The 115,343-nt window shown below is 58.0% G+C and carries 102 protein-coding genes, 2 tRNA genes, 3 pseudogenes and 1 other annotated feature (2 of these 108 only partly in view); of the genes and pseudogenes, 76 read left to right on the top strand and 31 right to left on the bottom strand.

What is annotated here, in order from left to right; translation table 11 throughout:
- The 18 genes from serS to HG264_RS05605 all read left to right on the top strand — a co-directional run.
- Window positions 1-1,263, top strand: partial view of a serine--tRNA ligase gene (serS, locus tag HG264_RS05690; protein WP_169406747.1) — the 3' portion only. It extends 21 nt beyond the left edge of the window; 1,263 of the gene's 1,284 nt are visible here — the last part of the coding sequence; the start codon falls outside the window, past its left edge; its stop codon occupies window positions 1,261-1,263.
- Between the two features lie 115 nt (window positions 1,264-1,378).
- Window positions 1,379-2,791 (top strand): siroheme synthase CysG, encoded by a 1,413-nt coding sequence (cysG, locus tag HG264_RS05685; RefSeq protein ID WP_169406746.1) that lies wholly within the window; start codon window positions 1,379-1,381, stop codon window positions 2,789-2,791.
- A gap of 34 nt (window positions 2,792-2,825) precedes the next feature.
- Window positions 2,826-3,890 (top strand): magnesium/cobalt transporter CorA, encoded by a 1,065-nt coding sequence (gene corA, locus HG264_RS05680; RefSeq protein WP_169406745.1) that lies wholly within the window; start codon window positions 2,826-2,828, stop codon window positions 3,888-3,890.
- 71 nt (window positions 3,891-3,961) lie between these two features.
- Window positions 3,962-4,675, top strand: coding sequence for a type 1 glutamine amidotransferase (locus HG264_RS05675; protein WP_169406744.1), 714 nt, complete (start codon window positions 3,962-3,964; stop codon window positions 4,673-4,675).
- Window positions 4,662-5,180 (top strand): lipocalin family protein, encoded by a 519-nt coding sequence (locus HG264_RS05670; protein ID WP_218573047.1) that lies wholly within the window; start codon window positions 4,662-4,664, stop codon window positions 5,178-5,180. The genes HG264_RS05675 and HG264_RS05670 overlap by 14 nt, the downstream gene beginning before the upstream one ends.
- Window positions 5,181-5,373: 193 nt before the next feature.
- Window positions 5,374-7,047 (top strand): carbon starvation protein A, encoded by a 1,674-nt coding sequence (locus tag HG264_RS05665; RefSeq protein ID WP_169406743.1) that lies wholly within the window; start codon window positions 5,374-5,376, stop codon window positions 7,045-7,047.
- Entirely contained in the window at window positions 7,047-7,328 is a 282-nt protein-coding gene (locus HG264_RS05660; protein ID WP_169406742.1) for a cory-CC-star protein, read from the top strand. The genes HG264_RS05665 and HG264_RS05660 overlap by 1 nt, the downstream gene beginning before the upstream one ends.
- Window positions 7,329-7,349: 21 nt before the next feature.
- Window positions 7,350-8,357 carry an ArsA family ATPase gene (locus tag HG264_RS05655; protein WP_169406741.1) on the top strand — a complete coding sequence of 336 codons (1,008 nt, stop codon included), beginning with the start codon at window positions 7,350-7,352 and terminating at the stop codon, window positions 8,355-8,357.
- A gap of 85 nt (window positions 8,358-8,442) precedes the next feature.
- Entirely contained in the window at window positions 8,443-8,847 is a 405-nt protein-coding gene (locus tag HG264_RS05650) for a hypothetical protein (RefSeq protein ID WP_169406740.1), read from the top strand.
- Between the two features lie 11 nt (window positions 8,848-8,858).
- Window positions 8,859-9,440, top strand: a complete 582-nt coding sequence (locus HG264_RS05645; RefSeq protein WP_169406739.1) for an AAA family ATPase — start codon at window positions 8,859-8,861, stop codon at window positions 9,438-9,440.
- A 44-nt stretch (window positions 9,441-9,484) separates the two neighbouring features.
- Window positions 9,485-10,006 (top strand): gluconokinase, encoded by a 522-nt coding sequence (locus tag HG264_RS05640; RefSeq protein ID WP_169406738.1) that lies wholly within the window; start codon window positions 9,485-9,487, stop codon window positions 10,004-10,006.
- 221 nt (window positions 10,007-10,227) lie between these two features.
- Entirely contained in the window at window positions 10,228-10,776 is a 549-nt protein-coding gene (locus HG264_RS05635) for a hypothetical protein (protein WP_169406737.1), read from the top strand.
- A 1-nt stretch (window position 10,777) separates the two neighbouring features.
- A complete protein-coding gene (locus tag HG264_RS05630; protein ID WP_169406736.1) occupies window positions 10,778-11,068 on the top strand; it encodes a transcriptional regulator in 291 nt (96 codons plus the stop codon).
- Window positions 11,069-11,135: 67 nt separating this feature from the next.
- Window positions 11,136-12,002, top strand: coding sequence for a MotA/TolQ/ExbB proton channel family protein (locus HG264_RS05625; RefSeq protein WP_169406735.1), 867 nt, complete (start codon window positions 11,136-11,138; stop codon window positions 12,000-12,002).
- A 28-nt stretch (window positions 12,003-12,030) separates the two neighbouring features.
- Window positions 12,031-12,438, top strand: a complete 408-nt coding sequence (locus HG264_RS05620) for a biopolymer transporter ExbD (RefSeq protein ID WP_178102829.1) — start codon at window positions 12,031-12,033, stop codon at window positions 12,436-12,438.
- Window positions 12,438-13,169, top strand: a complete 732-nt coding sequence (locus HG264_RS05615; protein WP_169406733.1) for a TonB C-terminal domain-containing protein — start codon at window positions 12,438-12,440, stop codon at window positions 13,167-13,169. Before HG264_RS05620 ends, HG264_RS05615 begins: the two co-directional genes overlap by 1 nt.
- Before the next feature lie 10 nt (window positions 13,170-13,179).
- Window positions 13,180-15,795 (top strand): ankyrin repeat domain-containing protein, encoded by a 2,616-nt coding sequence (locus HG264_RS05610; RefSeq protein ID WP_169406732.1) that lies wholly within the window; start codon window positions 13,180-13,182, stop codon window positions 15,793-15,795.
- A gap of 223 nt (window positions 15,796-16,018) precedes the next feature.
- The gene (locus tag HG264_RS05605) at window positions 16,019-17,551 is read left to right on the top strand and encodes a phospholipase D family protein (protein ID WP_169406731.1); all 1,533 of its coding nucleotides are present in this window, start codon (window positions 16,019-16,021) and stop codon (window positions 17,549-17,551) included.
- 13 nt (window positions 17,552-17,564) lie between these two features.
- Here HG264_RS05605 and cls read toward each other — a convergent pair whose 3' ends face one another.
- From cls to HG264_RS05575, 6 genes are all read right to left on the bottom strand, one after another.
- Entirely contained in the window at window positions 17,565-19,004 is a 1,440-nt protein-coding gene (gene cls / locus HG264_RS05600) for a cardiolipin synthase (protein ID WP_169406730.1), read from the bottom strand.
- 15 nt (window positions 19,005-19,019) lie between these two features.
- Window positions 19,020-19,355, bottom strand: coding sequence for a TusE/DsrC/DsvC family sulfur relay protein (locus HG264_RS05595; RefSeq protein ID WP_169406729.1), 336 nt, complete (start codon window positions 19,353-19,355; stop codon window positions 19,020-19,022).
- Window positions 19,352-19,651: a sulfurtransferase complex subunit TusB gene (tusB, locus tag HG264_RS05590; RefSeq protein WP_169406728.1), complete on the bottom strand. Its 300-nt coding sequence runs from the start codon at window positions 19,649-19,651 to the stop codon at window positions 19,352-19,354. The genes HG264_RS05595 and tusB overlap by 4 nt, the downstream gene beginning before the upstream one ends.
- Window positions 19,651-20,004, bottom strand: a complete 354-nt coding sequence (tusC, locus tag HG264_RS05585) for a sulfurtransferase complex subunit TusC (protein ID WP_169406727.1) — start codon at window positions 20,002-20,004, stop codon at window positions 19,651-19,653. Before tusC ends, tusB begins: the two co-directional genes overlap by 1 nt.
- A 2-nt stretch (window positions 20,005-20,006) precedes the next feature.
- On the bottom strand, window positions 20,007-20,396 hold the full coding sequence (tusD, locus tag HG264_RS05580; RefSeq protein WP_169406726.1) for a sulfurtransferase complex subunit TusD: 390 nt from the start codon (window positions 20,394-20,396) through the stop codon (window positions 20,007-20,009).
- A gap of 70 nt (window positions 20,397-20,466) precedes the next feature.
- Window positions 20,467-21,141, bottom strand: a complete 675-nt coding sequence (locus HG264_RS05575) for a Bax inhibitor-1/YccA family protein (protein WP_178102804.1) — start codon at window positions 21,139-21,141, stop codon at window positions 20,467-20,469.
- Window positions 21,142-21,374: 233 nt separating this feature from the next.
- Here HG264_RS05575 and HG264_RS05570 point away from each other — a divergent pair.
- The 4 genes from HG264_RS05570 (at window position 21,375) to HG264_RS05555 (ending at window position 25,021) form a co-directional block, all read left to right on the top strand.
- Window positions 21,375-21,465 (top strand) — tRNA-Ser (locus HG264_RS05570).
- Between the two features lie 558 nt (window positions 21,466-22,023).
- Complete coding sequence (locus tag HG264_RS05565; RefSeq protein WP_169406724.1) at window positions 22,024-22,560, top strand: hypothetical protein; 537 nt, start codon at window positions 22,024-22,026, stop codon at window positions 22,558-22,560.
- Window positions 22,561-22,775: 215 nt separating this feature from the next.
- Window positions 22,776-23,924, top strand: coding sequence for a GTPase domain-containing protein (locus HG264_RS05560; protein ID WP_169406723.1), 1,149 nt, complete (start codon window positions 22,776-22,778; stop codon window positions 23,922-23,924).
- On the top strand, window positions 23,921-25,021 hold the full coding sequence (locus HG264_RS05555) for a GTPase (RefSeq protein ID WP_169406722.1): 1,101 nt from the start codon (window positions 23,921-23,923) through the stop codon (window positions 25,019-25,021). Before HG264_RS05560 ends, HG264_RS05555 begins: the two co-directional genes overlap by 4 nt.
- Window positions 25,022-25,333: 312 nt before the next feature.
- Here HG264_RS05555 and HG264_RS05550 read toward each other — a convergent pair.
- A protein-coding gene (locus tag HG264_RS05550; RefSeq protein WP_169406721.1) for an IS3 family transposase occupies window positions 25,334-26,556 on the bottom strand; the annotation gives its coding sequence in 2 pieces (ribosomal slippage) (window positions 25,334-26,271 and window positions 26,271-26,556; 1,224 coding nt in all).
- Window positions 26,162-26,278, bottom strand: a sequence feature (AL1L pseudoknot). Its footprint overlaps the gene before it by 117 nt.
- 41 nt (window positions 26,557-26,597) lie before the next feature.
- On the opposite strand from HG264_RS05550, the gene HG264_RS05545 reads away from it, so the two are divergent.
- A complete protein-coding gene (locus HG264_RS05545) occupies window positions 26,598-26,930 on the top strand; it encodes a hypothetical protein (RefSeq protein ID WP_218573046.1) in 333 nt (110 codons plus the stop codon).
- 273 nt (window positions 26,931-27,203) lie between these two features.
- Window positions 27,204-29,294, top strand: coding sequence for a 3'-5' exonuclease (locus HG264_RS05540; RefSeq protein ID WP_169406720.1), 2,091 nt, complete (start codon window positions 27,204-27,206; stop codon window positions 29,292-29,294).
- Window positions 29,295-29,526: 232 nt separating this feature from the next.
- Here the strand turns inward: HG264_RS05540 and HG264_RS05535 are convergent, their stop codons facing one another.
- Window positions 29,527-30,273 carry a hypothetical protein gene (locus HG264_RS05535; protein WP_169406719.1) on the bottom strand — a complete coding sequence of 249 codons (747 nt, stop codon included), beginning with the start codon at window positions 30,271-30,273 and terminating at the stop codon, window positions 29,527-29,529.
- A 270-nt stretch (window positions 30,274-30,543) separates the two neighbouring features.
- Between HG264_RS05535 and HG264_RS05530 the strand changes: the two are divergent.
- Window positions 30,544-32,109, top strand: a pseudogene (locus HG264_RS05530) (IS3 family transposase).
- Window positions 32,110-32,240: 131 nt separating this feature from the next.
- On the opposite strand, the gene HG264_RS05525 reads toward HG264_RS05530, so the two are convergent.
- On the bottom strand, window positions 32,241-32,957 hold the full coding sequence (locus tag HG264_RS05525) for a hypothetical protein (RefSeq protein ID WP_256663783.1): 717 nt from the start codon (window positions 32,955-32,957) through the stop codon (window positions 32,241-32,243).
- A 141-nt stretch (window positions 32,958-33,098) separates the two neighbouring features.
- On the opposite strand from HG264_RS05525, the gene HG264_RS05520 reads away from it, so the two are divergent.
- The 5 genes from HG264_RS05520 (at window position 33,099) to HG264_RS05500 (ending at window position 39,980) form a co-directional block, all read left to right on the top strand.
- On the top strand, window positions 33,099-33,491 hold the full coding sequence (locus tag HG264_RS05520; RefSeq protein WP_169406718.1) for a hypothetical protein: 393 nt from the start codon (window positions 33,099-33,101) through the stop codon (window positions 33,489-33,491).
- Between the two features lie 22 nt (window positions 33,492-33,513).
- A complete protein-coding gene (locus HG264_RS05515; protein ID WP_169406717.1) occupies window positions 33,514-34,707 on the top strand; it encodes a PcfJ domain-containing protein in 1,194 nt (397 codons plus the stop codon).
- Window positions 34,704-36,848, top strand: a complete 2,145-nt coding sequence (locus HG264_RS05510) for an ATP-binding protein (RefSeq protein ID WP_169406716.1) — start codon at window positions 34,704-34,706, stop codon at window positions 36,846-36,848. Before HG264_RS05515 ends, HG264_RS05510 begins: the two co-directional genes overlap by 4 nt.
- Before the next feature lie 202 nt (window positions 36,849-37,050).
- Complete coding sequence (locus HG264_RS05505) at window positions 37,051-37,806, top strand: hypothetical protein (RefSeq protein WP_169406715.1); 756 nt, start codon at window positions 37,051-37,053, stop codon at window positions 37,804-37,806.
- Between the two features lie 101 nt (window positions 37,807-37,907).
- Window positions 37,908-39,980 (top strand): AAA family ATPase, encoded by a 2,073-nt coding sequence (locus HG264_RS05500; RefSeq protein WP_169406714.1) that lies wholly within the window; start codon window positions 37,908-37,910, stop codon window positions 39,978-39,980.
- 165 nt (window positions 39,981-40,145) lie between these two features.
- Here the strand turns inward: HG264_RS05500 and HG264_RS05495 are convergent, their stop codons facing one another.
- From HG264_RS05495 to HG264_RS05485, 3 genes are all read right to left on the bottom strand, one after another.
- On the bottom strand, window positions 40,146-41,177 hold the full coding sequence (locus tag HG264_RS05495) for a YafY family protein (protein ID WP_169406713.1): 1,032 nt from the start codon (window positions 41,175-41,177) through the stop codon (window positions 40,146-40,148).
- 51 nt (window positions 41,178-41,228) lie between these two features.
- Complete coding sequence (locus tag HG264_RS05490; RefSeq protein ID WP_169406712.1) at window positions 41,229-41,987, bottom strand: glutathione S-transferase; 759 nt, start codon at window positions 41,985-41,987, stop codon at window positions 41,229-41,231.
- 102 nt (window positions 41,988-42,089) lie between these two features.
- On the bottom strand, window positions 42,090-42,689 hold the full coding sequence (locus HG264_RS05485) for a YigZ family protein (protein ID WP_169406711.1): 600 nt from the start codon (window positions 42,687-42,689) through the stop codon (window positions 42,090-42,092).
- 263 nt (window positions 42,690-42,952) lie between these two features.
- On the opposite strand from HG264_RS05485, the gene HG264_RS05480 reads away from it, so the two are divergent.
- From HG264_RS05480 to HG264_RS05425, 11 genes are all read left to right on the top strand, one after another.
- Complete coding sequence (locus HG264_RS05480; RefSeq protein WP_169406710.1) at window positions 42,953-44,389, top strand: thioredoxin family protein; 1,437 nt, start codon at window positions 42,953-42,955, stop codon at window positions 44,387-44,389.
- Window positions 44,386-44,925 carry a UGSC family (seleno)protein gene (locus tag HG264_RS18700; RefSeq protein WP_306085226.1) on the top strand — a complete coding sequence of 180 codons (540 nt, stop codon included), beginning with the start codon at window positions 44,386-44,388 and terminating at the stop codon, window positions 44,923-44,925. The genes HG264_RS05480 and HG264_RS18700 overlap by 4 nt, the downstream gene beginning before the upstream one ends.
- Window positions 44,926-44,994: 69 nt before the next feature.
- Window positions 44,995-46,869 carry a selenocysteine-specific translation elongation factor gene (gene selB / locus HG264_RS05465; protein ID WP_169406707.1) on the top strand — a complete coding sequence of 625 codons (1,875 nt, stop codon included), beginning with the start codon at window positions 44,995-44,997 and terminating at the stop codon, window positions 46,867-46,869.
- A gap of 284 nt (window positions 46,870-47,153) precedes the next feature.
- On the top strand, window positions 47,154-48,476 hold the full coding sequence (locus HG264_RS05460; RefSeq protein ID WP_169406706.1) for a substrate-binding domain-containing protein: 1,323 nt from the start codon (window positions 47,154-47,156) through the stop codon (window positions 48,474-48,476).
- A gap of 239 nt (window positions 48,477-48,715) precedes the next feature.
- Window positions 48,716-49,567, top strand: a complete 852-nt coding sequence (locus HG264_RS05455; RefSeq protein WP_169406705.1) for an STAS domain-containing protein — start codon at window positions 48,716-48,718, stop codon at window positions 49,565-49,567.
- A gap of 2 nt (window positions 49,568-49,569) precedes the next feature.
- Window positions 49,570-49,932: an STAS domain-containing protein gene (locus HG264_RS05450; RefSeq protein ID WP_169406704.1), complete on the top strand. Its 363-nt coding sequence runs from the start codon at window positions 49,570-49,572 to the stop codon at window positions 49,930-49,932.
- On the top strand, window positions 49,929-50,333 hold the full coding sequence (locus HG264_RS05445; protein WP_169406703.1) for an anti-sigma regulatory factor: 405 nt from the start codon (window positions 49,929-49,931) through the stop codon (window positions 50,331-50,333). Before HG264_RS05450 ends, HG264_RS05445 begins: the two co-directional genes overlap by 4 nt.
- Window positions 50,330-51,334 carry an ATP-binding protein gene (locus tag HG264_RS05440; RefSeq protein ID WP_169409018.1) on the top strand — a complete coding sequence of 335 codons (1,005 nt, stop codon included), beginning with the start codon at window positions 50,330-50,332 and terminating at the stop codon, window positions 51,332-51,334. Before HG264_RS05445 ends, HG264_RS05440 begins: the two co-directional genes overlap by 4 nt.
- Window positions 51,327-52,172 carry a sensor histidine kinase KdpD gene (locus HG264_RS05435; RefSeq protein WP_169406702.1) on the top strand — a complete coding sequence of 282 codons (846 nt, stop codon included), beginning with the start codon at window positions 51,327-51,329 and terminating at the stop codon, window positions 52,170-52,172. The genes HG264_RS05440 and HG264_RS05435 overlap by 8 nt, the downstream gene beginning before the upstream one ends.
- Entirely contained in the window at window positions 52,165-54,102 is a 1,938-nt protein-coding gene (locus tag HG264_RS05430; RefSeq protein WP_169406701.1) for a response regulator, read from the top strand. The genes HG264_RS05435 and HG264_RS05430 overlap by 8 nt, the downstream gene beginning before the upstream one ends.
- Window positions 54,103-54,262: 160 nt before the next feature.
- On the top strand, window positions 54,263-54,979 hold the full coding sequence (locus tag HG264_RS05425; RefSeq protein ID WP_169406700.1) for an SOS response-associated peptidase family protein: 717 nt from the start codon (window positions 54,263-54,265) through the stop codon (window positions 54,977-54,979).
- Between the two features lie 55 nt (window positions 54,980-55,034).
- Here the strand turns inward: HG264_RS05425 and phrB are convergent, their stop codons facing one another.
- Genes phrB through HG264_RS05410 form a run of 3 tightly spaced genes read right to left on the bottom strand, consistent with a single transcriptional unit; the run spans window position 55,035 to window position 58,346 of the window.
- The gene (gene phrB, locus HG264_RS05420; RefSeq protein WP_169406699.1) at window positions 55,035-56,471 is read right to left on the bottom strand and encodes a deoxyribodipyrimidine photo-lyase; all 1,437 of its coding nucleotides are present in this window, start codon (window positions 56,469-56,471) and stop codon (window positions 55,035-55,037) included.
- 7 nt (window positions 56,472-56,478) lie between these two features.
- The gene (locus HG264_RS05415) at window positions 56,479-57,390 is read right to left on the bottom strand and encodes a MerR family transcriptional regulator (protein ID WP_169406698.1); all 912 of its coding nucleotides are present in this window, start codon (window positions 57,388-57,390) and stop codon (window positions 56,479-56,481) included.
- Window positions 57,387-58,346 carry a DUF523 and DUF1722 domain-containing protein gene (locus HG264_RS05410; RefSeq protein ID WP_169406697.1) on the bottom strand — a complete coding sequence of 320 codons (960 nt, stop codon included), beginning with the start codon at window positions 58,344-58,346 and terminating at the stop codon, window positions 57,387-57,389. Before HG264_RS05410 ends, HG264_RS05415 begins: the two co-directional genes overlap by 4 nt.
- Before the next feature lie 135 nt (window positions 58,347-58,481).
- Here HG264_RS05410 and HG264_RS05405 point away from each other — a divergent pair, with 135 nt between their 5' ends.
- A complete protein-coding gene (locus tag HG264_RS05405; RefSeq protein ID WP_218573045.1) occupies window positions 58,482-59,240 on the top strand; it encodes an EAL domain-containing protein in 759 nt (252 codons plus the stop codon).
- Window positions 59,241-59,259: 19 nt separating this feature from the next.
- Here HG264_RS05405 and HG264_RS18800 read toward each other — a convergent pair.
- From HG264_RS18800 to HG264_RS05395, 3 genes and pseudogenes are all read right to left on the bottom strand, one after another.
- Window positions 59,260-59,706 (bottom strand): annotated as a pseudogene (locus HG264_RS18800) (methyl-accepting chemotaxis protein); the annotation flags it as partial.
- A gap of 102 nt (window positions 59,707-59,808) precedes the next feature.
- Window positions 59,809-60,492: pseudogene (locus tag HG264_RS18795) on the bottom strand (PAS domain-containing protein); the annotation flags it as partial.
- A gap of 407 nt (window positions 60,493-60,899) precedes the next feature.
- Window positions 60,900-61,352 (bottom strand): PAS domain-containing protein, encoded by a 453-nt coding sequence (locus HG264_RS05395; protein ID WP_169406695.1) that lies wholly within the window; start codon window positions 61,350-61,352, stop codon window positions 60,900-60,902.
- A gap of 220 nt (window positions 61,353-61,572) precedes the next feature.
- Here HG264_RS05395 and HG264_RS05390 point away from each other — a divergent pair, with 220 nt between their 5' ends.
- The 15 genes from HG264_RS05390 to fdhE all read left to right on the top strand — a co-directional run bounded on the left by HG264_RS05390 (window position 61,573) and on the right by fdhE (window position 76,569).
- Window positions 61,573-62,541, top strand: coding sequence for a MerR family transcriptional regulator (locus HG264_RS05390; RefSeq protein ID WP_169406694.1), 969 nt, complete (start codon window positions 61,573-61,575; stop codon window positions 62,539-62,541).
- 87 nt (window positions 62,542-62,628) lie between these two features.
- The gene (locus tag HG264_RS05385) at window positions 62,629-63,576 is read left to right on the top strand and encodes a cation diffusion facilitator family transporter (protein WP_169406693.1); all 948 of its coding nucleotides are present in this window, start codon (window positions 62,629-62,631) and stop codon (window positions 63,574-63,576) included.
- A gap of 76 nt (window positions 63,577-63,652) precedes the next feature.
- Window positions 63,653-64,054, top strand: a complete 402-nt coding sequence (locus HG264_RS05380; protein ID WP_169406692.1) for an antitoxin Xre-like helix-turn-helix domain-containing protein — start codon at window positions 63,653-63,655, stop codon at window positions 64,052-64,054.
- On the top strand, window positions 64,048-64,749 hold the full coding sequence (locus HG264_RS05375) for an RES family NAD+ phosphorylase (protein ID WP_169406691.1): 702 nt from the start codon (window positions 64,048-64,050) through the stop codon (window positions 64,747-64,749). Before HG264_RS05380 ends, HG264_RS05375 begins: the two co-directional genes overlap by 7 nt.
- Before the next feature lie 121 nt (window positions 64,750-64,870).
- Complete coding sequence (locus tag HG264_RS05370; RefSeq protein WP_169406690.1) at window positions 64,871-66,136, top strand: cation:proton antiporter; 1,266 nt, start codon at window positions 64,871-64,873, stop codon at window positions 66,134-66,136.
- Between the two features lie 42 nt (window positions 66,137-66,178).
- Entirely contained in the window at window positions 66,179-66,967 is a 789-nt protein-coding gene (gene xth, locus HG264_RS05365; RefSeq protein ID WP_169406689.1) for an exodeoxyribonuclease III, read from the top strand.
- 119 nt (window positions 66,968-67,086) lie between these two features.
- Window positions 67,087-67,548 (top strand): HPF/RaiA family ribosome-associated protein, encoded by a 462-nt coding sequence (locus tag HG264_RS05360; protein ID WP_169406688.1) that lies wholly within the window; start codon window positions 67,087-67,089, stop codon window positions 67,546-67,548.
- 110 nt (window positions 67,549-67,658) lie between these two features.
- Window positions 67,659-68,090: a DUF1810 domain-containing protein gene (locus tag HG264_RS05355; RefSeq protein ID WP_169406687.1), complete on the top strand. Its 432-nt coding sequence runs from the start codon at window positions 67,659-67,661 to the stop codon at window positions 68,088-68,090.
- A gap of 90 nt (window positions 68,091-68,180) precedes the next feature.
- Window positions 68,181-68,696 carry a hypothetical protein gene (locus HG264_RS05350; protein WP_169406686.1) on the top strand — a complete coding sequence of 172 codons (516 nt, stop codon included), beginning with the start codon at window positions 68,181-68,183 and terminating at the stop codon, window positions 68,694-68,696.
- Between the two features lie 39 nt (window positions 68,697-68,735).
- A complete protein-coding gene (selB, locus tag HG264_RS05345) occupies window positions 68,736-70,679 on the top strand; it encodes a selenocysteine-specific translation elongation factor (RefSeq protein ID WP_169406685.1) in 1,944 nt (647 codons plus the stop codon).
- Between the two features lie 12 nt (window positions 70,680-70,691).
- Window positions 70,692-70,787, top strand: a tRNA-Sec gene (locus HG264_RS05340).
- 147 nt (window positions 70,788-70,934) lie between these two features.
- Complete coding sequence (fdnG, locus tag HG264_RS05335; RefSeq protein ID WP_169409016.1) at window positions 70,935-73,997, top strand: formate dehydrogenase-N subunit alpha; 3,063 nt, start codon at window positions 70,935-70,937, stop codon at window positions 73,995-73,997.
- A gap of 12 nt (window positions 73,998-74,009) precedes the next feature.
- Window positions 74,010-74,945 (top strand): formate dehydrogenase subunit beta, encoded by a 936-nt coding sequence (fdxH, locus tag HG264_RS05330; protein ID WP_169406684.1) that lies wholly within the window; start codon window positions 74,010-74,012, stop codon window positions 74,943-74,945.
- Window positions 74,942-75,643: a formate dehydrogenase subunit gamma gene (locus HG264_RS05325; RefSeq protein ID WP_169406683.1), complete on the top strand. Its 702-nt coding sequence runs from the start codon at window positions 74,942-74,944 to the stop codon at window positions 75,641-75,643. The genes fdxH and HG264_RS05325 overlap by 4 nt, the downstream gene beginning before the upstream one ends.
- Before the next feature lie 35 nt (window positions 75,644-75,678).
- Complete coding sequence (gene fdhE, locus HG264_RS05320) at window positions 75,679-76,569, top strand: formate dehydrogenase accessory protein FdhE (RefSeq protein WP_169409015.1); 891 nt, start codon at window positions 75,679-75,681, stop codon at window positions 76,567-76,569.
- 46 nt (window positions 76,570-76,615) lie between these two features.
- On the opposite strand, the gene HG264_RS05315 is transcribed toward fdhE, so the two are convergent.
- From HG264_RS05315 to HG264_RS05305, 3 genes are read right to left on the bottom strand one after another with little or no spacing between them, the layout of a single operon-like run.
- Window positions 76,616-78,067 (bottom strand): efflux transporter outer membrane subunit, encoded by a 1,452-nt coding sequence (locus HG264_RS05315; protein ID WP_169406682.1) that lies wholly within the window; start codon window positions 78,065-78,067, stop codon window positions 76,616-76,618.
- Window positions 78,060-81,248 carry a multidrug efflux RND transporter permease subunit gene (locus tag HG264_RS05310; protein WP_169406681.1) on the bottom strand — a complete coding sequence of 1,063 codons (3,189 nt, stop codon included), beginning with the start codon at window positions 81,246-81,248 and terminating at the stop codon, window positions 78,060-78,062. Before HG264_RS05310 ends, HG264_RS05315 begins: the two co-directional genes overlap by 8 nt.
- Window positions 81,245-82,432, bottom strand: a complete 1,188-nt coding sequence (locus HG264_RS05305) for an efflux RND transporter periplasmic adaptor subunit (protein ID WP_169406680.1) — start codon at window positions 82,430-82,432, stop codon at window positions 81,245-81,247. Before HG264_RS05305 ends, HG264_RS05310 begins: the two co-directional genes overlap by 4 nt.
- A gap of 221 nt (window positions 82,433-82,653) precedes the next feature.
- Between HG264_RS05305 and HG264_RS05300 the strand changes: the two genes are divergently transcribed.
- Both HG264_RS05300 and HG264_RS05295 read left to right on the top strand, forming a co-directional pair.
- Entirely contained in the window at window positions 82,654-82,920 is a 267-nt protein-coding gene (locus tag HG264_RS05300; RefSeq protein WP_169406679.1) for a DUF2798 domain-containing protein, read from the top strand.
- Window positions 82,921-83,006: 86 nt separating this feature from the next.
- Window positions 83,007-84,005, top strand: coding sequence for a DUF4105 domain-containing protein (locus tag HG264_RS05295; RefSeq protein WP_169406678.1), 999 nt, complete (start codon window positions 83,007-83,009; stop codon window positions 84,003-84,005).
- A gap of 21 nt (window positions 84,006-84,026) precedes the next feature.
- Here HG264_RS05295 and HG264_RS05290 read toward each other — a convergent pair whose 3' ends face one another.
- Window positions 84,027-85,079 (bottom strand): AI-2E family transporter, encoded by a 1,053-nt coding sequence (locus HG264_RS05290; RefSeq protein WP_169406677.1) that lies wholly within the window; start codon window positions 85,077-85,079, stop codon window positions 84,027-84,029.
- Window positions 85,080-85,314: 235 nt separating this feature from the next.
- Here HG264_RS05290 and HG264_RS05285 point away from each other — a divergent pair, with 235 nt between their 5' ends.
- The 3 genes from HG264_RS05285 to HG264_RS05275 all read left to right on the top strand — a co-directional run bounded on the left by HG264_RS05285 (window position 85,315) and on the right by HG264_RS05275 (window position 88,902).
- Window positions 85,315-85,752: a nucleoside deaminase gene (locus HG264_RS05285; RefSeq protein WP_169406676.1), complete on the top strand. Its 438-nt coding sequence runs from the start codon at window positions 85,315-85,317 to the stop codon at window positions 85,750-85,752.
- Window positions 85,753-85,907: 155 nt separating this feature from the next.
- On the top strand, window positions 85,908-88,040 hold the full coding sequence (katE, locus tag HG264_RS05280; RefSeq protein WP_169406675.1) for a catalase HPII: 2,133 nt from the start codon (window positions 85,908-85,910) through the stop codon (window positions 88,038-88,040).
- A 136-nt stretch (window positions 88,041-88,176) separates the two neighbouring features.
- A complete protein-coding gene (locus HG264_RS05275) occupies window positions 88,177-88,902 on the top strand; it encodes a gamma-glutamyl-gamma-aminobutyrate hydrolase family protein (protein ID WP_169406674.1) in 726 nt (241 codons plus the stop codon).
- Window positions 88,903-88,913: 11 nt separating this feature from the next.
- Here HG264_RS05275 and HG264_RS05270 read toward each other — a convergent pair whose 3' ends face one another.
- Entirely contained in the window at window positions 88,914-90,095 is a 1,182-nt protein-coding gene (locus HG264_RS05270) for a hypothetical protein (protein ID WP_178102803.1), read from the bottom strand.
- Window positions 90,096-90,160: 65 nt separating this feature from the next.
- Here HG264_RS05270 and arfB point away from each other — a divergent pair, with 65 nt between their 5' ends.
- Window positions 90,161-90,574 (top strand): alternative ribosome rescue aminoacyl-tRNA hydrolase ArfB, encoded by a 414-nt coding sequence (gene arfB, locus HG264_RS05265; RefSeq protein ID WP_169406673.1) that lies wholly within the window; start codon window positions 90,161-90,163, stop codon window positions 90,572-90,574.
- 194 nt (window positions 90,575-90,768) lie between these two features.
- Here the strand turns inward: arfB and HG264_RS05260 are convergent, their stop codons facing one another.
- From HG264_RS05260 to HG264_RS05250, 3 genes are all read right to left on the bottom strand, one after another.
- On the bottom strand, window positions 90,769-91,626 hold the full coding sequence (locus HG264_RS05260; protein WP_169406672.1) for a PA4780 family RIO1-like protein kinase: 858 nt from the start codon (window positions 91,624-91,626) through the stop codon (window positions 90,769-90,771).
- A gap of 80 nt (window positions 91,627-91,706) precedes the next feature.
- Window positions 91,707-93,446: an alkaline phosphatase gene (locus HG264_RS05255; protein ID WP_169406671.1), complete on the bottom strand. Its 1,740-nt coding sequence runs from the start codon at window positions 93,444-93,446 to the stop codon at window positions 91,707-91,709.
- Between the two features lie 84 nt (window positions 93,447-93,530).
- Window positions 93,531-94,748 (bottom strand): serine hydrolase, encoded by a 1,218-nt coding sequence (locus HG264_RS05250; RefSeq protein WP_169406670.1) that lies wholly within the window; start codon window positions 94,746-94,748, stop codon window positions 93,531-93,533.
- A 408-nt stretch (window positions 94,749-95,156) separates the two neighbouring features.
- Between HG264_RS05250 and HG264_RS05245 the strand changes: the two genes are divergently transcribed.
- The gene (locus tag HG264_RS05245) at window positions 95,157-95,531 is read left to right on the top strand and encodes a YkgJ family cysteine cluster protein (RefSeq protein WP_169406669.1); all 375 of its coding nucleotides are present in this window, start codon (window positions 95,157-95,159) and stop codon (window positions 95,529-95,531) included.
- A gap of 247 nt (window positions 95,532-95,778) precedes the next feature.
- Here HG264_RS05245 and HG264_RS05240 read toward each other — a convergent pair whose 3' ends face one another.
- Window positions 95,779-97,443 (bottom strand): electron transfer flavoprotein-ubiquinone oxidoreductase, encoded by a 1,665-nt coding sequence (locus tag HG264_RS05240; protein WP_169406668.1) that lies wholly within the window; start codon window positions 97,441-97,443, stop codon window positions 95,779-95,781.
- Between the two features lie 276 nt (window positions 97,444-97,719).
- Here HG264_RS05240 and HG264_RS05235 point away from each other — a divergent pair, with 276 nt between their 5' ends.
- Both HG264_RS05235 and HG264_RS05230 read left to right on the top strand, forming a co-directional pair.
- Window positions 97,720-98,469, top strand: a complete 750-nt coding sequence (locus tag HG264_RS05235; protein ID WP_169406667.1) for an electron transfer flavoprotein subunit beta/FixA family protein — start codon at window positions 97,720-97,722, stop codon at window positions 98,467-98,469.
- The gene (locus HG264_RS05230) at window positions 98,470-99,399 is read left to right on the top strand and encodes an electron transfer flavoprotein subunit alpha/FixB family protein (protein WP_169406666.1); all 930 of its coding nucleotides are present in this window, start codon (window positions 98,470-98,472) and stop codon (window positions 99,397-99,399) included. It abuts the gene before it with no gap.
- 403 nt (window positions 99,400-99,802) lie between these two features.
- On the opposite strand, the gene HG264_RS05225 is transcribed toward HG264_RS05230, so the two are convergent.
- Window positions 99,803-100,525 (bottom strand): UDP-2,3-diacylglucosamine diphosphatase, encoded by a 723-nt coding sequence (locus tag HG264_RS05225; RefSeq protein WP_169406665.1) that lies wholly within the window; start codon window positions 100,523-100,525, stop codon window positions 99,803-99,805.
- 9 nt (window positions 100,526-100,534) lie between these two features.
- Window positions 100,535-101,029 carry a peptidylprolyl isomerase gene (locus HG264_RS05220; RefSeq protein ID WP_169406664.1) on the bottom strand — a complete coding sequence of 165 codons (495 nt, stop codon included), beginning with the start codon at window positions 101,027-101,029 and terminating at the stop codon, window positions 100,535-100,537.
- A 207-nt stretch (window positions 101,030-101,236) separates the two neighbouring features.
- On the opposite strand from HG264_RS05220, the gene HG264_RS05215 reads away from it, so the two are divergent.
- Together HG264_RS05215 and cysS are read left to right on the top strand one after the other, a co-directional pair.
- Complete coding sequence (locus HG264_RS05215) at window positions 101,237-102,904, top strand: glutamine--tRNA ligase/YqeY domain fusion protein (RefSeq protein WP_169406663.1); 1,668 nt, start codon at window positions 101,237-101,239, stop codon at window positions 102,902-102,904.
- 4 nt (window positions 102,905-102,908) lie between these two features.
- A complete protein-coding gene (gene cysS / locus HG264_RS05210; protein WP_169406662.1) occupies window positions 102,909-104,294 on the top strand; it encodes a cysteine--tRNA ligase in 1,386 nt (461 codons plus the stop codon).
- 59 nt (window positions 104,295-104,353) lie between these two features.
- Here the strand turns inward: cysS and HG264_RS05205 are convergent, their stop codons facing one another.
- The gene (locus HG264_RS05205; protein ID WP_169406661.1) at window positions 104,354-105,766 is read right to left on the bottom strand and encodes a sodium:alanine symporter family protein; all 1,413 of its coding nucleotides are present in this window, start codon (window positions 105,764-105,766) and stop codon (window positions 104,354-104,356) included.
- A 247-nt stretch (window positions 105,767-106,013) separates the two neighbouring features.
- Here HG264_RS05205 and HG264_RS05200 point away from each other — a divergent pair, with 247 nt between their 5' ends.
- The 5 genes from HG264_RS05200 (at window position 106,014) to HG264_RS05180 (ending at window position 110,842) form a co-directional block, all read left to right on the top strand.
- On the top strand, window positions 106,014-106,844 hold the full coding sequence (locus HG264_RS05200; RefSeq protein WP_169409014.1) for a metal-dependent hydrolase: 831 nt from the start codon (window positions 106,014-106,016) through the stop codon (window positions 106,842-106,844).
- Between the two features lie 14 nt (window positions 106,845-106,858).
- On the top strand, window positions 106,859-107,767 hold the full coding sequence (locus HG264_RS05195) for an AEC family transporter (protein WP_169406660.1): 909 nt from the start codon (window positions 106,859-106,861) through the stop codon (window positions 107,765-107,767).
- 194 nt (window positions 107,768-107,961) lie between these two features.
- A complete protein-coding gene (locus tag HG264_RS05190) occupies window positions 107,962-109,089 on the top strand; it encodes an NAD(P) transhydrogenase subunit alpha (protein WP_169406659.1) in 1,128 nt (375 codons plus the stop codon).
- Window positions 109,090-109,091: 2 nt separating this feature from the next.
- A complete protein-coding gene (locus HG264_RS05185; RefSeq protein ID WP_169406658.1) occupies window positions 109,092-109,427 on the top strand; it encodes an NAD(P) transhydrogenase subunit alpha in 336 nt (111 codons plus the stop codon).
- Window positions 109,424-110,842 carry an NAD(P)(+) transhydrogenase (Re/Si-specific) subunit beta gene (locus HG264_RS05180; RefSeq protein WP_218573043.1) on the top strand — a complete coding sequence of 473 codons (1,419 nt, stop codon included), beginning with the start codon at window positions 109,424-109,426 and terminating at the stop codon, window positions 110,840-110,842. The genes HG264_RS05185 and HG264_RS05180 overlap by 4 nt, the downstream gene beginning before the upstream one ends.
- 144 nt (window positions 110,843-110,986) lie before the next feature.
- On the opposite strand, the gene HG264_RS05175 is transcribed toward HG264_RS05180, so the two are convergent.
- Window positions 110,987-112,423, bottom strand: a complete 1,437-nt coding sequence (locus HG264_RS05175) for an aldehyde dehydrogenase family protein (RefSeq protein WP_169406657.1) — start codon at window positions 112,421-112,423, stop codon at window positions 110,987-110,989.
- Between the two features lie 257 nt (window positions 112,424-112,680).
- Between HG264_RS05175 and iscR the strand changes: the two genes are divergently transcribed.
- The 3 genes from iscR to sufC form a co-directional block, all read left to right on the top strand.
- Window positions 112,681-113,157 (top strand): Fe-S cluster assembly transcriptional regulator IscR, encoded by a 477-nt coding sequence (iscR, locus tag HG264_RS05170; protein ID WP_169406656.1) that lies wholly within the window; start codon window positions 112,681-112,683, stop codon window positions 113,155-113,157.
- Window positions 113,158-113,265: 108 nt separating this feature from the next.
- Window positions 113,266-114,702: a Fe-S cluster assembly protein SufB gene (gene sufB, locus HG264_RS05165; RefSeq protein WP_169406655.1), complete on the top strand. Its 1,437-nt coding sequence runs from the start codon at window positions 113,266-113,268 to the stop codon at window positions 114,700-114,702.
- Between the two features lie 58 nt (window positions 114,703-114,760).
- A protein-coding gene (sufC, locus tag HG264_RS05160) for a Fe-S cluster assembly ATPase SufC (RefSeq protein ID WP_169406654.1) crosses the window boundary here: on the top strand, window positions 114,761-115,343 show its 5' portion. It continues 167 nt past the right edge of the window; the window shows 583 of its 750 coding nt (coding positions 1-583); it begins with the start codon at window positions 114,761-114,763; its stop codon lies off the right edge, out of view.

Here is a 115,343-nt window from a genome sequence, read left to right as displayed (position 1 = left end):
CGTAGTCAAACCCAGCAGATCGCTGAACGCCTCGCCACCCGCGGTTTCAAACTCGATGTCGCTGCGCTGGAGTCGCTGGAGTCCCGTCGCAAAACAGTGCAGACGCGCACCGAAACGCTGCAGGCAGAGCGTAACAGCCGCTCCAAATCGATCGGCCAGGCCAAGGCACGTGGTGAAGACATCAAGCCGCTGCTGGCCGACGTTGACCGTATGGGCGAAGAGCTTGCCGCTGCAAAGCAGGAGCTGGACGCCGTTCAGGCGGAAATGGACGCGCTGTTCCTGATCATGCCCAACCTGCCCGACGAAAGTGTGCCGGTGGGCGAGGATGAAGATGACAACGTCGAGGTGCGCCGTTGGGGCACACCACGCGAATTCGATTTTGAAGTCCAGGACCACGTCGCACTGGGCGAGCGTTACGGCTATCTGGATTTCGAAACGGCGGCCAAGCTGTCCGGCGCGCGGTTTGCAGTTATGCGCGGTCCTATCGCCCGGCTGCACCGTGCCCTGGCTCAGTTCATGCTGGACGTGCACATCAATGAGCACGGCTATGAAGAGGTTTATACGCCGTATCTGGTGCAGGCCGACGCGCTGCTCGGCACAGGCCAGCTGCCCAAGTTCGAGGAAGATCTATTCAAGGTACCGCGTGGGGATGATCAGCGGGATCTGTATCTGATTCCGACCGCCGAAGTTTCGCTGACCAATATGGTCAGTGGTGAAATACTCGGTGCCGATCAGCTGCCAATGAAGCTCACCGCGCACACGCCCTGTTTCCGCAGTGAAGCCGGCTCCGCCGGACGCGACACCCGCGGCATGATCCGTCAGCATCAGTTCGACAAGGTCGAAATGGTCCAGATAGTCCGCCCGGACGCGTCCATGCAGGCGCTGGAAGAGCTGACCGGGCACGCCGAAGATATCCTGCAGCGACTCGAGCTGCCTTACCGCGCGCTGGCGCTGTGTACTGGCGACATGGGCTTCGGCGCTGTAAAAACCTATGACCTGGAAGTCTGGATCCCGAGTCAGGGCAAATACCGTGAAATTTCCTCCTGTTCCAGCTGCGCGGACTTCCAGGCCCGCCGTATGCAGACCCGCTGGCGCAATCCGGAAACCGGCAAGCCAGAACTGGTACATACCTTGAATGGTTCTGGTCTGGCTGTGGGGCGCACGCTCGTGGCAGTGCTGGAGAACTATCAGCAGGCTGACGGCAGCGTTGTCATTCCCGAAGCGCTGCAGCTCTACATGGGTGGCATCGACAAGATCGGCTAAGCCAAGGTGCCTAGCAGTCGGACGAAACATCCGCTGCGAGGCGAGGGCGCTGTTATGAAGTGCGGGCATTCCGCCAGCCAACCCGCGTGCCCTCATCACTAACCCAGAGGTTTCCATGGACTACCTACCCCTGTTTCACAACCTGCAAGGACGTCTGGTGCTTGTGGTCGGCGGCGGCGAAATAGCTCTGCGCAAATCGCGGCTTCTGTGCGAAGCCGGCGCTGTGTTGCGCGTGATCGCCTCACGCGTTGAGCCAACGTTAAAAGAGCTAGTCGATCGGTCTGGCGGCGAATGGTCCGAGCGCACCTATCAGCAGGCCGACCTTGAGGGTGCACAACTGGTGATCGCGGCGACAGACGACGGTTCGCTCAACGCGCAGGTGTCCGCAGAGGCCCAGGCAATGAATCTGCCGGTCAACGTGGTGGATGCACCGGAACTCTGCAGCGTTATTTTTCCGGCCATTGTCGACCGTTCGCCGCTGATGATCGCAATCTCCAGCGGCAGCCATGCGCCGGTATTGTCGCGGCTGACGCGGGCGCGCATCGAGACGCTTTTTCCACACAGTTACGGCAAGCTGGCGCAGCTCGCCAAACGCTTTCGCAGTCGCGTTAAAGAGACGTTCCCGCAGATCAATCAGCGCCGGGTGTTCTGGGAAAACGTGTTCCAGGGCGATGTAGCCGAACGGATTTTCGCCGGCCAGGATCAGGCGGCTGAAGCGCTTCTCGAGCGTCAGCTCGGCGATCAGGCCGGCCAACGCTATACCGGGGAGGTGTATCTGGTCGGTGCAGGGCCGGGAGATCCGGATCTGCTAACCTTTCGCGCGCTGCGGCTGATGCAACAGGCCGATGTGGTGCTGCATGATCGCCTGGTACCCGACGCGATTATCGATTTGTGCCGGCGTGATGCGGAACGCATTTACGTCGGCAAGGCGCGCGCCAACCACGCAGTGCCCCAGGAGCAGATCAACCAGCTGCTGGTGCGTCTGGCGAAGGAGGGCAAGCGGGTGCTGCGCCTAAAGGGCGGCGATCCCTTTATTTTCGGGCGAGGCGGTGAAGAGATTCAGGAGCTGACGGCCAACGCCGTTCCGTTTCAGGTGGTACCCGGCATTACCGCAGCCAGTGGCTGTTCGACCTACGCCGGTATTCCGCTGACGCACCGGGATTTTGCCCAGTCGGTACGCTTTATAACCGGCCATTTGAAGGATGGTTCGACCAACCTGCCGTGGGCCGATCTTGTCGCGCCTGGTCAGACCCTAGTGTTCTATATGGGCCTGGTAGGGCTGCCGGAGATTTGCGCGCGGCTGATTGAGCATGGTCGAGGCGGTGAGACGCCGATGGCGCTGATTCAGCAGGGCACCACGATCAACCAGAAAGTGTTGATCGGTACGCTGGCGACCATGCCGGAGCTGGTGCGCAACACCGAGATTCGCCCGCCGACCTTGCTGATCGTTGGCGAGGTGGTAAGCCTGCATGAGCGTCTGAAGTGGTTCGAGCCAGGCGAAAAGGGGCAAGCGCAGGGCGTGCTCTAGAGGGCGTCGCCGTTTCAATTCCAAAGGAGAGGACATGGCTCGCAAAATCGTGGTCAAGCGTGGCCGTAAGGTAGGGGCGGCGCCAGGCACGTTGGTGCACATCGGTAGAGCGTATAACGGTGCGACGCCGATCAGGGTGATCGATTATGATCAGGAGCATTTGACCGACGACACCCTCACCGACCTTGGGGAGCTGAGCCAGTACAAGGATGGCGACCGCGTCTCCTGGCTAAACGTCGATGGCGTGAACCAGCCGGAACTCATCGATGCGATCGGCCAGACTTTCGCGCTGCATCCTCTGGTGCTTGAGGACATCCTCAACACCGACCAGCGTCCGAAGGTCGAGGACTACGATGGTTATCTCTACATCGTGCTGCGAATGCTGCGATTCGATACCGAACGCCAACAGATCCATTCCGAACAGCTCAGCCTGGTGCTGGGCGATGGCTATGTGATTTCGCTGCAGGAGCACCCGGGCGACGTCTTCGATGCGGTGCGAGAGCGGCTCCGCACGGGTCGACGCATCCGTTTTATGCGCGCTGATTATCTGGCCTATGCGTTGCTGGATGCGGTGGTGGATCACTACTTTGTGTTGCTGGAGCATCTCGGCGACCAGATCGAAGCGCTGGAAGACGAGCTGATTGATAATCCGACCCCGGCGACTCTCGCCAGGATTCACCACTTCAAGCGTGAAATGCTGCTTCTACGCAAATCAATCTGGCCTCTGCGGGAAGTCCTGTCGCGCCTTTCACGGGATGAAAGCCCCCTGATCAACGCCGAAACCAAGCTCTTTCTGCGAGACGTGTACGATCATGCGGTGCATGTCATCGATACGGTCGACACGCTGCGGGAGCTACTGATCGGCATGCTTGATCTGTACTTGTCCAGCGTCAGCAACCGTATGAACGAAGTGATGAAGGTCCTGACCATCTTCGCCACTTTATTCATGCCTCTGACCTTTATCGCAGGGGTCTACGGGATGAATTTTGACGTCATGCCGGAACTTGAATGGGTCTACGGGTATCCAGCTGTATTAGGACTCATGCTCTCGCTGGTGCTGGTATTGGTGGTGTTCTTCCGCAAGCGGCACTGGCTTTGAAAATAGCTGCCATCAGCCTGAGCAACTATGCTGGTGCCTAGCGTTACACAACCGTGACACAGGGATGCTCCATGCGCGCACACTACCTGCAACATGCAGATTTTGAAGGGCCAGGCTCGATCGAGACCTGGCTACAGCGCAAGGGCTATGGCATTACATCCACTCATATGTATTCGCAGGACCTGCTGCCGAAGGTGAGTGAGCTGGATCTGCTGATCATCATGGGCGGCCCCATGAGTGTGAACGACGAAGCCGATTATCCCTGGTTGGTCTCTGAGAAGCAGTTTATCCGCGAGGTTATCGAGGCGGGGATTCCCGTTCTCGGCGTTTGTCTCGGGGCACAACTTATCGCAGACGTACTGGGCTCCCGGATCTTTCGCGCCAGCGAGCCTGAGATTGGCTGGTTCCCGGTACAGGGCATCCGGCCTGATGATCCTGCCTGTTTCCACTTGCCAGACGAACTCTGTGTACTGCATTGGCACGGCGAGACTTTCGATTTGCCTGCAGGGGCCGTCCGACTGGCCCGAAGCAGTGTGTGCGAGAACCAGGCGTTTCAGTTTGGGGATAGGGTAATAGGTTTGCAGTTTCACCTTGAAGCGACTGCTGAACTGGTCAATGCGTTTGTCGAAGCGGATGCCCAAGCGCTGGCAGAAGAAGGTGCCTTTATTCAGAGCGCTGCGCAGATCAGCTCGGTGTCGGCAGAACAACTGGAAGCGACACAGTCAGTGATGACTCGAATATTGGATTTCCTACACAGAGAGGATCACAACAATGATGTGTCGTAACGGATTGGCCGCACTGGGCGTTTCAATGCTGGTTGGCTGTGTCAGCCTGCCAGATAAAGTCGAGCCGGTGAGTGATTTCGAGCTCGATCGCTATCTGGGGACCTGGTACGAAATTGCCCGCCTGGATCATTCTTTTGAACGCGGGCTGAGCAAGGTTACGGCTGAGTACAGCCTGCGTGAAGACGGCGGTATTCGCGTCTTGAACCGCGGTTATTCGAAGGAGAAGAGGGAGTGGAGCGAAGCAGAAGGCAAAGGTTACTTCGTCTATTCAGAGGATATCGGTCACCTCAAGGTCTCTTTCTTCGGTCCGTTCTACAGCTCCTATGCAATTTTTGGGCTCGACGAGGATTATCAGCACGCATGGGTAGCCGGCAACAATACTGACTACTTGTGGTTACTGGCGCGCGAACCGCAGGTCAGTGACGAGCAGATTGAAGCCTTTGAGGCCCGCGCTGCCGAGTTGGGGTTCGCTACTGATGAACTGATTTACGTCGAGCACGATTAGCTGTCTTGCCCATGTTGCTTTTTTGGGCTGGGCTGATGGCTGAATAATGACTATATGACTATATTAAACAGGTTTCGGGTCCGCCCGAAATCTGCTTGAGCTGATGCTAAGGAAGCATCTGAAACATCACGCCGCCGTTTGCCCTGCGGTGTGATAGTTCAGACATCCTCTAACAATAATTAAGGAGCACTACATGAGTGCCGCGATTCTGCTGGCGATCGGCCTGGTTCTTATGGCCCTGGGGTATTTCATTTACTCCAAATTCATTGCTGAGAAAATCTACCGTCTGGATCCGGATTACCGAACCCCCGCCAATGAATTCGAGGACGGGATTGATTTCGTTCCGACCAATAAATTCGTTCTCTGGGGGCATCATTTCACTTCCGTTGCGGGCGCAGCACCCATTGTCGGGCCAGCCATTGCGGTGATCTGGGGCTGGGCACCGGCGTTTGCCTGGGTCGTATTCGGTACCATCTTCTTTGCCGGGGTGCACGATACCGGTGCCATCTGGGCGAGCGTGCGCAACAAGGCACGGTCGGTTGGCTCGCTGACCGGTGATGTAGTCGGCAAGCGCGCACGCAGCATCTTCATGATTGTCATCTTCCTTGTGCTGCTGATGGTCAACGCAGTGTTTGCCGTGGTGATTGCAAACCTGATGATGAGCTTCCCGACGGCGGTGGTGCCGGTATGGGGCGCGATCATTGTCGCGCTGATCATCGGCCAGCTGATTTACCGCCGGATTCTGTCACTGCCCGTGGTCTCGGTACTGGGCGTCGTTGCGCTCTATGCAATGATCTGGGTTGGGCCGTCGGTGCCGCTGCAGATGCCCGCCGAGGTGGCTGGCATGTCCGGCAACGCCATGTGGATACTGCTGTTGTTCCTGTACGCGGCCATCGCGTCTGTTCTGCCGGTGTGGGTGTTGTTGCAGCCGCGGGATTACATCAACGGACTGCAGTTGTTCGTTGGGCTGATTGTGCTGTACGGCGCGATTGTGCTGCTCAACCCAACCATGATCGCGCCGATGCTGAATATCGACGTGCCGGCCGGTACGCCCTCCATGGTGCCGCTGTTGTTTGTCACCATCGCTTGCGGCGCGATCTCCGGTTTCCATGGTCTGGTGTCGTCAGGTACCACCTCGAAGCAGCTTAACCGCGAGCCTGATGCACGATTTGTCGGGTATTTCGGCGCTATAGGCGAGGGCGGGTTGGCACTTGCGGCAATCCTGGTCGCTTCCGCTGGTTTTGCCAGCCTCGCTGACTGGCAGGCGATGTACAGCGCCTTCGGCCAGGGCGGCGTAAAGGCCTTTGTTGAAGGTGGCGCGTTCATCATCCATAACGGATTGGGCGTTCCAGAGGTGACGGCGGCTACGCTGCTGACGGTAATGGCAGCCCTGTTTGCCGGCACTACGATGGATACCGGCCTGCGCCTGCAGCGCTACATCTTCCAGGAGTGGGGCGAGATCTATAAGCAGGAGTGGATGACCAAGCCGCTGCCGGCCACCTTGCTGGCCGTGGGCACCTGTCTGTTGCTTGCATTCGGTGCAGGCGGGGCGGATGGTTCCGGCGGGATGATCATCTGGCCGCTGTTCGGCACCACCAACCAGCTGCTGGCCGGTCTGACTCTACTGGTGATCACTGTCATGCTGGTGCATCTGCGTCGCCCCATGTGGTTCACCCTGGCGCCGCTGTGCTTCCTGCTGGTGATGACCGTAGTCGCGCTGCTGTTCCAGCTGCGCACCTTCTATGAAACGGGCAACTGGTTCCTGCTCGGTCTGGATATCGTTGTGCTGGTCGCTGCGATTCTGGTGGCACTGGAATGCGCCGCTGCGTTGAAACGTCACCGTGCCCTGGCGGCATCGGAAAGCTGATGTCTGACAAGACACCCTCCGAATGGCGTGCCTGGTTAGGCCAGGCGCGCTTTTTTCTTGAAGAGATGTACAGCACCCGTTATCGCGGCGCGATCGCCCGCGCCCGGCGTGATGAAGATGATCTTTTCATGCTGCTGGTGTTTGCCGAGATGATGGGCGTGCCCAATCCCGCGGCTTATTACACGCTCGAGCTGCAGCCACTGTTGCTCGAGCGCTTCCACGACTGGCACAAGCGCCAGGGTATGGAACATTCCCCGCTGGATCATTTCCGCTGTTGCTGATCTTCCCGCAGAGGTACACACATGTTTGATTTGTTGAGCCGCCGCCTGGTCTGGGTGGGGGGAAAGGGCGGTGTGGGCAAGACCACGGTTTCGGCCGCCCTGGCGGTCCTCGCTGCTCGCCGAGGCAAGCGCTGCCTGATCGTTTCCACGGATCCCGCGCACAGCCTGGGCGATGTGTTCGCCAAACAGCTGGACGATACACCGCGTCGCCTGCTGCCCAATCTCGATGCCATGGAAATCGATCCGGATATCGAGGTCGAGGCGCATCTTGCGCGCGTCACCGCGCAGATGCGCGGCTTCGCGGCGCCGGAAATGATGGATGAGCTCAAGCGCCAGATGCAGCTGACCCGCCAATCGCCAGGGGCGCAGGAAGCGGCATTGCTTGAGCGAATCGCGCGATTGATTACCGATCCTGAGCTTGCCTATGACCTGATCATTTTCGATACGGCCCCAACGGGACACACCCTGCGCCTGTTGACCTTGCCGGAGGCAATGGCCGCCTGGACTGATGGCCTGCTCACGCATAACCGCAAGTCCGAGCAGCTGGGCAAGGTGCTGAAACACCTGACGCCCAGGGCCGGTCGCGATGTGAGTTCTCCCTTTGATGATCCGAAGGAAGACGCGCTGAGCGCGCTCGACCAGCGTACACGGGACATCGCGGAAACGCTGCTCAACCGGCGCAGGCTGTTCCATCAGGCGCGTCGCCAGCTGGAAGACGCAGCCCAGAGCGGGTTCATGTTTGTTCTCACACCGGAGCGACTGCCGATTCTGGAAACCGCAAGAGCGGTTACCACGCTGCAGGACGCCGGGATCCCGGTGGTCGCCACGCTGGTCAATCGCGTCATACCGGTTGAAGCCGATGGTGCCTTCCTTGAACGCCGGCGGCACCAGGAGGCGACCTATTTGCAGCGCATTGATGAAACCTTTGCCGCGCTGCCGCGGCCGCGTTTGCCTTGGCTGGATACCGATGTGCAGGGGCTCGAAATCCTTGAGGATCTGGCTGACCGCCTGGCTGGCGAAGGGTTCTGACCCGCTTTTATCACTGGTTCAGCATGCTTGTAGCGGCGCGCTACAATTGCTATGGTGCGAGTGTCTGTTGATCAGGAGAAAGGTTATGGCTACGTCTTCACCGCTTCGACTTGATGAGAAACTGGTTGTGGCCGCCGCGACGCAGGGTAGCCTGGAAAAGCGCACCACGCCGCGCCAGATCGAGTATTGGGCCGAGATCGGCCGTGCAGTAGAGCGCGACCTGGATGCACGGGCATTGCTTGCCATAAGAGAAGGATTGGCGCGGATTCGCGTCGAGCCCGTACGCGCCGAGCCGGTGGCGTCTGATGATGTGTTTGCAGAGGTTGATCTGGCGCGCGCCACGGGAACGCTTGGCGACCAAGTCAGCGCATCGACGATCCGTTATCAGGCCAGTCGGTCAATGCCTGGTCTGCTTGAGCAACACCATCCGGACGGGCGCGTCGAAACCGGGCGGTTCCGTGATGGTCAGTTCGTGCCTTTGCAAGGATGAGCCTCTGAACCATGCCGCCGCAAAAGCAGCTCTGGATCCTTACCGGTGGCAACGGGGCGGGTAAAAGCACCTTTTACCGCCTGTTCCTCGAACCGCGTGGCATGGTGTTTATCAACGCCGACAATATTGCCCGCGATCTGTCGCCAGACAATCCGGAGGAGGCCAGCTATCGAGCGGCGCGGCTGGCCGAAGTTATCCGTTATGAACTACTGCAGGAGGGCGCAACCTTCTGCTACGAGACCGTTTTCTCGCATCCTTCCAAGATCGATTTCGTCGCAGAGGCCAGAGCGCTTGGCTATCAGGTTATTCTGGTGTTTATTTATCTCGAATGCTCTGATTTGAACAAGGCCCGGGTTGCGCAGCGCGTGAGCGAGGGCGGCCACGCCGTACCTGAAGCCAAGATCGAATCGCGTATTCCTCGCACGCTCAGCAATGTCCACCGTGCGCTGGCGCTCGCCAATGAAGTACATGTGATTGACAACAGCAGTCTCGAGCAACCTTTCATTCGCATTGCAAGATTGGACGATGGCTGCCTACAGACGTACCAGCCGCTTGAAACCTGGGCCAGAGAGTTGTTAATCGATTATCTCTGAAACGAGCGCCCCTGGCACAAACGGGTACCGCAGAGGGGAAATGTATGCAGCAGGGTATAAATGCATTGGTGGTTATGGGCGTGACATCCTGTGGCAAGAGCACTATCGCCGAGGCGATCGCCGAGGGCGCAGGTGGTGTGCACATTGAAGGTGACCAGTTTCACAGCCCAGCCAGCATCGAGAAGATGCGCAGTGGCATCGCGCTGGATGATGAGGATCGTCTGGAGTGGCTCCGACAGCTCGGTAAGTTGCTGGTTAGCGCGGTAGCGGCGGGGCAGAAGCCGGTGTTGAGTTGCTCGGCGTTGAAGCGTTTCTACCGGGAGCAGCTGCGTGAGGCCATTCCAGGATTGGGCTTCGTATTTCTGGATATCGATCAGGCTGAAGTACAACGGCGTTCTGCTTTGCGCAGGGGGCATTTCATGTCCCTGAATCTGATCAGCAGCCAGTTTTCCACCTTGCAAAGACCGGATAACGAACCGCGGGTATTGACTGTGGATGCAACCTTGCCAGTGGCGGTGATCAGTCGCCAGGCAATCGACTGGTGGAATGCCAGCGGCTGGCGCTGAACCGCTGGTTTCAGACGACCTGCCAGAAAACCCAAAGCGCGCTGCCGTCGTTGTCGCGATCGCCTCTCCCATACCTTTGTATTGAGAAGACTCATGGTCTCGGGTTTCTGTCTCTCTACTGGATCACAAAATCATAAATTAAAAATTCGAGACGATACTTGTTTTCGTTCGCTCTATTAAATAGAGTACTTTGCATAACGAATAACAAGAGTTCCGAGTTTATGGGGTCATCTGCCGAAGAGGCCGCCCGCGCCTTGCGGGAAATTGCTGAGATCAAGGCCCGTGCTGCCGGCTTTCAGGACTACCGGGCCGAGTCAGGCCAGTTGCTGCTTTGGGGTTTTGCCTATTTCATCGGCTTCGCCTTGAGTGCGGTTTTTCCTCAATACATTCTGCTCGTTTGGGTACTGGTAGTTGTGTTTGGGTTGCTGGCAGGCAGCGCCATTGCCCGCCGCACCAACCCTGATATTCCCGGTATTGCCTGGCGCTATCTCGCGCTCATTGGCAGCATCCTGCTGCTCTGCATACTCATCCATATCGTCATGTGGCCATTAAGCGCCGAGCAGGGCTCGATGCTCGCGCCATTATTTGTTTCCACACTGTACATTCTGCGCGGCGTGCAGCTCAGGCCGCGCTATCTGGTGATCGGTGCGCTGCTCGCCATATTGAGCCTGTCCGGGTTTCTCTGGCTGAGTGCCTGGTTCTGGGGGTGGATGGCCTTCGCCTGCGGTGGAACGCTGATGGTCTCGGGTCTGTGGCTGCGGAACTACTGACATGCACAGTCCAGACGAAATCATCCATCAGCCGGTTCGCCTGAAGATCATGGCCGCCCTGAATACGCTCGAGGCGAAGCAGTGGCTGGAGTTCGTTGCGCTCAAATCCATCGTCAAAGCCACCGACGGCAATCTGGGCGCACATCTGGGCACGCTTGAAAACGCCGACTACGTACAGATCACCAAGGACTTCGCCGGCAAGAAGCCGCGTACGCGGGTGCGGCTCAGCCCCGCCGGACGCGAGGCCTTCGCACGTTACGTCGCCGATTTGCACGCTTTGCTCAATCTTTGAACTCAGACCCGTCACTGTTCTTCCAGTAAGTGGGCTGAGCCTGATAACAACGATAAAAGAGGTTTCCATGCAGACGAGTATCATCCTCAACCGTGCGGCCCGTTGGCAGGCCCGTATGCGACTGGCCGCGTTAGCTGTGCTGATTGTGCTTTGCGGTATGACCGGTGCGGTACTGGCGCAACAACCCGAGGCTCCAGCGGCTCAGATCCAGCCTGTGCAAAGCAATGCAGCGTCTGCCGAGGCGGGGAGCGCGGCCCAGGCAGAACGATTTGGCGCGCGGGAGATGTTCTTGCAGGCCGATGTAGTGGTCAAAGCAGTGATGATACTGCTGGTCTGCTGTTCGCTACTGACCTGGGCGGTACTGATGGAGAAGGTGATCGTTTTCAATCGTACCCGGCGTCGCAACAAACAGTTTCTCGCGGCGTTTCGCAAAGGTGAAACGGCAGCATTGGCCGAGCAGGCCGACAAAAGCCCTATGGGCCGGATGTGGCAGGTCGCTCAGGCTGAACTCAAGCACTTCGGCCGGCACCGTAATGGCGAGGCCAATGCCGACCAGATCAATCGCTTGCTGCAGCGCATGTCGCTCACCTCCAGCATCGTTCAGGAGCGCGACCTTGCACGGCTGGGCACCATGATGGGTGTGCTGGCAACAATCGGCGCGACAGCCCCATTCATCGGGCTGTTCGGCACCGTATGGGGCATCCTGAACAGTTTTGCCAGTATCGCCACCCTGAAGACCGCCAGTCTGGCGGTGGTTGCGCCGGGCATTGCCGAAGCGTTGCTGGCAACCGCCCTCGGGCTCTTCGCAGCGATTCCCGCAGTGATGATCTTCAACAAGTTCGCCCGCGACATCAACGGCTTCGTCGGTTCGCTGGATAATTTCTCGGCGGAGATGATCGCCTCTGTGTCACGGCAGCTGGACGAGGGACGTTGAGATGAGCATCCAGTTCAACTCCGGCCCCATGGTCAAGCGGCATAACTACCACCAGAACGCCGAAATGAACATCACGCCCTTCGTCGATGTGATGTTGGTGCTGCTGATTATCTTCATGGTGGCAGCGCCGCTCGCCACCGTTGACGTGCCGGTCGATCTGCCCAGTAATGCCTCGACGGCCAGTCCGCCACCGGCTGATCCGGTGTACGTCAGCGTCCAGCCTGGCGGTGAGCTGTTTGTACAGGAAACGCCGGTTGCGTTGGGCGAACTCGCTTCGCTGGTTTCAACCCTGACCGGCGGGCAGACCGGGACGCGTATGTTTCTGCGGGGTGATCAGGCTGTTGACTACGGCACCCTGATGCGGGTGATGAACACGCTACAGAAAGCCGGCTATACACGCATCAGCCTGGTAGCGACCGAAGAGCTGACACCCTGATGAATATGGCCAGCACACATGCCAGCTGGTTGGTTCGTTCAGGTGTGATAGTGGTATCGGTGATACTGCACGCGGCATTGATCGTATGGCTCGGCAGTGGGCGATTCAGCCACACAACGGCTCCGGAGTCGAACGTAGTGGCTGTGGAACTGGTTGAGCTGCCGGAAGAGCCCGAGCCAGAACCTGAGCCTGAGCCTGAACCTGAGCCTGAACCTGAGCCCTTGCCCGAACCCGAACCCGAACCAGAACCAGAATTGGAACCCGAGCCCGAACCGGCAAAGCCAACGCCACCGCGCCAGCAAGCTGCTGCGGCGCCAAAACCCAAGGGCCCGCCGGTGCATTCCTTCGGCGCGAATAACGATTGGGCTGCGCCGCCTGCGCCCGCGCCAAGCACGTCGCCCGGTCGCGGAAGGCCGGTGCCGTCAGGCTACGCGGATACGGTAAAGAACAGGGTCATCGCCAATCTCAAACGGCCGCCCGGTTCGTCGTACAAGCCACCGCCGGGCTACAAGGGCGACCCCGAGGATTTCAAGCGCCGCTGCTATATCCCTTACGAGATTCTGGTGGATGCACAGGGCGAGATGATTTCCTTCGAGATCGACCCGTGTGGCGATGCCGTACTGGATGACGCCGTCGAGCGGGCGATACGTCTGGCCGGTCCCTTTCCGCCACCGCCAAATCAGGGCGCGTCGCGCTACACGGTGTATGGCACAGCAATATTCATAGATTAGGAGCCTGACCATGGCTGTACTGATTGTTCCACGGAGCGCTGTATTGGCCGGGGCGTTTGCAATGTTGGGTGGCTGTGTATCCGAGCCGGTTTCCGGCCCGGTGCCTTTTCACGACAACACGCCGCGCAGCTACGCACCGAAACCGCAAACCCTGGCCAGCTTCGCCTGCAGCGGTGCCTTGCCGGCGGTGCATCAACAGATCTGCGCCAGCGAGCCGCTTTCCCGACTGGATCACCAACTGATCGACCAATACCGGCAAAAGCTGCGCGAGCTGGACGTGCCCGGCGGTCTGTTGCTCGAGGCCAATCAGCGTCGCTGGATGCTGTCCCGAGCCGGGCAGTGTGGCTTGACTGAGGAGACGGGTACAGGCGAGGCGGATGCGCAGGCGATTGCCTGCCTGGAGTCCATGTATCGCAAGCGCGCTCGACATCTGAGCAACTGGACCGTGCCGGAGCCGCAGGCCCAGATGGAGGCGCATGCCTGGTCATCGTATGCGGAGTACCGGCTGGTGGATAACCGTGGGCACAGCATGTGCGAAGCCACTGGCGCCGCGCTGAACCGCGAGCTGCAACGTGACGGCTTTCCCGATCCGGGTGCATTGCCCGGCTTCAAGGCATTGGCCGGCAGCCATGCAGGCACTCAGCAAACACAGGTCGGTGCCGCCGACATATCGGTCAACCTGTATGATGCCGGGCTGTATGCCGGTTATGAGCGCAGGGCCCGCGGCGTAAGCGTCGATGGCGTGCCCGTCCTGGATCACAGAACCTTGCCGCTCTGGGTTGCCGAGCAGCCGAACTATGGCGGCCGCGCGCACGCATCGTCATCTCAGACAGGTGATTACGCCTCGATTGATGTGCTTGAGCACGCTGGCCAAACCCTGGTGCTGGTAAATGAAAGCTGGGGATTCTATTCGCCCGCAGCGCGGGGCGAGTCCGCCTATGCCGGCCTTTATCGGCTGCAGGGCAATCAGCTCGAACCCCTGTGTCTGTATCAGAGCTATCTGACCCCGCCGCGCACCAATACGCTGGCCGGCTTGCCCGCCTATCAAGCGCTGCAAACCGAACTCGACAGGCTTGCCGGCGATCCGCTGGCCGAATATGCGCAGCATGAGCGCCGGGACAACTTCCAGACCTGGAAGGAGCAGCAGTGGACTTTGCTCAATCTGCCTCTGGTCGGGGCGGACGCGTTAGCCCGCTACGGGCGCATGGCGGCCCTCCAGCAGCGCAACGATGAAGTGCTGGAGGCCTTCTTCGACTGGTCTGAGCGCAACCTGGGCAACAAGCGGATCTATCGTCGCGTATTGCCGATGATGCAGCCGGCTTATCTGGAACTGCAGCAGATGTTCCGCGATCAAGGCCTGGAAGCCGCTCAGGCCACGGCCGCGGCTGATCTGCTGTTTCACGCCAGCCTCGCGCGCAGCATGGATAACCTTGAGCCACCGCAGCACGTACCTGATATGCCGCTGGCTGCTTTTGCCAGTTATCGGCCGCGCTATGCCATTGCGCCGCAGCCCGGTGAGCTGGAGCAGGGCCGCCAGTTCGCCACCTTGCACAGTGTTCTGCTGAACAACGCGCCGCTACATGTGATCAGCGATTTCATTGATTACGAAACCGCAGAAATGGGTGCCCAGCGGGGCAGGGGGCCAGACGGTAATGCCGCAGTCATGGCAGCGGTCGGCAACCCCGAGGCGCTGAAACTGCTGTTACGTCACGGCTTTGACCCGGACCAGCCCAATGACTGGGGTAAAACCGCGCTGATGACCGCCGTCCAGCTCGATCAGCCGGACAGCGTGAAGTTGCTGCTTGAGCAGGGCGCTGATGTGCACAGACAAACCCGCAAACAACCGGATGCTGGCTCAGGCGGGCCGGACCGGGCAGAGGCAGCGGCTGGTCAGCAGACCGCACTGACGCTGGCTGCGAAACAGGCTGGCGGCCGCGTCATTGACCTGCTGATTGCTGCGGGTGCAACGCGTATGGAATGGGTTGGCTACAGTGACCAGGTGTGTGGACTGCTGGCGCAGAACGGTCAGCTGGATGATGCGCAGCGCACCCGCTTGCAGGACCCTCTGTGCACCGCCAGCTATTCGCCTGCACCCGCTACCTTGCAGGCGCGGGCGGACCTGCGTCGCGGCGAGGAGATCAGCATCAGCGAAGCCGGTCAGGAATATCGGGTGAAACTCATCGATCGTCCCGCTATGACGCTGTTCGGCCAAAGGATGGAGATACACCCGCAGCGTCTGCGCAAGGACCTTGGGAAAATGGCCCGGTCAATCGGTACTGCTGCCGTGCGGCGCGGCAAGGGTGAGATCAAGGGCCCACTGACGCTGGTATTCGATGATCTGAGCGAAAGCAACGCTGAGAAGCTCAAGACAGGGGTGGCCTTTCCGGTCTCGGCCGGTACGACCTCAGCGTGGCGCTACCAGGTTGAACAAAAGCCTGCGAGCAAGGCGTTACGGATTATCGCGCACGATCAGGACGCCGACTCCGGGATGCTCTGGCGAGCGCTGTTCACCGCCGCAGAGCGGAACAATCTGACGCCGACCATGGAGGGCTACATGCTGATTCATACGCGCGGCACCCGTAGTACCGAGTATCAGCTCGGCGTGATCGATCAGCCCCGCAACTGATTGAGATACAAGACACGCGATGTACCCCATCGCGGGTTTCAATCACGTGATCAACCCGCTCGGAACGCTGCGAAACTTGCAGCGACGGGCACTTCCTTGCATGCTTCGTGTCCTCTTTGATGGAAGCCGACAGTCACGCGTGTCGCCGTTTGAAGTGATTATCAAACTGCTCTCGCCACGTCTCTGCTAGCGGCAAAACCTAATGGATCCTAAGCGAGACCATGTGAATAGACTGGTAGTTGTAGTCCTCATGTTCTGTACGGCGACCCTGAGCGGGTGCGCCACAACCTTGCCCACGCATGATTCGCCGCCAAGCTATACCTTGCCGGTTGATCAGGATTCGTCTTTGAGTCGCTATGTCCAGGCGCGCCAGCCGGACGACACCCAGCTGTCAGGATTCAGGCTGCTAGCCAACGGATCGGATGCGTTGGCCAGCCGGCTGCAGATGATCGATATGGCCGAGCACAGCATCGATCTGCAGTACTACATCTACAGTTCGGACCTCACCGGAGCCCTGCTGGCGGATCATCTGCTGGCGGCCGCGGATCGTGGGGTGCGGGTGCGTATTCTGCTCGATGACATCGGTAATGGCCTGGCTGATTTCAGCGTCTCGGCACTTGATCATCATCCGAACATTCAGCTGCGTCTGTTCAACCCGCTGACCTTTCGCCACAAGTGGCTGCGCAACCTGAGCAAGGTCGCCGAGTTCGCGCGTATCAATTACCGCATGCATAACAAGCTGGTCGTCGCCGATAGCAGCGTTTTTGTAACCGGTGGCCGCAATGTCGGCGATGAATATTACGCGCTGAGCGAAATGACCTTTCACGACGTGGACATTCTTGGCATAGGGCCGATCACCCGCGACGTCAGCCGCAGCTTTGACGAATTCTGGAACAGCCCCAGCGCGATACCGATCAAGGCGGTGGCGGGGAAACCGGCTAACAGCTCGCTGGTGCAGTTGCGCAGGAACATCCGTTCAACGGTCGGACGTGTTGATACCCGTCGTTACCTGGACGGCGTGAATGAATCGCCATACCGGCATGTGCTCAACAACGACACGCTGCGCTGGTATTGGGGGCCAGCTCAGTGGGTATATGATCCGCCGGAGAAAGCTGACCCCAGGGAGCCGCGCAAGGATGTCTCACACGTGGCGTATGAACTGGCTCGTCGCGCCGAAGACGCCGAAGATGAATTGCTGCTGATGACTGCGTATCTGATTCCGGGAGCGCAGGGCCAGGCGTTTCTGGTGGATAAAGTAATGGCTGATGCGGCGCTTAAGGTGCTGACCAACTCGCTATCGAGTACCGATCTGTTGGCCGTACACTCCAACTACGCCCCGTATCGAAAGCCATTGCTTGAAGCGGGTGCCGAAATGTGGGAGCTGCGTCCGATCGCCGGACAGCAGGGGCGGGCCAGCCCCTTTCTGAGTGAGTCGCTGGCCAGCTTGCACGCAAAGACTTTTGTCTTCGACCGGAAAGAACTGTTTGTAGGCTCGATCAATCTGGATCCCCGCTCGCTCTGGCTGAATACCGAATCAGGCGTATTTGTCGAGCAGCCTGAGCTTGCCGCGCAGGCAGCCAAGCTTTTTGAGCGCTGGACCTCAGAGAGCTACGCATTTCGTTTGCAGCTGGACGAGGGTGGCGACATCAACTGGCACGCCGAAGGACACACCTGGACCAGCGAGCCGGGGGCCTCGATGCTGCGCCGCGTTAGTGCCTGGTTGCTGGGTTGGTTGCCTATTGAAAGCCAGTTATGAGTTCAGTTCGAACTTAGAGCAGGGGGCTCATGAAATACATCAGCCTTTCCAGCCCGCGAGCGGCCTTGCTGCGTTGTTGCCAACGACTTAATAACAGTTGCTCACTGCGCGCCTGATAGACATCCAGCACTGCCCGGATATGCGCGCAGCTTTCGGGGGTGGTCAGTGCGACGGTCAGCTCGAAGTTCAGTTGCAGGCTGCGAATGTCGAGGTTGACGCTGCCCACCAGGGCCAGTTGCTCATCCATCAACATGGCCTTGGTGTGCAGCAACCCGCCGTCAAACAGAAAGATCTCCACCCCGGCCTGCAGCAGAATCTCAAAATACGAGCGGCTGGCCCAGCCCACCATCAGCGAATCGTTGCGCCGCGGCAATAATAGCTGCACCTTGACGCCTCGATGCGCGGCCTGGCACAGGGCCTCGAGGATGGTTTCCGAGGGAACAAAATACGGCGTGCTGATGACGATGCTGTGATTGGCGCGATAGATGCTGGTCAGCGTGGCGTGTCCGATAAGGTCTTCGCCGACACCCGGACCGGAGGGCAACACCATGAGCCACTGGTTGGGATTGTCCGGCGTATTGCCAACCTCCGGCAGAAGGCGCTGGCCGGTCTCGACCTCCCAGTCCCAGGCAAACACTTTGGCCAGACCTGCGGCAGCCTGACCATCGATCCGCAGCATGATATCGATCCAGGGACCAACCCTGGCTTTGCGCTTGAAGAACGCCGGGTCAGCAATGTTCATGGAGCCGGTGTAAGCGACAGCATCGTCTATCACAATCAGCTTGCGGTGCATGCGCAGATCGATCCGGTGAACCAGCGCGCGCAGTAACCGCACCGGCAGCGCGGCGGTCACTTCGATACCCGCGGCCTTCATCTGCTTGTGCCAGGGCGACCGGAAGAAGGGGCGGCTACCGGCATGGTCAATCAGCAGATAGATCTTCACCCCGCGGCCAACCGCTTCGATCAATGCGTGCGCCAGTTCATCAACCCGTCCGCCGGGATACCAGATATAGGTTTCTATGCGGATGCAATGACGTGCGCGACGCACGTCGTCACATAGCCGATCAAAAATAGCCTCGGGTGCGTCCAGCACGTCCAGCGATTGGTAGCTCTGCGCACTGATATGAATCTGGGTAGATAGCAGCTGGTTGATCGCCAGGCTGAGCTGGCCACCGGGCAGCGAAACGTCGGTCGGAAAAGATGTGTGCAGGCTTCGCAGGTAGGGCTCGACCATGGCTTCGGCACGGCTTGCGCGTTTGCGACCGAGGTTCAGGTCGCCGACGAGCAGGTAGAGTACGGCGCCTAGAATGGGCACGATGAATATCACCAGCAGCCAGGCCAGGGTCACGCTTACCGGCTTTCGCCGCGCGATAACCCGAGCAGTCACCAGCGCAATCAGCAGCCAGTACATCACGGCCATCGCGATGCCGAGCACGCTCTGAATGTTATCCATCCAGGCGGCTCCGCATCAGAGGCAGTTATCCGGTTTTGGCAGGCCTGCGATCTTGCTGGCCAGCTTCGCCGGGCTCCCTGGGAACAGCCGTAACAAATGCAGGCTGGTGCCTTTTTCCGGGCCAAGTTGTTGGCCGATATATTTGACCAGCGGTCGCATGGCCGGTGACAGCTGATATTCGGCGTAGAAGCGACGCAGGGCGTAGATAACCTCTAGGTGCTCATCCCCGAGCGTAATACCCTCCGCGTGCGCCAGGGCTATGGCGATCGGTTCTGACCAGTCGCCAAGGTCAACCAGAAAACCTTCCTTGTCGACCGCAACAGAGCGGCCCTCTACCGTGATAGCGGTCACCAGCTCACCACTTTCGAGTGATAGACGCAGAGTTGCACCATGGCCGGGTAATCGATGAGTTTCAAGCGTTCCGGCAGATCATCCAGCGCAATGCCGCGCGCCAGCACATCCGCTTCAATGGCATACAAGCGCACGCTACCGGGCAGTATCTGGAGCGAAGCCAGCGTCCTTGAGCGTGGCAGCAAGCCGTATACGGCATCTTCCAGAAGCAACAGGCTTTGTTGAGGACCCAGGCCGCGCAGGCAACTGGCGAAGCGCGTCTCGCTACCTGGCGAGTGACGAAGTATATGCAGCATCAGAGCGTAACAACTTGATCATAGTGGTCGAGGAGGGCGGCGATTTCGGCGCTTTCAACAGGACGGGCATCCAGCAGACACTGAGCGCCGGCGAGGCCGCGCTCTCCCATCGAGTGTTGGCACACCATGATTTCTTCGACGCCAAACATGGGTAGCGCCTGCAGATTGGTGGCAAGAGATTTGCGGTTGATCTGGCTGGCGTCCTGGCCTTTGAGCAGCTGCAGCACGCCGTCATCCATGAACAACAATGCCGTGGGGACGCCAAAGGCCGCCGCAGCCAGCGCCAGATCCAGGGCTTCACGGGCCGCCAGACGGGCTGGCGGGTGGCGGCTGATAATCAACAGACTTTTCATGGTCAGGTACCGAAGGTGACGGCGCGATCAGCCGTTTGCAGGGCGTCCACCCATTGCCCGAGGCCGGACAGTTCCCATGGTGCGCAGGTATTGGCAACCGGACGCTCCCAGCGCTGGGCCTCGTCTTCATTGAGCACGCCGCGGCGCAAGGCGGCAGCAATGCATACCACCGCGTCGAGCTCGTGTTCAGCGATGAACTGGCGCCACTCGACGGCTATATCGGATTCATCCTGCGGCTGAACTCCCAGGTTGGAGGCAAGATGCACCGCGTCCCGGTAAAGAAACAGCCGGCTGATCTGGTGACCTTCGGTAATTACCGCCTTGGCGAAGCTGAGTGCGCTTCGGGCGGCCGGATCCTGCGGGCCGGCGAGCAGAGCAATAGCGAATTTCATAGACTCTCGACGCTGAAAACAAGGAGGCCCGCGTTAAGCGGGCCCCGGTAGTATAACTCCAAGTACCTGATCAGTCGTCGCCACCAAAGATGCCGAGCAGCTGCAGCAGGCTCAGGAACAGGTTATAGATGGATACGAACAAGGTGATCGTCGCCATGATGTAGTTGTCTTCGCCACCGTGGATGATCGCGCTGGTCTGATACAGGATCACAGCAGAGGAGAACAGTACGAAGCCTGCGGAAATCGCCATCTGCAGACCGCTGATCTGGATGAAGAAGCTCGCCACGACTGCGCACAGCAACACCACAAACCCAGCCATGATGAACCCGGACAGGAAGCTGAAATCCTTGCGGGTCAGAATCGCATAGGCCGACAGGCTGAAGAACACCAGAGCAGTCATGCCCAGCGCCAATGTTACCAGCGAGCCACCGTTAGGTAGCGACAGGTACATGTTCAGAATCGGACCAAGCGTGTAACCAAGAAAGCCGGTAAAGGCAAAGGTACTGACCAAGCCCCATACCGAGTTGCGCAATTTAGTGGTCAGGAATAACAGACCATAGAAGCCGGCCAGCATGATGATGATGCCCGGATGCGGCAGGTTCAAGGTCATGGAGCCAAAGGCAACCAAGGCGCTGAATGTCAGCGTCATGGCCAAGAGACTATAGGTGTTGCGGAACAGCTTGCTGACTTCCGCCTCGTTCACTCCCGAATGCTGGAGAGTGTTAGTTCGTTGCTGGGTGTTCATGTTCAAGCTCCAATGGTTGCAAACAAGAGGTCCTTTAATCGGTTTGATCATACCGGTTAGTCGCGTCAAATCAAGAAATCCCGCGCCCTACAGGCATATTGCACGCCTCGTTTTTGTCACAGAGTGCAACAAGCCGACCCGACAGAGCTGTGACAACTATTTGCGAGGAATTTGCTATAAGCATCGCTTAGACCATTGACTGGAATGAAGTTTCCGGTAGTATTGCCGGCCGTGGAGGGATGGCAGAGCGGTTGAATGCACCGGTCTTGAAAACCGGCGTAGGTTAATAGCCTACCCAGGGTTCGAATCCCTGTCCCTCCGCCACTAATCCTTGTAAATCAATAGCTTGTAGCGCTATTTGATTTATACCCAACAAAATGCCCCGCAACCTGAGAACGGTTGATGCGGGGCATTTTTGTCTCCGCATTTCTGCTCTCTCCTCGAACTCAGGCTGAATGAAAAAGTAAGATGTCGATATATCAACCAATACCAGATAGCTCCTTAAAAGTTTTGTGACCAAAGTCTCACTGTGAACGGGCTTCCACCCGGCGCGAATCTAAAGCATCATTTGGCCATCAGAACGAAATTAGCTTCGATGCGACACAGGATGTCGGACCTTTCGAGCAATGTTGTAGCTGTTGCCCGTATTCGACAGGTTGCTACGGCAGAGAAATAGGCGCGCGAGCGCTATATGATATGCATGCGCCCGGCCCACGTTTGTTAGCCGGGGACCGCGAATGGATTGTCAGCAGGGCAGCTCTTTGCGACTTGATGACTACATCCTGCTGGTAATGGCCTCTCCGGGCTAGTAAATGAGGACAGGGAACCTGTTACCGGGTGGTCTGGGCAATATTTGCCGCGAAATGGAAAGGAAAATCTAAGATGAACAAACTGAATGCACTTCTTATTGCTGGACTCTTATTCCCCGCGATTTCCTTCGCAAGCGACCCTAAGCCTCCTAGCGAGGCTGAAATTCAGGCTGCAGCCATCGCTGTCACCAAAAACTATGCCAACGCTGTAGCTTGCACGGAGGACGAATACGGTATTTGGTCGTTCCTGACCTTACAGCCTTGGACGGATTATTACGCCAGAGAAGATGCAGAGTTTGCCGTGATCTGGAGCGGCGATGTAGGTTGTGCCGGCGGGTCCGGAACCGTTGGAGTAAATTTAGCCATTGTCAAAGTGGGCGCGGGCAATAGCTATTATGTTGACGCTCGGGACTCTTCGCCGCCTGCAGAATTTGAATTCTATAGCCGTTCATTCGAGAGCGTTGTGGCCAATACCAGTGATGTCATCGTCCTTGAGGCTTTCGAGCACGGAAGAGACGACGCTAACTGCTGCCCTAGCCTGCGTGTGCGATACACGCTCAAACGAGACGAAAATAGGGACTGGAAGCTCCATCAGCGGCAGGAAATTTGATGTGGCCTATTTCGTTGCAGGGTCGATGAGATGGATTTTACAGATAAACAAGGACGGACTAAGCGGTCTTGTTTGCTTCGATGACAGATGCCTCAGGCATAACTCGTTCTCTTTTGCGTTCGAAAAAATGCGCTCATTAAGGTGCGATTGGAATCTGTAAAGTAACCTCTAGCAAGCCTGAGTTGATGTTGTGAGCGTGATCTAATGGAGTGTATATGACAGAAGCAAATGTGAATATATTAGTGGTAGGAAAGTCTGGCGCAGGGAAGAGCAGCTTCTGTAATTATATTTTTAATGAAAGCGTCTTCGCCACAGGCAATGGCCGGCCAGTTACAGGTTGGAGTGACCATTTCATATCTAGTTCTGTGCAATACGAAGATTTTATCTTGAATTTATTTGATACTGTAGGTATAGAGGCGACGAACCTCGTTAAGTGGGAGTTACTTCTAGATCAGTTTCTGGAGGAAAGATCTCCTTCTTCTGAAACGATGCCGCAAGAGTGGCTGCATTCGGCCATCTATGTTCTTAATGCTGCGTCGGCTCGGATCGAAGACGCGGAGTTAAGGCTGATAAATAAGCTTAATTACAGAAATTTTCCGGTTCAAGTCGTTCTGACTATGTGTGATAAAGCGAAGCCGGAAGAAATTCTGGCGATGCAAGCCTGTCTGGAGGCAAGTTGCCCTGGTATTTCGGTGAGCCAGGTATGCTCTGTTGCTATAAGAAAGCGCTCAGGTTTAAGCACTAAATTCGGTCGTGAGGCTGTGCTGGATAGCCTTGTCAGTGGGCTGGATACGGAGTTGGCTGGCGCCTTGATTAACGCCGTTTGTGACCGCTTGCAGTTAGAAATCACAGTGGGAAAAAAAGCATGTATCACTGCGCTTAGTGAGTCAGAGCTAAGCCTTTTCAATATGATGAGGGGCTTCATTCAACAAGGGGATAGTTTCGACATGGATACTCTTCTTGGCTTTGACTTTGACAACCTGTTATCTGTTGAGTCAGCGCAGTTCAACGAAATGAATAAGTCCATCGATAGCTTTTTGCACGCTCTTGGTAAGAGGTCGAGATCTAAGATAACGACCTCCGAAATCGTTGCGAATATCCGTCAACGGGTCGATAGCGCGATGGAAGACGCAGGAACAGCTTTCGAAGAAAGGCTGAATAGTGAAGTCAACACGCTGGAAAATGGAGACTTTTGGCAAGCTCTAGCCGCAGCATCCAGAATATCGATGGTCGTGGCTCGCCTCAAACCTTTCATGAAGACCGAAATGGGAGCCGTATTGGATAAGGCCTACAACGAGGTTGATATCCAGCGGTCTGCAGCACACCAAGTGTTATCGCTAATGAATCCAAGGAGAAAGTTATGAAGCAGGAGGAAGCGTTGCAAGCAGAGTTCGACAAGCAGGTTAACGATGTCGCTAAGGTTAACTTGATGCTGGTGGGCGGAACCGGCGTTGGAAAAAGCAGCTTGATAAACCGGGTATTAGGTGAAGAGGTGGCTAAGGTCGGTTCGGGTAGGCCCGTTACCAAAGGTTGTGAGCGGTTTGAAAAAGAGAACTTGCCTGTGGTGGTTTACGACAGTGAGGGCTACGAAATTGTTGATGGTGAGGTAAATAACGACAATTTTAGATCTGTAGTCATTGCTGAGGTTGACCGCCTTGCCAAGCTCAGCCTAAAAGACCAAATTCATCTTTTCTGGTACTGCATTTCCGTCAACAGTCATCGGGTCACTGAATATGATGTGGTGAACCTCAAAGACTTAGCTGGGCGGAATGTGAATCTTGCGGTGGTGCTAACTCAGTGTGATGGCGATGAGCTTGATGAAAACAATCAGGGTGTAGTTGCTGCCGCGTTTAAAAGAGAGCTTAGGAACGCAGGTATTGATAGCCCAGTTTTTGAAACGTCGACGACTCTCGAAGAAGACCTGGAGCTGAGTTCGCTGATTGAGTGGAGCGCGGAGAGCTTACCAGCAGAAAAGCTGAAAGATGCTTTTGTTGGCGCGCAAGTAAGTAATATCCCAATGAAAGAAAAGCAGGCCACGCAGGCGGTTTTGATGGCGGCTGCAGCGGCTGGTGGCGCTGCAGGATTAAACCCCATCCCAATGTCGGATTCTGTAGCATTACTGCCCATTCAGCTGGCGCTGGCGGCGCGGCTTGCCAATATCTATGGGTTTAGCACCCTGGACGCAGGTGCGATAGTGCTGCTGAAGTCGCAGATACTGTCGCTTTTGGGGCGCCAGATGGCGGCAAGCCTGACTAAGCTCATACCTATTTTTGGCCAGGTTATTAATGCAGGTGTGGCGAGTGCTATTACTGCTGGTTTTGGATACTCATTAAGCGCGATATATAAATCGGCATATGTGACCTTGTTGGAAACGGGGAAAGTCCCTGACTGGGCTTCCCTATTCAAGTACATGGATCTAGTGGGGATGATCACAAAGGAACAGGGAAAACAGAATTTGTGACGTCCTAATTACCTGTTGCTGAGCAACGTGCCAACACCTAAGGAGTAGGCACGTACTGGTTGGGGGCAGCCATTGAAGCGGTGCTGGCAAGGATCGGTGCCCCGCAGACGCCCGGATAGCCAGGGCGTGAGCATCAGACCGACTGCGGGTCAATTTGCCGGTAAGACAACGATGAAGGAGAGCGAATCAAGGCACTGGGGGTGGTTGAGATTTTATCTGGCGCAACATCAGTGTCAAAAAGCGTTACCTTATGGTGCTGGAAGTCAGCTGATGTGAATCACACCGGGTTTTATGGAGGCCATTTCATTTAAGTCAGGCCGCCATAGCCTGACCGTTGTGTTGCTGGTAGAAGTTTGCCTCAGCTTCTGCCGGCGGTATATATCCGATCGAACCCAGTAGGCGCTGGTGGTTGAACCAGTGAACCCATCTCAAGGTGGCGATTTCCACTGCTTCCAGGCTTCGCCAGGATTGCCGGTAAATCAGCTCCGCCTTGTACAAACCGTTGATGGTTTCTGCCAAAGCGTTGTCGTAACTGTCTCCTTTGCTGCCAACAGAGGGCTCTATTCCAGCCTCAGCGAGACGTTCCGTATAACGGATAGAGACGTATTGGCTACCCCTATCGCTATGGTGAACCAGGCCGTCCATTTGGCCTGGCTGACGGGCGTAGAGGGCTTGCTCCAAGGCATCCAGAACGAAATCCGTTTTCATGCTGTTGCTCACACGCCAGCCAACAATTCGCCGAGCAAAGACATCAATAACGAACGCCACGTAGAGCCAGCCCTGCCACGTAGAAACGTAGGTAAAGTCTGAGACCCACAGTTGATTTGGTCGACCAGCATGGAAGTGACGCTGGACTTTGTCGAGCGGGCAGACCGCTTTCTCATCAGGCATCGTGGTACGGATCACATGACCGCGCCGAACGCCCTGTAGACCAAGCCGGCGCATCAACCGTTGCACAGTACATCGGGCGACGTGAATGCCTTCTCGCTTGAGTTGCTTCCACACCTTCACGACGCCGTAGCACTGCATGTTGTCATCCCAGACACGCTGGACTTCATCGCTCAACAGCTCGTCCTGCTTAGCACGTGCGCTTCGTAGCTCGGGTTGGCGCGCTCTGGCTGCATACTGGTAGTAACCAGACGGAGCGATCTGTATCACGCGACAGATCGACTCGACTCCATAACGGTCACGATGCTCATCCACAAAGGCGTTCAGGGTTTGTTGCGGCGGTCGAGCTCCGCCTGGGCAAAATAAGCGCTGGCCAGGCGCAGAATCTCGTTCGCCTTGCGCAACTCTCGATTCTCACACTCCAGAGCCTTAAGGCGCTCTCGCTCGTCAGTTGTCTGACCGGGTCGTTGGCCGGTATTAGTCTGATGTTTGCGCACCCAGCCATGCAGCGTCTGCGGGACACAGCCAATCTTAGGCGCAATCGATTCGATGGCTGCCCATTCGGAGGGGTAGTCCTTCAGGTTCTCCAGAACCATGCGTACAGCACGTTCACGGACTTCAGGGGAGTAGCTGTTGGATTTCTTCATGCCTCATTCTCTCAAGAGTTGAGGCCTCCACGAAACCCGGTGTGATTCAGGTACAAGTCAAGGTCAACGGCGTAGACGTGTTCAAACCCCAAACCGGTGAAGTCATCAGCGACTCCGCCGACGGCATCGCCTGCTGGTTTATCGACACCGACTATAACGAAGAATCCTTCTTCGTTCGTCAGGCCTACTTTCTCGGCGCCAACGACCCCTACAAGTCCCTGAAAACCACGCTCAAAGCCGAAATCAACCAAGACGCTTGGGCCTCGCTCAACAGTGACACTTCGAGACCGTTCGCCAAGCCCAAGTCCGGCCGTATTGCGGTAAAAGTCATTAATCACCTGGGAGATGAGGTTATGAAGGTGTTCAGGGTATGAGGGTGAGTCGCTAGGGCAAATCAATACGGGCTGTCCTGAACAACTCAGGACTCTGCTCTAGTGACACCTGGAAGGCGTATAACGGCAGACCTTACTAGCCGGATGTCATAGCGGATTTACTCTGCCCTGGGCTGGAGGATGACTGGTACGGCATTGAAAGGATTCAATCCTCCTTGCGTGCGCTGACCGTTTCGATAAGCGCATTTTCTATTAAGAGGATCTCTACATTACAGTTGCCAGTCAGATTGGCATTCCGATTGAGGTAGCAATGTGATGAACTTCAGGATAGCTGATACCTTCACCGCCAGTTTGTCAAAACTCACTGGTGACGAGCAGAAGCAGGTAAAGACGACGGCGTTTGATTTACAGATGAACCCGGCAAATTCCGGTATGAATTTCCACAAACTGGAAAAGTCGAAAGACCAAAACTTTTGGTCGGTGCGCGTAACCCGCGATATTCGTCTGATTGTGCATAAAGCCACGAATAGTTTGCTGTTGTGTTATGTCGACCACCACGACAAAGCCTATCAATGGGCAGAGCGACGCAAGCTGGAGACGCACCCAAAAACCGGCGCAGCCCAGCTAGTGGAAATTCGTGAGACTGTTCAGAAGATTTTGGTGCCTGACTACATCACAGGCGTTGTAGCTGCTGAGCCCAAGCCGAAATTATTTGCTGGGGTGAAAGATGAAACGTTGCTTTCGTACGGCGTGCCTAGTGAGTGGTTGAGTGATGTGCTAGCTGCTGATGAGGACAGCTTGTTGCAACTAGCGGACCATTTGCCCAGCGAGGCCGCCGAGGCTTTACTGGAGTTGGCAACTGGTGGTCAGCCGACGTTGCCAGTTGTGGCACCTGAAGGTGTGGATCCCTTCGAGCATCCGGATGCACAACGTCGTTTCCGCGTTATGTCCGATGCCGATGAGCTGGCCCGAGCGTTAGACTACCCGTGGGATAAATGGTCGGTATTTTTGCACCCAGCTCAGCGCCAATTGGTGGAAAAAGACTACAACGGACCGGCCCGAGTTTCTGGCTCAGCTGGTACGGGTAAAACTATCGTCGCTTTACACCGGGCCGTTTATTTGACTCGCCAGAACCAGAATGCGCGAGTGTTGTTGACGACTTTTTCCGATACTTTGGCCAATGCTTTGCGTGTGAAACTTCACTGCCTTATCAGCAATGAGCCTCGTTTAGCTGAGCGTCTGGATGTGGCGGCCATCGAGGAAGTAGGGAAGCGCTTGTACGGGGTGCATGTGGGAGTGCCAAATGTAGCCACTCGTCGGCAGGTTGAACAAGCTATCGCGGCACATAGTGCAGAAGTTGAGGGTTTGCGTTTTAGTCAGCGGTTTATGCTGGGAGAATGGGAGGACGTGGTAGATGCCTGGCAATTGCAAACACTTGAAGATTACCTGGACGTAAGGCGTCTCGGCCGGAAGACACGCCTGCCAGAGGCGCAACGTGAGATCTTGTGGCACGTTTTTTCGGCAGTCAAGTTGCACTTGGCGCGCGAAGGTTTGATTACTTCTTCGCAACTGTTCAGCGAATTGGCGAACAAACTGTCGGAGCGCAAGCATCCTCCCTATGACGTTGCTGTAGTAGATGAGGCTCAGGATATTAGCGTGGCGCAACTGAGATTTCTGGCCGCTCTGGATAAGGATCGCCCTAATAGCCTGTTTTTCGCAGGAGACCTGGGACAGCGCATTTTCCAGACTCCATTCTCTTGGAAGTCACTGGGTGTCGATATTCGGGGTCGGTCGCAGTCTCTACGCATTAATTACCGCACCTCCCATCAGATCCGTCAGCAGGCAGATCGTCTACTGGGGCCGGAAGTGACGGACGTTGATGGCAATCTCGATGACAGACGTGGAACCGTTTCGGTGTTTAACGGGCCCAGTCCAACAGTGCGTCTGTTTGAAAGCGAAGAGGGCGAGATTGCCGCAGTCGCAAGCTGGCTCGAGGCTCTGATGAGTGAGGGCTATTCGGCACATGAAATTGGCATATTTGTACGTTCCCCAGCACAGGTGGTGCGTGCCAAGGCTGCAGCAGATGCCTCTGGACTGCCTTATCAAGTGCTGGACGAAAAGATGGAAACTGTTACGGGCATGATGACCATCAGCACAATGCATCTGGCTAAAGGGCTCGAATTTCGCGCTGTAGTGGTGATGGCTTGTGACGATGAGGTGATACCGCTGCAAGAGAGGATCGAGTCGGTTGCGGATAACGCTGACTTGGAAGAGGTCTACGATACAGAGCGCCATTTGCTTTATGTGGCCTGTACACGCGCTCGGGACCGTTTGTTGGTCACCAGCGTGAAGCCAGCTTCAGAGTTTTTGGATGACCTTAGTGCAGAAGGGAACAACCTTGCTTAGTTGTACTGGTGCTCGTCCCAAGGGCTCAAGCTCGGATCCGTTATCAATGAGTCCTCGGCTCTTGTGTCTGAACAGGAAGGCCGATCTATCAGCATTGAAATGTTGAAAACCTTATCTTGCGGGGGGATAGCGTAAGTCTGAAATCTGTCCTAAGGCTTTATCCCCGACGTCATGGGGTTCTTGGGCTATCCCCGGCTGATGGTATCCCCCGATACGCGCCGGGGGACATTTCTCAATAGAACTCAGCCGCCAACTCATCATCTTCGCCGAGGACTTGGAAATCATTCCAGAAATCCCATACTTCCTCCGTCACGCAGCGAGACCTGTTGCCGCGACCTCGGGGCTGCGCAAAAAACGACACGCCTGTCTTTAGGCTCGTTAGTCCGCCTTCAGTCGAGCCAGGTCGGCCAATCGGCGCCTGCGGGCTGAAGCATTCGATACCCATCGCTAGTTGTGCGACGATCCCCTCGCGAGAGTTGAAATGCGACTCTTCGGCCATGATCATTTGACGAATCACTGAGAGATCAACCATCGTACTCTCGTGCCAGAAAGCGACGCAATTGTACGCAGCCACCCAAGCCAAGTTGGATTCCTGGATAAGGACATTGATGATGTTAGCTTGCGACCTTTTGGCCCCGCCGCTAGACAAACAGGATCCTAATACCACTCCGGTGATGTTTGAGGCGGCTGCTCCCAGATTGCAGGCGACCATTATGTCGAGGATTTTGGCGCCACCGACGCGCTGACCATCGCCGTGCCCGGCCACGTATACGATGGCATTTTTATATTTGTACCTGGTCAGCGCCTCGAATGCCCGCTTAAAACTATTGCCATCATAGAATCGGGAATGAAGAACCTCGATGTCGGACGATTGTTTGGCCAGCCCTTGGAAGAAAGGCTCGACGGAGCTGCGGTTGATATCACCTTCGTAGAGACCCCATGGGGCTTCCAGAATTAAAATAGCACTTTTGTCGTTCACGACTGTTCCTGTCTGGATTGGTGAAGGCTGCTGAAGCAAGCGTCTAGGGGTTTGTAGTACAGGCGAATGTTGTTCAGCTCGCCGACTCTCGCTGTCTAGGCAACCCCATGCCCTTTTTCGGCTGATATTTTCATATCTTTAGTGAAAATGGTGGCAATGTTATTGAAAATCTTTTGCCGGTGGAAAGCCCGACGTAGCCCCCGGTGTCAGGGTAGTTGTCGCTTGATCGTTTTACTTGAATCCAATCCCGGGGACGGTATGAGTCATGCAATGCCACGTTATGCACCAGAGCGAAAAGAAGCCCTGCTGAGAAAGCTGTTGCCCCCGCACAGCCTGTCTGTTGCTGAGTTGGCCCGGCAGGAAGGTATCTGCGAGCAGACGCTTTATAATTGGCGCAAACAAGCCAAAGCCGGAGGAGCTGTTGTGCCGGGAGATCAAAAGCTGACTGACAACTGGTCGGCAGAAGCCAAGCTGGCGGTCGTTATTGAAACCGCCGCATTGTCAGAGATTGAGCTGAGTGAGTACTGCCGCAGCAAGGGTCTCTATCCACAACAAGTAAAGGCTTGGAAAGCCGCCTGTCTGGCCGGCCAGCAAAGCGCCAAGACGCAAAGCCAAGCTGATCGTGAGCAGGCCAAGACAGACAAGAAACGCATCCGCCAATTGGAACGTGAACTCAACCGCAAAGAGAAGGCCTTGGCCGAAGCCGCCGCACTGCTGGTGTTGCGAAAAAAGCTGAATGCCTACCGGGGCGACGACAGCGAGGATATATGACCTTGCTGCCAGTCAGGCAGAACTATGTCGAATGGCTCACTGAGGCCATCACCAACGGTGCACGCAAGAAGCCGGCGTGTGGTGAGCTGGGCATCAGTTTGCGCACCTTCCAGCGCTGGACTCAAGAGAACACCATGAAGCCTGACGGCCGTACCACTGCCATACGCCCCGTACCAGCTAATGCGCTCACCAAGGCAGAACGTCAGGCCATTCTGGAGCTGTGCAACAGCGAAGAGTTCGCGCATTTGCCGCCAAGCCAAATTGTGCCGCGACTGGCTGACCAAGGTCGTTATGTCGGCTCTGAAAGCAGCTTTTACCGTGTGCTGCACGCCGCCGATCAGCAGTACCGTCGTGGCCGCAGCCAACCGCCTCGTCGGCATCCTGCGCCCACAACACATGTAGCCACAAAGCCCAACCAGGTCTGGTCCTGGGACATTACCTATCTGCCATCGCCGGTGCGTGGTCAGTATTACTACCTGTATCTGATTGAAGATATTTACAGCCGCAAAGCCGTTGGCTGGGAGGTGCACAGCGCCGAGTCTGGCGAAGAGGCTGCCGCCTTGTTGCAACGCAGCATTCTCAGCGAAAAATGCCTGCGTGAGCCGCTGGTGCTGCATTCTGATAACGGTGCACCCATGAAGTCTGCGACCTTGCTAACCAAAATGTATGACCTTGGCGTCACGCCTTCGCGCGGCAGGCCCCGCGTAAGTAATGACAACGCCTTCTCGGAATCACTGTTCCGAACATTGAAGTACTGCCCTCAATGGCCGCAGAACGGCTTCGCCAGCCTGGATGACGCCCGGGCCTGGGTCAGGGACTTTCATGTACTGGTACAACCACGAGCACCGGCATAGCCGGATCCGCTTCGTGACGCCAGCGGAGCGCCATCTGCGCCTGGATGTGGATATCTTGGCAAAGCGTCATTCGCTGTATCAACAGGCACGCTCAGCGCACCCGGAACGATGGTCAAGGAATACGCGAAACTGGGACGCTGTGAGGGAAGTAACACTCAATCCAGAGAAGCAGCAAAACCTGCAAGAAGAACCGCAGCTACAGGCTGCATAAAAGTATGGTCTACGCGACAACTACGTTGACAAATACCGGTAGTCCCACCTCTGAGTTGTCCGAGGCATCAAACTTGCCAGAAGCGGGATGCGTCGACTTCGAGTCCTGTGGCTAGTCCGGCACCGTAAGCGCTATTTCGCAATAAATGCGACTCGTGCGTTCCCCAACTGCAAGCCATACTCGAACAGCGCCATATCTATCACCCTGGCGGTGGGGTAAGGAAGACCCCGTGTGGCAGTACTAAAAGAAGGTATTTCGAAGCTTTGCTCCTCTAGTAGGGTGGCCAACGCAGTTAGCCCTTTGCCGCTTGCAGTGGTGATAAAAGCGCGGCGAGGGAAAAGGTCTCTGCAAGCTGCGACATAAAATCTGTCCAAGGCTGGGAATTGCCCCCAGACGCCCATCAATATTTTTGTTTTCAACGTTGTTGTCCAGGACACATTGGAGCTAAGCGCTTCCAAAGACTGGAGCAACGCGTCTAGGTTTTGTTGATTTTCCTTGAGCCCAGGAGCGCCGGAGGCGAAATCGTCAAGCCCTAACTCCAGCACGTCGAGGCCACGACCAGAAAAAAGCAATCTAGCAAGAGTTTTCATCAGGTCTAAGTTGCTGTTCTGGAGCAGCCCTGATGACCCGCGAAACATGCCCCAATTTGCCAGGTAGAATCCAATATGCAGAGCAGTCGTGTCGATCTGCTCTCTCCCGATCAGATCCTGCCAACTTCTCTCGTCATTCCAGATATATTCGTAGATGAATTCCCAAGCCTTTAAGCGAGGGTACTCATTCCCGTCACCCGGCTTGATCCTATCGTAATAGGCGTTCGCATAAACTTGTAGGTCGAATTCCGTGCTCATCGTTTCTCTTCCTTGCAGTTATTGTCAGATACTAAAAGGGGCGTCCCCCAAACAAACGAAGATCTTTGTTCTTACCATAGATGCGACGCGCTACGTCGCATCTGCCAGCGATGATGCTCCTTGTTTTTACAGGAGATCACCATGGACCGCCTCATCAAAGAACAGCTCGAATCGCTCCTCCACGACACCACTGCAAGCAAGCGTCTTGGGCGCCGAATTCTCAACCTGGCCGGGTTTCTAAGCCCGTCAGAGCAGCCGGAACACATACGCGAGCAGCTAAGCCGGCTATCACGCCTCGTAGTGCAGCAGGACGCCTTTGACGCTCTTCTCGAACCGGTTTCGCTGATGGCTCGCTCCACGGCCAACTTCACTGATTTGCAAGCAATCCAGTCGATGATCGCCAGCCTGGAAGCTGCGCGAAAAAGCATAGAAAGCACGGAGGATATCAACTTTGCCGAGCTGATTGGCTGGCTGGTCAACCAGGCTCAAGTACGCAAAATCATAAAAATAAAACCGATCGACGTTCCAGTCTGACTCATCTGACGCGAGGTATATCGTGACCATCAGTACAGACTCGAACGGCTCATTATGGATTGATCTGACGGGGGTGCTGGGCCATAGCTGCCGACTGGAGATCAGCAGCTGGGACGCTGGCGTTGGCTGCGTCAGCCACCTTGGGGATGGATCCTTCTCGCTAGGTGTATTCGAGGATGTCGGGTTTACGTTGAGTATGCTGGCCCAGCACCCGGAGGCGTCTGACTGGATTAGCGGGATACCGCAAGATGTCATGACGGAGATGAAAAGGCTTGGCCGGCTGTCCGTGGGTTCGCAGTTCAGCGCCTTATGGTTTCTCAGTCGGGACGCATACGCGACGGAACTGTTTCTGAGCGCGCCAGTGCTTTTCTTCTTCATGGTGCGAGCCGGTAGTGAAGGGCAGCTTTCCTGCGATGAAATCCTGACACTGGCCGCATCCAGGCGCACCCTTGTCCTGGCCGCCTGCGGCTTGCCCCCTAGTCGGGCATGCTTGCGTTTTCTCGCTGCGCTGCCGGCAGACAGACTTTATCCGGATGATCTGCATGTTGTGGAGCAGTTTCTGGGCTTGCCCGGGTGGGAGTGGGTAAATCACCTCGCGTATGTTGATGTTCCTTTGCTCAAGTGGCTGTTGGAGAGACCCCTCCTGCTAGGCAGCCGGCTGCTAGCTACCTACAACTCAGACTGGCCTTGGCGTCGGATGGTGCCAGTTTATGACGACATCCTTCGCACTTCGCGCCAGCTTGGGTTAGTTGACGGGGCCCAGCGGGTAAACCGGTGCCGAGACATGGGTGAGTTCTATGCCCTTCATGACAGGCTGGTAAGCCACCTGAACCGCGTTCAGTTCAGGGACGGGGATAACGTGTTCTTCGGCGCGCCGCCTGTGCCGGGTACCGAGTTGATTCAGCCGATTCGTGATGCGCGAGCTCTGCACGAGGAGGGCGTGTGCCAGCGGCACTGCATTGCCAGCTATATGCAGGAGATAACTGGCGGCCGCTATTACGCCTATCGGGTGCTGGCCCCTGAGCGGGCGACATTGGGGGTACGGCTCGACGAGGCAGGCTACCCCCATATCTCCCAACTCAAACTCAAATTCAATGATACGCCGTCAGAAGCTACGGTCAGCGCGGTACGGGAATGGTTCGAGGCTGCGCTGAGTTTTATCAAGTGCGGAGACCAGGCGAAAGTTGCTTGCAGGAAACTGGAGCTAAGGAAATGAGAGAGTCAAAACGCGCCGCTGGCCCACATAGCCGCGACACCTGCGTAAAAAGCGTGCATTGGATGTTTTGCATGATTCTACGGCTCGGCGCGCATCAAAGCTTGCTGGGCGGGCCCGCAGCGACCGGATCCGATCTTTGGCGAGAGCTAGGGTTGGCTGACTTCAAGTCGCCGGGCATCGATTCCGCTGAACGTATTCCCAGCTTTCTTTCTGGCAAGCCAGAGCCCTCCGGCCCAGAACACGAGCGGTATCCTGGTTCTGCCTTGGCGGCAATGCAGAGAGAATGGAAGTTACTCCGGGACGAATATCCGGAGCCCTCATTCCCCGATCGCCTTGAGCGAAATTTGACCGAGCTCTGCGAAATCATTGGTCTCGACATGCTGGAGCGGGAAATATTGGGTTTGGCTGTACTGCTCCGAACCGATGGGCTGTTGGAACAAGTCGCAGGCAAGCTCGAAACAACCGGCAGAAGCATCATTTTTCATAGGATCGGTGTTCTGCTGAACGCGGACAGCGAGGCGATCCGCGAAAGGCTTTCCCTCGGCGGTCTCTTGGTGCGCTGCGGCTTGCTCGAACCAAGCGAGTGTTCCTTCAGCTGGTGCAGTTTCTTACATATGCCGCAGTCGGAACTGGCCGCTGCGCTCCGTTACTCCAGCGGCCCAGCCGTTTCGCTCTTCAGTGACGCTTTCCGACGAGCACCCATGCCAGCCCTATGCCTGTCTAACTATGACCATCTGGCTGGAGACCTTCGGATCGCCATGGCTTACATGCGCTATGCAATCAAACAACGAAAGATAGGTGTGAATGTTTTGATCTACGGGCCTCCAGGTACTGGCAAAAGCGAGTTCCCGCGCATGCTCGCTACGGAGCTTAAAGCTACGTTGTACGAAATAGCCTGTAACGACAAACGCGGCGACCCGGTAGATCGAAAGGGCCGTCTCGGCGCACTGCGGTTGGCTATGACCATCCTTGACGCGCCAGATAACCTATTGATGTTCGACGAGGTTGAAGATGTCTTCAACTTCGGTTTTTTTGGTGGGATTGGGAAAGACTTTCATAAGGGCTGGATCAACCGAATGCTGGAGGAGAACCCACTGCCCTGTTTCTGGGTGACGAACGATATTTCTGAACTGGACCAAGCCTTTATCCGCCGTTTCGACCTGATTCTGGAATTCAATAACCCGCCTCCGGAAAAACGGGAGCGCATCATCAAGTCGTGTGGAAAGGGCGTACTAGAAGACGAATTCATCCAACGTATGGCAAACCACGACCGCCTCACGCCTGCGGTCATAGATCGGGCGAGCCGGATAGCGGACGACATCGCGGGGCAGGCCGGGGCGCTAGATCGGCAAACGATCATGAGTCGCCTTGTAGGCGCCACACTCAAGGCACAAAGGCATCCCCCGATCGAAGCGAACGCAGGCGCATTCGCCGGATCTGGGGCTTCCAACCCTACAAATGCCGATTACGATCTCGACGCTTTGATCCTCAAGCTCCGTGTTGGGCATGGGGCGCTGATCTGCTTCGCTGGCCCGCCAGGCACCGGAAAAAATGCCTCGGTCCGCCTGGTCGCTCGGCAGTTGAACAAACCCCTGGTGACCCGGAACGTGTCAGAGATCATGTACGTGAGCGTAGCTGAGACGCGAAACAGGGTGAACGGGCTATTCGATTGCGCAAACAAAACTGATGCGGTGCTGGTGCTTGAGGACAACGATAACCTGTTAGAGGATGCAGGCGGTGGCGAGCCTTTTTCTGTAATAGCCATCAATAGGCAAGAACTGCGCGACCGGCTGGCCAGCTATCGAGGAATACTCATAGTACTGACGAACAGGATAGGAGAGGGCGACGCCCACTCATCCGACTGGTTCGATTTAGTCATTCGCTTTTCTTTTCTGAATCCTGAGCAGGCGCTCGAATCCTTCGCTATTGCCGCGCGCGAGCTGGGCGTTGCGCCGAACCTCTCCAAACATCAAGAGATGCTGACTGGCATGGGTGCGCTCACGCTGAAAGACTTTGAGATGGTACGGCGGCAAGCGCTTTTCAAGCCGATAGCCAATTCGACGGAGCTGGCTGAGGCTTTGCTTAGCCGATCCAGGACCAAATCCACCAGTCGATCTGGCTCCATCGGCTTTGTCCGCTAGAACATCGAGCCCCAGAAAACTCGACGACTCAATCAAGAATTAGCTCAGCCTGTCGATATTCTACCCGCCAGCTGCGTAATGCTTTCTGCCGTCTCAGATGCACACCGCTCTGAAGGCATACACCTAGCTCCAGCAGGATGAGACGCCCCTCAGGAAGCAGTAGATCTCTCATCCCAATAGAGCCGTTTAATTGGAAAAATGCATGATTAAGAAGTCGGTATCGGAGCTTTCGTTTGTCAACAGTCGTTCGCCATTGCCCACCGTCGAGATCGACTCGAACTCCATCGAGAATGCGGGTTTCAGTATCTACCGCACGGTAATGGAGGTACTGACCCGGTTAGCGGAACAGGACGCATCCCTTCGCACCACCATTTACATGCACGGTTCTGTCAGCGTTAACTTCAGAGAGCCAGTTTGGTCCGAATTCCTGCTGGTGGCGGGTCCTCAGAAGGTGCTGCTCGCCTTGGGCGCGGGTTTTGAGCGGTTGCCCGCAGTGAGATCGCGACTCAGCGATTACGTTATGCCTTCCACAGCTTCGCGCACCTTTCATGTCGAGGGCGGGTTGGTATGGGAGAAGGAGGACGGCTGTACTTGGTATTCCGACGGTCACAGCCTAGCTGAACTGACTGGGATTGAGGATGGTCCGGAGTCGACAGAGGATGAGGAGGATGAGGAGGATGAGGAGGATGAGGAGGATGAGGAAGACGACATTTGGGAAATTGACGAACCGGATGCCGTGGACGAGCTTGGCGCGGGCCAGGCCGTAGCCAGTACTGAGCAGAGGGCTGCGCGCTATCGGGCAGCACGCTCGGATGCCAAGGTCAGTAGTATCCGCGCCGCCATTGAAGAGGTCTTTGGTCTGCCTGAGGGCTCGGTAGCGCTTTGCGGACCGGATCGGCGCCCGCTGCGGGGGGATGCCAGGATCCGGACGTTACGCTCACGCTGGGAAGAGAATTGAAACAGCGAAGCATAAGTGAGGCCAGCTGAAGATCGACCATGCGACAGGAGTCGTCGCTTAGGGCGCGCATACTCTATTTCGTCCCGTTGTCAGGAGTCGCCATGACCATCTTACGCCGTTTGCTCCGTCAGAAATCTACTGCACTGAATCCTGAAACCAGCGCTCTGGCTTCGTTATGGGCGCTTCGGCTGCTAGTGCGAGGTCAGTTATGGAAGCGCTTGGCGGAACAGCGCCATTCGCTTGATGATGACATTCTGCGGCTGGTCAATCTTGAAGAGTATATTGATGAGAAAGTCAGCGGTAGCGAACTGTATGCCGCTCTGAGTACAGAGCTGGATGAGCTATCCAGCCATCCGCCTGGCGTGGCGGGGCCGCTGGCAGCAAACCTGGATGAGCTTGCTGAGTGTTTGTACCTCGAATCACTCGATTGCGAGATTCTGTGTCTCGTCGTTCTGTACGAAGAGCAGAAAGGGCTGCGGGAAGTGTTCGACCTCGCTTCCCCGTGCCCGGGCCAGAACCAGATGATTCGTCTGATCTCGGTAGCGCTGGAGCAACCGACCGTAGCTATACGCCGGGCTCTGGCGAACGATAGCGCGTTGCGCCAGAGTGGGCTGCTACGGCCTGTCGAGGACGCCAGTGACTCGCTGGAGCTTAGCGAAGGGCTGAGCGATATCCTGCTGTATCGCAGCGATGCCTCCCACGAGTTGTTGCGAAGGTATTCTCTGGTAGATCAGCCATTCGAGTTGGACCTGGACGCCTTTGATCATCTGCAGGAGCAGGTCAGATTGATCTGCCGCTACGTCAAACGTTCAGGTGCTCGCGGGACGCCTGGCGTGAATATCCTGATTTACGGTGAGCCGGGCACTGGCAAGACCGAGCTCGTTCGCGCCGTGGCGCATTCCCTCGCCATTGATCTTCATGAGATACGTCATGCGGACCACAGGGAGATGCCGATCTCGGGTGATGAGCGATTTGCAGCCTACCGGTTCTGCCAACGTATGCTGGCTCCGACTTCCGATACCGCCATCATGTTCGATGAAATAGAAGATGTCTTTATCCATGGCGCGAGCCGCGGCCGTAAAGCATGGGTCAATCGCCTGCTTGAGGAAAATCCCCGTCCGGCGTTCTGGTTGAGCAATGATATCGACTGCATGGATCCGGCTTTTGTGCGTCGATTCGACCTGATGCTGCGCATGCCCGCATTGAGTGACGACATCCGCCTTCGCATTGCGCGAAGACAACTGCGCGGACTTAATGTCAGCGAAGAATGGTTGACCCGCACTGCGGCGCGTCAGCGAGTCCAGCCAGGACATTTCGCAAACGCCGGAAAAATCGCTCGACATCTTGGGCTGCGTCGTCAGGATCGCGTTGAAACAACCCTGGACGCTGTACTTGACGGGCTCGCCGCAGCACTGGAGCACCCCGGGGTAGAACCGGAGACCAAGGAGCAAGTCCGGAGCCTGCAAAGTCCATTCAATCCCGCACTGACTAACGCTGATTGTGATCTTCCCGCGCTGCTCGAAGGCATAGGGCGCAGCGGGATGGGTCGGCTCTGTCTATATGGTCCTCCGGGAACAGGCAAGAGTGAACTCGCCCGTTACCTGGCTGCTGAACTTCAGGTTCCCTTGGTGGCACGCAAGGCGTCAGATCTACTGGACATGTACGTTGGAGGTTCCGAGAAGAATCTCGCCGCAGCGTTTGCTGAAGCCAAAGAGCACGGCGGGGTGCTATTGATCGATGAGGCTGACAGTTTTCTATACAGTCGCGAGGGTGCTCATCGCAGCTGGGAAGTCAGCCAGGTCAACGAACTGTTGGTGCAGATGGAGCAGTACGAAGGGATCTTGGTTATGGCCACCAATCACATGCGTGTTCTCGATTCGGCGGCGCTGCGCCGGTTTGATTTCAAGATCAGATTCGACTATCTCAGACCAGCGCAGGCGGTTCTCTTCGCTCGGACTGTGCTAGCTGAAGCAGGTTCTCTGGTAGATGTGGCGTTGCTACACGCGCATCTCGCTAACCTTGAACTTGCGCCAGGCGACTTCAATGTCGTCAAGCGTCGGTGCAAGGTCCTCTGCGAGCAGATGACTCAAGAAATCCTCGTCGCTGGGTTGGCGGCTGAATGCCGGACCCGACGACAGAGGCAGGGGCGGGCCATCGGTTTCGTGACCGTTTAAAAAGCTGGAGCCCGGTAATGTTACGGCTGGGCGCTTGCGCCGGCGAGGCTAGCCCTGCTGCGAAGCTCGTAGGTGCGACAGATGAGCAGTATAAGAGACGGCGCCACCAGGTCTGTTGTAGACAAAGGGGGGCTAGCGCCCCTTCAGGCGTTAAAGGTTGCGCTACTACAAAGAGGGCGACGTTTGGGTGTCATGAAGTTTTTCACGCTCTAGGATTTTTTCGGCGTGGCTCAGGATAGTTTCCCGCCATGCTTTTGGTTGCATCACTCGAATATTCGAGCCGTAACCCATAATCCACCATTGTGTCTGCTGATCGTTCGGGACTAGCGCCTCTAGCAGAACCCATCCTTCTGCATCTGGTTCAGACAGGCTCTGTTCCGAACTGAGGGGCGTTTCGGATAGAAGCCAGGCGATTGCGCTGGTGATACGAGCGACTAGCCTTACCGGTGATGGATCAACAGGGAGGCCGAATGCGCCCTGATCGATATAGTCTTGAACGCTAAATTCGGCTTGCGGGCGATATAGGCTGGCGCTGGCTGTTGCGCTGCGGAATCGGTGCAGTGCGAACTGGCGAATATCGTCGTGGTTATTCACCAGAGCAAGCAGGTACGTGGAGCTGTGGCGGGTTACGAGCCCTTGTGGATGCAAGGTGTATGTCTTTTCCTCACCTTGGAAGCGGCTGCGATATACAACGTCGACTGCATATTGATTCAACAGTGCGTCGGTGATGCGCTCCCATATTGCGGAATCGATTTCGGCTGGTATCAAGGCGCGGCCGTTAGGGATAGCCTGGGCACGTTGCGTCCACTGTGCGAAGCCATTGTCATTCAGCCCTTCGAGGTGCTTACGGGCTGCCTGAAATTGATAGCTGATTTTGTCGCTGGCCGCCTTGGGTAACAATCCAGTCACCGCCGTTTCCGCTAATACCAGCGTCAGTGCAGTCACGGTGTCCATCGCCGGCAAGTCGCTTACATAATGGGCCATATAGCACCAACGATAGGGCTTGCTGTCGCGCTCGCATATCAGTGGAAAATGGTCGGCCAACTTTTCCAGGTCACGCTGAATGGAGCGCGGCGTCACGTTGTAGCCTTGCTCTTTCAGTTTCATCTGGATAGTCGTTGTCGCAAGGCGATGCGGAGCGCGTGGCAGCATCTGCAAGATGGCGAGGTGACGGAAAAGCGTATCGCGTTGGCTCATGACGGTCCTTGTCGCAGGTTGATGCGACGGGAGTCGTCGCACAACAGGAGCTTATCGGGCGTCTCGCTTGCCGGCAAGACAATCTCGGGAGACGGACGTGACACGAGATTCCCGACCCCAGTTAGGGTCAAGTATGCCGGCGAGCGAGCCACCCGAGGGAAACACCACTACTTCATCGCCTTCCTGCCAGGGTTGGAACCTGCTCATCACCCGCTGAAAAACCGGGTGCTCCAGCCAATCCCTCAGCCATTGCTGCAGATGCGGATAGGCCAGGCCGTAGAACATCTCCTGATCGACATGGGCGAACTGGCGTACGAACGGCATGACCCCGATATCAGCGATACTGATTTTATCTCCCAGCAGATAGGTGTTCTCGGTGAGCAATTGCTCCAGCACCTTCAGAAACACCTCGCCGCGTTGTCGATACTCCGACTGGCTGAAATCTGGATGACGATCAGCGTATTTGTAGCGATCCAACCAGTGTTTGAATTCGCCATCGTTTTGGTCGATCAGGGTGTTAGCGCTGATGAGATCGACGTTAAGTAGACCTTGCGGGTCATTCTGTCGCAGCGCCCATTCCAGTATCTCTCTGCTTTCCTCGATAACGCGTCGCTCAGAGCTGTCTTCCGCCACAAGCTCCAGAATAGGGACAGTGCCCTTGGGACTGATAGCCAGCATCTGCAACGGCTTGTTTTTCAGCACCACCTCACGCAGCTCCACCTGCAGTCCGGCGAACAACAGGCCTAATCGAGCGCGCATGGCGTAGGGACAACGGCGGAAGGAATACAAGCGCGGGAGTAGAACGGACATGATGTGCTTCCTGACTGAAAAACCGCCACCGGCGGCTGGTAGTTGACTCTGCGTGGGCTATCCAAGGCGAAGGAGGGCGGCAGCCTGATCGTTGAAATGTGATTAGTCGGCTGGGGGAACGTCAGTCTCCCATTGAAGCTCACCCCGCGTGATCGACAAAAGCTGCTCCTGCAACGTACCGGCTGCGGTAGCGGGTAAGCGTATTTGCAACCGCACCGCTTGCCCGTGGCTGACTGCGAGCAGCTCGCCACCGAGCTCCGCAATCAGGTTGCGTGCCATTCCTTCATGGGCATAGGCCAGCTCGCAACAGAGCGTCTGGTTGGGGATGTGCTCGACTTTTTCAGCGTGCAACAGCGCCTGGGCTACGGCGTCGGTATAGGCACGCACCAGCCCACCTGCGCCCAGCTTGATGCCGCCGAAATAACGCACCACTATGGCGAGCACGCCGTCCAGCTCCTGGTGACGCAACACTTCGAGCATCGGACGCCCCGCTGTACCCGAGGGCTCACCATCGTCGACTGCCGCGCTATGCCCACCAGCCAGCAATACCCAGCACACGTGCGCGCACCCAGGATGCAGAATACGCAGCTCGTTCACCCGAGCCTGCGCCGCGGCACGATCGGCGACGGGTTCGACGAAGGCAAGAAAGCGACTTTTACGAATTTCCAGAGTACTGGTGGCGGGGTGAGCAAGGCTGTACATGGCTGCAGCATAACGCGGTGTCAGCTGTGCATACAGCGCCCGTATCGCACAGGGAAGTTTTGTGCTGCCGATTACAGACCGGCGCGTAGGAAAGAGCCTAACGAGCGCGAGAGTCGCACCACCATTGAGACGTTCAACTTCGAAGCGCTGATAACGTCCAAATCACCCAACGCATGATCACGCCCACCGGCTTGGCAGCACATACCTCGCTGCCTATGCTGTCCTTCTACCGAGACACGCACGAGCAGCCTAAAAGGCCTGACATGACTTTATCTCTGCCCGATGGGCTGATTGTAGTAGCCAAAGCCGACTGCCCGACCTGCCGCCTGATTGAGCCGTTGCTTACAGAGCTGGATCAGGCCGGACCGCTGACGGTGCTGGTGCAGGATTCCGAAGACTACGCCGCTGCGTTGTCTGGCACCAAGTATGACCGGACGCTGGAGCAATCCTTTCGTTTGGGCGTCGAGTTTGTGCCAACGCTGATTCGGGTGGAGCAGGGCAAAGAGGTCGAGCGTACCTACGGCTGGCATAAAGAGGATTGGCGCGCGCTGTCCGGCATTGACAATCTGGGTGAAGACTTACCCATCATGCGCCCCGGTTGCGGCTCAAAAACACTGGATCTGGGAACCGCCGAGGAGCTGGAGCTGGCCTTCGGTGATGTGCAGCTGCAGTCGCGGGAAATTGATATCAGCAGCGCAGATGATGCCATCGAGGCCTGCTACGAACGTGGCTGGAGCGACGGCCTGCCGGTTGTGCCGCCGACCCCGGTGCGTGTGCTGCGTATGCTCAAAGGCACCGAGCGTGCGGGTGACGAAGTGCTGGGCTTGATGCCGCCTGACCTGGTGCCTTGCACCGTGGAAAAGGTGGCGATCAATGGCGTGATGGCCGGCTGCAAGCCAGAATATATGCCGGTTTTGCTGGCGGCGGTCGAAGCGGCTTTGACCGATGAGTTCGGTTTGCACGGGCTCACCTGTACCACCATGTTTGGCAGCCCGCTGATTATCGTCAACGGCCCGATCACCAGGGCAATCGGGATGAACCCCGGTGTGAATGCGCTGGGGCAGGGCAATCGAGCTAACGCAACCATTGGCCGAGCGCTGCAATTGATCGTGCGTAACGTGGGCGGCGGCCGTCCTGGTGAAATCGATCGATCGACCATGGGTAATCCTGGCAAATACAGTTTCTGTTTTGCTGAAGCTGAAGATAGCGACTGGTTGCCCTTGGCGCAGGAACGCGGCGTTCCGGCGGGTCGTTCTGCCGTCACGCTATTTCCTGGTGAGGGCGTGCAGGGCATTGTCGATCAGAAGTCCCGTGATCCCGAGTCGCTGGCACGTTCATTCGCTCTATCGCTGCGCACAGTCGATCACGCCAAGCTGGCTATGGCTGGCGATGCCGTGCTGGCGGTATCGCCCGAGCATGCGCGGGTGTTCATCGACGCTGGCTGGTCCAAACAGCGCCTGCGCGAGGAACTGGAAAAGCTGCTGCTGGCGCAGGGCGCCGATCTGGTGGCCGGCGCTGGCGGGATTGCCGAGGGCATTCCAGAACGTTTCAAGGATCAACAGGTGCCCAAGTTTCGTCCGGGCGGCCTGTTGATCGTACGGGTTGGCGGCACCGCCGGCCTGTTTTCAGCCATTATCGCCGGCTGGGCCGCATCCGGCCCGGTAGGCTCATCACCGGTAACCTGCGAGGTGACATCATGAACGAAAGCATATTGCTCGACCCTACGGCCGAGCGAGCGCCCGCCGAACGCACGCGACTGGCGCGGCCAGACAGGCTCAACGGCAAGGTCGTTGGGCTACTGGATATTTCCAAGCCGCGCGGCAACGTGTTCCTCGACCGCATCGAGGAGCAGCTGAGCGGCATGGGCATCGAGGTCAAGCGTTACGCCAAGCCGACCTTTACCCGAATCGCACCGACCGAACTCAAGCAGCAGATTGCCGCTGAAGTGGACCTGCTAGTGGAAGGTCTGGCCGACTGAGGATCGTGCACGTCGTGCTGTATGCATGACATAGCCGATCTGGAGTCACGTCAGATCCCGGGAGTAGGGGTTGCCTCCAGTGAGTTCGTTGAAGCAGCGGCAATGCAGTCCAGAGCGCTGGGGTTCGATCCGGCCATGGTCTTCGTGCCGCATCCGATTCAGGACCGTACCGATGCCGAAATGCGCGCGCTGGCCGACGGTGCGTTGGGCGACATCCTGCGGCTGTTGCGAGCTGAGGAGAATGCTGGCGAGCCTTGAAGGCAGCGCGAATCAGGCACTGATTGATGCTGTGAACGCGCGCTTTCCATTGTCGTGGCAGGCGCTACGGTGATCATCGCCACAGCCGGGCATGTGGACCACGGCAAGACCGCATTGATCAAGGCGCTGACCGGCAAGGATACTGACCAGCTGCCCGAGGAGCAGCGCCGCGGCCTGACCATCGATCTCGGCTTCGCCTGGCTGCACGACCCTCAGCTTGGGCCGCTAGCCTTTGTCGATGTGCCCGGGCACGCACGCTTTATTCGCACCATGCTCGCTGGCCTCGCCGGAGCGGACGCCGCCCTGTTGGTAGTCGCGGCTGATGAAGGGCCGATGCCACAAACCCGTGAACACCTGACGCTACTGAACCTATTGGGCATAGCGAGCGGGCGGGTAGTGATAAGCAAGATTGACCGAGCGAGTACTGACCAGCTGAAAGCAACGCGGCAGGCTGTTGCTGAATTGGTTCAAGGCAGCGCACTGGCCGAGCATCCGCCACTGGAACTCTCCAGTCTGACCGGGGAGGGTATGGATACCCTGCAGCGGGCCATTCAACAACTCGGTCAACAAGCTCAGCCAGTGGATTCTTCTGGGCATCCGCGGTTTCTGGTTGACCGGCGTTTCAGCGTAACCGGCACTGGTTGCGTGATCACCGGCACCTTGCTGCGCGGTGAATTGCACACAGGTGATTACCTGTCCTTGACGCCTGATGCCCGCAAGGTCCGTATTCGTGGCATGCAGCAGGACGGCAAGGCGGTTATCCACCTGAGGGCAGGCCAAAGAGCTGCGCTGAACCTTGTTGGTGAGCTGGATACCAACAACCCTCTGCGCGGCGACTGGCTGTTGGCTCCCGCGATGCACCAGTTGACCGACCGGCTGGACATCTCGCTGCGCCTGTTAAAGGAAACCCGTCTGCACCGCGGCACGTTGCAGATTCTGACCGGTGCGACTGCCATTAGCGGACGCGTGGTCTGGCTGGATGAGCCGGCCGGCCTCGCACAAGTATTGCTCGACCAGCCCGTGCATGCCGCGGTAGGCGATTGTGTGATCGTACGCGAGCCGGCCGCTAACGAAACGCTTGGCGGTGGCCGAGTGATCGAGCCTTTGGGTCGTCAGCGTGGGCGCAGCAAGCCGGAATACCTCGCGCGCTTGGCCGCGTTGCGTGCTGTTACTTCGCCGACCGACGCGTTGGCAATAGAACTTGAACATCAGACTGAATTGGCTATCCCAGCCTTCGGTTTGCGCTGGCACCTGACCGAAACAGAGTTGGCGAACAGCCTGAGCAAGATGTCCGTGATTCGTCTCGGTGATCAGGCAATACAGCCGCAACGCGTAGCGCAGGCCGAACAGGCGGTGATGAGTGTCTTGCAGCAAAGCCATTCCGAAGAGCCCGAACAGCGCGGCCTGTCGCTAGATGCACTCCTGCGTCGTGCCGCATTGGGAATGTCGCAGCCCAGCACTGGCTTGCTACTCAAGCGCATGGTGGACAAGCAGTTATTGTGTCAGGAAGGCGGCATCTTCGCCTTGCCCGGTCACCAACCACAGCTCGCTGAGAACGATTTGAGGGTTTGGGAGCAGGTCGCTGCTGAACTAAATCAGTCAGGTCTACGACCACCGATAGTGGGTGAACTGGCGGAACGTCTCGGCACCAGTCGAGATGACATGCTCGCTTTCATGCGTCGCATGCAAGCCTGGGGCTATGTGCTGGGCGTTGCGCCGAACCGTTTCTACCTCCCACAGCAACTGGATCAGCTTGCCGCTGTCGCCATTGATCTTGCTAACGCGTCCGAAGATGGCGGCTTTATCGCAGCGGAATATCGAAACAAGTCAGGCATTGGGCGCAACCTGACAATACAGGTACTGGAATATCTCGACCGCGCGGGAGTGACCTGGTATCGCAGGCAACGCCGTTATCTGCAACCGGCCTGGCAACGTGAGCGATAAATCGCGATGTGCGGACCAGTAGAGGTTAGCCCGTCGCGCTTTTGCTCTTTGAGGAAAGCACATTCAGCCGTGTCTTCAACCAAAACAGGGCCGGGACATAGCCGGCGGCGACTTAACCGCTGGTGAAGCAACCGCTTGGGCAAGTCATCGCCGGCTACGTCGTCTCTTCACACCGCTGCACCGTCAGGCCAAAAACGACTCCTGTAATACCGCTGTCATCTGAATGAAACCTTTGCGCTGCACTCTGGCTCGCTCAAACATGGACGTACTCTATGAGGTTAGCGATGCAATCAGTTTGCGGCAGACTACTGCGCCATCTGGGATTGGCTCTGGCTCTTGCGCCCGGCTTGGTAGCTGCTCACGATATCGAGGTTCACGGATCCAATACCATCGGTGCAAGGCTCGCGCCCATGCTGATGACCGGCTTTATGGAGCAATTGACAGGTAGTGCTGTCACGACAAGCGCCACGGGGGGTGAAAACGAGGCGCTGCTCACCACCACCTTCGACGGTCAGCCACTCACCGCGCTGGTCGCCGCTCACGGAACCAGCACCGGCTTCACCTCGCTGGCGTCCAACAGCGCTGACATCTGGGCTGCCTCACGACGCATCAGGGCAAATGAAGTCGATGCCATGGCGGGACGAGCTGACATGACCAGCGCGGACAGTGAACACGTCATCGGCATTGATGGCTTGGCGATTCTGGTCCACCCATCCAACCCGGTCGATGAGCTCCGCATAGATACCCTGGCGAAGATATTCGCCGGTGAGATTACCAATTGGTCAGCGGTCGGTGGGCCTGATCGGACGATTCAGATCTACGCCCGCGACGACCGGTCAGGTACTTGGGATACCTTCAAGGATCTGGTGTTGGCAGGCAGGTTCACGCTGACCGGCGAAGCCCGGCGCTACGAGTCGAACGATCAGCTATCGATGGATGTCAGCCGTGATCCGGCGGGCATCGGTTTTGCCGGTATCGCCTCCGTTGGTAACGCCAAGCTGCTGGCTATTGCTGACGGTAACGCCCCGGCGCTCAAACCCAGTCGGCTATCGGTGGCGACTGAAGACTATCCGTTGTCTCGCCGGCTATACCTGTATACGGCTGGAACAACCGGCACTCCCTTGACCCAGGCTTTTATCGAATATGCCCAGAGCCAGGCAGGGCAGGATATTGTGGCCAAATCCGGATTCTTCTCCCAGACCCCGTTTGCAGTTGATCCAGTACTGGACAGCAGCGTTCCTGTTACCTTCAAGCGTCTGACTGAGCGCTATCAGCGCCTGTCTGTGAACATTCGTTTCGCTGAGGGCCGCACCAGGCTCGATAACAAAGCCAACCGAGATTTGATGCGCATTCAGGGATATCTCGAACAAACCGGCAAAACCGGGCGCGACATCATGCTTATTGGCTTTGCCGATAAGCAAGGCGATGAGCTTCGTGCGCAGATGATCTCCGAACTGCGTGCCCAGTCCGCCAGCAAAGCGTTGCGCGAACGTGGCACGGTCGTGTTGGGGCATACCGGATACGGGCATTACATGCCGGTCGGCTCAACGGGCGGAGCAACCGGTGCGCAGCGCAATGGGCGAGTGGAGGTATGGGTTCGGCGGTGAGCAAAGGCTGCCGGCAGCTAGCAGCGCGGCGCTAGTGAGGACGTTCCACTCACCTGATCTGTCGATTCGAGAGAACACGGCCGTTGACGAGGGACGCGGCCTTCAGGCTCGACGCGCGTCGCACAGCCAGTCCCATATTTCGACTCCATCCGTTGCATTTCTAAACGCGACGAAAACGCCAAAAACGATTCAAAACAGGTACTATTCGTCAAATTCAATCATCTGACGAGACCGGACGAATGGCACAATTGGACCAAAGTATTGTCGATGCGCTGACGCAGCAGCAGTCATCTATTCAGGCTGCATGGCTCGCTAATCTGGAAGAGAGCGGGGCGGCGCGCGGTGTGCGGCCTGACGAGCTGAAAAAACAGACCAGCGAATTCCTGAAGCTGTTCAGCGACGGGGTTGCCGAGTTGGGATTCGCCAACTGGGGTGCGGATGGCTGGGCCGAGACGCGGGAGCATCTCGAAAGCTTGTCACATAGCCGTGCTCTGCAGGGCCTCGATGCACAGCAGACCGCCAGCTTCATCTTCTCGCTCAAGCGACCGCTATTTGATCTGTTCCAACGTGAAACCTCAGTCGATCCGGCTACTTTGACCAACCATATTACCGGCGTCTCCGAGCTGCTCGACGCGATGGGCTTGCACACCGTGCGTACCTTCCAGAAGGCTCGCGAGTCGGTTATCAAGCGTCAGCAGGAAGAACTGCTGGAGTTGTCGACGCCGGTAGTCAAACTCTGGGATGGCGTTCTGGCCCTGCCGATGATCGGTACGCTGGATTCGCAGCGCACTCAGGTGGTCATGGAGTCCCTGCTGCAGCGTATCGTCGATACCGGGTCTGAAATCGCGATTATTGATATTACCGGTGTGCCGACTGTCGATACGCTGGTTGCCCAGCATCTGCTGAAGACCGTAACGGCCATTCGCCTGATGGGGGCCGATTGCATCATCAGTGGCGTGCGGCCGCAGATCGCTCAGACCATCGTGCACCTCGGTCTGGATCTGGAAGGCATTGTCACTAAAGCCAACCTGGCTGACGCCTTTGCGCTGGCTCTGCGCCGTTCAGGTCTTTCTGTAACCAAGGCGAGCTGACCATGGAGCGTATCCCGATACTTCGGATGGGTGATTTCCTGCTCGTCACTGTCCAGGTAGAGATGCACGACCAGTTGGCCCTGAATCTGCAGGAAGATCTTGCTGACCGGATTAGCGCAACGGCCGCCCGGGGCGTGCTCATCGATATTTCTGCCTTGGAGATTGTCGACTCCTTTATCGGCCGGATGATCGCCAATATTTCCGGCCTGTCCAAAATCATGGATGCGCGGACGGTACTGGTCGGCATGCAGCCGGCGGTTGCCATCACGCTGGTCGAACTGGGGCTGAATCTGCCTGGGGTCGCGACGGCGCTGAATGTTGATCGGGGAATGCAGCTGCTGCGCGACAGCGTGCGGCAACCATGAAGGTCACTGATAAGGGCACTCGACCCATCCGCACCGAGCAGGACATCGTTCTCGCTCGCCAGGCGTGCCGCAAGCTGGCGCAGGACTGCGGTCTGCGTCTGGTCGCACAGACCAAGCTGGTAACAGCTGTGAGTGAGCTGGCGCGTAATACGCTGGTCTACGGCGGCGGTGGCGACCTCAACTGGGAAATGCTGGAAGACGGTCTGCGTCGCGGCATTCGCATCGTTTTCAGTGATGAAGGCCCTGGTATTCCGGACATGCAGCTGGCGATGACCGAGGGCTGGACATCAGGAAATGGACTGGGACTGGGTCTGACCGGCGCCAAGCGACTGGTCAACGAGTTCGATATCGATTCCGCGCCTGGCAAGGGCACCCGCATCTCGATTACGCAATGGACTTGAACCTTGCAGGTACCCTCACCGAGGTGATACCGGTCGAGGACGACAGTCGTATCGGCCAGGCCCGTCGTCGGGCCAAGCAACTGGCCGAACAGCTTGGTTTCGATCAGGCCGGCGCGGGCCGGGCGGCACTGGTTGCAACCGAGCTGACCACTAACATCCTCAAACATGCCCAGAATGGCGAGTTGCACTGCCGTGTTGTACCTGGGCGTGGCGGGCAGGGGATCGAATTTATCGCCATCGACAGGGGGCCGGGCTTCGACGCGCACCGGTGTCTGCGCGATGGTTTTTCAACCGGTGGCACGCCGGGGGAAGGGCTGGGATCCATCTCCCGACAGTCTCAGGTGCTGGATATTTACGCTGACGAGCGCGGTGCTGTTGTGATGGCCCGCGTGTACCCGCCCGGCGTGACGGATCTGCGAGTCGGCGTCAATCAACACGCCATGCGCAATCAGACTGCCTGTGGTGATGTATGGCATCTGGCTGTTCAGGGGGCCAGGCTCAGCGCGCTGGTCATTGACGGACTGGGCCACGGCGAAGAGGCGGAAGTGGCTGCACGCTGCGGTGCAGAAGCCTTTGCTCAGCGCCCCTTTGAGCATCCGGATACGCTGCTCGCCGATATGCATCGAGCCATGAACGGTACACGGGGCGGGGCCGCAGCCATTGCGCAATATAACAGCGACAGTGCGGCGCTGCAGTTCGGGGGCATTGGCAACATTGGCGCGCGACTGATCTCGATGCATGGCTCGCGCGGGCTGGCCTCTCATCCCGGCATAGTCGGCGTGCAATTTCGCAAAGCGCACACCTTCGTTTATGCAGAGGCGAACGCCCAGCTGCTGGTCATGTATAGCGATGGTCTGCAGTCCCGCTGGGACCTCGGCGACTATCCGGCGCTGGCTATGCAGCATCCGGCGACTGTTGCTGCGGTGTTGCACCGGGATTTCTGCAGAGGCCGCGACGATGTCACCGTCGTGGCTATAGATCTGGAGCTACTCAATGGCTGATCCAAGTGAAATAGCGCGTTTGCAGGGTGAGAACGAGGCCTTGCGGCAGGAGCTGGATGAGACCAACCAGGGCGTGCTGGCACTCTATGCCGAGCTGGATGCGCAGGCCGAGCAATTAAGGCAGGCGTCCGAGCTCAAGAGCCGCTTCCTGTCCTACATGAGTCACGAATTCCGCACCCCGCTTGGTTCGATACTGAGTATCGCCAGCCTGCTCAAGGACGAGCTGGACGGGCCGCTTAACGAGGAACAACAAAAGCAGGTAATGTTCGTCAAGAGCGCAGCGCAAGAGCTGACGGAAATGGTCAACGACCTGCTCGACCTGGCCAAGATCGAGGCAGGGCGTATTACCATTTCGCCAGCCTGGTTCGATATGTTCGATTTCTTCGCCGCGTTGCGCGGTATGTTTCGGCCAATCGTTGATACCGAGGCGGTGGATCTGATCTTCGAAGAGCCGGTCGGCGTGCAGCGGTTGTACACCGATGACAAGAAGCTCGCGCAGATCCTGCGAAATTTCATATCCAATGCGCTGAAATTCACCTTGCGCGGGGAAGTACGGGTTTCCGCCCAAATGATCGGGGAAAACGAGGTGCGTTTTTCGGTGAGCGACACCGGCATCGGCATTCCCGCTGACATGCATGACCGACTATTCGAGGATTTCGTGCAGATCGACTCGCCTCTGCAGAAACGTCTGCGCGGCACCGGGCTCGGCCTGTCGCTGTGCAAACGGTACGCAGAGCTACTCGGCGGACGTGTTGGCATCGAAAGCGAGCCAGGGGTCGGTTCAACGTTTTATCTGGTGATCCCGGTGTCACTCAGAACGGAGGCAAACGATGACTAAACGGAGACTGCTGGTTGTTGATGACAACGCAGCCACGCGGTATTCGATCCGCCGCCGGCTTGAGGCTCACGGCTATCAGGTACTCGAGGCAGGCAACGGTGCTGACGGGCTGGCGCTGATTGATGAACACCCAATCGATGCCTTGATTCTGGATATCAATCTGCCTGACATGAGCGGCTTTGATATCGCGCGCCGTTTACGCTTCGATCCTCGCACGGCGGTCTTGCCAGTCATCCACGTCTCGGCCGCTTCGATCGAGACCAGCGACATCATCAACGGTCTGGAATCCGGTGCGGACGCCTATCTGGTTCATCCGATTGATCCGGATGTGCTGCTGGCAACGCTGGGAACGCTGCTGCGTGTTCGCGATACAGAGCGGGCGCTGAAGGAGCGGGAGGAGCACTTCCGCGAGATCTTCGAAAACATATCTGCACCTATCGCTGTAGTTGATTCGTCGTTTCAGGTGCACAACAAGAACCGTGCGCTCTCAAGGCTGATCGCCAGCTGTCCCGGCGACGATATTTCCAGATGCATGGCTGACGGCCAGGACGAGTTGCTGGAAACCATCAGCGCGAGAATCAAGGCCGGTGAACGGTGGACCGGGACGGCCACCATGCGTGGACCGGTTTCAGAGCGTATTACCCAGTGGCAGGTGGCGCCGTACCGGCCGCCGGATCTGGCGCTCGTTTTTATTGAGGATGTAACCGAGCGATTGCAGAAAGAGCGCAACCAGGAGCAGCAGCTGGCCACCGTCAGCCATCAATTGCAACACGAGGTAAAGGAGCGCGAGCGTACCGAGGCGCAGCTACTGCAAGCTGGCAAGATGGATTCTCTCGGCAAACTGACCGGAGGCATTGCCCATGATTTCAATAACCTTCTCACCAGCGTGATCATGAGCCTGGAGCTCATCCTCGAGCGGGTTGAGGCCGGGCGCTATAGCCAGATCAAACGCTATGCTGACACGGCGCTGCAATCGGCGAAAAGCGGAGCGGGCCTGACCCACCGTTTGCTTGCCTTTGCCAGGCAGCAACCGCTGGAAGCCCGATCTGTTGACGTCAATGCGCTGGTGGATTCGCTGGATGACTTCATTCGTCGTGCGATTGGCGAAAACATCATTTTGACGCTGGAGTTGGCGCCCACGCCGGTGATCGCCTATGCCGATGGCAGCCAGCTTGAGAGCGCACTCATCAACCTGGTAATCAATGCGCGCGACGCGCTGCCTAATGGCGGTGAGATCTGCATAAGCACTGAGGTCGTGACGGTGGAGCGCGATCCTGAAATTGCAGACGGGCGTTACGTCGCGCTCAAGGTCAGGGATAACGGCATAGGTATCGCACCTGAGGTGCTGGATAAGGTGTTCGACCCGTTCTTCACCACTAAATCCGTCGGCAAAGGGACCGGGCTGGGCTTGTCGATGCTGTATGGCTTTGCTGGTCAGTCCGGCGGTGTGGCAAGACTATGCAGTGAAGTGGGTCAATTCACCGAGGTCATGTTGTTATTGCCGGTCGGGGAAGAAATCCACCAGGCAACTGAAGTCGAAGGCGCCGCTACCCGCGCCACCACGAGCGGGCACATTCTGATAGTTGAAGACATCATCGCTGTGAGTGCCGCCATCAGCGAACGGCTCACTGACGCCGGTTATCAGTGCACACAGACCGATAATGTAGAGAGCGCGTTGGCACTGCTTCATGGCGACGCGCCGATTGATCTGCTGCTGACCGATATCGGGTTGCCACGCATGAGTGGGCATGAGCTGGCGGATGAAGCGCGGCGCGTACGGCCCAACCTGCCGGTATTGTTCATGACCGGTTATGCAGAAAGCGCCAGGGACCGAAACCAGTTCAGCCAGCCTGGCACGGATATTCTGATGAAGCCTTTCAGCATGGACGACCTGCTGGTCAAATTGCTGCGGCTGATGAGTCCGGCATGATGCCCGGCCGAGGTCGTGCCCAACAGTGATGGCGCGGCACCTGCGATAGAGCGCTTGTACGGATAACAACCAGCCAGTATGCAGACGATCATTGCCGGAGGCGGCGGCCTGGGCTAAGTGTGAGCTATGCTTCAAGCAGGCATCAGCCGGAGACCCGCCCATGTGTGGACGTATCGCGCAGCACAGTGCGCTGCAACTCTATCTTCGTTATCTGGCTAATCAGTCCGTTAAGCAGCCAACGAGTGAGCCACCCATAGGCCGCTACAACGTGCCGCCGGGTACCCTGGTCCATCTGATCCGTCAGGACGGCGTGGAACTGCGTACCACTCAGGTGAAATGGGGCTATGCCCCTGCATGGGCAAAAGACCGGCGTGCGCCGGCTATCAATGCTCGACTGGAAACCGCTACAACCAGTCGATTCTGGAAAGCCATCTGGGGAAGCGGACGGAGCCTGGTGCCGGCCGATGGCTGGTTCGAATGGGCTGCGGATGCGGATGACCCCAAGCGCAAGCAACCTTACTATCTGAGACTGAAGAGCAACGAACCGATGTTTCTGGCTGCCATCGCAGCCTCCCCGCACGGAGACAGTCCCGGAGGCTTTGCCATCATTACGGATGATTCTGATCAGGGCATGGTGGATATTCATGATCGACGTCCCGTCGCGCTACCGGCGCATGTCGCGCGCGAATGGCTCGACCCCGCATTGCCGGCCAACTATGCTCGGGACCTGGCACGTTATCACTCACTGCCCACCGACGCCTTTAAGTGGTATGCAGTGACCAGAGCGGTAGGGAACGTCAGCAATGACGGCCCGGAGATGATTGCTCCGCTTCCGCCAGAAGACCTCTCGCTAGGAGAATCCCTCCCGCTGTTCTGAGCTAAAAACACGCTCAGATAAACCACATCTGTCAGTCATAACATCAAAAATATCATCAGGTTGGCGTACCTATTGAAGATAAATTCTTGAATGCCTCCAAGGCACGTCGCCGACTTTCGGCGAGATCAACGATGGGCGGCGGGTAGTCCGCTGTCCCGAATAGATCCCCGGCTGACGTCGGCTCATGAATGCTTCGATTGTCCAGCGTAGCCAGCTCGGGGAGCCAGTAACGGATGAAGCGGCCGTCCGGATCGAACCGGCGGGACTGGGTGACTGGATTGAAAATGCGGAACCATGGCACGGCGTCTGTGCCGGTAGAGGCGCTCCATTGCCAGCCGCCGTTATTGGCGGCCAGATCGCCGTCGATCAAATGCTGCATGAAGAAGCGTTCGCCCTCGCGCCAATCGATCAGCAGGTTTTTGCTGAGAAACATCGCTACCACCATGCGCAGGCGGTTGTGCATCCAGCCCGTAGCCAGCATTTGACGCATGGCCGCGTCGATCAGCGGAAAGCCGGTACGCCCTTGTTGCCAGGCGGCCAACGCCTGCGGATCGTGACGCCAGGGGAGGACTTCGGTTGCCGAGCGGAATGCCTTGTGCCGCGAAACCTGCGGATACCCGACGAGAATGTGTTTGTAGAACTCTCGCCACAGCAGCTCATTGATCCAGGTAACAGCCCCGGGGCTGCCGGTCTCGAACTCGCCGCGGTTACTGCGCAGTGCCGCATGCAGACACTGGCGCGGCGACAACACACCCGCCGCCAGGTAAGCCGAGATCTGGCTGGTGCCGGGTTTAGCGGGCAGATCGCGGTCGCGGTTATAGTCATCCAGCCGCTCGGTGGCGAAACGCTCCAGGCGTTCGCCAGCCTCGGCTTCGCCGGCTGGCCACGGGGCCTGCAAGTGGACGTCCGGTGGAGCGAAACCTGAAACCCTCTCCGGGATCGAGTCGCTCGGAATGTCCAGTGCGAGTTGAGCGGGCGGCAAGCCCAGGGTTGCTGGCGGCGCGGTGTTCAGGCGTTGGTAACAGACCTTGCGAAACTGGCTGAAGGCCTGAAAGTACTTACCCGAACGCGTCAGAATGCTGCCTGGCTGAAACAGCAGCTGATCCAGATGACTTTGCATAGTGATACTCAGTGCAGCCAGACGGGCTGCAACGGCTTCATCGCGCCGCGCTTCGTTCACGCCGTATTCAGCATTCACCTGAACGCTGGCAATGTCATGCTCGCGGCACAGATCAGCTACAACGTCCGGGGCATCTGACCAAAGCGGGGCATGACGGATAAGCAAAGGAACGTTCAGCTGTTTCAGCTCCCGCTGAAGCATGGCGAGATTGCGCAGCCAGAAATCGACTTTGCACGGCGCGTCATGGTGCGCGTGCCATTGGGCGGGGCTGAGTAAAAAAACTGCAATGGTCGGTCCAGCTTGCATGGAGGCGGTCAGGGCGGTGTTGTCCTGCACGCGTAGATCGCTGCGAAACCACATCAACTGCCGCATGGGAACCTCAATGGTTGTCGGGTGGGCTGAGCCGCTGCAGGCAATGCAGTGCAGCGAGCGGACTGTCTGCGGCGTGCAGGGCGGGCAGATCCTGCAATGCATGGCGGTGAATGCTCACGGCCTGGCCGCATAGCAGGGTGCATGACCGACTGGCCCCCAGCAAGCGCTTCAGATAGGCCAGGTCAACAGCTTGATCACTGAATAGCAGCAGTGCGCAAGGACGGATTCGCTCTGCTGTGAGCGTAATATCTTCAGCCGGAACGGGGTACTCAAGCACCCGCACTGGGTAACCAGCACTGCTTGCCAACCAGGCGCATATCCATAGGTTCGGCTCCATGACGCGCTCCGACAGGTTCAGCATCAACAACGGCGCACCGCTCAACAGCCGGTTCCCGTGGTAAATCCGGGTGCTTAGCTTGTTGCGCAGCCAGCACAGAAAAAATACCTGTTCCACGCGAACACTGCGCTGGGCGTTCCAGCGCGACTGCAGCTGCGCTATCAAAGGAGAGAGCAGGTGCTCGCATAACGTTTCCGAGGGATAAAGGGCGAACGCCTGGTTGCATAACTCGTCCAGCCGGCGCTCGGCAAGCTCTTCGATGCACGTCAGCCATTCACTCAGTTGTTCATCCCATAAAGAGTTCAGCGCTGGCTCAAACGGTGAGTCTTGTAAAAGGGGTTTCACCTGGCCGACCGCTACGCCGCGCTGGAGCCAACCGAGCACCTGGCGAATCCGGGTGATATGTTCCGCGTTGTACAGGCGGTGGCCCTTGGGAGTGCGCTCGGGCTGAATCAGCCCATATCGGCGCTCCCAGGCGCGTAGAGTCACGGGGTTCACGCCGGTCTGGCGGGCCGCCTCACGGATCGGCAACACGTCATCGGCCAGCTGGGAGCCGCTGCTGGTACTCTGTTGTGTGGTCACAGTGCGTTACGCAGGCTGAGATCTTCAGGGTGCGGCTGCAAATACACCTGCCGATCAATATAGCTATCCGGGTGCCTGCGGAAATGGTGTTTGATCAGGGTGATCGGCACGACCAGAGGTACTACTCCTGTGCGGTACTGCTCAATCAATTTCCCAAGCTCCTGCTTCTCCGGCGAGCTGAGCGCGCGTTTGAGATAACCGGACAGATGCTGCAGCACATTGCTGTGGCTACCACGGCTGGCGGGCTGCTTCAGCGCAGCCATGAGCTGGCTGAAATACCGTGGCGCAAACGCCTCCAGCGGTATGGAGGCGCTTTGCGCGACTTCGCGTCCGAGTTGCCGGTATTGTTGGATGCAGGTTGCCATGAGTTGATACTTGTAGCGCTCATGGAAGGTAATCAGTCCACGCCGCGTCAGGCCGGCTCGTTGTAACCGTTGCCATTCGGCATAGGCGAAAACGCGGGTGATGAAGTTTTCACGGAGTACCGGATCGTTCAGTCGACCGTCTTCTTCGACCGGCAGATCCGGGCGCGCACGCATCAGCGCTGCGGCGAACAACCCGCGACCCCCACCATCAGCGGGTTGCCCGTTATCCTGATATACCTTGACGCGCTCCATGCCGCAGGAAGGCGATTTCTGCATCAGGATATAGCCGCAGATGTCGTCAAGCTGCTCAGCGGTCTGCGTGCCGAAGGTGGTGAGCGCGTCGGTCACATCAAGCGCGCGGTTGACGCTGCCCAACGCCTGTGGACTGGCCGGATCGCCAACCAGGCGTATCGGTTCCCGCGGCGTGGCAAGGCCTATCGCCTGCTCGGGGCAGAACGGTGTGAACTCAAAATGGCGGGCCAGGACATCGCTGCACAATCGCGATTGCTTATGGCCGCCGTTGTAGCGCACAGGGTGTCCTAACAGGCAGGCGCTTATGCCGATCTTGATAGCGTCTCGGGTGACGGCCATGATTGTCCTCCTTATACGTACTTCGTATGTTGTACATGTTCTGAGAATACAATTAATATTGTACAAGTCAATGCGCCTGTACAAGAATATGTAGAGGTTTCGCATCATTCAACTCTTATACGGATATTCGCGCTCATGACCCATCAACCTTCGACAAATCCCTGCCAGGCCTGCCGTGATGGAAAGGCCCTGGGGTTTGATTTCAGCATGGCGTTTCAGCCGATCGTTGATCTACGCGACAACAGCCTGTATGCCTACGAGGCGCTGGTGCGTGGCACCGACGGCAGCGGCGCTGCGGCAGTGCTCGGGCGGGTCAACGAACACAACCGCTATGCCTTCGACCAGGCGTGCCGGATCAAGGCAGTAGAGCTGGCTGCGCGTCTCCAGATGCCCTGTATGTTGAGCATCAATTTTTTGCCTAATGCGGTTTACCAGGCCGCGACCTGTATTCGCGCGACCCTGGCTGCTGCGCGACGTTTCGGTTTTCCCACCGAAAGGATTATTTTCGAGATTACCGAGAGTGAGGAGTTGGTAGACAAGGCGCACTTGAAGGACATCGTCACCGAGTATCAGCGGCAGAAGTTCAGGACGGCGATTGATGATTTTGGCGCCGGTTATTCAGGGCTCAATCTACTCGCCGAGTTTCAGCCGGACATTATCAAACTCGATATGGCGCTGGTGAGAAACATTCATACGCATCCGGTCCGCCGGGCCATCGTGCAAGGAATACTCGGCGTATGCCAGGCGCTGAATATCGATGTTATCGCCGAGGGGATCGAGACGGTGGGAGAGCTGTGTGAATTACAAAGCCTGGGGGTTCATCTGTTCCAGAGTTATCTGTTCGCCCGTCCGGCTTTCGAAGCGTTGCCTGAGGTAGCCTGGCCGGCATCCTGATGCCGGCTGACTGCATGACTCAGCGGGGATGGTCGAGGGTCTGGGCGAATTGACCGATGGCTTGCACTACTTGTTGGGCGCCCAGATGGATGTCGAGAATCACTGACCCGGCCTGATTGACCAGGCTCACGCCTTGTTCCGCCTTGAGTGTGCCCGACTGCATGCTGCTTTCCGCTCGTCTGGCCAGCTCGCGGTTTTTACCCACTACCTCGGTGATCGCTACGGTTGCCTCGCTGGTACGCCGCGCGAGGTTGCGTACCTCTTCGGCGACCACTGCGAAGCCTCGCCCTTGTTCGCCAGCGCGTGCCGCCTCGATAGCGGCATTCAACGCAAGCAGGTTGGTTTGTTCGGCAATGCCACGAATCGCACCGACGATGCTGCCGATCTCTTCTGATTGCACGCTCAGCGCGCTGATGCCTTCGGCTACCTGGCGCAGTTCATCGGCGATGCTTTGTACAACGGTAACGGTTTGCTGGACGACTGCGCTGCCCTGTTCTGCATGGGCGTCAGTCTGCCGGGAGGTATCGAAGGCCAGTTGCGCTGCTTGCGTTTCAGCTTCACGCTGCGCGACCTGCAGAGTGATGTCAGTGGCAAATTTGACCACGCCATAAAGCGCTCCCTGCGCATTGAACAGTGGGTTGTATGTCGCCTGCAGCCAGACCTTGGCACCATATTTATCGAGGCGTTCGAAGAGTCCGGAGCTGTACTCGCCGCGGTTGAGGCGGCCCCAGAATGTCCGATACGCGTCACTCTGCACTTCGTGCGGCTGACAGAAGATCCGATGGTGCTCGCCGCGAATTTCTTCCAGCCCGTAACCCATTACCTTCAGAAAATTGGCGTTGGCATTCACGACATGACCTCCAAGGTCGAATTCGATAAGCGCCATGGACCGGTCAACTGCCTGAACATAACTGGACTCACTTTGCGATCGCAATGTGCGCTGGGTGACATCAGTAGCCACTTTGATGATGCGCTGCACTGCGCCGTTTGCATCACATACCGGAATATAATTGGCATCCAGCCAGAGTTGGCGCCCGTCGCTTGCTTGTCGCAGCACCAGCTGACTAAAGCATTTTCCCGCTCGCAGGCGCTGCCATAAATCGGCAAATTCACGGCTGTGCGCATAGGAGGATTCGCAAAGCCTGGCGTGGTGCTGGCCACGAAGCTGATCCAGGGAATAGCCCACCATGGCGAGAAATCTCGGGCTGGCATCGAGCACCATGCCGGAAGGACTGAACTCGACAATCGCCATGGCATTGCGTAGAGCGGCCTGTTCGTCCCGGCGCGCTGCCAGCTGGGTCTGGCTATTCTCTAAGGCGTCGTTCAGTTTGCGAATGCGAGTGAACATGATGGGGCTCCGTGAAACGTTCCGTGTAAGCAGGCTATCCATGCCGAAGTCGGCGTGAGCGTACTTACGTCCTAAGTTGTACAAATAATCACATATGTACAAGAATAGGTAAAGCCTTCCCTGGATCGGAGGTTGTACAGATTGCCGGCATTGCTTATTGGCTGAGAGGCAGCCTGGGAATGGCAAGAGCGGTGAGAGCAGCAGGGTGCCGCGAAGAGATGACATCGCCCGCTATGCGAAGCGGTATCGTTGCGGCAGGATCCGATGAGCACAGCATTGTGTGAGGAGGAAGCAGGGGGCGTTCCGTCCTGTCAGGCTTTATTTTGCAGCTGCGCCAGCTGGTGCTTCAACTCGGCGACCTCCGCTTCGAGCTCGCGCACTCGATTCTGAGTCTCGACTTCAGTGCTCACATCTCTCTGAATGCCAATGAAATAGGTGAGCTGGTCAGCCTCGTTGAAAACCGGGGTAATCGACAGCTCGTTCCAGAAGGCGGTGGCGTCCTGGCGGTAATTACGAAGGACCTGGCGGCACGGATGGCCATTCTGAATGGCTTCGCGAATCGCAGCCAGACCGGGTTGGTCTCGGTCACCGTTCTGCAGAAAACGGCAGTCCTGATAAAGAATGTCATCGACCTGGTAGCCCGTCAGGCGCTGAAAGGCAGGGTTGGCATAGATGAGGATATTGTCGTCGCCTTCCTGTTCGGCTACTACGATGCCGTCATTGGATGCCTCTACTACCCGTTGCAGCAGTTTTGCGTTGATCATTCTTTCCACCCCGGTATGTTTGGCGCCATTCTAGAACATCCTGGCCTGAATCCGGACTTCTCGAAAGCGCTTAGGCAGGCATTATTCCATTTTCTTCCGGTCTGGGCTGGCTAAATGCCTTCATTACTGGCGGCTCGCCAAGGGTCTGAGGTTATATTGCCTGGCGAGGGAGTTTTGCCGCGTTACAATGCCGTCTTTCATTTGTTGCGTTGTCCTGTCCATGACCAAACGAGCCGAGCCTGTGTCTGACCCTATCGAGCACTCTGCCACTGATGAACTGCTACCGATTCGTGAAGTGGTGCGCCTGACGGGCGTCAATCCGGTGACACTGCGGGCATGGGAGCGGCGCTACGGGCTTATCCAGCCGGTCCGGACCGAAGGCGGGCATCGGCTGTATTCGCGGGAGGATGTCGAAAACATTCGCAGCATCATGTCGTGGACCGAGCGCGGCGTAGCAGTGAGCAAGGTGGGCAGTCTGCTTGCACGCAACAAACCGGCTGACTCAATGACGCAAGCCAAGCCACTGGTCGGTGGCCCCGCGCTCGGATTGGCGCGTGACGAATGGAGCGAGTGGCAGGCGTGTGTCGCACAAGCTGTGGCTGTCTTTGACGAAACCCGTCTCGAGCAAGTGTACGGTCAGCTTTTCTCTACCTACCCGGTCTCGATGATATTCGAAGAGGTATTGTTGCCCGTGTGGCGGGAGCAAATGCATCAATCCGGCTTCGGTCAGCTGAGTCAGTGGCTGTCTTACGATGCCTTTCTTCGTGCCCGCGTTCTGCAGCGTCTGCAATTGGGCCGGCGCACCGCAAACGGTTGTGTGCTGCTGGCAGCCTTACCCGAGAGCTGCCCCGAGCTGGAGCTGTTGGTAACGGGGCTGTTATTGGGCGCAGATGACGGCGCGGTGCGGGTGTTGCCCGCCGGCCAGCCGCTTGATGAGCTGCCGCTGGTATGCCAGTCGATTCAGCCCGAGGGGCTGGTCCTGTTCGCCCCGGTTCCACCCAACGCCGCATTGCTGCGGCAAATAAACAAACTGGCGTTGGCGGTTGATTGCCCCTTGGCACTCGCTGGCGTCGGCGCCGAACTGGCTGAGGAACAGCTCAAGAGTTCACCCATCGCCAATCTCGGCAGCGAGAGTCGGCTCATGCGTAGCCGGTTGGCGCAGTTCCTGGCAGGGCGGCTCGATACCTGATTTGTTCAACTGGGAACAAACGCAGGCTCCGCTTGACGCTTCATCAATCGGCTGGTTCCAATGGGTTGAGCCCAGCGGAGTCCATTCATGTCCAGCCATAGTCACAACGCCGACCACAAACATAGCCATAACCATAGCAGCGGCATGACGTTGATGTTTGCGCTGCTGTTTACGACCGGCTTCGCTGTCGTAGAGGTGGTTGCTGGCGTTTTGGCCAGTTCATTGGCGCTGCTATCCGACGCAGGCCATATGTTTACCGACTCGCTGTCATTGGCCGTAGGGGCTTTCTCCGCCTGGCTTGCGAGCAAGCCCGCGTCACGCGCGCATTCCTTTGGCCTGCAACGCGCCGAGGTATTGGGCGCGCTGTTCAATGTGCTGTTCATGTTTGTGGTGATTGCCGTCATCGCTTTCGAGGCGATCGGGCGCATGCGCGACACGCCCACAGTCGATGGCGGTACCGTGTTACTCATTGGTGGTCTGGGTTTGCTGGTGAATATCATTGTTGCCTGGGTACTGATGCGCGGGGAGCAGACCCTCAATGTACGCGGAGCGCTAGTGCATGTGATGGGCGATCTGCTGGGCTCGGTTGCAGCTGTTGCCGCGGGCGCGATCATCTGGTTTGGCGGGCCGAGCGTCATCGATCCGATACTGTCGCTGGTCGTCTGCCTGCTGATCCTGATATCGGCGATCCGCTTGCTCGGCGTGGTGATTCGCGTGCTGATGGAAGGCGTTCCGCACGGTGTTAATTCGCATGAAGTCGAACAGGTACTGGCTGAGGTTGACGGGGTGATTGCGGTGCATGACCTGCACATCTGGAGCTTGTCTTCCACCAGCCATGCCCTGGCCGCGCATGTTGATCTCGAGCACATGCCTGACTGGCAGACGGTTTTGCCCCAGATGCAGGCCTTGCTGAGCGAGCGCTTTGGTATAGAGCACTGCACCTTGCAGCCGGAGGATGCACAGATCCGGCGTGATTGTGCGGTGGAACACAACTGCGGTGCAGGAGTGCAAAGGGGCTCGGGTCACAGCCATTGATTGCAGGTATTGCGTGTTTGCAGATACAGGATCATGGGCGTAGTATCTCCAGATACATTCTTCTCAGGCTTGTCACATGCTTAATACAGCCACCGTTTCTGCAGATAGAATCGCTGCCGCGACCGGACTGCGTACGGCCGTGACCATTCTCGACAAGTGGGGCGCCACGGGGGAGCAGGGCGAGGCAATATTGCGCGTCTCGCACAGCACCTACGCCCGGGCCAAGCGCAAGGACGGTCTGCAATCGATCAACCTGGATCGGGATCAGCTAACGCGGGTCAGCTTCGTGCTGAATATTCATGCAGCGCTGCGCACGGTCTTTGATAACCCCGATAACCTCTACGGGTTCATGCGGATGCCGAACGACAATGCATTTTTCCTTGGTCGCTCTCCACTTGAAGTCATGGGTGGCGGCGATATGGTCGCGGTGTATGAAACCTTCAAGCGAATCGACGTCCTGCGTGGCAGCCAGTGGTAGCGGTCAGCAGCTTGCCGGTATTGCCGTCGCAGTCAGTCCGCGCTTATCGGCTGGTCAATTCCAAGTTCCCACCTATAGCGATTTTTGATGACGTGGCCAGCGCCGAGGAATTCGAGGATCTGTACGCGCTACAGGCACTCACCAATCCGCGCATCCAGAACCAGACAGGCAACCTGCAATTGATCCCGCGCAGCGAGATTCCCTTCGGAGTGCCCGGGTGCTCCTACGCCGCTGCGCCTTTTACCCACGTGAATCCGGAAGGCTCGCGTTTCAGCGATGGCACCTTCGGTGTGCTGTACCTGGCAGATCGGGTCGAAACCGCGATCGCCGAGGTCAGACACCACCAGCAAGCCTACTGGTCCCGCGTGCCGGACTTGCGTTACGAACGGTTTGTGTTCCGAGCACTGACCGCACGATTTGATGAAGCGGGATCGGTGGATGCGCTGGGTGTGCCGCGCACGGATCCGATCTACTCGCCCAACGATTACGCCGCGTCACGCCTACTGGGTCGTGAGGCAAGGAACGCCGGTGCCACAGCTATCCGTTATCACTCGGTTCGTCAGCCGGATGCAGTTTGTTGGGGACTGCTGACACCCAGGCAAATCTCATCCATCGTTCAGACCGCGCATTACGAAATGATCTGGAGCGGAGAGATCGCCGCGGTGCATAAGCTATCGACTTTCATGCCTGGATAGCGGCACTCAGCATGCGTTTCGGACGTGCCGACAAAGCGTCGAAACGGAACGGCGCTGACTCCATTTCGGAACTTCCCTGGCACGACGGCCTCGCAAGGATATACGCATTCAAGGGCCGGTCATGGAGCAACTCAACCTTTCTCTTGCTGTGATGGGCGCAACGGCGGTCGGCATCGCTCTGATGTCTTCGGCGCTCAAACGAAGCCCTGTAACCGAGTCGATTCTGGCCATGGGGGTTGGTATCGCGGTGGGACCCTACGGGCTGGCATTGCTGGATCTGTCCAGATGGGGCGACGATACAGCGATACTGGAGCAAGCGTCGCGGCTGACCCTGGCGATAGGTCTGATGGGTGTCGCGCTGCGGCTCAAACGGGAAAGCCTGAAGGTCCTGCTGAAGCCCATGATGTTACTGCTGACCGTGGTCATGCTGGCAATGTGGCTGACGTCGTCATTGCTCGCGGGCTGGTTGCTGGGATTGCCGTTATGGGCGGCGCTATTGTTCGGCGCTGTGGTTACGCCAACGGACCCGGTCGTGGCGAGTACCATCGTGACCGGCAAGTTCGCCAAGACACACCTGCCGCTGCGTATACGTGACGGCCTGTCGCTGGAATCCGGTGCGAATGACGGCCTGGCGTATCTGTTTGTCATGCTGCCGGTTTTCATGCTGACGCTTGCGCCAGGCGAGGCGTTGTCCAGGTGGCTGGTGCAATCGATCATTATCGGCGTTGTGTTTGCCAGTGTGCTGGGTGTGGTCATCGGTTTTGCCGCAGCGAAACTGCTTTCACTGGCCGAGCACCATGGTCTGGTCGACAAGACCTCGCTGCTGGGTTACACGGTCGCGTTTTCCTTGTTCGCGTTGGGTCTTGCGGAGCTGCTCAAGGCGGACGCAGTGGTCTCTGTATTCCTGGCGGGGCTGACGTTCAATCTGTTCAGCGACAAGAGTGACGAGCATGAAGAAGAGAAAATCCAGGAGGGCGTAGCAAAACTGTTCACGCTGCCGATGTTCGTGATTTTCGGCATCGCTTTGCCCTTCACGGAGTGGGCCGATCTGGGTTGGCCGCTGCTTGCACTGACGATCCTGGTCCTGCTGTTGCGTCGTCCGCCGGTACTGCTGCTGTTATATCCCGCTCTCAGGCGATACTGGGCCGTACCGGACGTGCGTTTCATTGGCTGGTTCGGCCCGATCGGTATCGCTGCCATCTATTACGCCAGCCTGGCGCACAAGCACATGGGCGAGCCGCTGTTCTGGCACGCCTCCAGCGCAATCATTTTTGCGTCTATCCTCGTACACGGCGTAACCGCTGCGCCTTTGACACGTCTGTATGCACGCCATGCTGGCATACCCCCTGAAGGCAGCCGTGTACTCAGCAGGCGTGATGCCGAATAACTGGCTGCACAACAGTGATCTCGAATCCAGGAGGGCGGGTCCGTGAACAAGCTGAAAATTGCGACTTTCAACATAAACGGTATCCGGTCGCGCCAGGACGCCTTGCTGGGATGGCTTGAGAAGGAATCGCCCGATGTCGTTTGCCTTCAGGAACTGAAGGCACCTGATGAGGACTTTCCCATCGATGCGATAAACGACGCGGGTTATGGCGCCATCTGGCATGGACAGAAATCCTGGAACGGGGTCGCGATTCTTGCCAAAGACGCGGACCCGCTGGAAACCCGACGCGGACTGCCGGACGACCCGGATCCCAGCCAGAGCCGGTATATCGAAGCTGCTGTTCACGGTGTGCTAGTTGGCTGTATCTATCTGCCCAACGGCAATCCCCAGCCAGGCCCGAAATTCGATTACAAGCTGAAGTGGTTCGAGCATCTGATCGGGCATGCGCAGGGACTGTTTGAATCCGGGCATCCTGCGGTGCTTGCGGGGGATTACAACGTCATCCCGACGGATTTCGATATCTACAATACGCGCTCCTGGAAGAAGGACGCGCTGTTGCAGCCGGAATCACGCGAATGCTATCAGCGCTTGCTCGACCAGGGCTGGACCGATGCGCTGCGCGCGCTTTATCCGGAGGAGCGCATCTATACCTTCTGGGATTATTTTCGCCAGCACTGGAAAACCAATTCCGGTCTGCGCATCGATCACCTGTTATTGAGTGCGGACCTGGCACCGAAGCTGGTCGATGCGGGAGTGGACCGTTGGGTCCGGGACCTGCCCAAGGCCAGCGATCATGCGCCTACCTGGATCGAGCTGGGTCTCAAACATTAAGCACCGGGTCAGCCAGTTGAGGTGGGGTCAGAAGAGATTTGACCAGCACGCTGAACCTCGTGGCTGAGTCCAGCTCCAACTTAATAGCAGTTCATGTCACGTCACATCAGGAGCCGTATATGCAAGTTCAGGTCAACAGCAATCACATCGAAGGCAGTGCTCAGCTGCAGGAATGGGTTGGTTCGACAGTCGTAGAGCAGCTGGAGCGGTTCGAGGAACTGCTCACGCGGGTCGAGATACATGTGAGTGATGAGAACGCCCAGAAGGGCGGAGCGCAGGACAAGCGGTGCCAGATCGAGTTTCGCCCCAAGGGCCACCACTCCATGTCGGTATCGCACAAGGCGGAGTCGCTGCATCTTGCAGTCGAGGGTGCCGCAGCCAAGGCGCGCCATGCGCTTGAGCATCTGACCGGTAAACTCGATGCGCGGCCTGTCAGCTCGCGGGAACTGAACGATCCGTTAGCTGAAGAGGGCACGCAGGCTACACAGGATGCCTTGCTGCAGGAGGAGTTTCTCGCCAAGCAGGGAGAGGAAGGTGTAGAGCCCGACGATGACGCCGAGCAGGACACTCCGAAAAGCTGATCCCTCCGGGCGTAGCCTGCGGGCTACGCCATGTATCAAACAATCCATTAACTACAAGCAGACCATTCTCTGCGATTCGCCCATCGATTGATTCAACCGAAGGCCAATCCATGAACGATCCTTATCGACTACAACGCTTCGTTGATGCCCAGCAGCCCGTATATGAACGCGCCCTGGCTGAGCTGCGGGCGGGCAACAAGCAAAGCCACTGGATGTGGTTCATTTTTCCGCAGGTAGCCGGTCTCGGCCACAGCGATATGGCGCAGCGTTACGCTGTTTGCGGACTGGATGAGGCGCGGGCCTATCTGGCGCACCCTACACTGGGGCAACGGCTGCTTGAATGTTGCCAGGCCGTGCTGCAGCACATCGGCAGCTCACCCCGCGCTATCCTGGGTTCGCCGGATGATATGAAGCTACGCTCGAGTATGACGTTGTTTGATAGAGCAGCGCCGCAGTGTGAGGAATTCAGGCTGGTGCTGGACGGTTTTTATGACGGCAAGGATGACGAAGCGACACTCCATCTACTTGAACGGATCGGTTGATAGCGGGGCCGGGAGCGTTGATCCGGTGGTAGGAACTTGCCTCGCGGCCCGGCTTCTAAGCTGTTTCACTATGAGCACAGAGTCAGGACCATGATTGTTACCCCCGATAGTCCCAGGCACAACGAGACCGAACGAGAGAAAGCCATCTTCGTTTCGCCGAAGGACCGGCTGGATTTCTATCGAAACGAGATTCATAACGAGGCAGGCAATCTCTCTGCCCGGACCAACTCCTATCTGTCCGCCCAATCGTTCCTGGTGATCGCTTATGGCTCCTGCATGGCCAATATGAATCCCGATTGGGGGCCTATATTCACCCTTGTGGTACCGCCGACGCTGGCTCTGCTCGGGCTGCTCAGTTCGCTCAACGCCTGGCCTGGTATCAAGGCAGCCTGCGATATCATCGACCACTGGTATGTAAAACAGAACAGCCTGCTGAACAGCGAACCAACGATCGGACAGGTATATGATGAAACCCCGTTGTTTTCCGACTGGGAGTCAGATTTCAAGGGGCAGCGCAAGTCGCTGCTGTTCTCCATGCGATCGCCGTGGCTATTCGCCGCGTTCTGGCTGTTTTTCGGTTCGTTCTCGATCTGGCTGCACCTGTGAGGCCAACTTGCCTGACACGGAACCGTTGAGGAGAGAAGCGTGATTGTAGGTACCGCCGGCCACATTGACCACGGCAAGACAGCCTTGCTGCAGGCATTGACCGGCGCCCGGGGTGATCGCCGGAGAGAGGAGCGTGAGCGCGGCATCACCATCGATCTGGGCTACGCCTACGCCGACCTGGGAGCTGAGCAACCCTGCGGTTTTATCGATGTGCCGGGGCATGAACGGTTCGTGCATAACATGCTCGCAGGCGCCAGCGGTATCGATCTGCTGCTGCTGGTTGTTGCCGCCGATGATGGGGTCATGCCACAGACGCGCGAGCACCTTGCCATCGCCGAGCTGCTTGGGATTCCGCAAGCTTTAGTGGCGATAAGCAAGATCGACCGTGTCGAGCCCGCTCGGGTTGATGAGGTTCAGCGTCAGGTTTCCACGTTACTGTCTGCCGGCCCCTATGCCGGGGCCAGGCAATTTCCGGTATCTGCGTTACGAAATGATGGAATAGATGCGTTACGCAGCGCACTTGCCGCCGAAGCACAGCGGGCTCATGAGCGCAGCCAGGCCGGACATTTCCGCCTGGCCATCGATCGCGTATTCAGCGTTGCCGGTGCCGGGGTCGTGGTCACCGGCACGGCATTCGCCGGCCAGGTCTGCGTGGGTGATGAGCTTAAGCTGAGCCCATCAGGCAGAACAGTCCGCGTACGCGGACTGCACGCACAGAACCAGAAGGTGGATCAAGCCCATGCAGGTCAGCGCGTGGCGCTGAATATCGTGGGTGAACGCGTAACCGTGCAGCAGATCCACCGGGGCGAGTGGCTTGTTGCGCCGGCCTTGCATGCGCCGGTTACCCGACTGGACATCCAGCTTGATCTGCTTGCGAGTGAGACGAGAGCGCTGCGGCATTGGTCGCCGGTGCATATTCACCTGGGCGCGCATGATCTGACGGGGCGGGTAGCGCTGCTGCAGGAGCAGTCGCTTGAACCCGGTGGCAGCACATTGGCGCAACTGGTACTGAACGCGCCGACACATGCTGTGCATGGTGATCGGCTGGTGCTGCGCGACCAGTCGGCACAGCGCACCATTGGCGGCGGTCAGGTGCTGGACCCCTTCGCACCGGCACGCCATCGGCGCACGCCTGAACGGATCGCCCAGTTGCAGGCATTGATCGCCGGCTCGCTGGAAAGCGCTTTTCCTGCCTTGCTGGAGCAATCGCACCAGGGGCTCGAACCCTGGCGTCTGGAGCGTCAGTTCAACCGTCCCGCGAGTAGTTGGACGTTACCGGCCGGTGTACTGGAAGTGACAACGCGCCAGGGTCCCCGGCTATTCAACGAGCCTGCGTGGCAGGTATTGCAGAATGAGCTTGAAACCAGCCTCGGCCAGTTCCATGAGGAGCAGCCAGACGAACTGGGCCCGGATCGTGATCGCCTGCGCCGTTATGCCATGCCCGAGCTGGAGCGGCCGGTATTCGTGGCACTGCTGGAGTCACTGCTTGGCTCCGGGCGTATCGAGGCCAGCGGCCCCTGGCTGCATCAGCCCGGGCACAGGGTACGTCTCACCGAAGATGAAGAACGGCTGCAGGCGCAGATCTGGCCGTTACTGGAGGAGGGTGGGTATGATCCGCCCTGGGTGCGCGACCTGGCGCGAGCCCTGGAACGGGAGGAAAGCGAGGTCCGCCTTCTGCTGCGCAAGCTCGCGCGGCTCGGGCAATTGCAACAGGTGGTGAAGGACCTGTTCTATCCCGACAAGACGTTGCGTAGCCTTGCAGCGGTGACGATGGAACTCGCCAAGCGCAACGGCGTCATAGCCACAGCTGAGTTTCGTGACCAGATCGGTATCGGTCGCAAGCGCAGCATTCAGCTGCTTGAGCATCTCGACAGGATCGGCCTGACCAGGCGGGTCGGCGACCTGCGCAAGATCAGGCCGGACAACGCGCTGGCCACATCTGATGTTTCCACTACACTCACGACCAGGGTCACTGGTCGCTGAGCAGCAGCATATGGAAGGCATTCGCGTCCGGTGGCGCGGCCGGGCTTCAAACCCGGTTGGGGGCGGCAGCCGTTCCCGGGTGAGTTCGACTCTCACTGCCTTCCGCCATTCCTGGAACGGCGGAACCAAGCACAGACGAAGCAGTCAACAGTTTGAGCTAGTTCTCAGTCTGCGCCGTAGAAGCGCGCCGGATTGGCCGTCCAGGCACCTGGTCATGGACGGTTGATCACAGGTATCAAGGAGACATCCGTGTCCGTGAACGTATCCAGACGAACTTTTCTGAAGCTAGGAGCAGCGGGTCTGGGCGCATCGAGTATGGCGATGATGGGGTTCGCCCCGGATGAAGCCGTCGCGTCTGTCCGCCACTTCAAACTCTCCGGCTCCACAGTCTCGCGTAATATCTGCACCTATTGCTCGGTGGGCTGTGGCATGTTGCTGTATTCACGCGGCGACCGAGCCATCAACGTCATCGATCATATCTACCATGTCGAAGGCGACCCGGATCATCCGGTCAGCCGCGGTTCGCTGTGTCCGCGTGGCGCAGGCGTACTCGACTTCATCAACAGCGAATCCCGGGTCAAATACCCCGAGGTGCGTGACCCCTACAGTAATGAGTGGCGGCGCATCAGCTGGGACGAGGCGCTGGATCGCATCGCCCGACTCATGAAGGATGACCGGGATGCGAATTTCGAGACCCACGACGAACAGGGTCGGCTGGTCAATCGCTGGATGACAACGTCGATGGTAGCTGCCTCGGCGACAACCAACGAAACCGCCTATATCACGCAGAAGATCACCCGGGCACTCGGCATTCTCAAGCTGGACAACCAGGCGCGCGTTTGACACGGACCAACGGTGGCAGGTCTTGCCCCAACATTTGGTCGCGGTGCCATGACGAACCACTGGGTCGACATCCGCAATGCTGATGTCATCCTGTCCATGGGCGGCAACTCTGCAGAAGCGCATCCTGTGGGCTTCCGCTGGGTCATGCAGGCCAAAAACCAGAACAACGCGATACTGATCTCGATTGACCCGCGTTATAACCGCACCACAGCGGTGGCGGATCATCACGCGTTCATTCGGACCGGGACGGACATCGTGTTCCTGGGTGGCTTCATCAGTTATCTGATCGAGAACAACCGCTTCGCGCAAGAATATGTACGCGAATACACCGATGCCAGCCTGATCGTTCGCGAGGGTTTTGGTTTCGAGGACGGGCTGTTCACCGGCTATAGGCAGCAGGATCGTGTTTACGACCGCGAGACCTGGAACTTCGAAGCTGATGAGCAGGGCTTTGCTCGCTCAGACCCGACGCTGCAACATCCTCGCTGCGTATTCCAGTTGATGCGTCAGCACTACAGCCGGTACACCCCTGAGCAGGTCGAGAATATTTGCGGCATGAACAGGGAGACGGTGCTCAAATTGTGGGACCTGATGGCGCAGACCTCCGCGCCTGACAAGACCATGACCATCCTGTATGCACTGGGTTGGACGCAGCACTCCATCGGCTCGCAGATCATCCGGTGTGGCGCCATGGTCCAGCTGCTGCTGGGCAATATGGGCATGCCCGGTGGCGGGGTGAACGCGTTGCGCGGCCACTCCAATATCCAGGGCCTGACCGACGTCGGGTTGCTGTCAAACCTGCTGCCCGGGTACATGAATCTTCCTTCCGCCGACCTGCAGGACTACCAGTCCTACATGCAAACGCGCGTCAAACAGCCGCTGGTAGAAGGTGAGGTCTCCTACTGGAAGTACTACGAGCGGTTCTTCGTCAGCCTGATGAAGGACTGGTATGGCGATGTGGCGACCGCAGAAAACAACTGGTGTTACGACTGGTTGCCCAAGTTGTCCGAACCCATCTATGACGTGCTCTACGCCATCAATGACATGACCGAGGGCAAGGGCAACGGTGCGTTCTGCCAGGGGTTCAACATTCTCGCGGCGTTCCCGGACAAGGCGAAGGTGTTTGAGGGACTGTCCAAGCTCAAGTACTTCGTCATCATGGATCCGCTGACGGTGGAAACCGGCGAGTTCTGGAAGAATTTCGGCGAATACCATGATGTGGATCCGTCGCAGATAGGTACTGAGGTGTTCCGTTTGCCGACTACCTGCTTTGCTGAGGATGATGGCTCGATCACCAACAGTTCGCGCTGGCTGCAGTGGCATTTCAAATCTGCGCCGGGCCCCGGCGAGGCCATGACCGACACCACCATCATGGGCGCCCTGATGCTGCGGTTGAAGAAGCTTTACCAGGAAGAGGGCGGTGCCTTCCCCGATCCGATCCTCAACCTGAGCTGGAACTACAAGAATCCGGCTGCGCCTACGGCCGATGAGCTTGCACAAGAGTACAACGGCCGGGCACTGGAAGATGTGCTGGACGAACAGGGCAACCTGCTTCGCCCGAAGGGTCAGCAGCTGAAGGATTTCAGCGAGCTGCGCGCTGACGGCACCACCGCCTGCGGATGCTGGATCTATTCAGGCGCATGGCCGGAGGAAGGCAACATGATGGCGCGACGGGATAACTCCGACCCTTACGATACCGGCAATACCCTGGGATGGGCGTGGGCCTGGCCGATGAACCGGCGCTTGCTCTATAACCGCGCTTCGGCGCGGCCGGATGGCACGCCCTGGGCGCCGAACAAGGCGTTCGTGTGGTGGAACGGCGAACGCTGGGTAGGCGCCGACGTGCCTGACTTCCCGCTTACTTCGCCGCCTTCTGCCGGAGTTGGGCCTTTCATCATTACGCAAACCGGTGGCGGGCACTTCTTCGCTTGCGAATGGCTGAATGAAGGACCGTTTCCCGAGCATTACGAGCCGCTGGAATCGCCGATCAACCGTAACCCGATGAGTCCGAACAATGCGCTGGCGATGAGCAATCCGATCGCCCGAGTGTTCGAGCGGGACCGGGCAAACTTTGGCAGCAATGAGGAGTTTCCTTACGCGGCGACAACCTATCGGCTGACGGAGCATTTTCACTACTGGACCATGCACTCGCGGCTGAATGCGATCGCGCAGCCCGAAAAGTTTATCGAGATGAGCGAGGAGCTCGCCGAAGAGCTGGGCATTGCAGTAGGCGAGAAGGTGCGGGTCAGCTCCAAACGCGGGTTCATCCACGCGGTGGCGGTGGTGACCAAGCGGATGAAACCCATGCAGGTGGATGGCAGAACGGTCCATCACATCGGCATTCCGATCCACTGGGGCTTCAAGGGCGTTACCAAAAAGGCACATCTGACCAATACGTTGACGCCCTTTGTTGGTGACGGAAACACGCAAACCCCGGAATTCAAGTCGTTCCTTGTGAACGTCGAGAAGCTATAGAGGAGATGCCGAATGCGAGGTGATCAAATTAACCTGCAGAACGTCATCGCTCGCTCGGCGACGACGGTGCCTTCTCCACAGGTTCGCCACGGTGGCGTGGAGAAAGTCACCAAGTTGATTGACGTATCGGTGTGTATCGGCTGCAAGGCCTGCCAGGTGGCGTGCTCGGAGTGGAATGATCTGCGGGATGAAGTAGGCGAATGCGATGGCACCTACAACAACCCGCAGGACCTGACAGCCGAGTCATTCGAGGTGATGCGGTTCTCCGAATACGAGAACGAGCAGGGCAATCTGGAGTGGTTGATCCGCAAGGATAACTGCATGCATTGCGCCGAGCCGGGGTGCCTCAAGGCGTGCCCGGCGCCGGGTGCAATCGTGCAGTACGCCAACGGTATCGTGGACTTCAATTCCGAGCATTGTATCGGCTGCGGTTACTGTGTGGCCGGTTGTCCCTTTGATATCCCGCGGATCTCCAAGAAGGACAACAAGGCGTACAAATGCACGCTGTGCTCGGATCGGGTCTTCAATGGTCTGGAGCCGGCCTGCGTCAAAAGTTGCCCGACCTCGGCGATCATGTTCGGTACCAAGGAAGACATGCTCGACTATGGTGCGGGTCGGGTGGAGCATCTGCAGGAACGGGGGTATGCCAACGCCGGGATCTATGATCCGGCTGGCGTGGGCGGTACCCATGTCGTTTACGTGCTACAGCATGCCGACAAGCCCGAGATCTACAGTGGCTTGCCCAAGGACCCGCATATCAGTCCTACGGTCGAGCTGTGGAAGGGGGTCACCAAACCGATCATGTCGGCATTGCTGGGCGCTTCGGTACTGGCTGGCTTCTTCCATTACATGATCAAGGGGCCCAAGGAAGAGCCTGAAGATGACCCCGATCCCGAGAAGGCAGAGCGGGCGCGCGAGTTTGATCGTCGTGAGGAGGACCGGCCATGAGACAGTCCAACGTCAACAGGGGCATCCTGCGTTACGGCTGGTGGTCGCGTACCAACCACTGGATTGTCGCGATCTGCTTTGTGTTGCTGACGCTGAGCGGGCTGGCGTTGTTCTATCCGGCGTTTTTCGGGCTGACCGCGCTGTTTGGCGGGCCTGAACCGACGCGGATAGTGCATCCCTATATCGGCGTGTTCATGACGCTGTTTTTTCTGATTCAGGCGGTACGGTTCTTCACCGAAAATCTGTTTCGCCGCCACGATGTGCAGTGGATGAAGCAGATGCCCGACATGCTCAATAACCGGGATGACCATCTGCCTCCGGTGGGCAAGAATAACGCCGGACAAAAGGCCGTGTACTGGATTTTCCTGCTGACGGTGCCGATTCTGCTAGTCAGTGGGGTGGTACTCTGGCGGCCGTGGATAGCGGATGGCATGCCGATCTGGGCGTTGCGTTGGGCAGCGATGATTCACGCTCTCACAGCCTTTGTCGCCATCATTACGCTGGTCATCCACGTGTATTCGGCGATCTGGGTAAAGGGTTCGGTTCGCGCCATGACACGAGGGCGTGTCAGTCATGCCTGGGCGCGGCATCACCACAGGCTCTGGTATGACGACGTGGTGAATAACGGCGACCCTGATGGTCAGACCGCACCGCAGGCCAGAACAACCGCAACCACCCAACGACCCAAGGAGCCGTAGTGAATCATACATATGGAAATGCACCCACTGGCATCATGGATCCGCCCTCGGTCACCCTGGCCGGGGCAGATCTGTTTCAGAAGCGCGCCACGCGGCTGCGCGAACTGGTGGTTCAGGTGCCGGCTCTGGATGAATTTCTGGAATTCATGGCCCGTGTCGTCCAGGCCCAGCATCAGGTTCTGACCGACAAGGCGCCGGGCTGGAAACCAGCCCCGGATGCATTCGACGAAGCACTGAAGCACGGCTTGCCTCCGTTGGGGTATCAGGCATTGCTGCGCGATGTGCATTGGCAGGGAGATCTGTCCGCGTTGCTTGAAGGCGTTGAGTTTCACATCGGCCAGCGGCAACGGCCCTTGCTGGAATCTCTGCGAAGCAAAACAGCTGATGAGCTGGATGCGCTGGCCGTCAACGTGCTGGAAGCGCGTTCCGGTTCGCACGAAGAGCGGCCGCTTATGCCGCTCGTCGCGGCCGCGCTCCAGGTAACCTGGGTGCGGCTGGCTCAAGCCTTGCCTCGCGCGCCGGACAAGCCCGCGGTTCAAGCCGAAGCGCTATGCCCCACCTGCGGTTGTCCGCCGGTAGCCAGCGTCATACATGGCGAGCAATATCGTAGCGGTGTGCGCTATCTGCATTGCAGCCTGTGTGCGACCGAATGGCACCTCGAGCGGGTCAAATGCAGTCTGTGCGGGGAGGGCGGCCAGTTGATCTATCTCGGGCTGGATGATGAAAATGGCAAGCCTTTCCTGCCGATTCAGGCCGAAGCCTGTGACCATTGCGATCATTACCTGAAAGTGGCACTGCGTGAGCAGCATGGCCGGGCCGATCCGGTCGCCGACAATCTGGCCAGCCTGGCGCTGGACCTGATGCTGGCCGAGGAAGGCAAATACTCGCCCAGCGGCTATAACCCGTTGTTGATCGTCGGAGACTGATCCCTCACCTCTGGCGTAGCGCGCCTGCGCTACGCCAGAGCTTTGTTTACTCCGGCAGCTGTCTCGGCGCCGTCGTCCCGCCCCCCAGCGCTACGTAAAGCTCGATCAGGTTCTGCACCTGCGCGCGTTTGATCTGAACGTAGGCCTGTTCTGCCTGGAACAGGTTGCGCGACGCATCCAGTACCTGCAGATAATTCACTACGCCCTCGGCGTAGCGGTCTTGCGCCAACTCAGCGATCTCTCGTAGTACCTCGACATTTTCTTCCTGCGCAATCAGTTGCTCTGCCAGAAATTGCCGGCCGGCCAGCGCATCGGATACCTCTCGGAAGGCGGTCTGGATGGCGTCTTCGTATTCCGCAACAGCGATGTTTTCGCGCGCCTGGGCCACCGTGAGGTTGCCGCGGTTTCGGCCGAAATCGAACAGCGGCAGACTGATAGTCGGTCCGATGCTCCAGGTTTCGTTGTCACTGTTGACCAGCCCATCCAGTTCGTTCGAGGCGTAGCCGAAAGTACCTGTGAGCGAGATCTGCGGGAAAAATGCAGCGCGTGCGACACCGATGTTGGCGCGCGCGGCGCGTAGCGACTCTTCGGCGGCAATGATATCCGGCCTCACATACAGCAGATCGGAGGGCAGACCGGCGCGCAATGTGGTTTCGCTGATCTGTTGGGTCAGTGGCAACGGGTCGGGCAAGGTGCGTTCGATCTCCGTGCCGACCAGTTGCACCAGGAAATTACGTTGCTGGGCCTGGGTCAGCCGTAGCCCCGCCAGCTCGGTTTCAGCCTGGGTCAGCAACGCGCGGGCCTGATTCCAATCCAGTGCCGAGGTGATGCCCGCATCAAGACGCACCCTGGCAATGCGCAGGCCGTCCCGGCGACTCTCGACCGTGGCCTCGGCGAGTCGGATACGCTCTTCCGCCTCGAGCAGTGCCAGATACGTCGACGCGACATCGGCGATCAGCGACAGACGGAATGCCCGCTGCGCTTCAAGCGTACCCAGATACTGCGCCCGCGCAGCTTCAGTCAGGTTGCGTACCCGTCCCCAGAAATCCAGTTCAAATGCCGAAACGCCCAGCCCCAGCGAATAACGCTCGACGATGCCCCCGCCGGCACCGGCAGCCGCGCCGGGTGCAGTCGGCGGCGTCGCCCCGCCAGTACCCGCGCCGGTCGGAAAGCGACCCCGGGTCGCTTCAGCATTCAGACCCAGCGTGGGATAGCGGCTCGCGCCCTGGACTCGATAGAGACCGCGCGCTTCTTCGATACGCTCGATGGCGACTCGCAGGTCGCGGTTATGTTGCAAGGCGGTGCTGACCAGATGCCGCAGACGCGGATCGGTAAAGAACACTTGCCAGGCGATATCACTGGCGGCGGCTTCGCCCCGTTCAGGCGCATACACCTTGGGATAAAGCGCTGCCGTCGGTTGGTCGGGGCGTTGGTGCTCCGGCGCCAACTGGCAGCCAGCGGTCAGCGCGATCAGCAGAGCAGTGCAGGTTTTATTCATGCGCTGGCTGCTCCTTGTCGCCGTCGGCGTTGCCCTCATTGTTCTCATTGTCGGCATCGTCCCGCGCGCCGAGCGGACGCTTGCGGCTCAACCAGCGCCGAACCGCCATGTAAAACAGCGGGATATAGAACAGGCCCAGCAGCGTCGCGACAATCATCCCGCCCATGACACCGGTGCCCACCGCGATCCGCGAAGCCGCGCCGGCGCCACTGGATAGCACCAGCGGTAGCATGCCAAGAATGAAAGTAAGCGAGGTCATCAGTACCGGGCGGAAGCGCAAACGTACTGCACTCATCACCGCATCAATGAGCGATTTGCCGCGTCCTTCCTCTTCGATGGCGAACTCGACAATAAGAATCGCATTCTTCGCCGACAGCCCGATGATGGTCACCAGACCGACGTTGAAGTACACATTGGCAGGCAAATCTCTGAGCATGGCGAACAGGATCGCGCCAAGGCCGCCAAAGGGCACCACAAGCAACACGGCAATGGGGATGGTCCAGCTTTCATACAACGCCGCCAGCACCATCAGCACGACCAGTAGCGACAACCCGAGCAGCATGCCCACCTGGCCCGAGGCTTGCTGTTCCTCGTAGGATGCGCCCGACCATTCATAGGCGAAGCCGGCGGGCAATTGCTCCGTCAGCTGTGCCATCTCATCCATGGCTTCGCCGGTGGTATGCCCTTGCGCTGCGTTGCCCGAGAGCGTTACGGCGGGATAGCCGTTATAGCGCTGCAGCTGAATCGGACCGAGGGTCCAGCTTGCATTGGAAAATGCGCCAAAGGGCACGTTTTCGCCTTCGTCGTTCAGCACCTTAAGATCGAGTACGTCCTCGGGCGTCATGCGGAACTGTGAATCCGCCTGCACAAGAACCTGTAACACCCGGCCATCGAGGTTGAAGTCATTGGCGTACGCGCTGCCGAAGGCTGTGCCTAAAGCGGTGTTGACGTCATTGATCGACAAGCCCAGGGCGCGGGCCTTGATCCGGTCGATATCCAGCCGCAGCTTGGGCGCCTCATCTGCGCCTTCCGGGCGAACGCCTTCCAGAATTGAACTCTCACTCGCCAGGCCAAGCAGCTGGTTCCGTGCGTCAAGCAACGCCTTGTATCCATTGCCGCCGCGGTCCTCCAACTTGAAGGAAAAACCACCCGATACGCCAAGGGCAGGGATGGACGGCGGATTCAGCGCGAATACCTGGGCCTGCTTGATCTGTGAAAAGGCGCCCATCGCCTTGCGTACCAGAGCCAGCGAGCTTTGCTCTTCATCCGGCCTGTCAGACCACGGAGTGAGGCGCACGAACGCCATGGCATGCGCCTGGCCCTGGCCGAAAAAGCTGAAGCCGAACACGCTGACCACATCCTCAACGGTGGGTTGGTCGGCATAGAACGCCTGTACCTGTTTGACAGCCGTGGTCGTGCGCTCAATCGTGGAGCCCGGCGGGGCCTGAATGACGGTCATCACCGAGCCCTGATCTTCATCGGGCAGAAAGGCGGTGGGCATGCGCACAAAGAGCAGGGCGGTCAATGCCAGCAACGCAATAAAACCCAGCAAAAATATCAGCGGATGGGCCAGCACGAAACCGACACCGCCGTGGTAGCGCTCGGTCATATACGACATGCCGCGGTTGAAGGGAGCAAAGATCCGTTTGCTCCAGCCAGGCTTGTCCTTTTCATTCTCTGCCGGCTTGAGAAACGCAGCGCACATGGCGGGCGTCAATGTCAGTGCCAGCAAAGTGGATATCCCGACTGCGATGGAAAGCGTGACGGCGAATTGACGATAAATTCCGCCCGTGGAACCGGGAAAGAACGCCAGCGGCACGAATACCGCGATCAAGGCCAGGGTGGTGCCGATGATTGCCGCCGATACCTGACCCATCGCTTTGACTGCGGCCTCGTAAGGGGGCAACCCTTCTTCATCCATCAAGCGCTTGACGTTTTCCACGACCACGATGGTGTCATCCACCAGCGTACCTATCGCCAGCACCAGTCCGAACAGGCTGAGCAGGTTGATGGAAAAACCCAGCAGCCAGAGCCCCAGGCAGGTACCGATCAGTGTGATGGGGATGACGATGGTCGGAATCAGCGTGGTGCGCCAGCTCTGCAGAAACACCAGCATTACCAGCACCACCAACCCCATGGCCTGAACGAGGGTCAGCAGCACCTGGCGAATGGAGGCTGATATGAACGGCGTTGAATCGAAGGGTACCGTCCAGTCAATGTCTTCAGGAAAGCCGTTTTCCAGCTCCCGCATGCGCTGTTTGACGGCTTCGGCGGTATCCAGCGCGTTGGCGCCGGGAGCAAGCTGCACGGCGAGGCCTGCGGCCGGTTGCCCGTTCAGCTCACTGCGCGCCGTGAAATTCTGCGCGCCCAGTTCGACGCGGGCAACGTCCTTGAGTCGAATCACCGAGCCGACACTGTCGGCGCGCAGGATGATCTCGGCAAACTCATCCGGGTTACTGAAGCGCCCCTGGGTCTCGATGGGCGCGTTGATCTCGATGTTCTCGCTGAGAGGCGGTTCGCCGAGGGAGCCGCCGGCTGCCTGGCTATTCTGTTCGCGGACGGCGCTCATCACTTCGGCCGCCGAAATACCGAAGCTCGCCAGCCGGTCGGGATTCAGCCAGATGCGCATCGCGTAGGGCGTATAGAACTCGCGGATATCCCCGACGCCCTGGACCCTGCGCAGCTCACTGATGATATTGGTAGTAGCGAAATGACCAAGCTCCAGGCTACCCATGGTGCCGGTCTTGGACACTAACGCGACGATGAGCGCGAAACTCGATGAGGCCTGGTAGACGCGTATGCCCTGACGTCGCACTTCCTCCGGCAAACGTGGCTCCACGCGGCTGAGCATGTTCTGCACTTCCATCTGTGCGACGTCGATGTCAGTGCCGGCCTGCAACGTGAGGGAGATGGACGCCGTGCCGTTCGAGCGGCTGGTCGAGTCCATATACAGATAACCCTCGACGCCGTTCAGCTCCTCCTCAATGACCTGGGTGACGTTGGTTTCCAGCACCCCGGCATCTGCGCCAGGATAGGTCACGTTGATGTTAAGTTGGGGCGGGGCGATCGAGGGGTACTGTTCGACGGGCAGGGCACGCAGGGCAAGGATTCCCCCGAGCAGAATGCCCAACGCAATGACCCAGGCGAATACTGGCCGGCGTATGAAGAATGTCGGCGTCATTGCGCGGCAGCCTCATCCTGCGCCGGCGCACCCGACTCTCCACCCGCACGGGGTGGCTGGCCGGGGTCGTAGGGCTCCGGCGTTACCGGCGTACCGGGCCGGGCCTTCTGCCAGCCTTCGACAATGACTGTTTCGCCGCGCTCGAGCCCTTCCCGGATGATCCACTTGCCGTCATACATGCTGCCGGTTCTTACTTCCCGCGATTGCGCGACATTTTGCTCGTCCACGACCATCACGCTGGCACCGCGCTCGCTCATGATCACCGCGCGCTGCGGCAGGAGAATACTGGCGAGGCGCGTTCCTACTTCTACCTGAGCTTCCACAAACTGGCCGGGCAGCAACAGGCGATCCGGGTTCGGGACCTGGGCCCGTACCGCAACGGTGCCGGTAGCCCGGTCAATCGACATGGCCAGGAAGTCTACGTAACCGGCGTGCGGATACGGCTCACCGTTTTCCAGCACCAACTGGACCGGAACCTTGCCTTTCTCCGGCATTTCCAGTGCACCTGAAGCGATCTGGGCGCGCAGCGAGAGCAGGTCGGAGCTCGATTGCGAAAAATTCACGTAGACCGGATCGAACTGTTCGACGCGGGTCAGCAATGTACCGTTGGCCGCGCTGACCAACGCGCCGACGGTTACCTCGGCGCGCCCTGCCACACCGTCTATGGGTGACTCGACACGGGTATAGCCGAGGTTGAGTTCCGCTGTCTCTACGGCTGCCTCGGCCTGGGACACATCGGCGCGCGCTGTACGCAGGCGTGCCAGCGCTGTGTCGTATTCCTGCTGGCTGATCGCCTGTTTGGCAACCAGACCCTCGTACCGTTTCACATCCTGGGCAGCATTAGCGGCCGTGGCTTTAGCGCGGTCGAGTGCTGCCTCGGCTGAATTGAGATTGGCCTGCATTTCCCGTGGGTCGATCTGGAACAATTGCTGCCCGGCTTCGACGTCTGTGCCTTCTTCATACAGCCGCTTTTGAATAATGCCGTCGACCCTGGCGCGGACTTCAGCGACAGCTATGGCTTCGACTCGCCCTGGTATTTCAACGACGTTGGCGACCGGCTGGGTTTCGACAGTTACCACCGATACCGTGGGCGGTGGTGGTTCGGGACTGGTTTGTTCTTCGTCGCAGGCGACAAGGAAAAGCGGGGCAAAACAGAGAATCAGGCGCTGGGGCAGTGACTGCATTGACGTCTCTCTTGTGATTATTCCGCGACGGAAGTCTTATCGAGGTATCTAATCTCGACATCGCGCCGCGCGCGTGGGTTCCTGATTGCCAGCCATTGGCTTCGCCCGCCATGCGGCAAGGCTTGGCCGGGTGGTATCATCAGCGGTCGCATTTCCAGGCCGCTCCGGCATGCTCGCCGGTCTGGCCGACGTTTCAGTCACGCTTACGAGAGTCGATTCTGATGACTTCGCAACATCCTTCATCACGCTTGCAGCGTTTCAAATTGCCGCTTCGTTTTACACCTTTTGTCGTGGCCTTCTATATGTCCGGCATCATGGCGTTTCTGATGTGTCTGGTGATTACGGCCGCGAACGCGGGGATTGGCGAGGGCTATATTGGACAGGTCTGGCAGGCATACAAGTTAGCCATGCCAAGCGCCTTTTTCTGCATACTCGCGGTCCGTCCGCTCGTGATACGCCTGGTGGAATGCACTGTGCGTAGCCACTGAGGCCGCTTTCATGGTGTGTCGCCATGCGCCCGCAGCAACATGACGGCTAGACTGACGCAGAACCCAACCACCCACAGGCCCGCTTGATGCTTCGCATTCTGCTACTTTCCCTCGGAACACTGATCATCATTCTGAGCTGCGTATGGGGCGGCATGGCGCTCTGGTTCCAGTTGCCATGGCCGCTCCCATGGCGAGTCGGATTGATTGCTGTCTGGGTGGGCGCTGCGTTGGGCATGCTCTGGTTAGCCTGGACCGGCACTGTCTGGCCGGGTCTGGCTGGCTACGCGCTGATGTTTGCCTTGCTGATGCTTTGGTGGGGCAGCCTGGAGCCGAGCCATGAGCGGCAATGGGCCGATGACCTGGCGCGGATAACCCAGGGCGATATCCGTGGCCAACAGGCTACGCTGCATAACGTGCGCAACTTTCACTGGCGCTCGGAGGATGACTATGACGTGCGCTGGGAAACGCGTAGCTACGACCTCGGCAGCTTACGCTCGGTCGATCTGATCACTTCGCAATGGGGTATGCCCGGGATTGCGCATATCCTCGTGTCCTTCGGCTTCGATGACGGAAAGTTCATTACCTTCACCGTGGAGATCCGCCGCGAGCGCAATGAAAGCTTTTCCGCCATTGGCGGGTTCTTCAAGCAGTTCGAGTTGAATGTGCTCGCCTCCGATGAGCGCGACGCGGTGCGGGTGAGAACCAACGTGCGGGGTGAGCAGGCGCACCTGTACCGCGTTGAGATGCCCGAACAGGCGATGCGCGATCTGTTTGTAGCTTACGTGGAGGAGGCCAACCGGCTTTCTGCGCAGCCGCGGTTCTACCATACGGTCACGGCCAACTGCACGATCATCGTCTACAACATGATGGAGCAGATCGTGGATGGCTTGCCGATGGATGCCCGGTTACTGCTGTCAGCCTATCTGCCATCCTACGTGAAAGACGTGGGCGGGCTCGCAGATGAGCCGCTGGAAACCTTGAGGGCCCGCGGTGATTTTACCGAGCGGGCCCGGCGCGCCGGGGATGACGAAAACTTCTCCCGCATCATCCGGCGAGGCGTGCCGGGCTGGGAGTCGATTCGTTAGCGCAAGAGCAGCCCGTTTCGCCTATCGTCTGGCCTCATCGCTCATCAGGATGCCAGCCCAGCGTGTCTGGGGCGAGGCATCCAGTGCCAGTTTGGCCACCATGGTCAAGGGTATTGATAGCAGCATTCCTACCGGACCGAATACGTAGCCCCATATCAGTAGGGACACCAGCACCACCAACGGCGACAGCCCCAGGCTTCGGCCCATGAAGCGTGGTTCCAGTATGTTGCCGATAAGGGTGTTCACCGCAACATAAAGGCCAAGCACGCCGAGGCCTTCGCCTATTCCAAGCCCGAGAAACGCAATCAGGACCGCCGGCACCGCTGCGATGATCGAGCCGATGGTGGGAATGAAGTTCAGCAGGCCGGCGACGATGCCCCAGAGGATCGGAAAGTCGACGCCGATTGCAAACAGGCCAACGCCTATTATCAGCCCTGTCGCTGCGCTGGCTGCCGTCTTGATCAACAGATAACGGTACACCGAGCGCAGGAAACGCCGCGCGCGTACACGCGCCCGCCGTCGGTTAGGAAAAGCGGCGTCGAGTTTGTCGGATAGGGTGCGTTCCTCCAGCAGCAAGAACATGAACGCCAGCAGCACCAGCAGAGAGGTGGCGGTGAACTGGCCGAGCCCGCCGGCTATGTCTCGCGCCGCGCCGGTGATAGTAGGCGTAGCGGGCAACGACAGTTCCCGTGGCAGCAGATCGGGCGGCAGACCGCGTTGCTCTATGAATCCACGCAGATCCAGCATCCAGCCGTTAAAACGCGCCTGGTAAAGCGGTGCCTGGGTCGCCATGCTTTCTGCAGCGCCTTTGAGCGCAAGGAATAGCAGAAAGAAGGTGAAACCCACTACGGAAAACAGCACCAGGATCGAAACCGGCCCGGGAACGCCCCTGCGCTGCATCCAGGTCAGTGGCGGGGCGCTGATGATGGCGAGAAATACCGCCAACAGGATAGGCGTGACGATGTGGCTGATCGCTTTCAGGCCACCAAGCACCACGACCAGCGCGGCCGCGCCGAGCAGCCAATGCAGGCTGACGGTGAAAGAGGTCGGTTGGGAGGAGAACTGCTGTTGCATCGAGAGTCCTTGCAAATGAGTACCAGAGGCTTTGCTGCTGCATCGCGAGCCTTCGTGCTGTGCAAAATCACGTCAGGCATAAACGCGCGGGCGTCATCATAAGGCGGAATCCCTGTCAGCTACAGAGGATGCTGCCAAATGCGCTCTTTGCAAGGACGCGTTCGAATGCATAATGCGCTTAGCTTGATCGCCGGTTACGGTCATATTGGCCGCATTACTTAACTCAGGAGTATTCATGGATCCATTCATGCAGTGCGCTATCGACGAAGCCCGTGCCAGCGCGGCCGAGGGTGGCATTCCCATTGGCTCGGTTATCGTTCATGACGGGGAGATAATCGGTCGCGGACACAACCGTCGCGTTCAGCAGGGCAGTGCCATTTTGCATGGGGAAATGGACGCGTTCGAGAACGCCGGGCGCCAGCCTGCGTCGGTATACGCTAACGCCGTGCTATACACCACACTCTCGCCATGCCCGATGTGCACCGGGGCGATTCTGTTGTACGGCATTCCGAAGGTGATCATCGGCGAGAATCAGACATTCCAGGGTGAAGAGGAACTGCTGCGTTCGCGTGGCGTAGAGGTGCAGGTGCTACAGGATTCCGATTGCGTGGAACTGATGCAGCGCTTCATTACGGAAAACCCGGCGCTATGGAACGAGGATATCGGGGAATGATAGCGGGCCGGGTCGCCTGGCGATCCCGCTGATAGGGACCGAAAGCCTTACTGACAGCAGGCGAACGAAACACTGATGTCAGGCTCCGATACTGAGACCCTCTGCAGTTACACATCAGCGCTGCGAGGCCCTTCTGATTCAGTATGGAGAAGCACATGTCCCGCGAAAATAACAGCAGCGACCTGGCTGGCACGGATACAACCGACCGCAGCAACACCAGCACCAAACTCGATCAGCTTGAAGCCTACCGTGAAGACGCCACCGATAGGTCGCTGACTACCAATACCGGCACCCGAATCGCGGATAACCAGAACACACTTAAAGCGGGTGACCGCGGGCCCTCGCTTCTCGAAGACTTCATCATGCGTGAAAAAATCACGCATTTTGATCATGAACGCATTCCCGAGCGGGTGGTGCACGCACGTGGTTCTGCCGCCCACGGTTATTTTCAGGTCTATGAGCCGTTGTCAGACCTGACCAAGGCTGACTTTCTCAACGATCCATCGAAAAAGACCCCGGTTTTCGTGCGCTTTTCCACTGTGCAGGGGCCTCGTGGTTCAGCGGACACGGTACGCGACGTGCGCGGCTTCGCCACCAAGTTCTATACCGATGAGGGCAACTTCGACCTGGTGGGCAACAACATGCCGGTCTTCTTTATCCAGGACGCCATCAAGTTTCCCGACTTCGTGCACGCGGTGAAACCCGAGCCGCACAACGAGATTCCCACCGGTCAGTCCGCCCACGACACCTTCTGGGATTTTGTGTCACTGACTCCTGAATCGGCACATATGGTCCTGTGGACCATGTCTGATCGCGCGCTGCCGGTGCATTACCGTGCGATGCAGGGCTTTGGCGTGCACACATTCCGCATGATCAATGCGCAGGGCAAGAGCGTCTTCGTCAAGTTTCACTGGCGTCCTGTATCGGGTGTCTATTCGCTGGTCTGGGATGAAGCACAAAAGCTGGCCGGTAAGGATCCCGACTTCAACCGTCGTATGCTCTGGGAAGACATCGAGAAGGGCGACTACCCGGAGTATGAGCTGGGTATTCAGGTGGTTCCTGAAGAAGACGAGCACAAGTTCGACTTCGATCTGCTGGACGCAACCAAGATCATCCCAGAAGAACTGGTGCCGGTGCGCATCGTCGGCAAGATGACGCTCAACCGCAATCCGGACAACTTCTTCGCCGAAACCGAACAGGCCGCTTTCCATATTGGTCACGTGGTTCCGGGTATCGACTTCAGTAATGATCCCTTACTGCAGGGCAGACTGTTCTCCTATACCGACACGCAGCTGCTGCGCCTGGGTGGACCCAACTTCAACGAGATCCCGATCAACCGGCCGGTGTGCCCGTTTCACAACAACCAGCGTGACGCGCCGCATCGCCAGACCATCAACAAGGGTCGCGCGTCCTACGAGCCCAACTCGATCGATGGTGGTTGGCCGAAGGAGGCGCCTCCGGCCCCAAGTGGCGGTGGTTTCGAGTCCTATCCGGAGCGCGTTTCGGGTACCAAGATCCGCAATCGCAGTGAATCCTTTGGTGACCACTTCTCCCAGGCCACGCTGTTCTGGAACAGCATGAGCGAGCCGGAGAAGGAGCATATTATCGGGGCCTACAGCTTCGAGCTGTCCAAGGTCGAGCGAATGTTCATTCGTGAACGTCAGGTAAACGAGATACTGGCCAGTATTGATCTCACCCTGGCCACGCGCGTCGCGGAGAATATCGGCGTTGCCGCGCCTGCCGGGCCGACAGTTGCGCCGCGCGCGCTGAGCCTGAAGGAGTCGCCGGCACTTAGCCAGCTTCACTTGCTGGCGGGGAACATCAAGTCGCGCAAGGTGGCTATCCTGATTGCCGACGGCGTCGAGGAGTCTGATATCAGTTTCATTATGAAGATGCTCGAGCAGGAAGGCGCGATGGCCAAGCTTATCGGTCCCTCCGCTGCGCCGGTGAAAACCGCGCAAGGTCAAAGTCTGGTGCCAGACGCTTCGATGGAAGGCCTGCCGTCAATTGCCTTCGACGCGGTATTCGTACCCGGTGGAGCGGCCGCGGTCGAAACGATGAAAACAAACGGCACAGCTCAACATTACCTGCTGGAAGCCTATAAACATCTCAAGGCCATTGCCTTGTGTGGTGATGCCGGGAGTTTGGCAAACCACCTGCGGCTGGACGCCGATGAGGGCTTGATCAGCGCACCAACGGCCAAGGATCTTGGCGACAAGCTCGTCGTAGCGATGAGCAAACACCGAGTTTGGGCCCGAGAACCTAAAGTTAAAAGTATCCCAGCGTAGGACACGCCAGCCCCTTGCAAGGAGTCGACCCGCTTTGGTTTGAGGCGGGGCGGACTCCTTGCCAACCCAAAGTTCTCCGCTCATGATCGGGATAGCTCAGCGGCCTCTGCTGGGCGTTATTTGACGGGAGGAAAACGTGAAGATCGGGATCTTGCAGTGCGATGATGTGAACGAGACTCTCCAACCGGACCACGGCAATTATCCGGACATGCTGCTGAAGCGGCTAGAGGACCATATCCAGACGTCTGACGTGGTTATCTACCGCGCCCATGACGGCGAGCTGCCGGCTTCCATTGATGAATGCGACGGCTATCTGACCACAGGCAGCCGGTTCAGCGTCTATGATCCGCTGCCCTGGATCGAAGCGCTCGAGGCTTTCCTGCTCAAACTATGGGAGGCAAAAAAACCGCTGGTTGGAATTTGCTTCGGGCACCAACTGATTGCCAGGGCCCTCGGCGGCGAGGTCGAGCGATCGGAAAAAGGGTGGGGCGTTGGCGTGTCGTTCAACCAGGTTGTGCAACGTAAGACCTGGATGGATCCCTGGCAGGACAAACTCGATCTGGTTGTCAGCCACCAGGATCAGGTCGTCGAGCTGCCAGCCGAGGCCGAAGTGCTGGTGAAAAGCGATTTCTGCGAATACTACGTGGTGCAATACGACGACCATTTCCTCAGCATCCAGGGACACCCGGAGTTCTCCAAGGATTATTCCCGGGATCTCATGGCGTCACGGCATGGAATTATTCCGGATGTCCGTCTGCGTGCAGGTAACGCCTCGCTCAGCGCCGACGTGGATGGCGAGCTGATGACCAAATGGATGGTCAATTTCATGCACGAGGCATCGGTGTTGCGACGCAACGCCTGATGTCATCGCGACTATAGCTGGCCGAAACGGTGCGCGTTGGCCAGCATATCCGCCTGGGTCCGCGGGATGTGCTCCATGGGCCCGTACCGGTTGCTGCTGACAGGCAAACTTATGGGTTGTGATGCAGGCGCAGGGCGACGTCTCAGTGCTGTGTCAAAAGCCTGTTCAATGCGCTCCGGTGAGTAGCTCCGCCCGGCCTGGGATCGCGCAGAACCTTGCCTGCGATCTACCACCTCACCACGGAAGAACATTTCGACTCGCAAGACCAGCCCCCAGCGCGGCGAAAAGTTGGCCTCGCGGGGAAATCTCAGCTCGGGGACGATATCGGCAAAGAGAATGTCGCGGTGCAGGTTACGGCGATACTGGGCCAACAATACGTAGTCTTCGACGCGGGTGTGGGACAGGCTGCTGCCGATCACGATACCCGCATAACGGATGGCGCTGCGCTTGCCGAGTATCTGGTTCAGCTCGATGGATTCGGAAAACTCCAGCGTGTCCTCATCTTCCTGCCACTGAACATGCGTTATAAAGCGTAAATGCTGCGTTTCATCCAGCGGGCGGCCGAGATCCCAGCGGGTTCTTACCCGGTAACCGTCACTGTTGAACCATGAGGCGCGATTGTAGGATTCCAGTTGCCAGAGGCCAGCGCCGACATCCCACAGGCGCTCGGCGGTGAGCCGAACATAGGGATCCAACGGGAAGCGAAACTTGATACCCGCACCCGCGCTGGTTTCCCAGCCAATAGTCTTGTCATCTCCACCGAGCTGACTCAGCCCGAGAATGGTGTTGCCGCTGCCCGGTTGCTCCGCGCCGAGCCGGTTTGCCTGCTGCTCCGAGAGCGTGCCCTGGGTTTCTTCCGGATCACTTTCGATAATCAGTCGCAACCTGTCCTTGGTGGTAGGCAGGTCAAGTTTGAAGCGAATGCTGGTGTCGTTGTCGATGCCTTCGCTTTCTTCCCATTCGAGTTCCTGACTGAGGCGTAGATAGGAACGGTTGCGCACAGCGACGTGCTCGTCGGTTCCGAAATAGCCGTCAATGCTGCGTGAGGAGTTGTTTACCCAGCGCGATAAGCGCTCATGAAGCGGGTCGATACGTTCGATTGTCCAATCGGGGAGGTCAGTGTCTTCAGACGGCTCGGCTACTGCGGTGAAGGTCAACATCATCAACATGCCGGGCAGCAGGTTTTTGTGCATATTGTTGTACTCCTTTAACCTATGGCCAGTATAGCCATCCTGTATGCCCTGACGGAGAAACCCTGATGATCAAGCTGCTCTACGGTGTCGAGCTCGACGAGGCGGAGGTGGAGGTGTCTGCCATTCGCTCCCAGGGCGCGGGCGGGCAGAACGTCAACAAGGTATCCAGTGCGATTCACCTGCGGTTCGATATAAACAGCTCGAGCCTCCCGGACTTTTTCAAGGAGAGACTGCGTGAGCTGTCCGATTCGCGTGTTACAAAGGACAAGGTGATCGTGCTCAAGGCGCAGCAGTACCGAACCCAGGAGCAAAATCGCGAGGATGCCTTCGCCAGGCTGGCTGAGCTGATCAACGGCGCGGTCGAAATCAAGAAACAGCGGCGGCCCACCAAGGCGACCAAGGCGTCGAAAAAACGGCGGGTGGACAGCAAGACGGCAAGAGGTAGAGCCAAGGCACTGCGGGGGAAGGTGGAGATTTAGTGTCTGTGTGCAGATAAGCCCCAGGCTGGCCTGGCGGCCAGAATCGCCCGGAGTCCGGCCTCCCGCAGACTGGTTCTGTTTAGCGTTGTTAAAGGCCTGCGCTCAGCCCTGGCTCCATATACAGAGTGATTCAAGGTTTTGTGGGAGTCGCCCTCGGCCCGACGGCGTCCGCAGGACGCCCCAAGGTTTGGTCCTTACTGCTCTTCCGCGGCGTCCCGTATACGCTCTTGCCGCTCCTGTTCTTCGGCAAATGCAGCGCGGATTTCTTCGACCACCGAATCGACATCAGCGGCTTGCTCACTCTCGGCGAAGTAGCCTGTAAGGACAGTCCCGGGCTCCAGTTCGCCGTCCTCGTACCTGGCCCACATTTCCTTCGCATAGCGCGTCTCCAGCAGGTCCGGAGCGTACTGGCCGTAATACTCGGTCATGTTGTTCACGTCGCGTTCCAGCATCGAGCGCGCATTGTTATTTGCCGCAGCGTCGACCGCCTGGGGCAGGTCGATAATGACCGGACCATAATCGTCGACCAGGACGTTGAATTCGGACAGATCGCCATGCACCAACCCTTCACAGAGCATCAGTTTGACGTATTCCATCACCATCGCATGATCTTCCCGGGCTTGCTCGGCAGACATGCTGATGTCGTTCAGGCGTGGCGCGACGCCACCTTCGTCGTCGGTCACCAGCTCCATCAGCAACACGCCCTCGAAGCAGCCGTAGGGTTGGGGCACCCGCACGCCGGCTCGTGCGAGACGATACAGCGCGTCCACTTCGGCGTTCTGCCAGGCCTCTTCCTGCTGATTGCGGCCGAACTTCGAGCCTTTTTCCATGGCACGCGAGCGGCGGGAGTTACGCACCTTCCTACCTTCCTGGTACAGCACGGCCTGCTTGAAGCTGCGCTTGGCGGCTTCCTTGTAAACCTTGGCGCAGCGGATCTCGCTGCCACAGCGCACCACATATACGGCAGCTTCCTTGCCACTCATCAGCGGACGTATTACTTCGTCCACCAGACCGTCGTCTACTAGCGGTTGTATTCGTTTAGGGATTTTCATAGCGCCCTTATACCCTGAAACGGACAGCTTGATAATCCCCTTCCTCGCGTGGCGATAAAATAGCGTCCTGCAATTGCGTTTTACCCCACTGGTACCAGATGACGACGGTCGGGCCCCGTTCCGGTAGCCATCGCAAAGCGCCGCGTGTTGTCCATGTGATAGTCGTGCTGTTTGACGCTGCTGACGAAGCGCCAGTCGGCTGTGGCGTGCTCTGGCGTGAAGGTAACGATCATGTAGCCGCGCTGCCGGGCATTCACGTATTGCACATCCGAGGTGAGCGTGACGATGGCCTGCTCGACTAGCGAAGTGATCTCTCGGGGAATGTTCAGATAACGCTCCATGCCCGGCGAGGACACCGAACTGGTCGCAAACTCGACTCCAGCGTGGGAGCCGTCGCTGGCGATCAGATTATTGGCCCAGGCATTATGCGTATCGCCGGCGAGCACAACGAGGTTCCTGTCATGTGTTAGCGCCTGCCTGAGGAGCGCTTCCCGCTCGTGGCCGTAGCCGTCCCAGGCATCGAGACTGTAGGGCACCAGGGTGTTCACTTTTTCGATCTCTTGCACTGTCAAGGCTGGGTCGTTGCGCAGCTGGCGTCGCTTGATCTCGATCAGCTCCCGGAGTGTCTGCTCAAGGTCGGGGTGCGAGGCCTGGAGAGCGGACAATAACGCGCGTGGTAGCAGCCGTCGGCCCATCAGTACCTGTTGACCCAGCACCTGCCAGATGCACGTGGAAGCTTCCAGCGCACCGTAGAGCCAACGGCGCTGGGCATCGCCGAGCAGGCTACGGTTCGCGTCCATAGTGTCGCGCCTGAAAGCGGCAGCCTTGAAACCGTCCTCGTCGTAATAGTCTGAGAAGGCCAGCTGGCGGTCGCGTCCTGTGAGGCGGGTGTCGAGCATATGCAGGCTGACGAGGTTGCCAAAATCGAAACTGCGGTAGATGGTTTCCTGGTCATCCTGGCGGGCAGGGCGCACCGGCATCCATTCGAACCAGGCTTGCAGCGCAGCGCGTTTGCGCGCCGTGAAGTCTCCTTCGTCGTCGCCGTGGTTCTGCGCACCCTGTCGCCAGGTGTCATTGCTGATCTCGTGATCATCCCACACCGCGATACAGGGAGCGGCTGCATGCAGAGCCTGTAGGGCGTCGTCCGTGCGGTATAGCGCGTAACGCTTGCGGTAGTCCGCCAATGTAAACAGCTCGCCATCGTTGTCAGCCGGCAGGGTTCGGCCGAGTGTCTCGGCGTCTGCCGTAGCGTAACCGTCCGCGCCGTACTCGTAGAGGTAATCGCCCAGATGGACTACTGCGTCCAGTTGATCAACACGAGCAGCTTCGGCATACACATGAAAATGACCGGCCGGGTAATTCGCGCAGGAAAGCACCGCAAAGCGCACCTGGCTGACATTCCCCTGCGGCAAGGTTTTGCTGATGCCGACCGGGGAGAGCACCCCTTGGGCATTGAACCGGTAGTAATAGCGGGTGCCCGGTTGCAGGTTGAGAATATCGACCTTGATCGTATAGTCCTGAGCAGGGCCGGTAACTGTAGCCCCTGCGTGCAGCAAGTGTTCAAAATCCGGATCAGCTGCTACTTCCCAGCCGACCTCAAGGTCTTGATCACGGCCGTCGAGGCGCGACAGGCGGGTCCAGATGATGAAACGGTCCTGCAAAGGGTCGCCACTGGCTACACCATGTCGAAACGCGACCCTGTCCGCCGTTTGGCGCGGGATGGAACCGGCAGAACGGATCACTCCACCTTGCAGGCCGGTAGAGACTGCGATGCTGCCAAGCGCGAGTGTTGATGCTCGCAGAAAGTCGCGCCGATTCATGCCCGCCGCTCCAATGGAAACCGATATGCAGGTCAGGATACCTTTGGATGTGTGACAAGCCGGCGATGCCTCGCCGGCAAGGGGTCAGTCAACCAGTGCGCCCTGTACCAGCGCGCGAAGTTCCTGCCTTACCAGATAAGCAGAGGAGGGTATCAGCTGGGTCATGAAGATAACGACCAGATCCTCCACCGGATCGATGAAAAAAGCGGTGCCGGCCATACCGCCCCAGCCGTACTCGCCAACAGATCCGATGGTCTGTGATTTGGCAATATCGGTCTTGACCGAAAACCCCAGGCCGAAACCGGAGCCGTCATAGGGCGTCTCGCTGAATCCGCCAACCGAGACGCTGGGCAGATCTGCGTTGTCCGGTAGATGGTTCAAGCGCATGAACTCGAGCGTCTTGCGGCCGATAATCCGCGCGCCGTCCAGTTCGCCGCCATTGGCCAGAGCCTGGGCGAAACGGTGGTAATCGCTGATGCTGGATACCAGGCCACCGCCACCGGACAAGTAGCCATGTCGGCGTGCAAAATGGGAATGTTGCGGGTCGTCCTGCAAAGTGAATTGATCGCCCGGCACGTACTGGTAGCACGCCGCAAAGCGGTCCAGCTTGTCGGCTGGCACAGTGAAGAAGGTGTCCTGCATGTTCAGCGGCTTGAATACATGCTCGGCAAAGTAGTATTCGAGACTCATACCCGACAGCAGCTGTACCAGATAGCCGCAAATGTCGGTGGCCACCGAGTAATTCCAGGCTGTGCCCGGTGAAAACTCCAGAGGCAGTCGCGACAGTTCATCGACGAGGCGCTCGAGCGTCAGACCTGAGTTACCGTCGAGCTTCAGTTCCCGATAGGCCGCATCGACATTGGTGCGATTCATGAAACCGTAGGTCAGGCCCGATTGATGCGTCAGAAGGTCCCGGATGGTCATGGGCCGTTCGCAGGGGACTGTTATGAAATTGGGATGAACACCGGATTTATAGACGCGCAGATCCTTCCAGGCAGGGATGTATTTATACACCGGATCATCGAGCAGAAATCGACCTTGCTCATACAACTGCATCAGAGCAATCGACGTCACCGGTTTGGTCATCGAATAAACACGGAACAGGGTATCTGTCTGAACCGGTTTTTTGCGTTCTACATCCATCAGTCCCTGGGCGTGCAGATAAGCAATTTCGCCGCGCCGGGCAACCAGAGTCAGCGCGCCCGGAAGTCGGCCCGGGGTGATATAGGCCCGTTCGAGATGCTCAGCTATACGCGACAGGCGCTGGGTGTCGAGGCCGGCGATGATGGCGGTTTCAGTCATGCAGAGGTCCGTTTGCTGGTGTGAAGTTGTCCTGATAGTAACGCGTCAGAACCCGGCCGGGGGAGTATTCGCTTATCGTCAATAGTGGGTCATAAGCTCAGCACGTTGCCCGACTCGATTGTTGAGTATGATCGTCCACCGGCTGTCACGACTGCGCAGGACGACGTTACCCCATCCGTGAGGGCTTGACGAAAACATCCTGTTTTCGACACTTGCTCCGCCAGACAAGCCGGTGGGCTTGTTGCGGCGTAGGTGTGAGGGGAGATCGAAACCGTTTTCGGCGGCTCCAGGCGAGCAACAGGAATTTTTTCTGGAACACTTGGCCCTTCGCCGCGAATTTCGCTTGTGTGTTCAGACCGCTTCGCTGTAAAAATCGCACTCCATAAATCACCTGAGGTACGCGATGAAATGAGCGAAACAACGCCCTGTCTGAATTGCGGTGCATGCTGTGCCACATTCAGGGTTTCGTTTTACTGGGGCGAGACGGACAGCGCCCAGGAGGGAGGTGTACCTTCCCATCTCACGGAACAGATAAGCCCGCATCTGAGTTGCATGCAAGGTACCAATCAGCCCGAACCGCGTTGTGTGTCATTGATGGGATCCGTAGGCGGTGCGGTACGTTGCAATATCTATGAGCAACGCTCCAGTGCGTGCCGCGAATTTCCCTACCACGGTGAGGGAGGGCAGGAGAGCCCGCATTGTCAGCGCGCCAGGGCCAGACATGGCCTGCCCCCGCTGCCAAACCCTGAGCATCCGGATCTCGTTCCGGTAGTCGCGGCCTGACCGAACACGCACGCTTGCTGTAGAACCCTGGGGCTGTAGCGCGCCTGCGCTACGGCAACTATCCGCCATCCACGGATGCTCAGGTGAGTGACCGCTAGCCTTGATAAACCCAAGCCCAGCGTCGAGCAGGCGCTCGACACTCCCAGGAAAAACAATATCGCGCCTTCCTGGGTAGTAGAGCGCTTGATGTGCAGCAAAAACAACAAGGCCCCGCATATGCGAGGCCTTGTTTGATTCCAGCAGCGAATTACATGTTGGGGTAATTCGGTCCGCCAGTGCCCTCTGGGGCTACCCAGTTGATGTTCTGGGCCGGGTCCTTGATGTCACAGGTCTTGCAGTGAACGCAGTTCTGCGCGTTGATCTGGAACCGCTTGTCACCGTCGTCGTTGGTGACGACTTCGTACACGCCAGCCGGGCAATAGCGCTGCGCTGGCTCATCGTACAGCGGCAGGTTGTGCTCGATCGGGATGCTGGGATCCTTGAGCGTCAGGTGAACCGGCTGATCTTCCTCATGGTTAGTGTTCGACAGGAACACCGAGGACAGCTTGTCGAAGCTCAGCACGCCGTCCGGCTTCGGATAGTTGATCTTTTCAGCTTCCGAGGCCTTTTTCAGGCAAGCATAGTCCGGCGTGGTGTCATGCAGGGTCACCGGCATTTTGCCACCGAACAGGTTCTGGTCGACAAAGTTGAACGCGTTACCCAATAGCGCACCGTATTTGTGGATAGCGGCACCGAAGTTGCGCGAGCGGAACAGTTCGTCGTAGACCCAGCTGGCTTTGAAGCTTTCAACGTAGCCTGTCAGCTCGTCGCCGCCTTCACGGCCGGCTGCCAGCGCTTCCAGCACTGCATCGGCAGCGATCATGCCCGACTTCATCGCCGTGTGGTTACCCTTGATCTTGGAGAAGTTCAGGGTGCCCAGGTCGCAGCCAATCAATGCGCCGCCAGGGAATACCATCTTGGGCAAAGAGTTCAGTCCGCCCTTGGCAATCGCACGCGCACCGTAAGACACACGCTTGCCGCCTTCCAGATACTGCTTCACTACCGGGTGGTGCTTGTAGCGCTGGAATTCATCGAAGGGTGACAGGTGCGGATTGGAATAGGACAGATCAATGATCAGACCTACCACGACCTGGTTGTTCTCGATGTGGTACAGGAAGGAACCGCCGGTGTTCTCGCTTCCCACGATGTCCATCGGCCAGCCAGCAGTGTGAACGACCAGACCTTCTTCATGCTTGGCAGGATCGATATCCCAGATTTCCTTGATACCGATACCGTAGTGCTGGGGATCGACACCGTCGTTGAGCTTGAACTGGTTGATCAGCTGCTTGCCGATGTGGCCGCGGCAGCCTTCGGCGAACAGGGTGTACTTGGCACGCAGTTCCATGCCGGGGGTGAAGAAGCCTTCCTTCGGATTGCCTTCACGGTCAACGCCAAGGTCGCCTGTGACGATGCCGCGGACGATACCGCTTTCATCGATCAGCGCTTCCTGGGCAGCAAATCCGGGATAGACTTCCACGCCGAGGTTTTCGGCCTGTTCAGCCAACCAGCGGCACAGGTTGCCCAGGGAAATGATGTAGTTGCCTTCGTTGTGCATGGTTTTCGGCACAAAGAAGTTGGGAATTTTGTAGCCCTTTTCTTCACTGGTGAGCATATAGATGTCATCACGCTGCACCGGAGTGTTAAGAGGCGCACCCATTTCCTTCCAGTCTGGAAAGAGTTCGTTCAGGGCGCGTGGCTCGAAAACGGCGCCAGAGAGGAGGTGTGCACCGACCTCGGAACCTTTTTCAACTACGCAGACGCTGACTTCCTGGCCTTTTTCAGCAGCCTGTTGCTTGATGCGACAGGCAGCGGAGAGGCCGGACGGCCCTGCGCCGACGATGACAACGTCAAACTCCATGAATTCGCGTTCCACTATATATCTCCTACTCTAGGCCGGATCAGATTTAGTTATCGAGGCCCATCCCGGGCCGATTAGCCGCGCATTATATCAGCCAAGCGGGGCTGCTCCAACGCAAACATACGCTCGCGGTTCAGACAGCGGGCCATGGAACAAGGTCCCGGCCTTGACCCTGCATGGGGTGATCGGCATGATTAAGCGCTTTTTTTGAATGGTCCCGTCCGGTCATCCAGTTAACTTCATTATCCGGAGACGGGAAGCTCTCGAGGTTTTATTCACTAAGAGGATGCCATGAAGGTACTAGTAGCGGTTAAACGGGTCGTTGACTACAACGTCAAGGTTCGCGTCAAAGCGGACAATTCCGGTGTCGATCTCGCCAACGTCAAGATGTCGATGAACCCCTTCTGCGAAATCGCTGTGGAAGAGGCCGTGCGCCTGAAAGAGAAAGGCGTGGCGACTGAAATCGTCGCTGTGTCGGTCGGACCGACTGCTGCCCAGGAGCAGCTGCGTACCGCCCTGGCACTGGGTGCCGATCGCGCCATCCTGGTTGAATCCACCGAAGAGCTGAGCTCGCTGTCCATCGCCAAGCTGCTCAAGGGTGTGGTCGACAAGGAACAGCCCCAGCTGGTCATCCTTGGCAAGCAGGCCATCGATTCCGACAACAACCAGACCGGCCAGATGCTGGCTGCGCTGTCCGGCTACGGCCAGGGCACCTTCGCTTCGGCAGTCAATGTCGAAGGCGACAGCGTCAAGGTAACCCGTGAAATCGACGGCGGCGCCCAGACCGTTGATCTGAAACTGCCGGCCATCGTCACCACTGACCTGCGTCTGAACGAGCCGCGCTATGCGTCGCTGCCGAACATCATGAAAGCCAAGAAGAAGCCGCTTGAGACCCTCAAGCCGGAAGATCTGGGCGTCAGCACCACTTCGACCGTCTCTACCCTCAAGGTTGAAGCACCGGCCGCGCGCAGCGCCGGCATCATGGTCAAGTCGGTAGACGAGCTGGTCGACAAACTCAAGAACGAAGCCAAGGTGATCTAAATGACAATTTTGGTTATTGCTGAACACAACAACGCCGAGCTGACTGCCTCGACCCTGAACACCGTGGCTGCTGCCAAAGCCATTGGCGGTGACATCGAAGTACTGGTCGCTGGTCAGGGCTGCTCCGCTGTCGCTGATGCTGCCGCCAAGATCGAAGGCGTAAGCAAGGTGCTGCTGGCTGACAACGCTGCCTATGCCAACCAGCTGCCGGAGAACATCTCCCTGCTGGTTGCCGAAATCGGTAAGAACTACAGCCACATCCTGGCCACCGCCAGCACCAACGGCAAGAACTACCTGCCACGCGTTGCGGCCCTGCTGGACGTTGATCAGATCTCCGAGATCATCGCCGTGGAAAGCGCTGACACCTTCAAGCGTCCGATCTATGCCGGTAACGCCATCGCTACCGTGCAGTCCAACGCAGCGGTCAAGGTCATCACCGTGCGTTCCACCGGTTTCGATCCGGTTGCAGCCGAAGGCGGCAGCGCCAGCGTCGAGAACCTCGACGTTGCCCAGGACGCCGGCGTATCCAGCTTCGTCAACGAAGAGCTGGCCAAGTCTGACCGTCCCGAGCTGGCCGGTGCCAAGATCGTCATCTCCGGCGGCCGCGGCATGCAGAACGGTGAAAACTTCGAAATGCTGTACAAGCTGGCCGACAAGATCGGTGCTGCTGTAGGCGCTTCGCGCGCCGCAGTCGACGCTGGTTTCGTACCCAACGACATGCAGGTCGGTCAGACCGGCAAGATCGTTGCCCCGCAGCTGTACATCGCCGTCGGTATCTCCGGCGCGATCCAGCACCTGGCCGGCATGAAAGAATCCAAAGTGATCGTTGCGATCAACAAGGACGAAGAAGCGCCGATCTTCCAGGTAGCCGACTACGGTCTGGTGGGTGATCTGTTCCAGATCATCCCCGAGCTGGACGGCAAGCTGTAAGCTAGCTGAGCGGTGACAAAAACCCGGCCTCGTGGCCGGGTTTTTTTGTTTATCTGGATCTCTATACTGTGTTGTAACTAGGCTGGCCTGGCGGCTTTCAGACTGACCCTCGAGACCCCTCGAGCTGGTGCTCGACGCTTTCATCAAAGATCCGCATTGCTCCACGCGCGACAGCAGGCCGTCGTCGTGGGGTGAGATCTCCTAGGGAGCCCCGTCACCGGAGCTAACCTTCCCTGGGGGGGCAGCGCGCCTGCACTACGCCAAACTCTGTCGGCGAGCAGGCGCTCACCAACCCCAGGATACGCTTGCGTGGGTTGTCGCGGCCTCCGAGCAAATATCAGGCATTGCACCATGTATGCGAGACAGCGCGCCAGCGTAGGTGGGGTGAAATCTCCCCGGGGAATCAGAGAGGAAAACTCTCCAGCCGATACCCGTCTTCATCCACTTCCAATGCCCAGCCGCGCTTGTCCCAATCTCCCAGCACTATTCGCTTGGCGGACTGGCCGTCGATTTCCATATCATGCACAGCAGGACGGTGGGTGTGACCGTGAATCAGCGTGCGAACCTTGTGTTCACGCATTACCCCAACAACCTTGTCAGGGTTGACGTCGGTTATATCTGCGGCTTTCTGACGGGTTTGCTCGCTGCTTTCCGATCTCAGTTTCCTGCCAATCTTGTGCCGGGTCTTCAGTGACAAATTACGCAGGATGAACAGGCTTAATGGGTTTCGTAGCAGGCGACGTAGACGCATATAGCCCAGATCGTCGACACACAGGCTGTCGCCGTGCATCAACAATACGGGCTCGCCATTCAGCGTGACCACGGTCGGATCTGTCAGCAAGGTGCAATGCGCTTCCTGACAGAACCGTTTGCCCAGCAGAAAATCCCGATTGCCGTGCATGAGATAAATCTTCACGCCTCTGGCAGCAACCGTGGCCAGGGCGGCAGCCACCTCGCGGGCGAGGGGATTAGGATCATCATCGCCGAGCCATACTTCGAAAAAATCACCGAGAATATAGAGCGCATCAACCTGGCTGGCACGCTGCTCGAGGCAATGCAAAAACGCCCGGGTGATATCCGGGCGTTCGGCTTGCAAATGCAGGTCTGAAATAAACAGCGAACGCATTCTGTCGCGTTACTCGACCAGCTCGGCACGCTCAATGATCACGTCATCGGCAGGCACATCCTGGTGGCCGGCACGCATGGTGGTGGACACAGACTTGATCTTCTCTACGACGTCCATGCCTTCCGTCACCTGGCCGAACACGGCGTAACCCCAGCCCTGGACCGTCGGAGCACTGTGGTTGAGGAAATCATTGTCGTTGACGTTAATGAAGAACTGGGCGCTTGCGGAATGGGGCTCCATGGTGCGGGCCATGGCTACCGTGCCTACCTTGTTGCTGACGCCGTTATTGGCTTCGTTCTTGATCGGATCACGGGTTTCTTTCTGCTTCATGCCAGGCTCGAATCCGCCGCCCTGGATCATGAAGTTGGGGATGACGCGATGAAAGATAGTGTTGTCATAATGGCCGCCGCGGACATATTGCTTGAAGTTCTCCACCGTTTCCGGCGCCTTGTCAGCGAAGAGTTCCAGGGTGATAACACCAAAATTCGTATGCAATTTGACCATCAAGGCAATCCTCGGAGCGAGTTGAGACTAAAAATCCTGTGAGACAGAGCTGCCTGCAAGCTTCTGAATAACGGCTGCGTTCTTCAGAAGCTCCTTTGATTCAGGCGTCTGTGACTTTCCGGTATGATAAGCGTTTTGGCCGACACGGCCTAGCCAAAATCCGCGATGCCCACGGGCGTCGCCTGTAACCGAGTCCTGCGAATCCCTATGAACAAACCGGAATCCACTACCCCAGCACATTTCCTGCGGCAGATCGTCAAGGCCGACCTTGAAAGTGGTAAGCACCAAAACATCGTTACGCGTTTTCCGCCGGAGCCCAACGGTTACCTGCATATCGGACACGCCAAATCGATCTGCCTGAACTTCGGGCTGGCGGAAGAATTCGGCGGTCAGTGCAATATGCGCTTCGACGACACCAATCCGGCAAAGGAAGAGCAGGCGTATATTGACGCGATTAAGCGTGATGTTGAATGGCTGGGTTTCAAGTGGGCCGGTGACATCCGTTACGCCTCGGACTATTTCGATCAACTGCACGCCTGGGCTATCGAGCTGATCAAGGCAGGCAAGGCCTACGTCTGCGATTTAACGCCAGAACAGGCGCGCGAGTACCGCGGCAACCTGACCGAGCCCGGAAAAAACAGCCCGTTCCGCGATCGCAGCGTTGAGGAGAACCTCGATCTGTTCGCGCGCATGACTGCCGGCGAGTTTCCCGATGGCAGCAAAGCGCTACGGGCCAAGATCGATATGGCGTCGCCGAACATGAACATGCGCGACCCGATTCTCTACCGCATTCGCCACGCTCACCATCATCAGACCGGTGACAAGTGGTGCGTCTATCCGAGCTATGACTTTACCCACGGCCAGTCGGATGCCATCGAGGGTATTACCCACTCGATCTGCACGCTGGAGTTCGAAGATCACCGTCCTCTTTATGAATGGTTCCTGGATAACCTGCCAGTCCCGGCCAAGCCACGGCAGTACGAATTTGCCCGGCTTAACCTGAATTACACAGTTACCAGCAAGCGCAAGCTTAAGCAGCTGGTTGACGAAGGCCATGTACAGGGCTGGGATGATCCACGCATGTCCACCCTCAGCGCCTTTCGCCGCCGCGGTTACACGCCAGCATCGATTCGTGAGTTCTGCGAGCGCATCGGCGTTACCCGCTCCGATGGGGTGGTCGATATGGGCGTGCTGGAGTTCTGTATCCGCGACGACCTGGATGCCCATGCGCCGCGTGCCATGTGCGTACTGCGTCCGCTGAAAGTAACCATCACCAACTATCCTCAGGGCCAGGTCGAGCAGCTATCACTGCCGCGTCATCCGAAGCAGGATATCGGCGCGCGTACCTTGCCGTTCAGCCGCGAGATCTATATCGATCAGGATGATTACATGGTCGATCCACCGAAGGGCTACAAGCGCCTGGTACCCGGTGGTGAGGTCCGGTTGCGCGGTAGCTACGTGATTCGTGCCGACGAGGCTGTTACTGATGACGAAGGGAATATCGTAGAGCTGCTGTGTTCCTACGATCCGGGCACGCTGGGCAAGAACCCCGAGGGCCGCAAGGTCAAGGGCGTCATTCATTGGGTTCCAGCTGCAGAAAGCATTGAATGCGAAGTGCGTCTGTATGACCGTCTGTTCAAAACAGCGAACCCGGACAAGGGCGAGGAGGGCGTCGGCTTCCTGGAAAACATCAACCCGGACTCACTGATCACGCTGCAGGGTTGCCGCGCCGAGCCGTCGCTTGCGGACGCGACCCCCGAGGACCGTTTCCAGTTCGAGCGTGAGGGGTATTTCTGTCTGGATAGCGTGGATTCGACTGCGGACAAGCCTGTATTCAACCGTACCGTTACGCTGCGCGATTCCTGGGGGCAATAAGAGCATGCCGCTGACTCTCTACAACACCCTGAGCAAGACCAAGGAAGCCTTCAAACCACTCGAAGGAAATCAGGTGCGGATGTACGTCTGTGGCATGACGGTTTATGACTACTGTCATATCGGCCACGCCCGGGTGATGGTCGCCTTTGACGTCATTTCCCGCTGGTTACGCTATCGCGGGTATGACCTGACTTACGTGCGCAACATTACTGATATCGACGACAAGATAATTCGCCGCGCCAACGAGAACGGTGAAAGCTTCCAGGTGCTGACCGAGCGCATGATCGCGGCCATGCACGAAGACGAAACGCGTCTGAATGTGCTGCGTCCGGATCAGGAACCCCGAGCCAGCGATCACATTGCCGGCATGCACGAGATGATCCAGACCCTGATAGACAAAGGCTACGCCTATGCGCCGGGTAATGGCGATGTGTATTACCGGGTCGGCAAGTTCGAAGGCTACGGCAAGCTGTCACGTCGACGCATAGAAGATCTGAAGATCGGCGCACGCATCGAAGTGGATGAGGCCAAGGAAGATCCGCTGGATTTCGTCTTATGGAAAGCGGCCAAACCGGGTGAGCCCAGCTGGACTTCGCCCTGGGGCGACGGCCGGCCTGGCTGGCATATCGAGTGCTCGGTCATGTCCACCTGTTGTCTTGGCGAAAGCTTCGATATCCATGGTGGCGGGCCGGATCTGGTGTTTCCCCACCACGAAAACGAGATCGCGCAGAGCGAGGCCGCTACCGGCAAGCCTTACGCGGCCACCTGGATGCACGCCGGTGCGGTGCGCGTGGACGGCGAGAAGATGTCCAAGTCATTGGGCAACTTCTTCACCATTCGCGAAGTGCTGGAGAAGTATCACCCGGAAGTGGTGCGTTATTTGTTGGTATCCAGTCACTACCGCAGCGCGATCAACTATTCGGAAGACAATCTGAAGGAAGCCAAGGGAGCGCTTGAGCGCTTCTATCGTGCGCTCAAGGGGCTGCCTGATGCTGCACCAACGGACGCTGTCGGCTATGCCGAACGTTTCGCGGCGGCTATGGACGATGACTTCAATGCACCCGAAGCCTGTGCGGTGCTGTTTGACATGGTGCGCGAGGTCAATCGTCTGAAGGATAGCGATCAGCACGCTGCCGCCGCGCTGGCTGCCAAGGTTCGGGAGCTGGCCTCGACGCTTGGTGTGTTGCAATTGGATGCGGATGAATTCCTGCAGGCCGGCGCGTCCGGTCAGGTTGATGCGGCGGAGGTACAAGCCTTGATCGATGCGCGATTGCAGGCCCGGGCAGACAAGAACTGGGCGGAATCGGATCGTATCCGCGATCAGCTCACCGACATGGGTGTAGTGCTTGAGGACGGGAAGGGCGGGACCACCTGGCGCTTGCGCGGGTAAGCCTGGTTCGTAATACAGGAGCAGGTGCGGCGCTCATCCCGCAGCACCTGCCCCCTCGCTCAACGCCAGATATTATTGTTGATTTTCTCCTTCAGTTCGGGGTAATCCGAAGCCTTGAACGTCGGCACCACCCCTTCCTTGCGCTGCGCCAGATAATCCTTGGTCAATTTGGCAACAGTGCCCGAGAGCAGAACAATCGCAACCAGATTGATAGTCGCCATGAGGCCCATCGACGCATCAGCGGCGTTGAACACCGTCGTGACAGCTTCGTACGCGCCCCATACCACCATGCTCAGCGTCGCCATCCGTAACAGGGTCATGCCCAGCGTGTTCCCGACGCCAAGGTAGATCATCGCGTTCTCGGCATAGGAGTAATTGGCGACAATCGAAGTAAAGGCGAAGAACAGAATGGCTATGGCGATGAAATAACTGCCAGCGACGCCGATGTGCGATTCCAGCGCCTGCTGCGTCAACTGCGTACCGGTGATTCCCGAGCCTGGCTCCATCACACCCGAAAGCAGAATCATGACGGCCGTGGCAGTACAGATCACTATGGTGTCGATGAACACCCCCATTGCCTGTACCAACCCCTGGGACGAAGGGTGGTGCGGGGCGGGCGTGGCGGTGGCTGCAACGTTGGGGGCTGAGCCCATGCCAGCCTCGTTTGAAAACAACCCACGCTTGATACCGTTGAGCATCGCAGCTGTTACCGAGCCTGCAACGCCGCCGGCAGCCTCTTCCAGGCCAAACGCGCTGCGGATAATGGTCATCAGCACGCCGGGTACTTCGGAGAAGTTCATCACCAGTACTACAAGCGCCATCAGCACATAGGCGCCGGCCATGAAGGGCACCACCAGTTCGGCGAACCGGGCGATGGTGCGCAGCCCACCGAAAATCACCATGCCGGCCAGCACCGCCAATGCGAGACCAGACCAGATCTTTGGAATGCCGAAGGCACCTTCCATAGCATCGGCAATGGAGTTGGCCTGCACTGCGTTGAATACCAGCCCGAAGGAGATGATCAGAGCGATGGAGAAAATCGCGCCCGCCCAGGGTGCTTTCAAACCTTTCGAGATATAAAACGCCGGGCCACCGCGGTATTGGCCTTTTCCGTCCCGCACCTTGTACAGCTGTGCCAGCGTGCTCTCGGCATACCCGGTCGCCATGCCAACCAGCGCGACCATCCACATCCAGAAGATCGCGCCGGCGCCGCCCAGGTAAAGAGCCACGGCTACGCCAGCCAGGTTCCCCGTGCCGACCCGTGAGGCAAGGCTGGTACAGAGCGCCTGAAAGGGCGATATCCCAGACGCATCGCTTTGCCTGGAGCCCTTTATCGCTCTTACCATCTCGCCAAAATGCAGGAATTGCAGGAACCCGAGGCGGATGGTGAAGAACAACCCCACCGCCAACAGGCCGTAGATAAGCACGTAGCCCCAAAAGATATTATTGAGAAAATCGATGATAGCGGTCATGGCACATCCATCTGGAATGAAAAACAGTTGTAACTCTAGTCGCTACGCTTCAATACGCCAGCATCGACCACTACCTGCGTCCCGCGGGTTGCGGAACGCCGTCCGACCTGGCGTCATTTGACAAGCAACGCGGCTCGCGATGAAACAGCAACAGACCCTGGCATCCATCGAGACATCTATGCCTGGCGGCCAGACGGAGTAATATGCAGTGCAGGTTTGCATTTAGACATGGAGATCGCGCATGAATATCAAAACAAGAACGCCGCCAGCCTTGCAGATACTACCGAGGCGTCCGGAGCTGGCTTTACCTGATCCGTTACCGCGCCACTGGCACAGTAATGATCCCTTCAAAACGCATTTTTTCAACGCCATGTCCGTGCTGTTTCCGGATGGCGAACGTTACTTCATTGACTCGGTCCGGTTGTTCCGCGAGCGGATCATCGACACGGATCTGCAGCAGCAGATCCGTGGATTCATAGGCCAGGAAGGCCATCATAGCCGTGAACATATCGAATATAACCAGCGCTTACGTGACCTGGGTTATGACATCGATGCATTGGAAAGCACGGTCAAGAAACGCATTCGCTTCGTTCAGAAGAATTTTTCAGCTGAGCGGCAGCTGGCAGGCACCGTGGCGATGGAGCACTTCACCGCGATCATGGCGGATTTGCTACTGCGTGAGCCCCATTGGATTGACGGCGCAGTTGAGCCAATGCAGAGCTTGTGGCGGTGGCACGCGCTGGAAGAAACAGAGCACAAAGCCGTTGCCTTTGATGTCTACATGCAAGTGTGCGGGGACCGTAAAATACTGCGACGGGCGATGCGTCAGGCGACCTTTTTCTTTCTCAAGGATGTGACGCGGGGCATGTGGCACATGCTGCGCAAGGATGGCAAACTGACCGATCTGCCCATGATGTGTCGTGGCATGCGCTGGCTATGGGGGCGCAACGGTTTTTTCCGCAAGCTTGTGGGTGTGTACCAGGACTATTATCAAAGCGACTTTCATCCCTGGCAGCACGACAACAGCGATCTGCTTGATCAATACGCGCCCGCGTTTGCTTCCGCGCTGGTTCGCTAAGGTGAAGCCATAGAGTGGTAGTCATCAACGCCCTTGTTCCGATCTTCGGGCTAATCCTGCTGGGGTATGTGCTTGGCAAGCGCCACTGGTTACCGGCTGAGGCGGGCGCGGCGCTGGCGGCCATCACTTTCCGGATGTTCATGCCGGTTCTGCTGTTCTCGGGTCTGGCCCGCGCCGACCTGACCGAGGGGCTGTCGCCGCTGCTTTTGCTGGTTTATTTTCTACCCGCCGTAGGTCTGTTCTGCGCAGTCAACTGGTTGGTCCACCGGCGCTCCGGGCAACCGAGCTCTATGGGCCTGGCTGCCAGTTATTCAAATAATGTGCTGGTGGGTGTGCCCCTGATAAGCATCCTGCTCGGGCCGGATAAACTGGTGTATCTGTTTGCCATTCTGATCTTCCACAGCCTTGTGCTCTTCACGCTGCAAAGTCTCTACAACAGTCTGTGGCGCAGCGGGGGACGTGGCGGGATAGATAAGCGGGGGCTGTTCAAGAGTCTCGCAAATCCGCTGATCATCGGCCTGTTGCTAGGCGCGGCGCTCAATCTTTCCGGGGTGGCCGTGCCCGCACCGCTCTGGCGTATGGTGGAGTGGCTGGCTGCCGCTGCGCTGCCCTGTGCATTGTTGGTGCTGGGGCTGAGCCTGTCGCATTACCGCTTGCATCTCAGTCGCGTCATGTGCGGCCTGACCCTGGCGAAACTGGTGCTGTTTCCTGCACTCGTGCTGGCTGTCGGGCTCCTGATTCCAGGGCTCAGCGCCGATGCGCGGACGGTACTGATACTGATGGCAGCCTGTCCGACGGGCGTGAACGTGCTGGCCTTCGCCATGGCAGAGGACGACAGCCGCATCATCAGTTCGGTGATATTTCTCTCGACGCTTCTGGCTGCTGTAACCCTGCCGATCTGGCTTGTGCTGCTGACAGGCTAATCTCAAACTTTCAGATTTTATGGTTTTGCCACACCGCCTCGCGGGTCATTTATCGCTACCGCCCCGCTCGCGAAAAATGCAGGTGCGCCGTGCATTTTTGCGCATCGAATCCGTTACGAAAACGGCCAGGGGTTGAGGTATGCTCTTCGCCGGCTTTCATTCTGAACAAGACGAACAACATAAAAGGAAACCCCATGCCGGTCAGTCTGTTTGTTCCAGTGGAACGGCGCGCGAACGAAAAGCGCGTTGCCCTGGTGCCGTCGGTAGCCAGCAAGCTATCGAAGCTGGGCATCGACATCTCACTGCAATCAGGCGCTGGCCTGGCTGCGCGGGTCCCGGACGCCCTCTATGCAGGAGAGGGCGTCCAGATAGTTGGCGCCCCTGTGGCCGCCGATCTGGTATTCAGGGTTCAGCCTCCCGAGCTTGCGGACATTGAGCAGATGGAGCCGGGTACGGTGTTGTGCTGCTTCGTCTATGCGCACCGCGAACCGGAGATTGTCAGAGCGCTGCGTGACCGGCAAATCACCTGTTTCGCCATGGAACTGGTCCCACGTATCACCCGCGCACAGGCGATGGATGCCTTGTCCTCCCAGGCGGCATTGTCCGGCTACGCAGCCGGCCTGATGGCCGCTACCAACCTGAACCGTATCCTGCCGATGATGACCACAGCCGTTGGCTCGCTACGGCCGGCCAAGGTGTTGGTGATGGGTGCCGGCGTAGCGGGCTTGCAAGCGCTGGCGACGGCCAAGCGCCTGGGTGCCATGATCGAAGGCTACGATGTGCGCTCGGAAGTCAAAGAGCAGGTTGAATCGGTGGGCGGCAAGTTTGTTGATACTGGAGTCTCCGCCAGCGGGCAGGGCGGGTATGCCCGCGAACTGACCGACGACGAAAAAAACCAGGTGGAAAAGGTCGTCACCCGACACATCCAGCAGGCCGATGCGGTGATCACCACGGCAGCCATCCCTGGCCGTCCGAGCCCTAAAATTATCAGTGAAGCGCAGATCATGGGCATGAAGCCTGGTTCGGTCATTATCGACCTGGCCGCCGAGGGTGGCGGCAATACGCCGCTTACCGTTCCCGGAGAAACGGTCGAGGTTGGCCCGGTCACTATTGTCGCGCCCATGAATGTCCCCAGTCGTCTGGCTGAGCATGCATCCGAGTTGTACGCCCGCAACCTGCAGCAGCTGGTTGGCCTGATGGTCAAGGATGGAGAGCTGCAGATTGACTGGGAAGACGAGATCCTGGCCGGGGCAGTACTGACCCACGCCGGCGAAATCCGCAACGAGGCCGCCCGCCGGGCCGTCGAGATCGAAGAGGAATAACCATGGACGCAACAACTACGATTACCGGCTTTGTCGCCCTGTATATCTTCATGCTTGCAGCCTTCACCGGGTACGAAATCATCGGGCGCGTTCCGGCAATCCTGCACACGCCATTGATGTCCGGTTCCAACTTCGTACACGGCATTGTGGTGGTCGGTGCGATGTGGGCACTGTTGAACGCAGCGACGCCGCTGGAGCAGGTAATCGGTTTTTTCGGTGTGTTGTTGGGAGCGGGTAACGCGGCCGGCGGTTACGTGGTGACAGAGCGCATGCTGGAAATGTTCAAGCCCAGCGATAAACGCCAGAAAGACGCCTCGGACAAGGAACAACAAGAATGACTGAGATGATTATCGAATCCGTTTACTTCATAACGGCACTGCTGTTCATTTACGGGCTGAAGCGGATGGCGAGTCCGGTGACCGCACGTTCCGGCATCCTCATTGCCGGTGTCGGCATGGTGCTGGCTGTGCTGGCCGCGTTCCTTTACGGGCTGGATGTCAGCGAGCGGGCACAGCCGCATCTCGGCATGAACTTGACTCTGGTGGTGATTGCGCTGGGGCTGGGCCTGGGCTGGGCCTGGTACAGCGGCAAGAAGGTCGCGATGACCGACATGCCGCAAATGGTGGCGCTGTACAACGGTATGGGTGGCGGGGCCGCTGCAGCCATTGCAGCGATGGAGTTGTATTCCGGTAACGCCCAGGCCCATGGCGTGGTGGTGTCGGTACTGGCAGTACTCGGCGGGCTGATAGGTTCAGTGGCGCTGTCCGGCTCGCTGATTGCCTGGGCCAAGCTCGACGGCCGCATGAACGGGACTATACGGCTGCCGGCGCAGCAGCTGATCAACGCCGTGCTGTTTTTTGTCACGCTCGGTATTGGCGCGGCAGTTATCGGCTCCGGAATCGGCGGTGGCGTTTCGATGCTGTTGATCTCGGTGTTCTTTCTCGCGTCTCTGGCGCTGGGTGTGATGCTGACCACGCCGATCGGCGGCGCCGATATGCCCGTGGTGATTTCCCTGTACAACGCTTTTACCGGCCTTGCGGTTGCGTTTGAGGGCTTTGTGCTGCAGAACCCGGCGATGATCATCGCAGGTACTGTAGTGGGCTCCGCCGGCACGCTGCTGACATTGATGATGGCCAAGGCGATGAACCGCCCGGTATCCAATGTGATCTTCAGCCAGTTCGGCGGGGAGGATGATAGTGACGCCGGTGATATTGAGGGCTCTATGAAGCCTGCGGATGCCTCCGATGCGGCTATCGCCATGTATTACGCGAACAAGGTGATTATCGTGCCAGGCTATGGTCTGGCTGTCGCGCAGGCGCAACACAAGCTCTATGAGTTCGTGAAGCTGTTGCAGAAGCAGGGCGTTGACGTGGCATTCGCGATCCATCCGGTGGCGGGGCGCATGCCCGGTCACATGAACGTGCTCCTGGCTGAGGCCGGCGTGCCCTACGACATCATTTACGACCTGGAAGACATCAACGAAGCGTTTCAGCAAGCGGACGTGGCCATCGTTCTCGGCGCCAACGACGTGGTTAATCCGGCTGCGCGCACACGCAAGTCGAGCCCGATCTACGGCATGCCGATTCTCAACGTGGATATGGCGCGCCAGGCCTATGTGGTCAAGCGCGGGCAGGGCAAAGGCTATTCGGGCGTCGAGAACGAGCTGTTCTACGCTGACAACACCTCGATGGTCTATGGCGACGCGCAGAAGGTCATGGTGCAGATGATTGATGCGGTGAAGTCGCTGGGGTGAGCCAGGCAAACAAAAAACCGCAGCCTGTGGCTGCGGTTTTTCTTGGATCTGCGATTCGTTGCGGATCCGGTTCGACCGGGGGTTACCCCGGCCTATGTTGCGTACCGAACTGCCGGCCGAGCTGGAACTCGACCTTCGTCAGACTTACTTTGCTTTGGCGTTGTAACCAAAGATCGACTTGACCTCGAGGAAGTCCTCGAAACCGTAATGCCCCCATTCGCGACCATTACCCGATTCCTTGAAGCCGCCGAAAGGTGCCTTGTTGTCCAGCGGAGCACCATTGAGGTGGACCATGCCGGTACGAATCTGACGGGCAACTTTACGGGCGCGTTCCGGATCGCCAGCTGATACATACCCGGACAGGCCGTAGGAGGTGTCGTTGGCGATACGTACCGCTTCTTCCTCGTCTTCATAACCAATGATGGTCAGTACCGGACCGAAGATTTCCTCGCGGGCGATTTTCATGTCATTGGTGACGTGGCTGAAAATCGTCGGCTTGACGTAATAGCCCTTCTCCAGGCCATCAGGCCGGCCTGTGCCGCCTACAACGAGCTTGGCGCCTTCCTCGATACCCGCAGCGATCAGACCCTGGATCTTGCTCCACTGCGCTTCGGAAGCAACCGGCCCGATGACAGTGTCCTCAGCCTTGGGATCGCCCGGCTTGACCTTGGCGGCCACGGCTTGAGCGATAGCACTGACCTCATCCATGCGGCTGTTAGGTACCAGCATGCGGGTAGGCGCGTTACAGGACTGGCCGCTGTTGTTCATGCACGACATGACACCATGGGCAACCATTTTCTCGAAGTTGACATCGTCCAGCAGAATGTTTGCTGACTTGCCGCCCAGCTCAAGCGCAACGCGCTTGATGGTGTCTGCGCCGCTTTTCATGACCTGACGTCCGGCACCGGTAGAACCGGTGAAGGACATCATGTCGATGCCCCAATGTGCGGACATGGCGGCACCGACGGTGGGACCGTCGCCATTGATCAGGTTGAACACGCCCGGTGGCACGCCTGCTTCATCCAGAATTTCAGCCAGTAGCAATGCAGACAGCGGAGCGACTTCAGAGGGTTTGAGTACCATCGTGCAGCCGGTCGCCAGCGCAGGACCGATCTTGCAGGTCAGCTGGTTCATTGGCCAGTTCCAGGGCGTGATCAGGCCGCAAACGCCGATCGGCTCTTTAACGACCAGGGTGGTGCCGATCTCTTCTTCAAACTCGAAGTCCTTCAGCACTTCCAGCGCGGTGGCAAAATGGCCGAGACCTGACGGCGCCTGAGCCTGCTTGGACAGCTTGGCAGGCGCGCCCATTTCCATGGAGATGGCTTCGGCGACCTCAGGCATGCGTTTGTGGAAAACAGCGATAACCCGCTCCAGCAGGGCTATGCGTTCTTCACGGCTGGTCTGGGAATAGCTCTCGAAAGCTTTGCGCGCTGCGGCGACAGCCAGATCGACATCTTCGTGGTTACCCAGGGCGATAGTCGCTACGACTTCTTCGGTGGCGGGGTTGATGACATCGGCGCTACCGGTGCCCTGTGGTTCTACCCACTGACCATTGATATAGAACTGCTTGTGATGGCTCATGAAATGCCGGCTCCTTGAGTTGGTGGCGAAGAATAGTCCAACGATAGCACTGTCCGCACTTTTGTATCACCGCTTTTACGCTAGATCACTGTTGGTTATCCCCGCCAATGTGTTGAGTTTCACGCGTAGCGTGATGGCTTTATACTACTCGGCCTCTCTGGCTCGCGGCCCCCGGCGTAATACTTGACTAAAACACTTGGATATTGCATAGTTTTGCCAACGTTGAACCGGATTGGGGCCTCCTCCCAGGAGCAAGAATGCGTCTGACAACCAAAGGCCGCTATGCAGTAACAGCCATGCTCGACCTGGCCTTGCATGCGGATCAGGGACCAATAACGCTGGCCGATATCTCGATGCGCCAGGGCGTTTCAATTTCATATCTGGAACAGTTGTTTGCCAAGCTGCGGCGCAGTCGACTGGTTGAAAGTGTTCGCGGCCCGGGTGGCGGATATCGTCTTGCAGGCGGACCCGATGCAATCAGCGTGGCACAGATTGTCGAGGCAGTTAATGACTCCATGGACGCCACGCGTTGTCTGGGAAAAGGCGACTGTCAGGACGGTGAGATCTGTCTGACGCACCATCTCTGGACTGACCTCAGTAACCGTCTACGTAATTTTCTGAATGATATAACCCTGGCCGAACTGGTTTCCCGTGAAGACATTCAACGGGTGCGTTCGCGGCAGGACCGGGGCTGCTCAAGCGCTATCGAGCCAGTTCTGGAACGCATTATCTAGCGGCCCGAGAGCCGATCGAAGAGTGCAGCGTCTCATGGCGTTGTGAAGCCTGAAACGAATTGGCAGCAACTTGTCACACGGCAATTGCTGCGGAATTGAGGTGATACCGTGTCTCAGCAAGTCGAAAACCTGATCAAGAAGGACTACGCGGCCGGGTTTCACTCTGCCATCGAGTCCGACACTTTGCCGCCCGGCCTCAACGAAGAGGTTGTGCGGTTCATTTCCGCCAAGAAAGAAGAGCCTGAGTGGTTGCTGGAGTGGCGTCTGAAGGCATTTCGTGCCTGGCAGGAAATGGAAGAGCCGACCTGGGCCCATGTGCATTATCCGGAGATCGATTTTCAGTCCGTTTCCTATTTCTCTTCGCCCAAAAGCATGGCCGATAAGCCCAAGAGCCTGGACGAAGTCGACCCCGAACTGATCGCTACCTACGAAAAGCTGGGTATTCCGCTGCATGAGCAGGAGATGCTTGCTGGCGTTGCGGTGGACGCGGTATTTGACTCGGTCTCGGTTGTAACGACTTTCCGCGCCAAGCTGGAAGAAGCGGGCGTCATCTTCTGCCCGATCAGCGAAGCCGTGCACCGCTGCCCGGAGCTGGTCCAGAAATATCTCGGCAGCGTGGTTCCGCAGAAGGATAACTACTACGCTGCGCTGAATTCCGCTGTGTTCTCTGACGGCTCGTTTGTCTATATCCCCAAGGGCGTTCGTTGCCCGATGGAGCTGTCGACCTACTTCCGCATTAATGAAATGAACACCGGGCAATTCGAGCGCACCTTGATCATTGCTGATGAAGGTTCACACGTCAGCTATCTGGAAGGCTGCACCGCGCCCATGCGCGACGAAAACCAGCTGCACGCTGCGGTGGTTGAACTGGTCGCGCTGGACGGTGCGACGATCAAATACTCGACCGTTCAGAACTGGTATCCCGGTGACTCGGAAGGCAAGGGCGGCATCTATAACTTCGTGACCAAGCGTGGCCTGTGTCATGCCAACGCCAAGATTTCCTGGACTCAGGTCGAGACCGGTTCGGCTATCACCTGGAAGTATCCCAGCTGCATCCTCAAGGGTGACAACAGTGTCGGTGAGTTCTATTCGGTAGCGCTGACCAACAACTTCCAACAGGCCGATACCGGCACCAAGATGATTCACCTGGGCAAGAACACCCGCTCGACAATCATCGCCAAGGGGATTTCCGCTGGCCGCAGTAACAGCGCCTATCGCGGTCTGGTTCGCATGAATCCCGGCGCCGAGGGTGCGCGGAACTTCACCCAGTGTGACTCGCTGCTGATCGGTGACCGCTGCGGTGCGCATACCTTCCCCTATATCGAGAGCAAGAACCCGTCGGCAGTGGTGGAGCACGAAGCAACTACCTCCAAGGTCAGCGATGACCAGATGTTCCTGTGTCAGCAGCGCGGACTCGATGCGGAGAAAGCCATATCGATGATCGTTAACGGTTTCTGCCGTGAAGTGTTCAAGGAGTTGCCGATGGAGTTTGCTGTGGAAGCGGGCAAATTGCTTGAGGTCAGTCTCGAAGGGTCGGTGGGTTAACCCGATCAAGCCGGACGCTCTACGCGCCATACTAATTCACAAGTTATCAGGCCAAAATATGTTATCAGTCAAAGGGTTGCACGCTAAAGTTGAAGAGAATGATATCCTGAAAGGATTGGATATCGAGATCAAGCCGGGCGAAGTTCACGCCATCATGGGGCCGAATGGCTCGGGCAAGAGCACCCTCGGCAACATTCTCTCCGGCCGTCCCGGCTACGAAGCCACTGCGGGCAGTATCACCTTCAAGGGGCATGATTTGCTGGATATGGATACCGAGGAACGGGCGCGTGAAGGTCTGTTTCTGGCATTCCAATACCCCGTAGAGATTCCCGGCGTGAGCAACATGGAGTTTCTGAAAGCCTCGGTAGATGCCAAGCGCAAGCACGCAGGCCTGGAGCCCCTGAGCTCGGTCGATTTCATGAAGCTCGCCCGCGAAACCAGCAAGCGCGTCGACCTTGAGGCCAATTTCCTCAAGCGTGGCGTAAACGAAGGTTTTTCCGGCGGTGAGAAGAAGCGCAACGAGATCATGCAGATGATGCTGCTTGAGCCGGACCTGTGCATTCTCGACGAAACCGACTCCGGTCTGGATATCGATGCTCTGCAGGTGGTCGCCGATGGCGTAAACAGCATGCGCGACGGCA

The sequence above is a fragment of the Pseudomonas sp. gcc21 genome (assembly GCF_012844345.1).
Classification (GTDB): Bacteria; Pseudomonadota; Gammaproteobacteria; order Pseudomonadales; family Pseudomonadaceae; genus Halopseudomonas.
Note: the sequence above shows the minus strand (reverse complement) of the source record. Positions and strands in the feature narration are given on the sequence as shown.

Coding starts and splice junctions, on each gene's coding strand:
- cysG (WP_169406746.1), top strand. CDS start 1,379: ATGGACTACCTACCCCTGTTTCACAACCTGCAAGGACGTCTGGTGCTT.
- corA (WP_169406745.1), top strand. CDS start 2,826: ATGGCTCGCAAAATCGTGGTCAAGCGTGGCCGTAAGGTAGGGGCGGCG.
- HG264_RS05675 (WP_169406744.1), top strand. CDS start 3,962: ATGCGCGCACACTACCTGCAACATGCAGATTTTGAAGGGCCAGGCTCG.
- HG264_RS05670 (WP_218573047.1), top strand. CDS start 4,662: ATGATGTGTCGTAACGGATTGGCCGCACTGGGCGTTTCAATGCTGGTT.
- HG264_RS05665 (WP_169406743.1), top strand. CDS start 5,374: ATGAGTGCCGCGATTCTGCTGGCGATCGGCCTGGTTCTTATGGCCCTG.
- HG264_RS05660 (WP_169406742.1), top strand. CDS start 7,047: ATGTCTGACAAGACACCCTCCGAATGGCGTGCCTGGTTAGGCCAGGCG.
- HG264_RS05655 (WP_169406741.1), top strand. CDS start 7,350: ATGTTTGATTTGTTGAGCCGCCGCCTGGTCTGGGTGGGGGGAAAGGGC.
- HG264_RS05650 (WP_169406740.1), top strand. CDS start 8,443: ATGGCTACGTCTTCACCGCTTCGACTTGATGAGAAACTGGTTGTGGCC.
- HG264_RS05645 (WP_169406739.1), top strand. CDS start 8,859: ATGCCGCCGCAAAAGCAGCTCTGGATCCTTACCGGTGGCAACGGGGCG.
- HG264_RS05640 (WP_169406738.1), top strand. CDS start 9,485: ATGCAGCAGGGTATAAATGCATTGGTGGTTATGGGCGTGACATCCTGT.
- HG264_RS05635 (WP_169406737.1), top strand. CDS start 10,228: ATGGGGTCATCTGCCGAAGAGGCCGCCCGCGCCTTGCGGGAAATTGCT.
- HG264_RS05630 (WP_169406736.1), top strand. CDS start 10,778: ATGCACAGTCCAGACGAAATCATCCATCAGCCGGTTCGCCTGAAGATC.
- HG264_RS05625 (WP_169406735.1), top strand. CDS start 11,136: ATGCAGACGAGTATCATCCTCAACCGTGCGGCCCGTTGGCAGGCCCGT.
- HG264_RS05620 (WP_178102829.1), top strand. CDS start 12,031: ATGGTCAAGCGGCATAACTACCACCAGAACGCCGAAATGAACATCACG.
- HG264_RS05615 (WP_169406733.1), top strand. CDS start 12,438: ATGAATATGGCCAGCACACATGCCAGCTGGTTGGTTCGTTCAGGTGTG.
- HG264_RS05610 (WP_169406732.1), top strand. CDS start 13,180: ATGGCTGTACTGATTGTTCCACGGAGCGCTGTATTGGCCGGGGCGTTT.
- cls (WP_169406730.1), bottom strand. CDS start 19,004: ATGGATAACATTCAGAGCGTGCTCGGCATCGCGATGGCCGTGATGTAC.
- tusB (WP_169406728.1), bottom strand. CDS start 19,651: ATGCTGCATATACTTCGTCACTCGCCAGGTAGCGAGACGCGCTTCGCC.
- tusC (WP_169406727.1), bottom strand. CDS start 20,004: ATGAAAAGTCTGTTGATTATCAGCCGCCACCCGCCAGCCCGTCTGGCG.
- tusD (WP_169406726.1), bottom strand. CDS start 20,396: ATGAAATTCGCTATTGCTCTGCTCGCCGGCCCGCAGGATCCGGCCGCC.
- HG264_RS05575 (WP_178102804.1), bottom strand. CDS start 21,141: ATGAACACCCAGCAACGAACTAACACTCTCCAGCATTCGGGAGTGAAC.
- HG264_RS05565 (WP_169406724.1), top strand. CDS start 22,024: ATGAACAAACTGAATGCACTTCTTATTGCTGGACTCTTATTCCCCGCG.
- HG264_RS05560 (WP_169406723.1), top strand. CDS start 22,776: ATGACAGAAGCAAATGTGAATATATTAGTGGTAGGAAAGTCTGGCGCA.
- HG264_RS05555 (WP_169406722.1), top strand. CDS start 23,921: ATGAAGCAGGAGGAAGCGTTGCAAGCAGAGTTCGACAAGCAGGTTAAC.
- HG264_RS05540 (WP_169406720.1), top strand. CDS start 27,204: ATGAACTTCAGGATAGCTGATACCTTCACCGCCAGTTTGTCAAAACTC.
- HG264_RS05525 (WP_256663783.1), bottom strand. CDS start 32,957: ATGAGCACGGAATTCGACCTACAAGTTTATGCGAACGCCTATTACGAT.
- HG264_RS05520 (WP_169406718.1), top strand. CDS start 33,099: ATGGACCGCCTCATCAAAGAACAGCTCGAATCGCTCCTCCACGACACC.
- HG264_RS05510 (WP_169406716.1), top strand. CDS start 34,704: ATGAGAGAGTCAAAACGCGCCGCTGGCCCACATAGCCGCGACACCTGC.
- HG264_RS05505 (WP_169406715.1), top strand. CDS start 37,051: ATGATTAAGAAGTCGGTATCGGAGCTTTCGTTTGTCAACAGTCGTTCG.
- HG264_RS05500 (WP_169406714.1), top strand. CDS start 37,908: ATGACCATCTTACGCCGTTTGCTCCGTCAGAAATCTACTGCACTGAAT.
- HG264_RS05495 (WP_169406713.1), bottom strand. CDS start 41,177: ATGAGCCAACGCGATACGCTTTTCCGTCACCTCGCCATCTTGCAGATG.
- HG264_RS05490 (WP_169406712.1), bottom strand. CDS start 41,987: ATGTCCGTTCTACTCCCGCGCTTGTATTCCTTCCGCCGTTGTCCCTAC.
- HG264_RS05485 (WP_169406711.1), bottom strand. CDS start 42,689: ATGTACAGCCTTGCTCACCCCGCCACCAGTACTCTGGAAATTCGTAAA.
- HG264_RS05480 (WP_169406710.1), top strand. CDS start 42,953: ATGACTTTATCTCTGCCCGATGGGCTGATTGTAGTAGCCAAAGCCGAC.
- HG264_RS05460 (WP_169406706.1), top strand. CDS start 47,154: ATGCAATCAGTTTGCGGCAGACTACTGCGCCATCTGGGATTGGCTCTG.
- HG264_RS05455 (WP_169406705.1), top strand. CDS start 48,716: ATGGCACAATTGGACCAAAGTATTGTCGATGCGCTGACGCAGCAGCAG.
- HG264_RS05450 (WP_169406704.1), top strand. CDS start 49,570: ATGGAGCGTATCCCGATACTTCGGATGGGTGATTTCCTGCTCGTCACT.
- HG264_RS05445 (WP_169406703.1), top strand. CDS start 49,929: ATGAAGGTCACTGATAAGGGCACTCGACCCATCCGCACCGAGCAGGAC.
- HG264_RS05435 (WP_169406702.1), top strand. CDS start 51,327: ATGGCTGATCCAAGTGAAATAGCGCGTTTGCAGGGTGAGAACGAGGCC.
- HG264_RS05430 (WP_169406701.1), top strand. CDS start 52,165: ATGACTAAACGGAGACTGCTGGTTGTTGATGACAACGCAGCCACGCGG.
- HG264_RS05425 (WP_169406700.1), top strand. CDS start 54,263: ATGTGTGGACGTATCGCGCAGCACAGTGCGCTGCAACTCTATCTTCGT.
- phrB (WP_169406699.1), bottom strand. CDS start 56,471: ATGCGGCAGTTGATGTGGTTTCGCAGCGATCTACGCGTGCAGGACAAC.
- HG264_RS05410 (WP_169406697.1), bottom strand. CDS start 58,346: ATGGCCGTCACCCGAGACGCTATCAAGATCGGCATAAGCGCCTGCCTG.
- HG264_RS05405 (WP_218573045.1), top strand. CDS start 58,482: ATGACCCATCAACCTTCGACAAATCCCTGCCAGGCCTGCCGTGATGGA.
- HG264_RS05395 (WP_169406695.1), bottom strand. CDS start 61,352: ATGATCAACGCAAAACTGCTGCAACGGGTAGTAGAGGCATCCAATGAC.
- HG264_RS05390 (WP_169406694.1), top strand. CDS start 61,573: ATGACCAAACGAGCCGAGCCTGTGTCTGACCCTATCGAGCACTCTGCC.
- HG264_RS05385 (WP_169406693.1), top strand. CDS start 62,629: ATGTCCAGCCATAGTCACAACGCCGACCACAAACATAGCCATAACCAT.
- HG264_RS05380 (WP_169406692.1), top strand. CDS start 63,653: ATGCTTAATACAGCCACCGTTTCTGCAGATAGAATCGCTGCCGCGACC.
- HG264_RS05370 (WP_169406690.1), top strand. CDS start 64,871: ATGGAGCAACTCAACCTTTCTCTTGCTGTGATGGGCGCAACGGCGGTC.
- HG264_RS05360 (WP_169406688.1), top strand. CDS start 67,087: ATGCAAGTTCAGGTCAACAGCAATCACATCGAAGGCAGTGCTCAGCTG.
- HG264_RS05355 (WP_169406687.1), top strand. CDS start 67,659: ATGAACGATCCTTATCGACTACAACGCTTCGTTGATGCCCAGCAGCCC.
- HG264_RS05350 (WP_169406686.1), top strand. CDS start 68,181: ATGATTGTTACCCCCGATAGTCCCAGGCACAACGAGACCGAACGAGAG.
- fdxH (WP_169406684.1), top strand. CDS start 74,010: ATGCGAGGTGATCAAATTAACCTGCAGAACGTCATCGCTCGCTCGGCG.
- HG264_RS05325 (WP_169406683.1), top strand. CDS start 74,942: ATGAGACAGTCCAACGTCAACAGGGGCATCCTGCGTTACGGCTGGTGG.
- fdhE (WP_169409015.1), top strand. CDS start 75,679: ATGGATCCGCCCTCGGTCACCCTGGCCGGGGCAGATCTGTTTCAGAAG.
- HG264_RS05315 (WP_169406682.1), bottom strand. CDS start 78,067: ATGAATAAAACCTGCACTGCTCTGCTGATCGCGCTGACCGCTGGCTGC.
- HG264_RS05310 (WP_169406681.1), bottom strand. CDS start 81,248: ATGACGCCGACATTCTTCATACGCCGGCCAGTATTCGCCTGGGTCATT.
- HG264_RS05305 (WP_169406680.1), bottom strand. CDS start 82,432: ATGCAGTCACTGCCCCAGCGCCTGATTCTCTGTTTTGCCCCGCTTTTC.
- HG264_RS05300 (WP_169406679.1), top strand. CDS start 82,654: ATGACTTCGCAACATCCTTCATCACGCTTGCAGCGTTTCAAATTGCCG.
- HG264_RS05295 (WP_169406678.1), top strand. CDS start 83,007: ATGCTTCGCATTCTGCTACTTTCCCTCGGAACACTGATCATCATTCTG.
- HG264_RS05290 (WP_169406677.1), bottom strand. CDS start 85,079: ATGCAACAGCAGTTCTCCTCCCAACCGACCTCTTTCACCGTCAGCCTG.
- HG264_RS05285 (WP_169406676.1), top strand. CDS start 85,315: ATGGATCCATTCATGCAGTGCGCTATCGACGAAGCCCGTGCCAGCGCG.
- katE (WP_169406675.1), top strand. CDS start 85,908: ATGTCCCGCGAAAATAACAGCAGCGACCTGGCTGGCACGGATACAACC.
- HG264_RS05270 (WP_178102803.1), bottom strand. CDS start 90,095: ATGCACAAAAACCTGCTGCCCGGCATGTTGATGATGTTGACCTTCACC.
- arfB (WP_169406673.1), top strand. CDS start 90,161: ATGATCAAGCTGCTCTACGGTGTCGAGCTCGACGAGGCGGAGGTGGAG.
- HG264_RS05260 (WP_169406672.1), bottom strand. CDS start 91,626: ATGAAAATCCCTAAACGAATACAACCGCTAGTAGACGACGGTCTGGTG.
- HG264_RS05255 (WP_169406671.1), bottom strand. CDS start 93,446: ATGAATCGGCGCGACTTTCTGCGAGCATCAACACTCGCGCTTGGCAGC.
- HG264_RS05250 (WP_169406670.1), bottom strand. CDS start 94,748: ATGACTGAAACCGCCATCATCGCCGGCCTCGACACCCAGCGCCTGTCG.
- HG264_RS05245 (WP_169406669.1), top strand. CDS start 95,157: ATGAGCGAAACAACGCCCTGTCTGAATTGCGGTGCATGCTGTGCCACA.
- HG264_RS05235 (WP_169406667.1), top strand. CDS start 97,720: ATGAAGGTACTAGTAGCGGTTAAACGGGTCGTTGACTACAACGTCAAG.
- HG264_RS05230 (WP_169406666.1), top strand. CDS start 98,470: ATGACAATTTTGGTTATTGCTGAACACAACAACGCCGAGCTGACTGCC.
- HG264_RS05225 (WP_169406665.1), bottom strand. CDS start 100,525: ATGCGTTCGCTGTTTATTTCAGACCTGCATTTGCAAGCCGAACGCCCG.
- HG264_RS05220 (WP_169406664.1), bottom strand. CDS start 101,029: ATGGTCAAATTGCATACGAATTTTGGTGTTATCACCCTGGAACTCTTC.
- HG264_RS05215 (WP_169406663.1), top strand. CDS start 101,237: ATGAACAAACCGGAATCCACTACCCCAGCACATTTCCTGCGGCAGATC.
- cysS (WP_169406662.1), top strand. CDS start 102,909: ATGCCGCTGACTCTCTACAACACCCTGAGCAAGACCAAGGAAGCCTTC.
- HG264_RS05205 (WP_169406661.1), bottom strand. CDS start 105,766: ATGACCGCTATCATCGATTTTCTCAATAATATCTTTTGGGGCTACGTG.
- HG264_RS05190 (WP_169406659.1), top strand. CDS start 107,962: ATGCCGGTCAGTCTGTTTGTTCCAGTGGAACGGCGCGCGAACGAAAAG.
- HG264_RS05185 (WP_169406658.1), top strand. CDS start 109,092: ATGGACGCAACAACTACGATTACCGGCTTTGTCGCCCTGTATATCTTC.
- HG264_RS05180 (WP_218573043.1), top strand. CDS start 109,424: ATGACTGAGATGATTATCGAATCCGTTTACTTCATAACGGCACTGCTG.
- HG264_RS05175 (WP_169406657.1), bottom strand. CDS start 112,423: ATGAGCCATCACAAGCAGTTCTATATCAATGGTCAGTGGGTAGAACCA.
- iscR (WP_169406656.1), top strand. CDS start 112,681: ATGCGTCTGACAACCAAAGGCCGCTATGCAGTAACAGCCATGCTCGAC.